Source organism: Paenibacillus sp. YPG26, from assembly GCF_023704175.1.
GTDB lineage: Bacteria > Bacillota > Bacilli > Paenibacillales > Paenibacillaceae > Fontibacillus.
In genome coordinates, this window is record NZ_CP084530.1 from 2764462 (window position 1) to 2879459 (window position 114998).

Annotated in this window: 114 protein-coding genes and 1 tRNA gene (2 of these 115 only partly in view); 46 read left to right on the forward strand and 69 right to left on the reverse strand. The window is 49.8% G+C overall.

What is annotated here, in order from left to right; genetic code table 11:
* From pepF to serS, 5 genes are all read left to right on the forward strand, one after another.
* A protein-coding gene (pepF, locus tag LDO05_RS13010) for an oligoendopeptidase F (RefSeq protein WP_251375805.1) crosses the window boundary here: on the forward strand, nucleotides 1–1744 show its 3' portion. It extends 47 nt beyond the left edge of the window; only the last 1744 of its 1791 coding nucleotides appear in the window; the start codon falls outside the window, past its left edge; its stop codon occupies nucleotides 1742–1744.
* Between the two features lie 75 nt (nucleotides 1745–1819).
* A complete protein-coding gene (locus LDO05_RS13015) occupies nucleotides 1820–2143 on the forward strand; it encodes a LapA family protein (protein ID WP_251375806.1) in 324 nt (107 codons plus the stop codon).
* 118 nt (nucleotides 2144–2261) lie between these two features.
* Entirely contained in the window at nucleotides 2262–3299 is a 1038-nt protein-coding gene (locus tag LDO05_RS13020; RefSeq protein WP_251375807.1) for a M42 family metallopeptidase, read from the forward strand.
* Nucleotides 3300–3383: 84 nt separating this feature from the next.
* Complete coding sequence (locus LDO05_RS13025; RefSeq protein ID WP_251375808.1) at nucleotides 3384–3689, forward strand: hypothetical protein; 306 nt, start codon at nucleotides 3384–3386, stop codon at nucleotides 3687–3689.
* A 248-nt stretch (nucleotides 3690–3937) separates the two neighbouring features.
* Entirely contained in the window at nucleotides 3938–5230 is a 1293-nt protein-coding gene (serS, locus tag LDO05_RS13030) for a serine--tRNA ligase (RefSeq protein ID WP_251375809.1), read from the forward strand.
* Between the two features lie 126 nt (nucleotides 5231–5356).
* Here the strand turns inward: serS and LDO05_RS13035 are convergent, their stop codons facing one another.
* The 10 genes from LDO05_RS13035 to hemE all read right to left on the reverse strand — a co-directional run bounded on the left by LDO05_RS13035 (nucleotide 5357) and on the right by hemE (nucleotide 16558).
* A complete protein-coding gene (locus tag LDO05_RS13035; protein ID WP_251375810.1) occupies nucleotides 5357–7297 on the reverse strand; it encodes an ABC-F family ATP-binding cassette domain-containing protein in 1941 nt (646 codons plus the stop codon).
* Between the two features lie 54 nt (nucleotides 7298–7351).
* Nucleotides 7352–7942: a TetR/AcrR family transcriptional regulator gene (locus LDO05_RS13040; protein ID WP_251375811.1), complete on the reverse strand. Its 591-nt coding sequence runs from the start codon at nucleotides 7940–7942 to the stop codon at nucleotides 7352–7354.
* A 15-nt stretch (nucleotides 7943–7957) separates the two neighbouring features.
* Nucleotides 7958–8764 carry a DUF92 domain-containing protein gene (locus tag LDO05_RS13045; protein ID WP_251375812.1) on the reverse strand — a complete coding sequence of 269 codons (807 nt, stop codon included), beginning with the start codon at nucleotides 8762–8764 and terminating at the stop codon, nucleotides 7958–7960.
* Between the two features lie 3 nt (nucleotides 8765–8767).
* Entirely contained in the window at nucleotides 8768–9400 is a 633-nt protein-coding gene (locus tag LDO05_RS13050) for a fumarylacetoacetate hydrolase family protein (RefSeq protein ID WP_251375813.1), read from the reverse strand.
* A 7-nt stretch (nucleotides 9401–9407) separates the two neighbouring features.
* Entirely contained in the window at nucleotides 9408–10184 is a 777-nt protein-coding gene (locus LDO05_RS13055; protein ID WP_251375814.1) for a glycerophosphodiester phosphodiesterase, read from the reverse strand.
* A 19-nt stretch (nucleotides 10185–10203) separates the two neighbouring features.
* The gene (locus LDO05_RS13060; protein ID WP_251375815.1) at nucleotides 10204–11529 is read right to left on the reverse strand and encodes a CapA family protein; all 1326 of its coding nucleotides are present in this window, start codon (nucleotides 11527–11529) and stop codon (nucleotides 10204–10206) included.
* 360 nt (nucleotides 11530–11889) lie between these two features.
* A complete protein-coding gene (locus LDO05_RS13065; RefSeq protein ID WP_251375816.1) occupies nucleotides 11890–12798 on the reverse strand; it encodes a copper amine oxidase N-terminal domain-containing protein in 909 nt (302 codons plus the stop codon).
* Nucleotides 12799–13088: 290 nt separating this feature from the next.
* Nucleotides 13089–14510: a protoporphyrinogen oxidase gene (gene hemG, locus LDO05_RS13070; RefSeq protein ID WP_251375817.1), complete on the reverse strand. Its 1422-nt coding sequence runs from the start codon at nucleotides 14508–14510 to the stop codon at nucleotides 13089–13091.
* 7 nt (nucleotides 14511–14517) lie between these two features.
* Complete coding sequence (gene hemH, locus LDO05_RS13075) at nucleotides 14518–15459, reverse strand: ferrochelatase (protein ID WP_251375818.1); 942 nt, start codon at nucleotides 15457–15459, stop codon at nucleotides 14518–14520.
* 34 nt (nucleotides 15460–15493) lie between these two features.
* Nucleotides 15494–16558, reverse strand: coding sequence for a uroporphyrinogen decarboxylase (gene hemE / locus LDO05_RS13080; RefSeq protein WP_251375819.1), 1065 nt, complete (start codon nucleotides 16556–16558; stop codon nucleotides 15494–15496).
* A gap of 182 nt (nucleotides 16559–16740) precedes the next feature.
* On the opposite strand from hemE, the gene LDO05_RS13085 reads away from it, so the two are divergent.
* Nucleotides 16741–17982 (forward strand): MFS transporter, encoded by a 1242-nt coding sequence (locus tag LDO05_RS13085; RefSeq protein ID WP_251375820.1) that lies wholly within the window; start codon nucleotides 16741–16743, stop codon nucleotides 17980–17982.
* A 144-nt stretch (nucleotides 17983–18126) separates the two neighbouring features.
* Here LDO05_RS13085 and LDO05_RS13090 read toward each other — a convergent pair whose 3' ends face one another.
* A complete protein-coding gene (locus LDO05_RS13090; RefSeq protein WP_251375821.1) occupies nucleotides 18127–18756 on the reverse strand; it encodes an O-methyltransferase in 630 nt (209 codons plus the stop codon).
* A gap of 172 nt (nucleotides 18757–18928) precedes the next feature.
* Between LDO05_RS13090 and LDO05_RS13095 the strand changes: the two genes are divergently transcribed.
* Nucleotides 18929–20068, forward strand: a complete 1140-nt coding sequence (locus LDO05_RS13095) for a THUMP domain-containing class I SAM-dependent RNA methyltransferase (protein ID WP_251375822.1) — start codon at nucleotides 18929–18931, stop codon at nucleotides 20066–20068.
* A 41-nt stretch (nucleotides 20069–20109) separates the two neighbouring features.
* Nucleotides 20110–22089: an LTA synthase family protein gene (locus LDO05_RS13100; protein ID WP_481857062.1), complete on the forward strand. Its 1980-nt coding sequence runs from the start codon at nucleotides 20110–20112 to the stop codon at nucleotides 22087–22089.
* Nucleotides 22090–22273: 184 nt separating this feature from the next.
* On the opposite strand, the gene LDO05_RS13105 is transcribed toward LDO05_RS13100, so the two are convergent.
* The 11 genes from LDO05_RS13105 to wecB form a co-directional block, all read right to left on the reverse strand.
* Complete coding sequence (locus LDO05_RS13105) at nucleotides 22274–22507, reverse strand: YuzB family protein (RefSeq protein ID WP_251375823.1); 234 nt, start codon at nucleotides 22505–22507, stop codon at nucleotides 22274–22276.
* 281 nt (nucleotides 22508–22788) lie between these two features.
* Nucleotides 22789–23097, reverse strand: a complete 309-nt coding sequence (locus tag LDO05_RS13110) for a HesB/IscA family protein (protein WP_251375824.1) — start codon at nucleotides 23095–23097, stop codon at nucleotides 22789–22791.
* Between the two features lie 99 nt (nucleotides 23098–23196).
* Nucleotides 23197–23436: a YkvA family protein gene (locus tag LDO05_RS13115; protein WP_251375825.1), complete on the reverse strand. Its 240-nt coding sequence runs from the start codon at nucleotides 23434–23436 to the stop codon at nucleotides 23197–23199.
* Between the two features lie 409 nt (nucleotides 23437–23845).
* Nucleotides 23846–24766, reverse strand: a complete 921-nt coding sequence (locus tag LDO05_RS13120; RefSeq protein ID WP_251375826.1) for a M14 family metallopeptidase — start codon at nucleotides 24764–24766, stop codon at nucleotides 23846–23848.
* A 203-nt stretch (nucleotides 24767–24969) separates the two neighbouring features.
* On the reverse strand, nucleotides 24970–25782 hold the full coding sequence (racE, locus tag LDO05_RS13125; RefSeq protein WP_251378722.1) for a glutamate racemase: 813 nt from the start codon (nucleotides 25780–25782) through the stop codon (nucleotides 24970–24972).
* A gap of 211 nt (nucleotides 25783–25993) precedes the next feature.
* On the reverse strand, nucleotides 25994–26353 hold the full coding sequence (locus tag LDO05_RS13130; protein ID WP_251375827.1) for a YtxH domain-containing protein: 360 nt from the start codon (nucleotides 26351–26353) through the stop codon (nucleotides 25994–25996).
* Between the two features lie 243 nt (nucleotides 26354–26596).
* Nucleotides 26597–27025: a DUF86 domain-containing protein gene (locus LDO05_RS13135; protein ID WP_251375828.1), complete on the reverse strand. Its 429-nt coding sequence runs from the start codon at nucleotides 27023–27025 to the stop codon at nucleotides 26597–26599.
* A 13-nt stretch (nucleotides 27026–27038) separates the two neighbouring features.
* A complete protein-coding gene (locus LDO05_RS13140; RefSeq protein ID WP_251375829.1) occupies nucleotides 27039–27326 on the reverse strand; it encodes a Dabb family protein in 288 nt (95 codons plus the stop codon).
* Between the two features lie 156 nt (nucleotides 27327–27482).
* Complete coding sequence (locus LDO05_RS13145) at nucleotides 27483–28235, reverse strand: hypothetical protein (protein WP_251375830.1); 753 nt, start codon at nucleotides 28233–28235, stop codon at nucleotides 27483–27485.
* Nucleotides 28236–28267: 32 nt separating this feature from the next.
* Nucleotides 28268–29188 carry an ABC transporter ATP-binding protein gene (locus LDO05_RS13150; RefSeq protein WP_251375831.1) on the reverse strand — a complete coding sequence of 307 codons (921 nt, stop codon included), beginning with the start codon at nucleotides 29186–29188 and terminating at the stop codon, nucleotides 28268–28270.
* A 499-nt stretch (nucleotides 29189–29687) separates the two neighbouring features.
* Nucleotides 29688–30797: a non-hydrolyzing UDP-N-acetylglucosamine 2-epimerase gene (gene wecB / locus LDO05_RS13155; protein ID WP_251375832.1), complete on the reverse strand. Its 1110-nt coding sequence runs from the start codon at nucleotides 30795–30797 to the stop codon at nucleotides 29688–29690.
* 249 nt (nucleotides 30798–31046) lie between these two features.
* On the opposite strand from wecB, the gene LDO05_RS13160 reads away from it, so the two are divergent.
* The 8 genes from LDO05_RS13160 to LDO05_RS13195 all read left to right on the forward strand — a co-directional run bounded on the left by LDO05_RS13160 (nucleotide 31047) and on the right by LDO05_RS13195 (nucleotide 38756).
* Nucleotides 31047–32039, forward strand: coding sequence for a glycosyltransferase (locus tag LDO05_RS13160; RefSeq protein WP_251375833.1), 993 nt, complete (start codon nucleotides 31047–31049; stop codon nucleotides 32037–32039).
* Nucleotides 32039–33667 carry a glycosyltransferase family 2 protein gene (locus tag LDO05_RS13165; protein WP_251375834.1) on the forward strand — a complete coding sequence of 543 codons (1629 nt, stop codon included), beginning with the start codon at nucleotides 32039–32041 and terminating at the stop codon, nucleotides 33665–33667. Before LDO05_RS13160 ends, LDO05_RS13165 begins: the two co-directional genes overlap by 1 nt.
* On the forward strand, nucleotides 33664–34686 hold the full coding sequence (locus LDO05_RS13170; RefSeq protein ID WP_251375835.1) for a polysaccharide pyruvyl transferase family protein: 1023 nt from the start codon (nucleotides 33664–33666) through the stop codon (nucleotides 34684–34686). The genes LDO05_RS13165 and LDO05_RS13170 overlap by 4 nt, the downstream gene beginning before the upstream one ends.
* Nucleotides 34687–34709: 23 nt before the next feature.
* Nucleotides 34710–35006 carry a hypothetical protein gene (locus LDO05_RS13175; protein ID WP_251375836.1) on the forward strand — a complete coding sequence of 99 codons (297 nt, stop codon included), beginning with the start codon at nucleotides 34710–34712 and terminating at the stop codon, nucleotides 35004–35006.
* 37 nt (nucleotides 35007–35043) lie between these two features.
* Entirely contained in the window at nucleotides 35044–35247 is a 204-nt protein-coding gene (locus LDO05_RS13180) for a hypothetical protein (protein WP_251375837.1), read from the forward strand.
* 429 nt (nucleotides 35248–35676) lie between these two features.
* The gene (locus LDO05_RS13185) at nucleotides 35677–36543 is read left to right on the forward strand and encodes an EcsC family protein (protein WP_251375838.1); all 867 of its coding nucleotides are present in this window, start codon (nucleotides 35677–35679) and stop codon (nucleotides 36541–36543) included.
* A gap of 577 nt (nucleotides 36544–37120) precedes the next feature.
* Nucleotides 37121–37669, forward strand: a complete 549-nt coding sequence (locus LDO05_RS13190) for an RNA polymerase sigma factor (RefSeq protein ID WP_346657580.1) — start codon at nucleotides 37121–37123, stop codon at nucleotides 37667–37669.
* Nucleotides 37662–38756, forward strand: a complete 1095-nt coding sequence (locus LDO05_RS13195; RefSeq protein ID WP_251375839.1) for an outer membrane protein assembly factor BamE — start codon at nucleotides 37662–37664, stop codon at nucleotides 38754–38756. Before LDO05_RS13190 ends, LDO05_RS13195 begins: the two co-directional genes overlap by 8 nt.
* A 91-nt stretch (nucleotides 38757–38847) precedes the next feature.
* Here the strand turns inward: LDO05_RS13195 and LDO05_RS13200 are convergent, their stop codons facing one another.
* The 12 genes from LDO05_RS13200 to LDO05_RS13255 form a co-directional block, all read right to left on the reverse strand.
* Entirely contained in the window at nucleotides 38848–40038 is a 1191-nt protein-coding gene (locus tag LDO05_RS13200) for an efflux RND transporter periplasmic adaptor subunit (RefSeq protein WP_251375840.1), read from the reverse strand.
* A 17-nt stretch (nucleotides 40039–40055) separates the two neighbouring features.
* Nucleotides 40056–43160 carry an efflux RND transporter permease subunit gene (locus LDO05_RS13205; RefSeq protein WP_251375841.1) on the reverse strand — a complete coding sequence of 1035 codons (3105 nt, stop codon included), beginning with the start codon at nucleotides 43158–43160 and terminating at the stop codon, nucleotides 40056–40058.
* A gap of 203 nt (nucleotides 43161–43363) precedes the next feature.
* Nucleotides 43364–45703 (reverse strand): glycoside hydrolase family 65 protein, encoded by a 2340-nt coding sequence (locus LDO05_RS13210; RefSeq protein WP_251375842.1) that lies wholly within the window; start codon nucleotides 45701–45703, stop codon nucleotides 43364–43366.
* A gap of 71 nt (nucleotides 45704–45774) precedes the next feature.
* A complete protein-coding gene (locus tag LDO05_RS13215; RefSeq protein ID WP_251375843.1) occupies nucleotides 45775–46869 on the reverse strand; it encodes a carbohydrate ABC transporter permease in 1095 nt (364 codons plus the stop codon).
* Nucleotides 46869–47957, reverse strand: a complete 1089-nt coding sequence (locus LDO05_RS13220) for a carbohydrate ABC transporter permease (RefSeq protein WP_251375844.1) — start codon at nucleotides 47955–47957, stop codon at nucleotides 46869–46871. Before LDO05_RS13220 ends, LDO05_RS13215 begins: the two co-directional genes overlap by 1 nt.
* Nucleotides 47958–48218: 261 nt before the next feature.
* On the reverse strand, nucleotides 48219–49625 hold the full coding sequence (locus LDO05_RS13225) for an ABC transporter substrate-binding protein (RefSeq protein ID WP_251375845.1): 1407 nt from the start codon (nucleotides 49623–49625) through the stop codon (nucleotides 48219–48221).
* Nucleotides 49626–49902: 277 nt separating this feature from the next.
* Nucleotides 49903–50907 carry a LacI family DNA-binding transcriptional regulator gene (locus LDO05_RS13230; RefSeq protein WP_251375846.1) on the reverse strand — a complete coding sequence of 335 codons (1005 nt, stop codon included), beginning with the start codon at nucleotides 50905–50907 and terminating at the stop codon, nucleotides 49903–49905.
* 195 nt (nucleotides 50908–51102) lie between these two features.
* A complete protein-coding gene (locus tag LDO05_RS13235; RefSeq protein ID WP_251375847.1) occupies nucleotides 51103–51333 on the reverse strand; it encodes an excalibur calcium-binding domain-containing protein in 231 nt (76 codons plus the stop codon).
* A 187-nt stretch (nucleotides 51334–51520) separates the two neighbouring features.
* Complete coding sequence (locus LDO05_RS13240) at nucleotides 51521–52057, reverse strand: DoxX family protein (protein WP_251375848.1); 537 nt, start codon at nucleotides 52055–52057, stop codon at nucleotides 51521–51523.
* A gap of 172 nt (nucleotides 52058–52229) precedes the next feature.
* The gene (gene mobA, locus LDO05_RS13245; protein ID WP_251375849.1) at nucleotides 52230–52850 is read right to left on the reverse strand and encodes a molybdenum cofactor guanylyltransferase; all 621 of its coding nucleotides are present in this window, start codon (nucleotides 52848–52850) and stop codon (nucleotides 52230–52232) included.
* Nucleotides 52851–52973: 123 nt separating this feature from the next.
* The gene (ndk, locus tag LDO05_RS13250; protein WP_251375850.1) at nucleotides 52974–53381 is read right to left on the reverse strand and encodes a nucleoside-diphosphate kinase; all 408 of its coding nucleotides are present in this window, start codon (nucleotides 53379–53381) and stop codon (nucleotides 52974–52976) included.
* 65 nt (nucleotides 53382–53446) lie between these two features.
* Complete coding sequence (locus LDO05_RS13255) at nucleotides 53447–54529, reverse strand: acyltransferase family protein (protein WP_251375851.1); 1083 nt, start codon at nucleotides 54527–54529, stop codon at nucleotides 53447–53449.
* 242 nt (nucleotides 54530–54771) lie between these two features.
* On the opposite strand from LDO05_RS13255, the gene LDO05_RS13260 reads away from it, so the two are divergent.
* Nucleotides 54772–55512 carry a Crp/Fnr family transcriptional regulator gene (locus LDO05_RS13260; protein ID WP_251375852.1) on the forward strand — a complete coding sequence of 247 codons (741 nt, stop codon included), beginning with the start codon at nucleotides 54772–54774 and terminating at the stop codon, nucleotides 55510–55512.
* A gap of 273 nt (nucleotides 55513–55785) precedes the next feature.
* Here the strand turns inward: LDO05_RS13260 and LDO05_RS13265 are convergent, their stop codons facing one another.
* Nucleotides 55786–57264: a protein adenylyltransferase SelO gene (locus LDO05_RS13265; protein WP_251375853.1), complete on the reverse strand. Its 1479-nt coding sequence runs from the start codon at nucleotides 57262–57264 to the stop codon at nucleotides 55786–55788.
* A 189-nt stretch (nucleotides 57265–57453) separates the two neighbouring features.
* Between LDO05_RS13265 and LDO05_RS13270 the strand changes: the two genes are divergently transcribed.
* The 3 genes from LDO05_RS13270 (at nucleotide 57454) to LDO05_RS13280 (ending at nucleotide 59650) form a co-directional block, all read left to right on the forward strand.
* A complete protein-coding gene (locus LDO05_RS13270; RefSeq protein WP_251375854.1) occupies nucleotides 57454–58203 on the forward strand; it encodes a YqjF family protein in 750 nt (249 codons plus the stop codon).
* A gap of 106 nt (nucleotides 58204–58309) precedes the next feature.
* A complete protein-coding gene (locus LDO05_RS13275; protein WP_251375855.1) occupies nucleotides 58310–58846 on the forward strand; it encodes a helix-turn-helix transcriptional regulator in 537 nt (178 codons plus the stop codon).
* On the forward strand, nucleotides 58847–59650 hold the full coding sequence (locus tag LDO05_RS13280; RefSeq protein ID WP_251375856.1) for an alpha/beta fold hydrolase: 804 nt from the start codon (nucleotides 58847–58849) through the stop codon (nucleotides 59648–59650).
* Nucleotides 59651–59729: 79 nt separating this feature from the next.
* Here the strand turns inward: LDO05_RS13280 and LDO05_RS13285 are convergent, their stop codons facing one another.
* Nucleotides 59730–60656: a M23 family metallopeptidase gene (locus LDO05_RS13285; RefSeq protein WP_251375857.1), complete on the reverse strand. Its 927-nt coding sequence runs from the start codon at nucleotides 60654–60656 to the stop codon at nucleotides 59730–59732.
* Nucleotides 60657–60849: 193 nt separating this feature from the next.
* On the opposite strand from LDO05_RS13285, the gene LDO05_RS13290 reads away from it, so the two are divergent.
* Nucleotides 60850–61614 carry an SDR family oxidoreductase gene (locus LDO05_RS13290; RefSeq protein ID WP_251375858.1) on the forward strand — a complete coding sequence of 255 codons (765 nt, stop codon included), beginning with the start codon at nucleotides 60850–60852 and terminating at the stop codon, nucleotides 61612–61614.
* Between the two features lie 80 nt (nucleotides 61615–61694).
* On the opposite strand, the gene LDO05_RS13295 is transcribed toward LDO05_RS13290, so the two are convergent.
* On the reverse strand, nucleotides 61695–62228 hold the full coding sequence (locus tag LDO05_RS13295) for a GNAT family N-acetyltransferase (RefSeq protein ID WP_251375859.1): 534 nt from the start codon (nucleotides 62226–62228) through the stop codon (nucleotides 61695–61697).
* 163 nt (nucleotides 62229–62391) lie between these two features.
* On the opposite strand from LDO05_RS13295, the gene LDO05_RS13300 reads away from it, so the two are divergent.
* Together LDO05_RS13300 and paiA are read left to right on the forward strand one after the other, a co-directional pair.
* A complete protein-coding gene (locus tag LDO05_RS13300) occupies nucleotides 62392–62844 on the forward strand; it encodes a MarR family winged helix-turn-helix transcriptional regulator (protein WP_251375860.1) in 453 nt (150 codons plus the stop codon).
* A 28-nt stretch (nucleotides 62845–62872) separates the two neighbouring features.
* On the forward strand, nucleotides 62873–63391 hold the full coding sequence (paiA, locus tag LDO05_RS13305; protein WP_251375861.1) for a spermidine/spermine N(1)-acetyltransferase: 519 nt from the start codon (nucleotides 62873–62875) through the stop codon (nucleotides 63389–63391).
* Here paiA and LDO05_RS13310 read toward each other — a convergent pair.
* Nucleotides 63368–64711 (reverse strand): aminotransferase-like domain-containing protein, encoded by a 1344-nt coding sequence (locus LDO05_RS13310; RefSeq protein WP_251375862.1) that lies wholly within the window; start codon nucleotides 64709–64711, stop codon nucleotides 63368–63370. The genes paiA and LDO05_RS13310 overlap by 24 nt on opposite strands.
* Nucleotides 64712–64860: 149 nt before the next feature.
* Here LDO05_RS13310 and LDO05_RS13315 point away from each other — a divergent pair, with 149 nt between their 5' ends.
* The 7 genes from LDO05_RS13315 (at nucleotide 64861) to LDO05_RS13345 (ending at nucleotide 70108) form a co-directional block, all read left to right on the forward strand.
* Complete coding sequence (locus tag LDO05_RS13315; protein WP_251378724.1) at nucleotides 64861–65784, forward strand: DMT family transporter; 924 nt, start codon at nucleotides 64861–64863, stop codon at nucleotides 65782–65784.
* A 95-nt stretch (nucleotides 65785–65879) separates the two neighbouring features.
* On the forward strand, nucleotides 65880–67109 hold the full coding sequence (locus tag LDO05_RS13320; RefSeq protein ID WP_251375863.1) for a sensor histidine kinase: 1230 nt from the start codon (nucleotides 65880–65882) through the stop codon (nucleotides 67107–67109).
* Nucleotides 67106–67771: a response regulator gene (locus tag LDO05_RS13325; protein ID WP_346657582.1), complete on the forward strand. Its 666-nt coding sequence runs from the start codon at nucleotides 67106–67108 to the stop codon at nucleotides 67769–67771. Before LDO05_RS13320 ends, LDO05_RS13325 begins: the two co-directional genes overlap by 4 nt.
* A gap of 161 nt (nucleotides 67772–67932) precedes the next feature.
* Nucleotides 67933–68343, forward strand: a complete 411-nt coding sequence (locus tag LDO05_RS13330) for a DoxX family protein (RefSeq protein ID WP_251375864.1) — start codon at nucleotides 67933–67935, stop codon at nucleotides 68341–68343.
* A 353-nt stretch (nucleotides 68344–68696) separates the two neighbouring features.
* Nucleotides 68697–69119: a MarR family winged helix-turn-helix transcriptional regulator gene (locus LDO05_RS13335; RefSeq protein WP_251375865.1), complete on the forward strand. Its 423-nt coding sequence runs from the start codon at nucleotides 68697–68699 to the stop codon at nucleotides 69117–69119.
* A 26-nt stretch (nucleotides 69120–69145) separates the two neighbouring features.
* Nucleotides 69146–69784, forward strand: coding sequence for a nitroreductase family protein (locus tag LDO05_RS13340; protein ID WP_251375866.1), 639 nt, complete (start codon nucleotides 69146–69148; stop codon nucleotides 69782–69784).
* 27 nt (nucleotides 69785–69811) lie between these two features.
* Entirely contained in the window at nucleotides 69812–70108 is a 297-nt protein-coding gene (locus LDO05_RS13345; RefSeq protein WP_251375867.1) for a putative quinol monooxygenase, read from the forward strand.
* A gap of 110 nt (nucleotides 70109–70218) precedes the next feature.
* Here LDO05_RS13345 and LDO05_RS13350 read toward each other — a convergent pair whose 3' ends face one another.
* Together LDO05_RS13350 and LDO05_RS13355 are read right to left on the reverse strand one after the other, a co-directional pair.
* Complete coding sequence (locus LDO05_RS13350; RefSeq protein WP_251375868.1) at nucleotides 70219–71208, reverse strand: quinone oxidoreductase family protein; 990 nt, start codon at nucleotides 71206–71208, stop codon at nucleotides 70219–70221.
* Between the two features lie 93 nt (nucleotides 71209–71301).
* Nucleotides 71302–72132: a helix-turn-helix transcriptional regulator gene (locus LDO05_RS13355; protein WP_251375869.1), complete on the reverse strand. Its 831-nt coding sequence runs from the start codon at nucleotides 72130–72132 to the stop codon at nucleotides 71302–71304.
* A gap of 296 nt (nucleotides 72133–72428) precedes the next feature.
* On the opposite strand from LDO05_RS13355, the gene LDO05_RS13360 reads away from it, so the two are divergent.
* From LDO05_RS13360 to LDO05_RS13370, 3 genes are read left to right on the forward strand one after another with little or no spacing between them, the layout of a single operon-like run.
* Nucleotides 72429–73283 (forward strand): ABC transporter ATP-binding protein, encoded by an 855-nt coding sequence (locus LDO05_RS13360; protein ID WP_251375870.1) that lies wholly within the window; start codon nucleotides 72429–72431, stop codon nucleotides 73281–73283.
* Complete coding sequence (locus LDO05_RS13365; RefSeq protein WP_251375871.1) at nucleotides 73276–73929, forward strand: ABC-2 transporter permease; 654 nt, start codon at nucleotides 73276–73278, stop codon at nucleotides 73927–73929. Before LDO05_RS13360 ends, LDO05_RS13365 begins: the two co-directional genes overlap by 8 nt.
* Entirely contained in the window at nucleotides 73929–74294 is a 366-nt protein-coding gene (locus tag LDO05_RS13370) for a GntR family transcriptional regulator (protein ID WP_251375872.1), read from the forward strand. The genes LDO05_RS13365 and LDO05_RS13370 overlap by 1 nt, the downstream gene beginning before the upstream one ends.
* Here the strand turns inward: LDO05_RS13370 and LDO05_RS13375 are convergent.
* From LDO05_RS13375 to LDO05_RS13415, 9 genes are all read right to left on the reverse strand, one after another.
* Nucleotides 74291–75253: an alpha/beta fold hydrolase gene (locus tag LDO05_RS13375; RefSeq protein ID WP_251375873.1), complete on the reverse strand. Its 963-nt coding sequence runs from the start codon at nucleotides 75251–75253 to the stop codon at nucleotides 74291–74293. The two genes, LDO05_RS13370 and LDO05_RS13375, sit on opposite strands and share 4 nt — an antisense overlap.
* Entirely contained in the window at nucleotides 75243–75815 is a 573-nt protein-coding gene (locus LDO05_RS13380) for a MarR family winged helix-turn-helix transcriptional regulator (protein WP_251375874.1), read from the reverse strand. Before LDO05_RS13380 ends, LDO05_RS13375 begins: the two co-directional genes overlap by 11 nt.
* Before the next feature lie 158 nt (nucleotides 75816–75973).
* Nucleotides 75974–76714, reverse strand: coding sequence for an SDR family oxidoreductase (locus LDO05_RS13385; RefSeq protein ID WP_251375875.1), 741 nt, complete (start codon nucleotides 76712–76714; stop codon nucleotides 75974–75976).
* Nucleotides 76715–76772: 58 nt separating this feature from the next.
* Entirely contained in the window at nucleotides 76773–77342 is a 570-nt protein-coding gene (locus tag LDO05_RS13390; protein WP_251375876.1) for a Crp/Fnr family transcriptional regulator, read from the reverse strand.
* Between the two features lie 14 nt (nucleotides 77343–77356).
* Nucleotides 77357–77959 carry a class I SAM-dependent methyltransferase gene (locus LDO05_RS13395; protein WP_251375877.1) on the reverse strand — a complete coding sequence of 201 codons (603 nt, stop codon included), beginning with the start codon at nucleotides 77957–77959 and terminating at the stop codon, nucleotides 77357–77359.
* Nucleotides 77960–78453: 494 nt separating this feature from the next.
* Entirely contained in the window at nucleotides 78454–80085 is a 1632-nt protein-coding gene (locus LDO05_RS13400) for an alpha-amylase family glycosyl hydrolase (RefSeq protein WP_251375878.1), read from the reverse strand.
* Nucleotides 80086–80368: 283 nt separating this feature from the next.
* Entirely contained in the window at nucleotides 80369–81079 is a 711-nt protein-coding gene (locus LDO05_RS13405) for an SDR family oxidoreductase (protein WP_251375879.1), read from the reverse strand.
* Between the two features lie 77 nt (nucleotides 81080–81156).
* Complete coding sequence (locus tag LDO05_RS13410) at nucleotides 81157–81741, reverse strand: TetR/AcrR family transcriptional regulator (protein ID WP_346657583.1); 585 nt, start codon at nucleotides 81739–81741, stop codon at nucleotides 81157–81159.
* Between the two features lie 103 nt (nucleotides 81742–81844).
* Nucleotides 81845–83017 (reverse strand): MFS transporter, encoded by a 1173-nt coding sequence (locus tag LDO05_RS13415; RefSeq protein ID WP_251375880.1) that lies wholly within the window; start codon nucleotides 83015–83017, stop codon nucleotides 81845–81847.
* Nucleotides 83018–83158: 141 nt separating this feature from the next.
* On the opposite strand from LDO05_RS13415, the gene LDO05_RS13420 reads away from it, so the two are divergent.
* Together LDO05_RS13420 and LDO05_RS13425 are read left to right on the forward strand one after the other, a co-directional pair.
* Complete coding sequence (locus LDO05_RS13420) at nucleotides 83159–83527, forward strand: winged helix-turn-helix transcriptional regulator (protein WP_251375881.1); 369 nt, start codon at nucleotides 83159–83161, stop codon at nucleotides 83525–83527.
* A 225-nt stretch (nucleotides 83528–83752) separates the two neighbouring features.
* On the forward strand, nucleotides 83753–84289 hold the full coding sequence (locus LDO05_RS13425; protein ID WP_251375882.1) for an NAD(P)H-dependent oxidoreductase: 537 nt from the start codon (nucleotides 83753–83755) through the stop codon (nucleotides 84287–84289).
* Nucleotides 84290–84421: 132 nt separating this feature from the next.
* On the opposite strand, the gene LDO05_RS13430 is transcribed toward LDO05_RS13425, so the two are convergent.
* From LDO05_RS13430 to LDO05_RS13460, 7 genes are all read right to left on the reverse strand, one after another.
* Nucleotides 84422–84494, reverse strand: a tRNA-Ala gene (locus LDO05_RS13430).
* Nucleotides 84495–84707: 213 nt separating this feature from the next.
* Nucleotides 84708–85223 carry a C40 family peptidase gene (locus LDO05_RS13435; protein WP_251375883.1) on the reverse strand — a complete coding sequence of 172 codons (516 nt, stop codon included), beginning with the start codon at nucleotides 85221–85223 and terminating at the stop codon, nucleotides 84708–84710.
* A 376-nt stretch (nucleotides 85224–85599) separates the two neighbouring features.
* Complete coding sequence (locus tag LDO05_RS13440) at nucleotides 85600–86532, reverse strand: TauD/TfdA dioxygenase family protein (protein WP_276575594.1); 933 nt, start codon at nucleotides 86530–86532, stop codon at nucleotides 85600–85602.
* An 80-nt stretch (nucleotides 86533–86612) separates the two neighbouring features.
* Nucleotides 86613–87980: an LLM class flavin-dependent oxidoreductase gene (locus LDO05_RS13445; protein ID WP_251375884.1), complete on the reverse strand. Its 1368-nt coding sequence runs from the start codon at nucleotides 87978–87980 to the stop codon at nucleotides 86613–86615.
* 62 nt (nucleotides 87981–88042) lie between these two features.
* Nucleotides 88043–88894 (reverse strand): ABC transporter permease, encoded by an 852-nt coding sequence (locus tag LDO05_RS13450; protein ID WP_251375885.1) that lies wholly within the window; start codon nucleotides 88892–88894, stop codon nucleotides 88043–88045.
* A complete protein-coding gene (locus LDO05_RS13455) occupies nucleotides 88887–89771 on the reverse strand; it encodes an ABC transporter ATP-binding protein (protein WP_251375886.1) in 885 nt (294 codons plus the stop codon). The genes LDO05_RS13450 and LDO05_RS13455 overlap by 8 nt, the downstream gene beginning before the upstream one ends.
* Nucleotides 89772–89803: 32 nt before the next feature.
* Nucleotides 89804–90853, reverse strand: coding sequence for an ABC transporter substrate-binding protein (locus tag LDO05_RS13460; protein ID WP_251375887.1), 1050 nt, complete (start codon nucleotides 90851–90853; stop codon nucleotides 89804–89806).
* Between the two features lie 372 nt (nucleotides 90854–91225).
* Here LDO05_RS13460 and LDO05_RS13465 point away from each other — a divergent pair, with 372 nt between their 5' ends.
* The 6 genes from LDO05_RS13465 (at nucleotide 91226) to LDO05_RS13490 (ending at nucleotide 97166) form a co-directional block, all read left to right on the forward strand.
* Nucleotides 91226–91822 carry a TetR/AcrR family transcriptional regulator gene (locus tag LDO05_RS13465; protein WP_251375889.1) on the forward strand — a complete coding sequence of 199 codons (597 nt, stop codon included), beginning with the start codon at nucleotides 91226–91228 and terminating at the stop codon, nucleotides 91820–91822.
* Nucleotides 91823–92095: 273 nt separating this feature from the next.
* Complete coding sequence (locus tag LDO05_RS13470; RefSeq protein WP_251375890.1) at nucleotides 92096–92872, forward strand: ABC transporter ATP-binding protein; 777 nt, start codon at nucleotides 92096–92098, stop codon at nucleotides 92870–92872.
* A gap of 129 nt (nucleotides 92873–93001) precedes the next feature.
* Nucleotides 93002–94039, forward strand: coding sequence for an aliphatic sulfonate ABC transporter substrate-binding protein (locus LDO05_RS13475; protein ID WP_251375891.1), 1038 nt, complete (start codon nucleotides 93002–93004; stop codon nucleotides 94037–94039).
* 23 nt (nucleotides 94040–94062) lie between these two features.
* Nucleotides 94063–94920, forward strand: coding sequence for an ABC transporter permease (locus LDO05_RS13480; RefSeq protein ID WP_251375893.1), 858 nt, complete (start codon nucleotides 94063–94065; stop codon nucleotides 94918–94920).
* On the forward strand, nucleotides 94920–95774 hold the full coding sequence (locus LDO05_RS13485; protein WP_251375895.1) for an ABC transporter permease: 855 nt from the start codon (nucleotides 94920–94922) through the stop codon (nucleotides 95772–95774). Before LDO05_RS13480 ends, LDO05_RS13485 begins: the two co-directional genes overlap by 1 nt.
* 36 nt (nucleotides 95775–95810) lie before the next feature.
* Entirely contained in the window at nucleotides 95811–97166 is a 1356-nt protein-coding gene (locus LDO05_RS13490) for an LLM class flavin-dependent oxidoreductase (protein WP_251375896.1), read from the forward strand.
* Between the two features lie 192 nt (nucleotides 97167–97358).
* Here LDO05_RS13490 and LDO05_RS13495 read toward each other — a convergent pair whose 3' ends face one another.
* Nucleotides 97359–98588, reverse strand: coding sequence for an exo-alpha-sialidase (locus LDO05_RS13495; protein WP_251375898.1), 1230 nt, complete (start codon nucleotides 98586–98588; stop codon nucleotides 97359–97361).
* Between the two features lie 21 nt (nucleotides 98589–98609).
* Nucleotides 98610–98978: a hypothetical protein gene (locus LDO05_RS13500; RefSeq protein ID WP_251375899.1), complete on the reverse strand. Its 369-nt coding sequence runs from the start codon at nucleotides 98976–98978 to the stop codon at nucleotides 98610–98612.
* A gap of 205 nt (nucleotides 98979–99183) precedes the next feature.
* Here LDO05_RS13500 and LDO05_RS13505 point away from each other — a divergent pair, with 205 nt between their 5' ends.
* The gene (locus LDO05_RS13505; RefSeq protein WP_251375901.1) at nucleotides 99184–99591 is read left to right on the forward strand and encodes a hypothetical protein; all 408 of its coding nucleotides are present in this window, start codon (nucleotides 99184–99186) and stop codon (nucleotides 99589–99591) included.
* A 185-nt stretch (nucleotides 99592–99776) separates the two neighbouring features.
* On the opposite strand, the gene LDO05_RS13510 is transcribed toward LDO05_RS13505, so the two are convergent.
* Complete coding sequence (locus LDO05_RS13510; protein ID WP_251375902.1) at nucleotides 99777–100100, reverse strand: DUF3889 domain-containing protein; 324 nt, start codon at nucleotides 100098–100100, stop codon at nucleotides 99777–99779.
* Nucleotides 100101–100174: 74 nt separating this feature from the next.
* Nucleotides 100175–100507, reverse strand: coding sequence for a YolD-like family protein (locus tag LDO05_RS13515; protein WP_251375903.1), 333 nt, complete (start codon nucleotides 100505–100507; stop codon nucleotides 100175–100177).
* A gap of 295 nt (nucleotides 100508–100802) precedes the next feature.
* Here LDO05_RS13515 and LDO05_RS13520 point away from each other — a divergent pair, with 295 nt between their 5' ends.
* A complete protein-coding gene (locus tag LDO05_RS13520) occupies nucleotides 100803–101261 on the forward strand; it encodes a GNAT family N-acetyltransferase (protein ID WP_251375905.1) in 459 nt (152 codons plus the stop codon).
* 134 nt (nucleotides 101262–101395) lie between these two features.
* Here the strand turns inward: LDO05_RS13520 and galU are convergent, their stop codons facing one another.
* From galU to LDO05_RS13540, 4 genes are read right to left on the reverse strand one after another with little or no spacing between them, the layout of a single operon-like run.
* A complete protein-coding gene (galU, locus tag LDO05_RS13525) occupies nucleotides 101396–102262 on the reverse strand; it encodes a UTP--glucose-1-phosphate uridylyltransferase GalU (protein ID WP_251375906.1) in 867 nt (288 codons plus the stop codon).
* A 6-nt stretch (nucleotides 102263–102268) separates the two neighbouring features.
* Nucleotides 102269–102682: a GtrA family protein gene (locus tag LDO05_RS13530; RefSeq protein ID WP_251375907.1), complete on the reverse strand. Its 414-nt coding sequence runs from the start codon at nucleotides 102680–102682 to the stop codon at nucleotides 102269–102271.
* Complete coding sequence (locus LDO05_RS13535; RefSeq protein ID WP_251375908.1) at nucleotides 102679–103659, reverse strand: glycosyltransferase family 2 protein; 981 nt, start codon at nucleotides 103657–103659, stop codon at nucleotides 102679–102681. Before LDO05_RS13535 ends, LDO05_RS13530 begins: the two co-directional genes overlap by 4 nt.
* Before the next feature lie 35 nt (nucleotides 103660–103694).
* Nucleotides 103695–105917, reverse strand: coding sequence for a glycosyltransferase family 39 protein (locus LDO05_RS13540; protein ID WP_251375910.1), 2223 nt, complete (start codon nucleotides 105915–105917; stop codon nucleotides 103695–103697).
* 202 nt (nucleotides 105918–106119) lie between these two features.
* On the opposite strand from LDO05_RS13540, the gene LDO05_RS13545 reads away from it, so the two are divergent.
* The 3 genes from LDO05_RS13545 (at nucleotide 106120) to LDO05_RS13555 (ending at nucleotide 110168) form a co-directional block, all read left to right on the forward strand.
* Nucleotides 106120–106806 (forward strand): response regulator transcription factor, encoded by a 687-nt coding sequence (locus tag LDO05_RS13545; RefSeq protein WP_251375911.1) that lies wholly within the window; start codon nucleotides 106120–106122, stop codon nucleotides 106804–106806.
* The gene (locus tag LDO05_RS13550) at nucleotides 106806–108341 is read left to right on the forward strand and encodes a sensor histidine kinase (protein ID WP_251378728.1); all 1536 of its coding nucleotides are present in this window, start codon (nucleotides 106806–106808) and stop codon (nucleotides 108339–108341) included. Before LDO05_RS13545 ends, LDO05_RS13550 begins: the two co-directional genes overlap by 1 nt.
* 180 nt (nucleotides 108342–108521) lie before the next feature.
* Nucleotides 108522–110168 carry a sensor domain-containing diguanylate cyclase gene (locus LDO05_RS13555; protein WP_251375912.1) on the forward strand — a complete coding sequence of 549 codons (1647 nt, stop codon included), beginning with the start codon at nucleotides 108522–108524 and terminating at the stop codon, nucleotides 110166–110168.
* Between the two features lie 233 nt (nucleotides 110169–110401).
* Here LDO05_RS13555 and LDO05_RS13560 read toward each other — a convergent pair whose 3' ends face one another.
* From LDO05_RS13560 to LDO05_RS13580, 5 genes are all read right to left on the reverse strand, one after another.
* Entirely contained in the window at nucleotides 110402–111634 is a 1233-nt protein-coding gene (locus tag LDO05_RS13560) for an SGNH/GDSL hydrolase family protein (protein ID WP_251375913.1), read from the reverse strand.
* A gap of 18 nt (nucleotides 111635–111652) precedes the next feature.
* Complete coding sequence (locus tag LDO05_RS13565; RefSeq protein ID WP_251375914.1) at nucleotides 111653–112615, reverse strand: acetylxylan esterase; 963 nt, start codon at nucleotides 112613–112615, stop codon at nucleotides 111653–111655.
* 89 nt (nucleotides 112616–112704) lie between these two features.
* Nucleotides 112705–113631, reverse strand: coding sequence for a glycoside hydrolase family 113 (locus LDO05_RS13570; protein WP_251375916.1), 927 nt, complete (start codon nucleotides 113629–113631; stop codon nucleotides 112705–112707).
* Nucleotides 113632–113651: 20 nt separating this feature from the next.
* Nucleotides 113652–114674, reverse strand: coding sequence for a glycoside hydrolase family 130 protein (locus LDO05_RS13575; RefSeq protein WP_251375919.1), 1023 nt, complete (start codon nucleotides 114672–114674; stop codon nucleotides 113652–113654).
* Between the two features lie 47 nt (nucleotides 114675–114721).
* A protein-coding gene (locus LDO05_RS13580) for a carbohydrate ABC transporter permease (protein ID WP_251375920.1) crosses the window boundary here: on the reverse strand, nucleotides 114722–114998 show its final stretch. 557 nt of this gene lie beyond the right edge of the window; the window shows 277 of its 834 coding nt (coding positions 558–834); its start codon lies beyond the right edge, outside the window — the gene reads right to left on this strand; its stop codon occupies nucleotides 114722–114724.

The window sequence follows — 114998 nt, forward strand, 5'->3', positions numbered from 1 at the left end:
GAACCTGAATGACCTGTTCCCTGATCAGAAGGCCTGGGACCAGTCCTATGAGCAGATCAAACAGAAGAAATCCAAGGCTTCCGAGTATGAAGGCAAGTTAAATACGGCCGCGAATCTCAAGGCGGCTTTCGCCCTGGAAGATGAAATCTCGCTTGAGATTGAGCGTCTGTTCGTATTTGCACATCTGCATCATGATGAGGATACCACAAATCCTACATATCAGGCTCTGGTCGAGAAGGCTAAGAAGCTCAGTGTAGAAATCAGCGAAGCCCTCTCTTATATCACTCCCGAGATCCTGTCTCTCCCTGAACAAGAGCTTGAAGGATTCATAGAGAACCCTGATCTGGCTGACTACAAATTCACGCTGCAGGAGATCAAACGGGAGAAAGCCCATGTCCTCTCCAAAGCCGAGGAAGCACTTCTGGCGCAGGTCGGCAACCTGTCGCAGGCACCGAAGAGTATCTTTGGCATGATTAACAATGCCGATATGAAGTTCCCCAAGATCAAGGATGAGCAAGGCAAGGAAGTGGAACTGACTCATGGAAGCTACATCCAGTTCCTGGAGAATCCGAACCGCGAAGTCCGTCAGCGGGCATTCAAAGCCATTTACGAAACCTATGGCAGACAGAAGAACACGCTAGCGACTACTCTCGGTTCAAATGTGAACAAGAATATATTCTATTCCCGTGTCCGCAAGTATCCATCAGTTCTGGAAATGTCCCTATACGGGGACAACATTCCCAAAGAGGTCTACACGAATCTGATCGACACCATTCACGAGAGTCTCCCTCTACTTCACAGATATATGGCGCTTCGGAAGAAGCTACTAGGTGTGGATGAGCTTCATATGTATGATTTGTTCGCTCCGCTTGTGGAAGAATACAAATGGGATATCACTTATGACGAGGCGAAAAAGCTGGTTAGTGAAGGACTTCAGCCGCTGGGTGACAATTACCTGAAAGTGCTGAAGGACGGATTTGACAACCGCTGGATCGATGTATATGAGAATGAAGGCAAACGGACAGGAGCTTACAGCTGGGGCGCATACGGGACCCACCCATATGTTCTGCTGAACCACAACAACAATCTGAACAGCATGTTCACGCTTGCCCATGAGATGGGTCATGCGCTTCATTCTTATTTCTCGGATGAGGCCCTCAAGTACCGGGATGCCCAATACACGATCTTCCTTGCTGAAGTGGCTTCGACTACCAATGAAGCCCTGCTGATGGATTATCTGCTGAAGCATGCTGATGACCCGAAACAGAAGCTGTATCTGCTGACTTATTATGCGGATCAGTTCCGGACGACGGTATTCCGTCAGACCATGTTCGCCGAATTCGAGAAGATCATTCATGAGCGTGCAGAGGCTGGAGAATCGCTAACTCCACAGGCTTTGTCCACGATCTACTATGATCTGAACAAGAAGTATCATGGTCCTGGCATGGTTGTCGATCAGGATATCGAGATGGAATGGGCCCGTATCCCCCATTTCTACACGAGCTTCTATGTATATAAATACGCAACAGGCTTCTCGGCCGCAACCAGCTTCTCCAAGCAGATTCTTGAAGAAGGCAAGCCGGCTGTGGATCGCTATCTTGGCTTCCTGAAAAGCGGGGGCAGCGATTACTCCATCAACATTCTGAAGAAGGCTGGCGTTGACATGTCATCGCCTCAGCCGATTCGTGAAGCGATGAGTGTATTCGAGGAACTGATCGAACAAATGGAGAATTTGACGAAATAACCGAGTGAATCTAACGGATAATCCCTTGCCCGCTGCGGGTAAGGGATTTTATACTGTCCTAAGAGGAGGTGCATCATGAGAATACAATGGTCCCTGATAGCTGCTTTGATATTTGCACTAGTTACCGCAATATTTGCTGTTATTAATGTGCGAACTGTAGATGTGAATCTGCTGTTCGGTGTTGTACAAATCCCGCTCATTCTGCTTATCCTGGGCTCTACACTGCTCGGCGGAATTATTGTCGGCTCGTTCGGCTTATACCGGGGCTACCGGCTGGACAAAGAGAACCGCCGGCTCAAAGCTCAGCTCAATGAGATTCTGGAAGCAACCGGTTATGTGTTCCCTGACTCCAAGCCTGCTGAAGATCAGCCTCAGAGTAAGAATGGCCCATCTGTATAACATGCACTTAGATCGGAACGTTTCAGCGTACTGCTAGAGAGATTTTATTTTTCCGGGACCTGAAATAGCAGTCATTAAATTCGGCCCTTTCTGATGCAATCCACCTTGAGGAGGAACCATGAATATTTCAGTCAACGAAAGTTACGTATTGGACGTACTAAAGAGACTGCTCGATACTCCAAGTCCGAGCGGCTTCACCAAGCAGGCTATCCAGCTAGTTCAAGAAGAAGCCAATAAGCTGGGTATTCCCTGCTCTCTTAATGAGAAGGGAGGCGCCATTTTAACGCTCAAGGGCCAGGATAACAGCCGCCGCATTGCCCTCAGTGCCCACGTAGATACTCTGGGAGCTATGGTAAGATCGGTTACCGCTCACGGCACTCTGGCGATCACTTCGGTTGGAGGCTTCTCGATGAATAGTATCGAGAATGAGTATTGCCAAATTCATACCCGTAACGGGAAGGTGTACACGGGTACGATACTGACAAATCATCCTTCTGTTCATGTATACAGTGATGCGAGAGATTATCCCCGCATCGAGAGCAATATGGAGGTTCGGATTGACGAGCTCGTAGAGAACAAGGAAGATGTCCGGAAGCTGGGCATCCAGACCGGGGACTTCATCTCGTTCGACGCCCGCGCGGTTATCACACCAAGCGGTTACATCAAATCACGTCATATCGATGACAAGGCCAGTGTCGCCGCTCTCCTGGGCCTGATCGAATCGTCGGGACGTGAAGGGTGGACACCCCGTCATGACCTTGTCTTCCTGATCTCTAATTATGAAGAGGTAGGCCATGGTGCCGCACATATTCCCGACGGAGTCCACGAGATGATCGCTGTGGACATGGGGGCCATGGGCTCGGACCTCGGCTGTAAGGAGACCGAAGTCTCCATCTGTGCCAAGGATTCCAGTGGGCCCTATGACTATGACATGACCACCAAGCTGATTGAGCTGGCTGAAGCCTGCGGCATCCCTTATGCGGTGGATATATATCCGTATTACGGCTCCGATGCTTCCGCCGCGCTGGGCGCAGGCCACAACATACGCGCCGCACTGATCGGCCCTGGTGTACACGCTTCGCACTCTATGGAGCGTACGCATAAACAAGCTGTACTGAACACCGTCAAGCTACTTGGCGCATATGTTACAGCTTAATCTGAATTACAGGTGAATCTGCGTTGCTGGTGTCTTGGCTGCCTATGTAATGCTGTTATTGCATAATAAGACAAGGGGGTTATCTTGAAGAATCCTGTCGCCTTTGTTGTTCTAGCCCTATTAAATCTCGTATATACAGCTGCACTTGTGTATTATCCCGGGGTCATCCTGGCTGCTGTCGGAGCCTTGTCGGGTGGTTCATTTTTCCCGAATTTACCTATGCTCCGTGAAATTTCTTCTTTTATGCTGTTCACTTATCCTGCCTCGATCTTCATCGCTTACTTCTGCTGGTGGGCCTACCATACAAGAAAGTTCAAGCTGGCCTATATACTGGTCTGTGTGCCGCTTGTCTGGGCACTGATTACATTGTCATTCTTGCTAACGGCTTAACAAATAGGTTATACTACTAAAAATATCACAGCAGATCATGCCGATGAAGAGAATCCAACTCGGAGGCGTTCTCGTCAAAAGGATCCGTTCCTTCTAAGTTAACCGGCACCGCCCGTTACCGCGGACCAAAGAGGATTAAGTCATGAAATTGGCTTAATCAAATTGGGTGGCACCGCGAGTCCTAGCGCTCCTCGTCCCAAAAAACGAGGGCGCTTTTTGTATTTTTTACAAACAAAGGAGCGGTGATCATGTTAGATATGAACTGGGTAAGGAGCCATGCTGAGGAGGTACAAAGGATATCCAATCAGAAAGGTATCCGTCTGGACGTCAATGAGCTGTTGTTGCTGGATGATCAGAGAAGGAAAGTGCTTCATGAGGTTGAACGGCTCAGGAAGAACCGGAATAACTTGTCCGACGAAATTGGCACAGCTGTGTATGAGAAACGGATTGAAGAAGCGGCTGTGCTTAAAGAGCAGGCGAGAGCTAATAACACCAGGCTGTCTCATCTTGAGAACGATCTAGCAGAACTGCAGCGGCATTTCCTCCAGATGAGCTTGCTCATTCCGAATACCGTATCACCCGACACGCCAATTGGCGGCTCAGATGCGGATAATGTAGTATTGCGCACTGAAGGAGAGCTTCCCGTCTTTGATTTTGCAGCGAGAGATCATGTTGAATTGGGGAGAATTCACGGTATAATTGATATCCCTCGCGGGGTTAAGGCCGCGGGCAGCCGGAACTATTATCTCCGCGGAGCAGGCGTTCTTCTACACAGGGCTGTCCAGCAGCTTGCCCTTGATATGCTGATAGACCGTGGCTTTGTTCCCCTTGAAGTGCCGCTGCTCGCCACGACAGAAGCCATGACGAATACGGGATTCTTCCCTCTTGGACAGGACCAGTCTTATCACCTTGATGAAGAAGATAAGTGGCTCGTAGGCACATCAGAAGTTCCTCTGGTCACTTATTATTCAGGTGAAATTGTAGACCTCACTTCCCCCATCAGACTCGCAGCGTCATCAATCTGCTTTAGAAGTGAAGTAGGCTCTGCTGGCAAAGATGTAAGCGGGCTATACCGGGTGCATCAGTTCTCAAAGGTAGAACAGATCGTACTGTGCGCCAATGATCCGGTACAATCGGAGGCCCTGCTCCAAGAGATAACCCGCAATGCTGAAGATCTCTTGCAGATGCTGGAGCTTCCCTACCGGGTGATGGCGGTATGCACTGGAGACATGTCTCAGAAGACCTACAAGCAGTTCGATATTGAGACCTGGATGCCAAGCCGCAAGGCTTATGGAGAGACTCATTCCTCTTCGAATCTGCTGGACTTTCAAGCACGGCGTTCCAACATCCGTTACCGGGATCCGAATGACGGTACCTTGAAGTTCTGTCACTCCCTGAATAATACAGCCGTAGCTACTCCGCGGATTCTGATTCCTCTTCTGGAGAATCATCAGAGGGAGGATGGGTCAATACACATCCCTCATGCCCTCCGTAAATATATGAATGGACTTGAACTATTGGTTCCTCAGGCCACCTACTAGTCCATTCTCGTAACAGGCGCAGCGCGGATTCTAAATTATAAAGCTCGAAGTCAGAACAAGCCTTCCAGACCCCGATCACATCGGGAATGGAAGGCTTGTTCTAATCTTAAGCACTATGCTGATGGACTATACGTTACGCTGGGCTTCAATCCGCTCCGCCAGCTCATTAAGGTACGTCCATCGTTCCATTAATCGTTCAAGCTCAGCCTCGGCCTCCTGCTGCTCACGCATGAGCTCCTGCAGCCGGGAAGCATCGCTTGAAGCCTGCTCCATTGCAGCCGCAAGGTCAGCGATCTTCTGCTCTGCCGCTTCAACCAGGCCGTCAATGGCCTCGTATTCTCTCTGCTCGTTATAGCTGAATTTGACCTTCTCCTTAAGAGAAGGAGCAGAGGATACAGCTGATGTTTCTTTTCCCGTACTCTTCTTGGCCTTAATCTGGCTATCATTTGCTTCAGCCTGCCCGCTGCCTTCCCGGCGCAGACGTTCTTCATAATCGCTGTAATCTCCCACATGGACAGCCACAGCTCCCTTTCCTTCAAAGGCCATGATCTTGTCGATCGTCCGGTCGAGGAAATAACGGTCATGGGAGACTACGAAGACGGCTCCCGGGAACTCGTCAAGGTAAGCTTCCAGAACCGTGAGAGTCTGGATATCCAGATCGTTCGTAGGCTCATCAAGCAGGAGTACATTCGGTGCGCCCATCAATACTCTAAGCAGATACAGCCTCCGTCTCTCACCACCTGACAGCTTGGCAATCGGGGTCCACTGCATGGTGGGCTCGAACAGGAACCGTTCCAGCATTTGTGACGCTGTGATTCTGGATCCCTCTGCTGTAGTTACAACTTCAGCTTCATCCTTAATATACTCAATGACCCGCTGTTCTTCATTCATCTCCTGATGCTCCTGGGTGAAATAACCCAGCTTGACGGTCTGTCCAAGAACAACCTCGCCTTGATTCGGCGTGAGCCGTCCGGCAATCAGATTCAGCAGTGTCGATTTCCCGCTGCCATTGGGACCAACGATGCCTACGCGGTCACCCGGTACCGCAATGTAGGACAAGTCCTCGATGAGTGTTCGGTCACCCACTTTGTAGCTTAAATGGTTCATCTCTAGTATTTTGCGGCCAAGCCGGGTAGAAGCTACTGACATCTCCACCGCACCGCTTCGGATCTCGCCCTTCTGATTCTGAAGCTCCTCGAAACGGTCAATCCTCGCCTTCTGCTTGGTCGTCCGGGCCTTGGCACCTCTGCGGATCCAGGCAAGCTCAGTACGCAGCAGATTCTGTCTCTTCTGCTCCGCAGAGGCTTCCCGCTCCTCACGCTCACTCTTCAGCTCCAGGAACCGGCTGTAATTCGCTTCGTAGCGGAAGAGACGGCCATGGTCGAGCTCAAGCATCACAGAAGCTACACGATCCAGGAAATAACGGTCGTGCGTGATCATAAGCAGGGCGCCGCGGCGTTTCTGCAAATACTGCTCCAGCCATGCAACCGAATCGTTGTCAATATGGTTCGTGGGCTCGTCCAGAATCAACAGCTCTGATGGCTGAATTAACGCGGATGCCAGCGCCACACGCTTGCGCTGCCCACCGGATAATGTACCCATCAGCCTGGAGAAATCCGTAATTCCCAGCTTGGACAATATGCTTTTGGCTTCACTTTCCAGCTGCCACACCTGCAGTCGGTCAATCTCCTGACTGAGGCTTGACGCTTGGTCTTCAAGTGACCGGTCATCCGGGTTCTCCTCCATGAGCCTCAGCGTCTCCATATATTCATAGACGGCCTGGAGCTCGGGACTATCCCCTTGAAATACCTGCTGAAGCACAGTCATATCAGGATTGTAGTCCGGATTCTGGGCCAGGTAACGAATCCGCACACCGTTATTAACGGCAATCTTTCCTTCATCTGCCGGCTCAAGACCTGCGATGACGCGCAGAAAAGTGGATTTGCCCGTGCCATTCACGCCTACTACACCAATCTTGTCCTGGTCTTCCATCCCGAACGAGGCTCCATGAAACAGAACCTTCTCGCCAAAACTCTTGGATATTTGCTCTACAGTCATTATATTCATCGCTTTGTATCCCTACTTCTACCCATGTATTTTGGATTCGTTCTTCGCTTGGAATTACAGGGCTGTTCCATCCTGTTCCTGGACAGGACAACCATATATAAATAAGCGGGACACGAAATGTATGTTCTTATTCAAGTCTCCCTCTGTTAACGACCGGTCAAATAAAATGTCCATCTTAAGCTGATCCAGCATACCGATATATGCTTTCGCATGGAGCATCGGTTCCGGCACATCAGCCTTGCTCAGAACTTCGCAGACCGCAGCCATATAGCTGCGGAGGAAATTCTGCATCAACCCCATCAGTTCGGGGTCATTATTAGGGGCCATAAAAAATAACTTGGTATGATCCTTGCGTGCGTAATAGTACTCCAAATGATGTCTGGCAATGAACTGCAGCTGTTCCTGCAAGCTTGCCCCTCTCTTAAGTCCTTCGTGCAGCCTGTTCAGGAAATCACTGAAATCACGCTCGGACACGGCTGCGAACAGCTTCTCCTTGCTCTTGAAGTACAAGTATACCGTACCTTTGGCAATGCCAGCCAGGTCGGCAATGTCCGAGATCTTGGCATCATAGAAGCCTTGAGAACCGAACAGGGCAAAAGCCGCATCAAGTATGGCTGTATGTTTGTCTCCCTGGAAATCACTCATCTTCGTTCAACCTTCCTATGCCGCCATAAACCCAATCCATAATGCAATCAGTCCTCCAGCCAGAGAACTAAGCAGATTAACCGCATCGTTACTCATCCATACGATTCCGCGCATATGCTCTGTTGGCTGTCCGCAGTGCAGGGGAACTTCTACTTCCCGCCCGCACACCGGGCAGCGGTACATCCGCTGCAGGCTGGCTCCCAGAATGGAGTCGGTGAAAGCCCCCGTCAATCCGCCAAGGCCGCCCGCTGCCATCCATAGACCGAGGGACTCTCCCGAATGCCCGTCCAGCTGCGGAAGAAGCCACGCACCGATACCAATCAGGATTGCACCCGCAGCAGCCGCGGTGCTGCCAAGCCACGATACTCCGCCCGAGGTGCCTGCCGGCAGCACCCTCCAGGTCAACACCGAACGGGGTGGCCTGCGACTGAGGCCGCCCCATTCTGTCGCCCACGTATCCGCCGTAACCGAGGCCATGATTCCAATAAATAAGTAGGCCCAAAGCGGATCCGGCCAGAACCAGTTAGCCAGACATACCAGCATTCCGAGGCCGCCATTGGCCATAACCTGCCCGGCATCGCGCCGGCCGCTTTTGGCGTAGGACTTCTCCAGCTCCGCCTTGCGGTGGCTCTTCCACTTCGAGAATAAGGTAGAAGTAATGAAAAACAACAGCAGCGTTCCGAACCAGAAGGCATTCCCAGCCCCATAGTATACTGTTCCCATAATTACCGCCGCACACATACCCGACAAAGTTAAAGAACGCTTGTAAAACGCAGCCCCTGCCACGGCCGCCGCACAGACAAATCCAATCAGCCAATCCATAGATTACCCGCTGATTCCAATTGCGCAGCTGCCAAGAGGTTGTCCGTCCAGACACAGTGTAAGCTGATCTCCGTCCGCTACAGGCCCCACTCCGGCAGGAGTGCCTGTAAATATTAAATCTCCCTCATCCAGTCCGTAGTGATCCGCTATGTAGTCTACGATCTCCTGAAGAGAGAAAATCATATCCTGCGTATTCCCGCGCTGAACGGTCTCTCCGTTCTTCACCAGCTCGAAGCTGGTTCGTCCAATCTCCTCTGTTCCTGGAAAAGCAACATAAGGCGTTAAGGGTGCCGAGAAGCGAAAACCTTTGGCTGCCGTCCAAGGGTGACCTTTCTTCTTAAGATCACTCTGAACATCCCGAAGCGTAAAATCAATGCCCAGCGCCATAACGTCCACGAGCTCATCCACAGATATCCCCGTAACATAAGGACGTGCGATCCGAAGCACCAGTTCAGCCTCGTAATGAATCTCACCCCTGCCTCCAGGCAAGCTTAGTTCAGTTCCATCCATCGGTACCACGGCATGGGAGGGCTTGAGGAAAACCATCGGTTCTGTAGGCACATCATTGCCAAGCTCTTCCGCATGCAGACGGTAATTCCGGCCTACACAGTATACGTTACGGACTATCGATCTCATTGCATATCTACTTCCTTCCCCATTTGAAGAATCCAAATCTGCTTCCAGCTGAACGCTTCTCTATAAAAGTCTGCCGCCACACATCCGGCCGGTTCGTACAGATAAGAATACCCGGATGCATCTCTGCGATCCGCTTCATCGACTTCCCGTCATCTATGGTCCACGCCATAACCTGAATGCCTGCATCGGCAGCCTTGGCTGCCAGTTCCGGTGTCAAATGCCTATAGGAAATGGAAAGGAAATCACTTCCCAGGCTTCGCAGACGATCAAGCAGATCAGCCGGTCTGCCATCAATAATTATCCCTGTGCGAATCTCGCCATTGATGCGCCGGACATTCCGAAGCGCTCCGGTATCAAAAGAAGTCAGGACTACTTCCTTCTCCATCCCATGCTTCTTGACCCTGTCAATGACGGTCTGTTCAATACCCGGATATTTGTCAGCCTCGGTCTTAATCTCCAGATTCACCAGGAGCCGTCCCTTAACCGCAGTCAGGAAGTCATCAAGCGTAACAAGTCTCTCCCCTGAATAGATGCTGGACTTCCAGCTTCCCGCATCCAATCTGCTAAGGTCTTCCCATAAAGCATCCTTGACCGGGCCTTTCCCGTTAGTAGTTCTGTTCAAGGTATAATCATGAATTAGAAAAGGCACGCCATCTCTGGACAGCTGAACGTCCACTTCAATCCACTTCACATAAGGATCTTCCATGGCAAGCTTAACCGCTGCCATAGTATTCTCTGGGGCTGCTCCTGAGAATCCCCGGTGAGCCGCACAGTAATCCGGCATCCAGACCGCTCCTCTCCCGTTAGCCTGAATTATCCTTGCTCGTATCCATCTTATGCTCTGCATCTGAAGGTATAAGTGCTGGGTTGGTATCATTCTTGATTGATCTGATATTGCCGTACGAATCTATCTTGACGCCTGGGGACAGACTTTCAATCTCCTTCATAAGCTTGGCGCTGTCCTGGGCATTCTTAGGTACAGGCTGCCCAATCTCGGTAAGGAACGGAATCATCCGCAGATCACAGCCTTCCCCAATTGTACAGTGTGCCTGGAATACAGCTGTGTCCCAGGTCTTGGGCCTTGTTGTGGCCTTGGTGAATATGAAATTCCCTGTACTGTAGGCAATCCACTTGCCCTTATACTGCTCCACACCCTGCAGCACATGCGGATGACCGCCAACAACCAGATCAGCTCCGGCATCTACGAAAGAATGGGCGAGCAGAGTCTGAGTGCTGTCCGGCACGGTCACTCTTTCTCTCCCCCAATGGGCGACTACGATAACCAAATCCGCCTTCTTGCGCGCATCCTGTATAGACTTAACGGCTAGCTGTACATCGTCATTGTAGACGCCGGCAAGTCCCGGCCTGTCTGCTTGGGCATTCCAGCTCAGCTCCGGAAGCACCCGGCTGAAGCCAAACAATGCGATCTTGGCGCCTTTACGCTCTATGTACACCGGAGCGTAAGCTTCGCTGCTGTTTCTGCCTGCTCCTGCAAAAGGTATCTTGTTGGCATGAAGATGGTCCATGGTATCCAGCAAACCTTGAACACCCTGGTCTAGAGTATGATTATTTGCTACGTTGACCGCATCCACGCCTGCCTTCTTCATGGCTTTGAGCGCATCGGGATGGGCTTTAAATACAAACTGCTTATTCTTGGCTCCTATACCTCTAGTAGTTACGGGGGTCTCCAAGTTGAGAATCGTCAGATCATCCTTCAGGAATAGATCCTTTACGTGCTTAAATGGAAAATCGATGCCGTACTGTTCCATCTTCTCAGCAACTTTACCCGAGAAGATCGTGTCACCGCCGAAATGAATGAGCAGGCTTTCTTTCGCACTACTGCCAACTGTCTCAGCAGTGGAGTCCTGGCTGGCCTGGCTTGGATCAGGGGGTGTCACCGCCGGGCTATTCCCTTCCGTGTTCGGAATGACACTGATCGGAGGGGTGATATCCTGCACGGGATCTTGCACAGCTTTTCCACCAAGTGATTTGGTATTGAAATAAGAAAAGGTAAGAACAAGTCCGATCAATACAATCAAGGTTAAGTTGACCAGCATCCAGAATCGGCTTTGGCGCTGCAGCTTCTGCCTCTTCTCAGCGCTGTACTTTTGCGATCTTGGTTGAAGCATAGTTCACTCCTTATATTTCTATGAAATTTGAGGTAATCACATCTCATTATATCAGGTAAATAAGTTGAACTAAAGCAACTTTCCTGATTCTGTATCTGCCTAGAGTCACCAATTCCCCTAGAAGTGAGCCTATGCAGGTTTTCTTCTCTCCATGACTATTCATGCCAGGGAGCTTCGAGCTCATCTTTGGAGAATCAACGATCTAAGATTTGTATTTGAACAACATGAGTAAGGATAGAAACTGCCTAAAATATATAAGTAAAAAGAAAAAGAGTGCATCCACCGATGCACTTTTCCCTAACTACCCCAATAATCCCCCAGCAGAAAACGGCCTAAGGGCGAACAATGCCGATTGTCAGCTTACTTTGCGTCTTTGCGGGTTTCCCCTTCAATTGGAAGAATGAAACTGTATCTATACTCTCTAAACTCCGGATGTTGAATGTAATCGAAACGTCCCAACTCCGTGTCACTACCTGACGAATCTACTTTCCCATAAGTCAATAGCTCAGCCATTAAATTGTCAGAAAAATATACATACCCACCTTTGTAGTCAGGTTTAATCCCTCGCGATTTTGTCTTGTTACCCATTTCATCCAATTGACCGATGACTTCGGCAATCCCATCCTGGTTAATCTTGATATAATTGGTCAAGAGCCTATAGGTTTGTGAATATTGCAGAGCCTGGCCCTCCGGAAACTGATAAGTCGTACTAAAACCTTCCCCGTGAGGAGTCCAATCATCAGGTCCTTCCACAGCGATAAGTTTAAGCGCCTCCTTACGTGCATCCACTAGATCACCCTTCATCAGTGTATTGAACGCTGCCTGTCCGGCTGGAGTTCTTACAATAGCCCGCTTGTCTTTCGCATTATAGTAGGCAGTACCGCCCAATGCTTCACTGACAAAGCGCAGGGGCACATAGGTACGGCCTTCTTTATTTACAACACTAAGATCAAGTGAAACTTGTTCTCCATTAACTGTGGCAGTCTTCGAACCGGCCTTTAGCTTAATTACCTTACTGCCGTTCTTGCTCTTGGCCGTCACGGTATGAGTCTTGGCATCATAATTGTAGGTCAGCCAATTCGGATCATTCAGGGACCTGAGGGGAATAAGAGCTCTTCCTTTTTCAACAAGAGCTTCACTCTGCATCACTCCATTAATAAATACCTGTTCCTTGATCTTGTCAGATGTCTTTGCCTCGGCCGAGTTTCCGAGAGTCATTGTTCCTGTTAAAAGAACTGCCGCAATGGCGGCCGGCACCCATTTTTTCATATCTGATCTTCCCTTCATACAAAATTAAATTTTTTTAATTATTAGGGTCATACAAACAAACGCATATTCTGCTCATTTGTTTCAAAAAAATTGAATTTATATCTAATAAAGTCAGATTCCATCTGATAAACAATTGTGTAGAAATAAGGATAAGCTTGCTAGCTGAGTATGTAATATTCCGACATTTTTGTATGAAAGGTTAGATGAGAAGATTGAAGATGTTCCAACTGCGGCTCCCGAGAAAAGGATAACCCCGAGCCTGGATGGCTCGGGGTTACAGGTTATTATCATTAATGCACACGCTCTTCGGTCATGATCTTCGCGAGCTCTTTGGCCTGCTTGATGCAGTCGGGCAGACCGACGCCTTCAAATGCCGCTCCGGTAACATATAGACCTGGCGCCTTAGATTTAAGCTCTTCACGCAAGCCGGCAATCTGCTGCAGATGGCCAACCGGATACTGCGGCATCGACTTCGGCAGCCGGGTGATCTCCGAGAATAGAGGCGTAGCCGTGATTCCCATGAGTTCCCGCAGATCCTTCAGGACGAGCTCCGTAAGCGAATCATCGGGCAGCTGAACATTCTGCTCATCCCCCGAGCGGCCAACATAACAGCGAAGCAGCACCTTGTCGTCCGGACTGGTATGCAGCCATTTGGTTGAAGTCCAGGTACATGCGGTAATATTCCGTCCTTCCGCCCGTGGAACCAGGAATCCGGAAGCATCCTGAATTCCCTGGAGGTCCTTCTTGTCAAATGCTACAACCACGTTAGCAACCGATACATAGTTGATAGCTGTCAGTGCGATCACATCCACGAAAGGCTCAAGCAGCTTCGCGGCGCTGAATGCCGGTGTGGTAACCACAATCTGATCGGCGTGAAGCACGCCTCCTTCAGCTATATCAACCTCATAGGCCCGGCTGCTTCCTTGGCGTATTTCCAAAACCTCGGTCTCCAACCGCTGATCCACGTCATGCAGCTCATGCACAAGCCCATGCACCAGACTCTGTAATCCCTGCCGGAAGGTGAGAAAAGCACTTCGTTTGGTGCCTGTATGCGTCTCCACCGGCTTCCTGCCTGTCATCATCCCCCGCATCAAGCTGCCGTGCACCCGTTCGACTTCACCGAACTGTGGAAATGTAGACTGCAGGCTTAACTTGTACGTATCTCCCGCATAGATTCCTGCAAGAAGAGGCTCCGTTACATTTGTCAGCACTTCCGCACCCAGCCTGCGTTCAATGAAATTTCCGAGTGACTCGTCCCCTGTGCTTTTACGCGCAGGAATTACGAGGTCCATTAACGCGCGTATTTTCCCGCCCCAGGAGACAAGTCCACTCTTCATAAAAGGACCCAGCTCGGTAGGAATACCCAGCACAAGTCCTGAAGGCATAGGGTGAAGCACACCGCGCTTGACTATATAAGTCTTCTTGGCGCCAGGATTCATAGAAACGAGCTCATGATCCAGCTCCAGTTCCTTGGCCAGATCAATCATCGCCGTCTTGCGGGCGAGGAAGGAGTCCGGTCCCTTCTCAATGACGAAGCCGTCCCGGTGAAGAGTCTCGATTTTGCCGCCCATCGACTTCCCCTTCTCCAGAATCGTGATTTGGACAGGAACCCCTTTCTCTCTGTAGAACTTCCGGATATAAAATGCCGCACTCAGCCCGGTAAGTCCTCCTCCGATGATGACTATGTTTCTAGATGAATCTGAATCACTCATAGATTATTCATTCCTCTTCCCATGCTTTGATAATGACGTCGCTAAGCGTCTCCATATACAAAGGATCGGTGTTAAGCGAATCCGTACGCATCAGTCTCATATCCAGCTCACCGGCCACTGCCTGGGCTTCGATATCCAGATCGTACAGAACTTCCAGATGGTCCGATACGAATCCGACCGGAGCCACAAGCACATCCTCTACTTGCTCAATGCTTAGATCTCTTAGTGTATCCAAGATATCAGGCCCAAGCCAAGGAGTCGCGGTCCGGCCCGCACTCTGCCATGTGAACTGCCAGTTCGTTACCCCGCACTGCTCCGCAACTTCTGTGGATGTCTCGAGGAGCTGATCCTGGTAAGGGTCCCCCATCTCCAGGATCTTCTCGGGCAGGCTGTGCGCGCTGAAGAGAACCTTGACCTTATCCCGCTCGGCTCCCGCTTCCTCGAATTGATCGAGCTTGCGGCTTACCCGCTGTGCCAGGGCCTGAATCAGCTTGGGATGCAGATGATAGCTCTGGACGAAAGAGAACTTGATCTTATGCTCAGCCGCCTTCTCCTCCGCACGCTTGATATAACTGCCTACACTCATGACCGAATAGTGCGGGGCCAGCACAATGCCCACCGCGCGGGTGATACCATCCTTGGCCATCTGATCGACCCCATCCTCGATGAATGGGGCGGCATGCTTGAGACCTTGATAACAGACGAACTGTACTCCAAGGCCTTCCGCAGCCCGGTTCAATGTCTCCTGCAGGGCGGCAACCTGATTATCCGTGTTCGCTCTTAGCGGGAAGACCCCGCCCACGATAGCTTCATAACGGTCTTTGAGTTCCTTCAGCTGATCCTCGGCAGGCGGGTTGCCCCGGCGAATATGGGTATAATAAGCTTCTACCTGTTCCAGGCTTTCGGGTGTTCCATAAGACATGACGAGTACGCCGATTTTGTTGTTCACGTTAGATCTTCACCTCTGAAAGTTATTTAGTAGATCAAGAAGGCAGGCCTGCACCCAGCTTCCGGAGTGCTTCGGCAGAGTAGTCATGCACATATTCAGTCAGCTCGCGAAGCTTGTCCAGAGAAGCTTCCGGGAACAATCCATGTCCCAAATTAAATACAAATCCAGGGGACTGGATCCCTTCGTCGATAATTTCCTTGGCGTATGACTTGATGACATCCATCGGTGCCGTTAACACAAACGGATCCAGATTTCCTTGAACCGCAAAGCCTCCCCCTGTACGCCGGCGGCCTTCGTTAATGGATACCCGCCAGTCAAGTCCGATTACGTCAGCCTTGATGCCCGTAAGCGTAGGCAGCAGTTCTCCTGAGCTGACCCCAGGGAAATATATTTTGGGTACACTAAGCGTCTCAAGCTCGGCAAAAATACGTGTGATCGTCGGCAGCACATAGACTTCAAAATCTTTTGGGGAGAGCGCGCCTACCCAGCTGTCAAACACCTGGAACGCCTTGCCTCCATTCTTCACATGGTGCTTCAAATATTCAATAATCATATCCCCGAGCTTGTCCATCAGGCGGTGCCACAGCTTGGGTTCGTTATACATCATGCTCTTGGTGCGGATGTAATTCTTGGAAGGACGGCCTTCAATCAAGTAACTCGCAATGGTGAAGGGCGCGCCCGCGAAGGTAATCAAAGGGACATTAAGCTCCCGGTCCAAGATTCGGATGGTCTCCAGGATATGCGAAAGATCCTTCTCCACATCTATAGGACGAAGACGTTCAATATCTTCAGCAGTCCGGATCGGATTGTCGATAACCGGTCCGACGTCCTTCACAATATCGAAATCAATACCAATGGAAGCAACCGGATTCATAATATCCGAGTACAAAATAGCCGCATCCACGCCCAGCTTGCGAACTGGCATTAAAGTAACTTCTGCAGCCAGCTCGGGCTGCCGGCATATTTCAAGAAGGCTGTAATTCTCTTTGATTGCGCGGTATTCCGGATCGTACCTGCCAGCCTGCCGCATATACCATACGGGCAGCTGATCAACCTCCTGCTTAAGACAAGCACGGATAAACCGGTCATTATATGTCATGAAGACGCCTCCATCTATAAAATTCTCTAAATTCCATTATGCCCTTTTTAAAAGTAAGTAACAACCCGTTCCGGATGAAGAACCCATGACAATCCTATGAAATCAAAGTTTAAGCTTAGTTTTAGAATTTTGGCGTTATGGTATAGTAATGAAATTCTTTCTATCGGAGGATAATACTTCAAATGATCAAAATCCTTAGAAACAGAGGCCCTCTGCCCACCTGGAAAGTGAATCTCATCGTGCTGTGGTTCGGCCAATTTCTAGTTAATGCGGGGATGACTATGGTCACCCCTTTCCTCCCGCTGTACCTGTCCGAGGATCTCGGAGTACAGGGGGCAAAAGCGCTTGGATTGTGGTCTGGACTTATATTCGCGGCTAACTTCGCTACTTCTTTTATCTTCCAGCCTTTATGGGGGAAGCTGGCCGACCGGTATGGACGTAAAATCATGCTGCTGCGCTCCGGCTTCGGGATGTCAATCGTCATCGCCCTGATGGGGGCTGCTACTGCTCCCTGGCAGCTGCTGGGCCTCCGGCTCCTGAACGGTACCATCTCCGGCTTCAACCCAGCGGCCATCTCGCTCATCTCGGGCACAACGCCCAAAGACCGCATGGGCTATGCCATGGGAATTTCACAGTCCGGCGTTGTTGCAGGCACAATCCTGGGACCCTTAATCGGGGGACTGCTGGCAGATTGGGTCGGCTACCGGCCTATCTTTTATATCACAGGGGCATTGCTTCTTGTAGCTTCACTGCTCGCCCTGTTCCTGGTGCGTGAGAAATTTGACCGGGAAGAAGCCTCCCATACTCCGCAGATCTCTGTGCTTGCGGGCTTCCGGGAGTTGAACAAAACCCCTCAGCTGACCGCCCTGTTCGCCGTGACCTTTCTGCTTCAGTTCGCTATGCTCAGTCCGATGTCCGTCCTGACTCTATATGTGGAGGAGCTTCACGGGAGTGTCGTGAATTTATCATTCTGGGCGGGCTTTGTCAGCGCCGTTACCGGCTTGTCTAATATGATCACTTCGCCAATTCTCGGCAAATTCAGTGACAAGGTCGGCGCACATCGTATTCTGACTTTCGCGCTCATAGGCACGGCGGTTACGCTGATTCCCCAGGCCTTCGTCCAATCGGTCTGGCAGCTCGCTATCATCCGCTTCCTCATGGGCATCTGCATGGGCGGGCTGCTTCCCAGTGTAAATGCGCTGATCCGGTCCTACACACCGGATGGCATGGAGAGCCGCGCCTTCGGGTTCAACAGCAGCACACTTGCGCTGGGCAATATGATGGGGGCCTCTATCGGGGGCTTCTTGTCGGGGTATATCGGAATCGAAGGCATCTTCATCATCTCCGGTGTCCTGCTGCTGGTCAATACCGTCTGGGTAAGGGCCAAGCTGTATGCGCACCGGGATACGCCTTCGTTCCAGTAGCTCGACTGAGAGCGGCCGGCATATATACGCTGCGTAACATAACAAAAGACCACCGAAGGGCCTCGTCCCATCGGTGGTTTGTTGTGTATACTGCTTTTCCTGATCAGACAACAGCATAAGACTACGCCGGACTTCTGCTTCTCCCTACTTCACCATAGCCAGCGCCAAGCCGTCATAGGCTGGCAGGAAAGTGCTGATCAATCGTTCATCCCGGGCAATCGTCTCGTTGAATTTGCGCATCGCAAGTACGGAAGGGCCATTCTTCTCCGTATTCAGAGTCCGGCCGCGAAGCAGGGTATTGTCCCCTGCGATAATCGCTCCGGGCCGCCCCAGCTGAATCGCATATTCCAGATAGTTCGGGTAATTTTCTTTGTCCGCATCGATGAAGAAGAAATCGAACTTATCCCCCTTAGCCTGCAGCGCCTTCAGCGAGTCCAGGGCTGGACCCGTCATATACACCGCTTGGTCACCAAAGCCTGCTTCATGCATGTTGCGGTGAGCCAGATCCGCATTCTCCTGACTAAGCTCCAGGGAGACGATACGCCCTCCCGGGGCTAGTCCGCGCGCCAGGCAAATGCCGCTGTATCCCCCGAGTGCTCCGATTTCGAGCACGTTCTCTGCTCTGGACATTTGGACCAGCATGGTCAGGAGACGTCCATAGCCCGGGGCAATGGAGACGTCTTGAATTCCTGCTGCTGCAATGGACTCTTTTACCTTGAGCAGCGTCTCGTCAGCCTGATATAAATCCTCACTGTATTGTTCTGGTGTGATCATAATGACCCTTCCCCTTTCTAGAACCGATATCTGATAGACCATCCCGGCCTTATGAAGCGAAAGCCCAATTGTATGTTTATGTACATTGTCCTATACTATATTGAATGAACATCTACAGAGTAAATTGTATGGTTTTTGAGGCATTCCCACAAGTCAAAATGGAGTTGAGATCATGTCAAGGCAATTAGAATTAATCGCGACAGCACCGATGGGTCTGGAATCCATTGTGGCCCGTGAATTGAAGGATTTAGGATATGAAGATGTCAAGGTGGAGAACGGACGGGTTAATTTCACAGGCGATTTCATTGATATCTGCCGCTGTAATCTATGGCTACGGACTTCAGACCGCGTGTTGGTGAAAATGGGGGAGTTCAGCGCTGTAACGTTCGACGAGCTCTTCGAGGGAACCAAGGCGCTACCTTGGCAGGACTGGATTCCGGCTCACGGCGAATTCCCGGTCGAAGGCCGGTCGCATAAATCCCAGCTCAGCAGTGTCCCTGCCTGCCAGGGTATCGTGAAGAAAGCTATTGTTGAGAAGCTGAAAGAAACCTACCATACCGAATGGTTCGAGGAGACCGGCCCAAGGTATGTGATTGAAGTCAATCTTCTGAATGACAAAGCGCTGCTTACGCTCGATACAACAGGACCCGCGCTGCACAAACGCGGTTACCGCAAGCATGCGACAGAGGCTCCTCTAAAAGAAACCCTTGCAGCCGCCTTAATTCTGCTCAGCCGCTGGGGTCCGCACCGTCCGCTGTATGATCCGTGCTGCGGATCCGGTACGATTCCGATTGAAGCCGCCATGATCGGCTGGAATATTGCTCCTGGCCTAAGACGATCCTTCAATTCGGAGAATTGGCCTGTCATACCTGAGGAGCTCTGGCAGCAGGCACGCGAGGAAGCCTTCGATGCCGTGCGCGATGACATTCCGCTTCAGATTACAGGCAGCGACATTGACAGTGAAGCCATAGAAATCGCCATGGCGGCTGCGAAGAGCGCCGGTCTCGGCAAGGAGATCACATTCAAAAGACTCCCCGCAGCCAGCATTACCCCGGAAGGCGAATTCGGCTGTCTAATCACGAATCCACCGTATGGGGAGCGGATCGGTGAGGAGAAAGAAATCCGGAAGCTGATCTCCCAGCTCGGAAGAGTGGCTGCAGGACTGCCGACCTGGTCTTTCTTCGCGATTACTCCAACCAAGCAGTTCGAGCAGGACTTTCACAAGAAAGCGGACAAGCGCCGCAAGCTGTTCAATGGTCGGATCGAGTGTCAATATCTTCAGTTTCTCGGACCTCTGCCCCCTCGTCGTTAAGACGAAGGGGAGCTTGTCCACGTAAGGGAAGGAGCGCAGGAATCGAAGTGAATTCACTAGAACAGAGCGGTGCTGGCTCATCGCTGAGACGTGTATTTCAATATCGGAATCTGGAATATTTCTTGTTTATCGCCGTCATCTTATGGAAGCTGGCCTACATGCATTCACATCTGCACGCGAACAACATCGATATGAGCAGACTGGATTATGTGATTGCCATCGGCTCTATTATGGCGGCTTCCTTCTGGACGTTATGGCTTCCGAGAAGAGGCCGCGGCATCGCGCTCAGCATCCTGAATCTTCTGCTTACCGCCCTCATATTCTCGGATCTGGTCTACTATCGGTATTTCCAAGACTTCATTACTATTCCGGTGCTGCTGCAGGCCGGTCAGGTAGGAGAACTGGGCGAAAGCATCCGCGAGCTGATACACTGGACTGATATCTGGTTCTTTGTCGACTGGATCTTCTATGTTCCCATGATCTTTATTCTGGCGTCACGCAGACGCCGCAGCCATGCAGTTGACGTAAGGTCAAGAACCAGAGACTCTCGCTTTAAGCGATTAACCCGGCGCTTGATTACAGGAATCGTCACTTTAGGTCTTGGTCTTGCGCTGGCCTTGGGGCCGATCCATCATTATACGTCTACCTGGGCTGTTGGTCTTTTCGTAGGGAACTGGTGGAATCTTGCCCTTTATAATGTAACGGGACTGCTCGGATTTCATTATTATGATGTATACAAATACGGTCTTGAGCACTGGGGTTCAAAGAAACAGCTGACTGATCAGGAGCTTGCTGACATCAAAGGGTGGTACGATCGCGCACGTTCAGGCCGCCCGGTTATGAACGGGACGTATGGGGCGTACAAGGGCAGTAATGTGATGGTCATCCAGGCCGAAGCCTTCATGAACTTCATGATTGGCAAGCAGATCAATGGTCAGGAGATCACTCCGAACTTCAATAAGCTGATGAAAGAAAGTCTGTACTACTCCAATTATTATCATCAGACCGGGCAAGGACGGACCTCTGATGCCGACTTCGCCTCCCACAGCTCTCTGCATCCATTGCCAACCGGATCTGTATTCACCCGTTACCCTGATCATCAGTATGATGTTCTGCCCCAGATTCTGAAGTCAGGCGGGTACACCACCGCCGCCTTCCATGCCTATGACAGCAGCTTCTGGAACAGGTACACCATGTACAAGAACATGGGATATGACCGCTTTTACAGCAAAAAAGATTACGTCATCGACGAGCCGCTCGGATGGTCACTTGGCGACAAGTCCTTCTTCAAGCAGTCACTTGGGTTCATGGGTAAGGAGAAGCAGCCCTTCTATTCCTATCTGATCACGCTGTCCAGCCATCATCCTTATGCCCTGCCCAAATCTGTGCAGCAGCTTGATGCAGGCGAGTTCTCCGGCACGATATTCGGGGACTATCTTGAATCCATTCACTATGCCGATGCGGCGCTAGGCCAGCTCGTGGATCAGATGAAAGCCGAAGGTCTATGGGACAAGACGATATTGTACTTCTACGGAGATCATGATAACTCGATCAAGGATAAGTCTTATTATGAGAAATTTCTGGGCAGGAGCCTAACGGACCTGGATATGGAGCAGATTATGAACCAGGTTCCGCTGCTCGTTCATCTGCCTGACGGCAAGCATGCCGGGGTGTATGATGCGCCTGCGGGTCAGCTCGATATGACCCCATCCCTGCTGCATCTGCTGGGCATCTCATCCAAGAACTACTATATGATGGGCAATGATATTTTTGATGATCGACAGAAGATGGTTGTCCTAAGATCAGGCGCTTATACCGACGGGGCCATCTACTATATTCCTTCAGCAGACGGCGTGTTCGAGAATGGAACGTGTTACGATCTAAGCACCCGTCAGAAGACCGATGTAGAGCGGGCGCGTCAGGGATATGAGGAAGCCAGGAAGCGGCTCGATTATTCAGACAAGACGATTATGTACAACTTAATCCAGCAATTTGAGAAGGCTGCTCCGCAGGGTCGTTAGACCAGCGGGCAGCTTTTTTGGCACTAAATTCAGAGTACCACCGGAATGTAAGGTACAGCACAGGGGCAGGTTAGTCAGGCGTTAAATTTCCGGAATGGATGCAAAAAAATAGCCCGGCAAGCGCTTTAGCTTGACCGGACTTCCCGACTTCTATGCAGTTCCAGTGCCTATTGGCCCTCCCCCCCTACACACGGGGCTTCTTCACGAAAGCCTGAGCTTTCGCAAGCACTTCCTCTTCCGTTGGCGCGCTGACATAGCGCCCATTAATATAGACAAAAGCCCGTTTGCCGCAAGGGCCGCAGTAAGACTTACAGCCGACCTTGATCTCGGCATCTGGAGCCATCTTCTGGAGCTTGGGTACGAGCGTCTTCAGACGGACGTGATTGCATTTATCGCATACGCGGATATCGTTAGCCATGCTGCTTCCCTTCTTTGTGCCAAAAACTAGTAATCTCCATGATTCCCGTTGGACATATTGTTCCACACACATATAAATTCAATAACCGTATTGTACCTTAACTCCTCCGGCGGGCGCAAGATGAAGGATCACAGCAGACGCTCGCTTCTTCAGAATTGTTCCACACTCTTGCTTCTAGGTAATTCCTAAGTTACTTTGGCAAAAAAAGGCCTCGCAGGGCGTACCAGCTGTGACCGGTACGCCTGCGAGACCTGTTGCTCGGCAATTCTTCGCCACTTGGATTAGTGGTCCCCGTGATTGCCTTTGGAAGGGTTCGTGATGACAAAGCCTTCTTCCGGGAAATAGAGGTAATCAATCTTCACACCTTCCAGGAACGGGTCGCTTGGATCCAGGATCACATCGATTTCTTTGTCCGTGGTCACCACAGTGTCCTTATCCGTAGGCTTGGCCAAATCAAGGCCGTAGTGAGCATGGTCGCCATGGGAATGCGTGACGAACACTTTCAGAGCAAGACCTTTGCCCTGGTTCTCTTCCTTCTCAAGCTCTTTCTTAATGATCTTCGCCGCGTTGCGTGTAATCTTGACACTCATGGCTCTCTCTCCTATTCGTAGGTTAAACCTAATATGGCTATTGTAAATAATCTGCCCCCCGCATGCAAGGAGCAGACCCAGGTTCAGCAGAATAAGACTCTACACGAGTGGATACTTCCGCTCCGCGCGTGTAACGAACCAGTTCATCAAGAACATCGACACGGCAATATCATCCAGCGGGATGAAGGGCAGCACATCAGGCAGTACCCAGTACAGCCCAGCCGGTACCAGGAACAGCAGCTTTTCGGGCAAGGGAATTTGGGAGGACGTGATGAGTCTGGGCAGCCGGCGGAAAATATGGGCCCAGCGTTTGAGCGACCATAACTTTTGTAGTTTCATATGTGTCCCCTCCTAAAAGTTTTGCGAAGCAAACTTACTTCGAAATAACAAGACACAGATAAATAACGTTTGCGGTGCAGCCGTAACTACGAGAAATGCTTGGACTTTCGGCCGCTGTTGTCTCCGGATTTCCTGATTATTTACAGGGTGGTCAAAATCCGGAGACAAAGGTATATGCTTCCGATGTAGCTTTCTTGCAGAAAGCTTGTAGGCGGTCGCTTCGCTCCTACAGTTCCAAGCTTCCCCTCCGTTACAACTGCCCTTACTGTTATTTTATATAAGTTCGTAATTTAAAAAGTTTTGCGAAGCAAAACTTGCTTCGGAAGCATAGGCTTAGTTTTGCGAAGCAAAACTTGCTTTATAACCGTGCCTATTCTTAGGATACCCGTTTTGCGGGTTCATGAATAATTCAAGTCCGCATCGCTTCCGCCAGCAGCTCGGACACCTCGGCATATACATTCTCGAACTCCGCGGGCGGCAGGGGATTAACGCCTTCTCCTGCTTCAATGGTGAAGCCCGGTCTTCTGAACTCCTTGATGAACCAGTCCTTGTACCCCGCATCACTTGCGGTCAGCTTGACTGCCCGGTAACCCGATGCATAGGCGAACCGGTGAGCAAGCGTCTGCGAATCATCAGGTTCAAGATCCCGGTAATTCCAGTAAATCTCTTTCCCCTGTGTGTGCAGAGACAGGGCCAGCTCGAAGCTCTCCCACCGGGTCAGTTCCGCAAGCGCTGTCGCTTCCGGCTCGGTAAGCGGCGCTGTACCCCCATAATCTTGAGGGGCGGGCATAATAATCCCGCGCCGTGTCCGTTCCTCTTCCCAGTAGGCCGGGAACTGATCATTCAGATCCACTCCATGAATGTTCGCCTTCCAGCGGCTGAAGTCCGTACTTCCCTTATTCCAGCTCAAGAGCTCATCTGCATTCACATGGGCGGAAGTTACGCCCTCCTGTGATAAGTTCACACCGTCCGGATTGACCATAGGCACCGCCCACAAGGTAACCTCCTTCAGCCAGGAGCTGGCCTCTCTACTCCAGCGTTCCGACGCCACGACGCTCGACGCGGCAATCTCTTCCACAAATCGCAGGAGCAGCGGAGAAGTAATCCATTCATTCGCGTGCACCGAAGCGTTCATATGGATCGCGCGGGGACCAGTGCCCAGACGTAGACAGTGAATGGGCTTGCCCATGACACTTCGCCCGATCTCCAGCACATCAAGCTGAGAATACGTGCACTGCAGCTGCTTCAACTGCTGAATCAGATCTCTATACAAATACTGACCGCCTACCTGAACAATCCGGCCTTTGCCATGCTGTGAACAGAACCCCATGGTGCCACCTCTTTCAACATTTATCCATGCCCACACTGAAGAGCCGATCTGCCAAAATGCTGTGTTTGGTTCCATTCTATGCACAGGGTACTGCCCAATGTTAATGATAAGATCAGCAAAAACCCCGGGGAACCTAAAGCTCCACCGGGGCTGCTGCCAAGCATGAAATTATACATATCATGAATAAGTCCTAGGTACCGGCCCTATAGCATAGGATTCTGCCATACGACAGGTGTAAGGTTGATGTGTTCACCAAGCCACTCACAGGCAATGGATTGGAACATTTCCGCATCCCCGCTGCAAAAGAACTGGTGAATCGGCGTCTCATCGCCTCGGGCCAGCTGCCCTTTTTGATACAATACCGTGCTGATCTCCCTGGCGGTCTCATCCGCTGAGCTAATCAGTTTGACTTTGGGTCCCATCTCCTGCTTGATGGCCTTCTTAAGAAAAGGATAATGAGTGCAGCCCAGGATTAGACAGTCAATGTCATTCTGCTTGATCTCTTTGAGCGCATCCTTAACGACTTCCTGAGACTCCTGGGTATCGAACACTCCCCGTTCCACCAGCGGTACGAGCGTAGGACAAGCCTCACTTACCACATGAATGTAAGGCGACAGCTCCTTCAGGGCTGCCGGATAGGCACCGCTTGCAATGGTTCCCGCCGTTCCGATCACGCCGACATGTCCGGTCTTCGTCGTACTGATCGCCGCGCGCGCTCCAGGACGGATCACCCCGATGACCGGGATCGAGATCTTGGACGCAATGTAGTCGAGCGCAGCCGCTGTAGCTGTATTACAGGCAATCACGATCATTTTTGGATTAAATTGAATTAAATAGTCAACTATCTGCTCCGTGAACAAGCGAACTTCTTCCGGTGTGCGCGGGCCGTAGGGAGTACGTGCCGTATCTCCGAAGTAGATGACCTTCTCCCGGGGGAGCTGTCTCATGACCTCTTTCGCAACCGTTAGTCCCCCTACTCCCGAATCTAGTATTGCGATAGCTTGCTGCACGAACATCCCGCTTTCCTTTTTCATAGGTTGATATGGAAAGAGCTTAATAGAACAACCTTCAGCCTTCTCTCCATATAATTCTCAACGTTACTTTATGACATTCCATCACAAAGCGTACCTAAATATTAACCCAATTTATCCGGGGGGACAAGGAAAGTGGAAGATCTTACAAAATGCAAATAAGACCCCGAAGGGTCTCATAGGCTCATACAGCAGATTACTTAACGGCTTCAACAGGCTCTGTTATCTCTACAGCACCCGCCTCATTATTCTCTACAGAAGCGGAGATTTGGACCTCGAGCTCTTTTTCTCCTACGACCGCGTTGACCTTCTTCTCACGCAGCGCATGAATGTGGCTGACTACCTCCTGAGCTTTGCCTTTCACCTTATTAATCACTTCAGAAGTCTGCCCACCAACCTTGCCTGCGACCTCACGTGATTTGTCACTGACCTGACGGGCACCGTCCGCGATATCCTTGCGCAGCTCACTGCCTTTCTTAGGAGCCAGCAGCAGAGCTGCGGCCGATCCGATTACACTTCCTACGAGCGCGCCCAACCAGAAATTCTTTTGACTCATTTAACATCTCTCCCTTACGGCACCCGGATACCCAAGACCAGCTTCTTATCAGGGCGAATGCCTATATTGTTGATTCATTATAAGCAGCCTGGGCTTGTCTTGACACAGAGGAAGCTCAGTTACAGGAAATTTAATTTATGCGGTGAATAAAAAAGCCCGGACCATGATCGTTGACCATGATTCAGGCTTGAGTTCTGCTAGCCGGATGTGCGGAGACAGGTGTTGGCCCGGTGGCATCCGAATTTAGTTAAGTTCACGATCCAGGTAATCTCTAACCTTCGCTGCAAAAGACGTAAGCGCATCCGGAAGACGGGTCACGAGCTCGCTCAGCCCATCTTTGCGCCAGTCGAAATACTCCTGAACCAGCGGTCTGCGAAGCCGTACCAGCTCTGTCAGCAGTGCTGCAAGCCCGCTGTCCACGACCTTCTCATCCAGCATAATATCGATAATATCCTCATAACTGCTGGCATCCCGCATGATGAAGCCGTCGATGAGATAACTCCCCACATCGGTCACAACCTCAATACTCAGGTGCAGCGCTCTCTCTTCAGCGAATGCATAGAGAAGCTCCTGCTCCTGATTCAGCTGGGCCCCCGCCTGATTCAGCACCTCGATAATCTTGGGAATCATATTCAGCCGCCGCTCAATCTGCTCCCGGTTCACATAGTACATAACTCAGAACCCCTTAAAATTCGTAATCTACGGCGAACTGTGATTCACGTACCTGGCTCATATGCTCGATCACTTTCTTATGCTCTGGATGCACCTGATAGCCCTGAAGATCCTCAAGCGATGCAAAAGTTGCGATCAGTGCAATATCATAGGAGCGCTCAGAGCGCAGAACATCGGAGCCAATCTGAATATCCACCAGCTGCTCCACTTTCCCTTCCAATCCGCGAAGTACGGATACGGTTCTCTCTACACTTTCAGGTGAAGAATCTTTCAATTTGAACAAGACGACATGCTTAATCATTTCGCGCTCTCTCCTTCTGTATGGAAATGGTATTCCAAGTGGATAACCCTTAGGAGAATATATCATGGTTAGGGGAAAAGCAAAAGTTAATCAATGGACCCGATTAGATTAAACCTTATCCTAATATAGGAGTTGAATATAGCATGAGAAGACACACTAGACGACTTTTTCGACCCTGAATAATCTCATTAGAAATTGGGCAATCAGTGCAGTTACAACACAAATGGCTCCGCTGATCGCAGCATAACGGAAATCCAGGTAGCTGAAATCCATCCGAAGATAGTTGACCGCCGGGAAGGCTACGACAATTCCAACTAATATCAGCATTCTGAAAATCTTCAACACAGCCTCACTTCCGTTGGTCGCCCACACAATAGCGTTGGCCATGTACAGAAATGCAGCCACACCCAGTATCACGGTCAAAGTCGAGGACAACAGACTGACAGACCACACCGATCGGAATCCGAGCGCAGTATAAATACACCAGATCAGAACACCGTTAATGAGTGCCATGACGACAACACGGATTAGGGCGAACTGCCACACCGCCAGCATAATTTTACCGGGCCGAGACACCACTGCCAGCAGAAAGCTCAAGTTCTTCTCTGTCTTTTCTTTGGTGAAGAACTGCAGCACATGCGGAATGCCTACATAGAGTGCAAATACAAGTAAGGGTGACAAAAAGCTAACAGCAATTAGAGAATTGGTAAACACCAGCCGGTACTCACGGGTCTCGTTTAACTTACGTAATAGCGGAACAAAGCCATCAATGGACAGACCCAGACTTTTTTCCAACTCCCCCAGCTGGCCAATCGAAAATACGAAAAAAATACCAAACATCAGCACTTGCATGGTCAACGACCTTCTCCAGTTCAGAGTCTTCAGATCTTTTCTTAACAATGGCAGCATGTAAAGCCTCTCCTTCCCAGCCATGGGTTACTTTATTGTTGCACGGCGGCTTGTTTAGTTCTTCTATAAAAATCCTCGAGCGAGTTTTTTTCTTTAAAAAACTCCTCCACCTGAACGCCATGCTTCAGCAAAACCTTCAGCGGCTGAGCGATAAGCTCTGGTTGGACCACGAATGTTACCGATTGTCCATCATGACCCGCTACCGTTATCCCCTCAATAGTACGCAGGAGCTCGGCCACTGTGTCCGGATTACGGCAGGTAACAATATAATGCTCACTGATCCCGGTAATCTCTTGAAGCGCTTGATTTGCCACAATTCGGCCTTGGTGGATCATAATCACCTGATCCGCAATTTTCTCAATATCATACAAGTCATGTGAGCTTATAAGGATAGAAGTGCCCTGCTCTGAACAAATTGTGCTCAGCTTATCCCGTAGAAAAATCTTAGAATCCGGATCAAGGCCGCTAAAGGGCTCATCAAGAATCAGCAGTTCAGGCTCGTGCAATAATTCACGTATAATCATCAGCTTCTGCTTCATACCTTTAGAATACTGCCTTACTTTTACGACATTTTTCAAATCAAAGTGTTGCACAAGCATGTTGAAGCGCTCCACAATACTCTCTTTATTCATTCCGCGAAGCCGCCCAAAAAACAGCGCATTCTCCCACGCCGTCATTTCACCGTAAAGTCCCCCTTCATCAAATACAATGCCAAAACGGTTCCTGTTCTTCTGGCTCATATTATAAGAAGGCTCGCCAAACATACTGCATCTTCCCCCAGTTGGTGGGTAGAGGCCTGTAATGCAGCGGATCGTTGAAGTCTTCCCTGCCCCGTTCTCACCAATCAAAGCACAGATTTGCGCCGGATGAGTAACGATATTTACATTCTGAAGGACCTCATGACCTTGCAAGGTCAGGTTAAGTTCGTGTGTTTCAATAACCGGAAGTGTCATGTTCTACCTCCTTGGACATTTCAATGGATAGTCTGTGTGTTCGATGTCACTTCTTCTCTTAAATGGAAGTTGAAGTTATCATTTCGTCATGCAAACGCTCGGCAACAGATCCCCCCTTTCTATTTATCAATATGTAAATTATTAGGATTATTACTTTATACATCCAAATGATAAAGGTTTTATAAAACATAAGCATATAATATATGTCATTATTTTTTTATTATTGGATCACAGGTGGTGAGTGGATATTTAAATACGATAACGAAAAGGATTAAATCCAAGAAACAGGCGATTTAGTAACATAGGGCTGTTATAAGAGAAATGACCAGCCCGCCATGCATAGAAGCCACAGAACCTTTTAAACACTGGATGATAGTTCCATTTACTCTTAGCTGAGTATGGCAATAATCTAAACTTCTAAGCCGGCAAAAAAAAAGTAATGGCACTCAAACATGCCGTTACTTAAATGACAATTAGAAATCTGGGTTTTGATCTATCCTCACTCTTCAAAAAAATCTAAAATAATCCGCGCAATATACTCAGAGGCGTATCCATCCCCAAATGGATTGCTCGCCTCGGACATGCTTCTGTAGGCCTCCTTATCATCCAGCAGAATAGCAATCTCGCGATAAACACGCTCTGCCTCAGTACCTATACAGCGGAGCGTTCCCGCCTCCACGCCCTCGGGCCGCTCGGTCTTATCCCGCAGGACAAGTACCGGCTTGCCAAGGGACGGCGCCTCCTCCTGAATCCCGCCTGAATCGGTTAGTACAAAGTGACTGCGCGCCATGAAGTTATGCGTGGCTACCACATCCAGCGGTTCTGTGAGATGAATGCTTGCCCTGCCGCCAAGCATCTCCCCAGCCAGCTTCACGATTTCAGGATTCGGATGAACCGGATAGATGAACTCCACATCCTTGCGCTCTGCGGCAATGCGTGCAACGGCTTCGAACACGCCTTTCATCGGCTCGCCCCAATTCTCTCTCCGGTGCATGGTCATAAGGATCCATTTGCGGGATTTATCCAGCTTCGCAAGGAGCGGATGCTTAAACTTCTCCTGAATGGTCCACTGGAGGGAATCAATGACTGTATTCCCGGTAACATGGACATTCGCAATCCGGTTCTCGGCAGCCAGTTGAAGCCCGGACTGGACGGTTGGCGCAAAATGCAGATCAGCCACCCGGCCGATGAACTCGCGGTTCATCTCCTCCGGGAAAGGCGCGTATTTATCATAAGTCCGCAGGCCAGCTTCCACGTGTCCAATGGGAATTTGTGAATAATAAGCGGCAAGCGCGCCCATAAATGCGGTAGTCGTATCCCCATGAACGAGAACAAGCCGGCATCCCGATGAGCGAATCACTTTCTCAATACCGGTCAGCACAGACACACTGAGCTCGGTCAGACTTTGACCGGGCTTCATTAGATCCAGATCATAGTCGGGCTTAATCCCGAATACCTCAAGCACTTGGTCAAGCATTTCTCTGTGCTGGGCCGTGACACATACAACCGGTCTTAGACCGGGGGTACGCTCTAATACTTTTACCAGGGGAGCCATCTTGATCGCCTCAGGCCTCGTCCCGAATACCACGAGCACACGTATATCTTCCATATCTATGTTCTCCTCCTCTAGCAATTTACTTCGGTAGTATATGAGAGTGAACCGCAAAGCGTATCGGCGTGGAGACCCTGAATGACCTTTCCTCCTATAACCAGACTTTTCAGCCCTTCACTACAGCCAACTATTTTGCCAGGGACCGGGCCAATGGCGTTATTCTATGAAGCTAGCAATGCATAGGATGGAGCAAGCTTTCACAAAGGAGGGAAAAGCATTTTGGCTGTCATTATCTACCCCAAAACTATGAATTGGACGTTTATGAAGCAGCGGCCTCAGCAGCTGATGACCCAATTCGGAGCTCTGGGACATCAAGTGTATTTCGAGAATTTGGCGCCGCTCTCTCCTCATCTTCAAGAAGTGGAGCCCGGCGTTCACCTGTTCACCGATCATCAGAGCTTCCTGTCGCGGACACTCCCGCGTCTACGCAAGGAACATCCGGTTGTCGTGTGGACGACCTGGGCCAAACAGCGCTCGAGACTGACTCTGTTCAAGCCTGATGCGGTCATCTATGACTGCTGTGATGAGTTCCCGCACTGGGCGAAGTACGAGGCCAAGATGGTGGAAGCCTCCGACCATCTTGTAGCAACAGCGAAGACGATCAAGACGCGGCTTGAACTTGCCTATCCCGACAAACCGGTCACGCTGATACCAAATGCGGCTGATCAAAGCTTGTTCGATCTCCCGCCGAGCACACGGCCTGCCGACCTGCCGGAAGGCCCTATTGTCGCGTATATCGGCGCATGGGCTTACTGGATTGATCACGCCTTGTTCGAGAAGATCGCCCGCGCTTACCCGGGAGTTAACTTCGTCTCCATCGGGGCTCCCTATGGCGATATTCCGTCCTATACAGAGCTTCCCAACGTTCATGTACTCGGCGAGAAGCCGCACAGCGTACTGAGACAGTATTTTCCTCATATTGATGTCGCTATTATTCCTTTTCTCTACCATCCGATTACACTGGCTACCAATCCGGTCAAAGCTTATGAGTATATGGCTGCCGGTGTCCGTGTCTTGTCCACAGCACTGCCGGAATGCATTCATATGGAGCCTTATGTGACTACGGCTACAACCCATGATGACTTTGCCGCGAAGCTCGGTCATATGCTCTCCAATCCGGATTCAGAAGAAGCGCGTAATTCGAGAATCGAGTATGCCAGACAGAACCGCTGGCAGGAGCGGGGAATTGCCGGAAATGAAGTCATCTCCGAGGTTCTCCGCACTAAATCACTGCTCTAATGAAAGAGTCGGAGACCTTAATCGAGAATCTGGCGAAGGCCGTTCCCGAATCCTGGCTTGCGGATCCAAGGCGGTATGCGGACCAGCTAATCCGGAATCTGGAGAAGGATACACACCCCCAATCTGAGTGGGTATTGTGGAATCCCGCGGCGACTGGGGTCAGCCGTCCCGTGATGGACTATCTTGAACAACTAATCAATAGAATGCCGGACCCTCTGCATATCAAAGTCATGACTCTCGACTTCGTCCCGGCACAAGCGGACTACCGGAGGCGATCCAGCCTGTACTTCGGGCAAAAGGAAGCAGCCCCTGCTGACAAGCCGCCTGCAAGCTCCGGTGTCGCAGCTCTGCCCCTGCTGTGGCGGCGGGAATTTCTGCTGCACCAGCTAAGCCGCGCATTTGAACCTCTCCCCTCGGCACTATATCTCCCTTACGAGATCATGCCGTTGAATCCGCAGCAGATCATGGCTATCCCTGCTCCCCCGCTGCATCACAGCAATGGACCTGTTGAGCACAAATCACTGTACACATGTGTACTCCGTTCGGGGATCAAATGGCGGATAGCTCCGTCCAGCGAACAGCTTGAGGGCGTGGCATCGGTGATTGCCAAGAGTCGGGAATACCGGGCAGCCGCGTCACCTGGGAGGAATGGCAGCATGGGAATACAGCAAGGCTCGGGGGTGCAGCTGGGCTCGGGAGTACAGCAGGGCTCGGTAGTACAGCAGGGCTCGGGAGTACAGCAGGGCTCGGGAGTACAGCAGGGCTCGGGAGTACAGCAAGGCTCGGGAGTACAGCGGGGCTCAGGAGTGCAGCGGGGCTCGGGAGTGCAACTGAGCTGGGGAGTACAGCTGGGCCCAGGGATGCAGCAAGGCTCGGAGGTGCAGCAGGACACCTGGCCTCCTGCACCTCCATGCGAAGCCATGCCGGCTGTCTCCATTCTTCTGGCGGTCTATAACATGCGGGAATCCCTCGGGTGGGCGGTGAGATCGGTTCTGGCTCAGACCTTCCCCGAGTGGGAGCTGCTCATCGGAGATGACGGCTCAGAGGATGGTACGGCAGATCTGCCGTACCTGCAGAGTGACCCGCGGATTCACATTCACCGCTTCTCCCCTAACCGCGGCAAGGTGTTCGTGCTTAACGAACTCTTATCCTTGGCACGGGGCAGGTATGTGCTGGAGCTGGACGGGGACGACTGGCTCCAGCCCGAGGCGGCGGCCCTGCTCGCCGCCGCAATGGATGGCGCGCCGGAAGCGGCCATCGCGACCGGCGCAAGCGGCCTGTGGCAGGGCACGCGCCATCTGGGCCCCTTGTGGCGCGGCGCCTTGCCTTACCGCGGGCACCGCGCGGACGCTGATGCGGCCGCTCCGCTGGTGCCGCGGCTGTACCGCGCGGCGATGCTGCGCGGGATCGGCGGCTGGCCGAGAAGAACCGGTGCGGATGCCCGGCTCTTCGAGGACATTGCCGTCTGCGAGGCGCTGCTCGCCGAGCATCCCGAGCCGGCCGTGGTTCACCGGCCGGTGTATCACCGCGTGCTCCGCGCTGACAGTGTCAGTCAGCGCGGCGGGGCGCGGTATCCCGCCTGGTTCAGCGCCCAGGCGGACAATATGAAAGGAGGTCACCCGCAATGAACATTGCTGTCTGTGGTTATTACGGGATGGGCAACTTCGGGGATGATCTGTTCCTGCGCACCTTTCAGCAGGTCTTCTATCCGCATCAGGTCTATCCCTGGAACTCCCAGCTTGATCCAGACAAGACGGACGCTGTCATTATTGGAGGCGGCGATCTGATTACACCCTACGCCTTCAACACGTACTACTTCCCGCCTGCACTAAAAGACAAACCAACCTGGCTGTACGGGGTCGGCATCGTGGATGCCTATCCCGAGGAGACCTGGCCCGCCGCCCAGGTTGAGCAGTACCGGGAGGTCATCAGCCGGGCGAAGCGGGCGGTATTCCGGGACCCCAGATCTGCCGACATTGCCAGACGGGCCCAATTCCACAAGCGTGTAGAGGTCGCGCCCGACATGGCTTTTAGCTACAGGCAGCCCAAATATCCCTATAAGCAAGCCTCGGATAGACCTACTATTGGTATTTGTGTATTTGCTTACGAATCTTTTCCGTTTGAATCCTTCGTTACACTAATGAAGTCCTTGTCGGACCGCGGATATCACCTGCGCCTCATACCTGCTGTGAATCATCCGAATGGAGGCGGTTATTCCGACTATCCAGTATGTGTGCGGCTCAAGACCCGTCTGAGGGAGATGGATCCGGGGGCTTCTGTAGATATTTTGCCGCTGCTGCTCGATCTGGACCTGACTTACAGTGCGATCCAATCTGTCGACTATTTAATCAGCTTCAAGCTTCACCCCACTCTTGTGGCCTTGCGTGCGGGCGTTCCGGTGCTCGCCTTCAGCGGCATGAGCAAGATCAAGAGCCTGCTTGCTTCATTCGGACTGGAACAGTATTACTGCAACTACAAAGAGCCTCTTGAGAGCTTTAATCCGGTTATTGACGACTTCCTAACGAATGGCCCTGATCTGGTTAGCTCTCGTGCGCGGCAGTTCCGATCGACCGAACGGGAGAGCATCAAGAGTCTGTTGAGGCTGCGTAAGGATATGGAGAAGTACTTGCTTTGGCATAAAAAGTAAACCTGACTTAAGGAGGAAATATCATGTGCTTTTGGGGATGTGGCCGTCTTAGACGGGAAGTGAACCAGCTTGCGCGATCTGTGCGGATTCTGACAGAGCGCTTGGATGAACTAGAGGAGAACCTGGCTTCGGGATTGTTCGCGAACCCTTCGCTGCAGGAGAACCTGCAGGACAAGATCGGGCAGACGGTGACAATCAGCACTGCCAGTGCAACCGTGGAAGGAATTCTGCTGACCGCCGGAAGTGATGCTCTGGAGATCCGCGAGTCTACAGGAGATCTGGTGCTTATTCCTTACTCCCGGATCACTGTTATACAGTAGCCCTCACCAGACACACCTAAGAGAGGAGTTTTCTTATATGAATTTCCGTAAGCTTGCCCAAGGCTTCGTTGGCAAAGAGGTTGAAGTTCTAACCCCTAATGACCTGATCTCAGGCACCTTAATTTCAGTTGGTGATACAACGCTGCTGCTGAAGGTACCCCCTGTTATCTACGGTCCGCCGACCGATCTGGCCACAATTCCCCTGCAGGCGGTAGAATTCATCCGTGTCGTAGCCAGCTAGGTATTACGGTACAGTCATGAGGCACAGCCAGCAAAGGTTCACCAAAGAGAACTGAAGTATACCAATAACTCTAGTATACACATGAATGGCGTCCGGGATCCCGCATCCCTGGCGCCATTTATCATGCCCACTCCCTCTCCCAGCATGGGTCCTGCACCTATTCATAACAAAGCTGGATCTTCAACTCCTCATATTCTGCCACGAAATGTCCAGTCTTCCATTCACAAGGTTCTGATCTTCACTACTTAGGTTAATAATTTTCTATCTTAAGAAATCATAGGACAATGATCTAGACACAAGTCATACTAAGGCCCCCTCGTCTACGTTCCGAATTCAAGCAGCTTGCCCTGACCTGCGGCAAAATAAAGGCGCTGGGCTGCAACCGGCCTCGTTAATTCCCGTATATTCCCTTAAAGGAGTGGTCTTTTCATGTCAAACCCTACGCCCTTTGGGCCAAATTCGGAGACACAAGAAGATTTGAGAGGCATGCTTAAAGAAATAGAGTCTTGGGAGAAAAGCCAGAAGGACCTCTGGTTCTGGGAGAAAATCGGCCGTCTTCCCTTTATGCTCCTGGATCGCCTTACTCCCAAGGTCGTCCAGAAGAAGCTGGGACAAGCTATTGATGAGCTGGGCAGCTTCGTCCAGACCGGCGGACAATACCTGGTATCCGAGTCTTCCGTGCTGAGCAAGCTTCGGAATGAAGCGGTCTCAGAAGCTGCAGTGAGAGGCCCGCAACCAGATCTGGAAGACCCGCTAACTCTTGAGTCTGCCAGCCGCCTGCCTATTGCGGTTATGAACAAAACCTCTGAAGGACTGGTACAGAGCCGGGCTGCCTTCGCCACCGCACAGGGGGCAACGACCGGATTTGGGGGAATATTTACCCTGGCCATTGATATCCCCGCCATTCTTGGCCTGTCCCTGAAGATGATTCAAGAGATTGCCATAACTTACGGTTATGATCCCAAGGAGAAGCTGGAGCGTATCTTTGTCATTAAATGTCTTCAGTTCGCTTCGGCCGATATTGTCGGCAAAAAGGCGGTGCTTGAGGACCTGTCCGACTTCGGCAACGAGAACCGCCAGCGGGATTCTCTCTCCCAGCTGCAAGGCTGGCGTGAGGTCATTGCCTCTTACCGCGACAACTTCGGATGGAAGAAGCTGTTCCAGCTTGTCCCCATCGCCGGAGCGCTCTTTGGCGCTATCATCAACCGGGGAACACTTCAGGATGTGGCCGAAGCAGCTACCATGCTCTACCGGAAGCGGCGGATTCTTGAACGCCTGCGAGAGCTGGAAGCTTAGAGAATATGGCTGCATCGCCTGCTTTCCTAGAGCTTCCTCTGCAGTACTTGGTATGCTTTACTGCATCCCTTGGGCTGCCTGCCCAAGGTACCTAATAGCATTTGGCAGAGATAGAGGCCGTCCCAAAAGCAAAAGTTTTAAAGCTTAAAGACAACTCTTTAAGAAATGGAAGCAAAGCTCCAGCCCAAGGGAGTCATCCTTAGGCTGGAGCTTTGCTGTTTGGGTAAACCCCATGTTTCTTCAGGAGATTGGGGTCTGGGTGAAGCCACCCCACCTTCAGGCTCACTTTCGAAAAACTTGGCCAAGAGTGAATCCAAAGCAGGGTGTCTTTTATGGTTTCGTTGAAATTTCGCCGAAAGTCTGCGGAGAGACGAACGATTGCGGACAAGCGAAAGCGGTCGCCGTTGTGTTCGGATATATTCCACTGAAAATCATTCTATATATCCGAACACAGGCAGCGATGGGAGTAACGTTCGTTCTCGGAGCTTTTAGAACACAAACTGAACTCCTTAATACCAACCAAATTAAGGGAACTAAATTTTGGTTTCTTTTGTCTAATGAGTAAGAGGTGAAGAAAGTGGAACAAACACAGTGGGAATATATGATTCATATTGATCAGATGAATCCTTCGGATCTTCATGATCTCATGAATGCCTATGGTCAGGATGTATGGAATCTGGCTTTTATTCTGACCCGCAGACGCGATCTAGCGGACGATATTGTCCAAGATGTTTTTCTAAAGGCGTATTCTTCGATCCATACGTTTCGCGGACATTCGGCTATCAAGACCTGGCTCCTGTCCATTACCCGCAACACATCTGTGAATTACTTAAGATCCGCATTTATTAGGAAAGTCACCCTGTTAGAGTGGATCGCAACTAAGGAATCCTCTCCCTCGGCAGAGCAGAAAGTGATGGAGCACACCTACTCATCACAGATTTGGGAGACCGTGATGAAGCTGCCGATCAAGCTGAGAGAGGTCCTGATTCTCCATGGGAAATATGAAATGACCACTAAGGAGATCGCCGCCATGCTCCAGTTATCCGAAGGTACCGTCAAGTCGCGATTATCCAGAGCCCGCAGCCGGATGGCCGCGTACCGAAAGGAGAGTGCTCTCTATGAGTAGAGAAACCGATGAGCTGTATAATCAATTGAAGCAGGGGCCTTTTCCGCACCGTACGTTCACTGTCGACCATATGAACCACATCACCAATGAAGCCGCCAAGCAGAACAAGCGATCATCTCCTGTTAAATCCAGACTAGTCTGGGCAGCGGCCGCTTTTGTTCTCATTATCAGTATTGGAACTTTCTATGCGTACTTAAAGGAAAATCCGGCCGGTAAAGAGGTTGTTGCGACTCCCCCTATTATCAAGCCTGAGATTCAAGAACCCGCGAGTGACATTCCCCTGAAGCCTGACAGACCAAGCGGGCAGTTGGGCGAACAGCTTCCTTTCACAGCTGAAATGGTGGACTCTATTACGATTAAAGCCTCTGGTACAGAAGCTGAAATTGCCGTTCCGAAGTCACGCTACACTGTGATCGCTGACGGATTATATTGGGAGAACCTTTCCATCGCCAAAGCAGACCTCGCCTCCCCTGACCAGAAGCAGGTGCGAATCCGAATCCATACCTCCAAAGGGATCTACAGTGTACCCTACAGCCTGGACAGCAACACTTATCAGCTTGGAAGCGCCCGTTATTACGCGGATGACCAAGTGCTGCGCTTGATGTCGGGGCTGCTGGAACCGGACACAGATCTGGCGAAGGTTGAACGACTCTCGGCTAAAGCGCAGGAGGAAGTGGACAGGGGCGAAATGAAGAGCAATGACAAGCTCACATATAAGGCAGAGCGGTTCAATATTGACGGAAAGGATACCGCCGGCTGGCTTAGTCAGATTGCACTTCAATCGATAAGCTACACTTTCTCGAAGGCATATTACGACGCCCTCACTCAACGTGTGAGACATGTACTCTATTACAAGGAGACCGGCATCTTCGCTTCGGCAAGCGAGGTCATATTTCTGAATAAGAACGTCCAGACTCCGGATGGGATCCAGGTTGGTCTAACCAAGCAGCAGGTACAGTCGAAGCTCGGCAAGCCCAATATGGAGACCGATTCCCGGTGGGATTACCGCGTAGGCGACTCTTTAAAGTTCCATCTCTATTTCGAAAATAACAAGGTAGCCTTCATCTCCCTGACCCTGCCTGCTTAAAATCACCTTACAGCAGACCGAAGAGGTTTTCCGGCATATCCGGAAAACCTCTTCGGTCCAGCTCTATTTAACTCCCAACTTGTCTCAGCGATTACTGGGTCTGGACCTTCTCCCCGTCCTTCAGCGTATGCTGGCCTGACACAATCAGCTTATCCCCCGCAGAGACGCCCAGAATTTCCTGATACATTCCGCCCAGTCTCCCCAGCTCGATCTGTACCCGCTGAGCCTTGTCCCCCTTCAGCACAAATACATAAGTGTTGTTCCCGTCACGCACGATGCTGCCCGTAGGAACAGCAAGAACGTTCTCTTCCTCCTCCGTAGTTAGCTGAACCTGTACTCGAGAGCCTGGGACAAAAAAGGCGTCCTTATTATCCGCTGTCAGCTGAAGTGTATACAGCCGGGTAGTCGTGCTTGGAGCCCCGGAAAGATAAGCAACACGGATCTCCCGGCCAACCTTCGGCTGGTCGGCATAATAGACCCGGACTTTCTTCTTCCCCCTGACCCGTTCGGCTGAATCCTCGCTAAGCTCAGCTTGAATCGTTATTTGATTCGCATTTAGAACCAAGCAGACCTTGCTTCCCTGTGTCACGCTGGCTCCTACGGTAATGGCAAGCTCAGCCAACGTTCCACTGGACGGGGCTGTAATATTGTAAGCCTCCAGATTCGCTTTGGCCTGAGCCAAAGATACTTTAGCCGTCTCCAGCTGAGATTTGGCAGCAGGTACCGAGCTTTTGGATTCAAGGAACTTCAGCTGCTCTTTCGAGGATTCCAGATTGTCTCTGGTGGTGTTGTACAGCTCTTCATTATTTGCCCGGATTGCTTCCTTCATCTGCTTCTCATAACCGCTTATAGTACGCGCCAGCTGTGCCCGGTTCGATTCCAGTTCTAATTGAGCGGACTGCAGCGCTCTCTCCGCGCTTGATACCGAGGCCTCGGCTGTAACCACAGAGATGTGGGCAGTCCCGGCAGAGATGCGGGCAATAACCTGACCCTTCGTTACCTTGTCCCCATTGTTCTTAAGTATTTCTGTAATCGTTCCAGATCCCTGAGCAATGACGCCGACCTGCACGGAAGCATTCACATCGGCGATCTGCTCAAGAGGTGCTCCCATGGAATGCAGCTTAATTGGCTCCACCTTAACTTTGGGTATTCCGGCTTGAACCTGTGCCTGCTCCACAGGCGATGCTGAGCTGCAGCCAGCAGCTGTTGTCGTTAGTGCCAGACACGCGGCTGTTATCATCCATTTGGCTGCGCGCTTCTTCGTATATAATCTCACGATCATTTCACCTTACCCTTCCTTTACATATCCAGGCTCTTCTCTTCTCCAGACTCATGTCCCTTGCCAAATGAAGACTTTCGGGACAACCTCTTCCTGATCGAATCGAGCAGCTCGTAGATAACCGGAACCACAACGAGTGTCAGAATCGTAGAAGTCGTTAATCCTCCGATGACAACCACCGCAAGCCCTTTGGAAATGAGTGTTCCATGAGACATACCTAGAGCCAGTGGAATCATGGCGACAATAGTGGCCGCAGCGGTCATAATAATTGGACGAAGTCTGACCCTGCCGGCCTCGAGCAGCGCACTTCTGACGCTGTACCCGTCTTTGGTTAATTGCTGTGCCCGGTCAAGAAGAACAATCGCATTGGTGACTACGATCCCGATCAGCATCATGAAGCCGATTAACGAGGTAATATTAATCGCTTCATTGGATATCAGCAGGCCAAGCAGTCCCCCGATTACAGCAAGAGGCAGGGAGAACAGAATGGCAAAAGGCGTGCTGGCATTCCCGAAGCAGAGCACCATAATCAAGTATACGATGGCTATTGCAGCGCCCATGGAGACGAACAGCTGACTAAAGTTCTTGGCGATTTCGTCGGTTACCCCTCCCGTGCTGGAAGCTACTCCCTCGGGAAGCTCAATGCTGCTCAGTGCGGCCGCAACCTTGGAGCTGACCGCGGCTTTATCCGGAGAGTCGATGGCTGCTGTAATGCTGACAACCTGCTTCTGCTTCTCCCGCTGCAGCGCGATCGGTGCAGCCACCTTTTCAATTTTGGCCACCTCATTCAGATATACAATGTCTCCTGAGGAGGAGCGCAGTGGGATTTTGCCCAGCTGCTCTATGGAATCCTTGTCCGCTGAGGAGAGCTGAACCTCTACGGTATACAGAATATTGTCGAACCGGATGCTGCCCAACTCCGTCTGTTCAATCCAGGTGCGGACCGTATTCTGAATGGCCGATGTACTAAGTCCGAACCTCTTCGCTTTAGTCTGCGACACGGTGGCGACAACCTGGGTTTTGGCATCTCCAAGCGTATCCTTGACATTTTTCAGCTCAGGGAAGTCTTTGATCTTGTCCTTCACCTGGGCAGCCGCCTGCTCCAACATCTTCTGATTATCCCCGGAGAGAACATAGGAGAAGTCTGTTGTGCTGAATCCGCCTCCGCCGTCTAAGGAATCCGTAGTGACCTCTGTTCCTCTGGGAAGCTCGGCTAGAATCAGAGTCTTGTACTGCTCCTTGACCGTCTTGGGCTGAGCGTCCTCATTCAGCTCTGTATTAATCTGCACCATATAGGGAAGCTGCTTATCCGTTCCTCCATAACCTACAAGCGATTCGGTGAAATTATAGAGCGGCTTCCCCTTATCGTCTTTCGCCTGTTTGAGCATAGTCTCAATTTGCTTGGAATGGGCGTCCGCGCTCTCAATTGAGGTGTTATACGGCAGCTTGATCGTGAAGCTCAGCTGGCGTCCGGCTTCACTGTCAGATAAGTTATTTACAGCCAAGTTCGGAATGGTAATGAATAGGGTCGCCACGAATACAATGGCGGAGAATAACAGTGTCATGAAGCGATGATTCAGACACCAGGTCAGAACCTTCTCATAATAGGCAGCCGTCTTGCCTGTCTCTTCCTCGCTATGCGACCCCAGATGGACTCCCCGCAGCACCATCAGCTTGGCCATCAGAGGAATTACTGTCAGCGCCACCAACAGCGAGGCCATTAGGGCACACGCTACGGTCAGGGCAAAAGGCCGGAAAAACTCACCAATTACTCCACTGACAAATGCAATTGGAAGAAATACGCCTACGGTGACCAGCGTGGAGGAGGTTATCGCCATGGAGACCTGACTTACAGCCAAGAGAAGAACCGACTGATTTCTCTCCTTGGCTTTTTGCAGATTCGAATAAATGTTCTCAATAACTACGATGCTGTCATCCACAATCCGGCCAACCGAAATGAATATCCCTCCAAGTGACATGACATTTAACGTAAGCCCGAGATAATGCATCATCATAAATGTAATCAGAATCGAAAGAGGAATGGACACCAGCACGATCGCTGTCATTCTTAAGTTGCGCAGGAACAGCAGGATGATCAGAGATGCCAGCCCGACCCCAATAATCCCCTCACGCAGCAGGCCGCTGATAGAATCCCGGACCTCGTCCGCACTGTCATATACCTTCTTGAAGGTGATGCCCGGATGAGCTGCCTCCCATTGCTCCAGCAGGCTGTTCGTCTCATCAGAGAACTCCACCGCGTTCGCGGGCTGGGTTTTATACAGATTAATTCCGATTGCAGGCTTGCCGTCAACGCGGGAGATGAACTCCGATTCCGTTACCGCCTTGATCTCCGCCAGATCCTTGAGCATAAGCGTCTGTCCTTGACTGGATACCAGTTCAAGACGGCTCAGATTGTAGATACTATCAAGTTCTCCGGTAACCCTGACCATCTGGGTATTCCCTTCCAGCTTGATGGTTCCTACCGTGCCGGAGGCCAGTGAGGCCTGAATGGCGGCGGTGACGTCCGCAGGTGCAAGTCCATAAGCATTTAGCGCATTGGCCTTCAACTCAATATCGAGCGAGGTGCTTCGGGCCCCGATCGTATCGATATGGTCGACTCCCTTTATGGAGGCGAAACCGGGCTTCAGCTCGCTTTTATACAAGTTATCCAGGTCTGATTGGCTCATTCCCTGATCCGCATGCACAGCTAAATAATATGCAGGGATTGAAGCAAAACCGAACGTTGACACGATTGGCCTTGAAGCTTCCATAGGAAGCGGAACCCCCTGAATCAAGCTCTCCAGATCCTGTTTCTTCTTGTCAATATCCACACCTTGGGTGAACTTCACCATAACTTGTGATCCTGTATCGCTTGAGGTCGAGCTAAGCGTCTCTATTCCCTCAACATTGGCAATCTTGTCTTCAATAGGCTTGGATACCTGACTCATTACATCTTCCGGAGAAGCGGAATACGCTGTAGATACCACCACTAGCGGAAAAGATACATCCGGCATATTTTCCAGCTTAAGCGAGCCCGCAGAATACAAACCCGCCCCGAACAAAATAGCAATCATAATCAGCATAGCCGAAGCCTTATTCATGGAGAATTGTATAATGCCTTTCAACCAGTTACCTCCTTTAACCTAGTTATTTATCGAGAGCGGGTTCCATGTTAACCCATAAATGTAAACTGAATATTACTTAAGTCTTACAAGCACCATAATGATAGACACAGCAAAAAAGCCACTTCAGATGAAGTGACTTTCCCTTGAATCCACTGTAAACTTCTGCTGCATAATCATTTATCTAACTGATTTCTGATAGCACGTCACATTCTCACCGGCTCATTCCCTGCCAGAACAAGACTCTTCCCCCTATGCTTAACCGTGAGCGTCTCCCCTTCAAGAAGGGTATACTGTACACCCTCCCCATTAACGAGGATATCTAGCAATGCGCCCTTATTCACGATCTTGAAGCGGTAGCTCTCCCACTGCGCGGGCAGCACAGGATTGAACTCTAAGTTGCCGTCAATCAGGCGCATTCCGCCGAATCCGTTCACAATTGACATCCATGAGCCAGCCATCGCCGCGGTATGCAGACCATCCTTCGCATTTTGGTTAATATCGTCCAGATCCATTCGGACCGTGCGGTCGAAGTAAGCATACGCACTCTCCAATTCCCCGATCTCGGCGGAGAGAATGCTGTGTATGCAAGGCGACAAGGAGGAGTCATGAGTTGTGAGCGGCTCGTAATAATTATAATTGCGAACCTTCTCTTCCCTGGTGAACTTGTCCCCGAGCAGGAACATCGCAAGCACCAGATCCGCCTGCTTCAGCACCTGATGACGATAGATGACGAGCGGGTGGAAATGCAGCAGCAGCGGATATTTGTCCGCAGGTGTGTTCTCGAAGTCCCACTTTTGCTTGTTGAGGAAGGTATCATCCTGGGCATAGATCCCCAGCTCATCATCATAAGGCACGAACATCTTGTTCGCCGCCTCCAGCCACACCTTCATTTCCTCATCCGTAAGGTTAATACGGCTGGACAGCTGTTCATACTGATCGGGATATTCATTCCGCAGAAGCTCAGCAGTCTGATAAGCATAGTTCAGCTGATCCTGAACCATGAGATTCGTATAAGCATTATTATTCACGATGGCTGTATATTCGTCCGGGCCCGTTACCCCGTCAATACAGAAAGCACCACCTTTGGCTGGATTGAAGTGCCCCAGATCGACCCAGAAGCGTGAGGTCTCGAACAGGATCTCAGCACCTTTCGTAACCAGAAACTCCATATCTCCCGTGGCGAGTACGTACTGCTTGATTCCATAAGCAATATCTGCATTAATGTGCGCCTGTGCAGTCCCGGCCGGGAAGTAGGAGGAATTCTCCTCTCCATCAATCGTTCTCCAAGGATAGAGAGCTCCCTTCTGGGACATCACGGATGCCCGCTCCCTAGCCTTCTCCAGAGTAGCATACCGGAACTCCAACAGAGATCGGCTAATCTGTGGCTGGGTATAGGTGAAAAAAGGAAGCATGTACATTTCCGTATCCCAGAAATAATGCCCTTCATATCCTTCCCCGGTTAAGCCCTTCGCCCCGATATTGGTCAATCCATCGCGGCCCACGGACTGCAGCAGCTGGAACGCATTGAAGCGAATCCCCTGCTGAAGAGCTGGATCGCCATGAATCTCCACATCGGCATGTCTCCAGAACGCCTCCAAGAAGGCGGCCTGTTCCTGAAGGAGGGCCTCAAAGCCGGTCTCCCCCGCCATACCAAGCACCTGAACTGTCCGCTCAAAGAGTTCGGCTTCCGGATAGTCCTTCGATGTATGGTAAGAAATGTACTTCGTTAGGGAAGTGCTGTCCCCCTTGAGCAGGGGAACCGCATACTCCACCGTAAGACGCTCCTCTTCCTTCTTCTCGGCCACTTCAACATTTGAATTTGAGCTTACCAAGTGGCTCATCGCCGTGACTAACGCAAACTTCGTATGCCGTGTACGCTGCTCCATGACCGAGAAATTCTCATTGTGCTCCATACTTTGCAGTATCAAGCTCGGCAGCGCAGTGCCCCCGCCCAGACGCGGATCATCCGTCGCCTCCTGCTGCGCAATCTTGCCATCCATAGTCGAAGATAAAGTCACCGTTCCTTCAAAGTTAAGCGCCGTAACCTCATAATCCACGGCTGCCAAATGCTTATGTGCAAGCGGCACCAGTCTGCGGATTCGGATCCGTACCTGATGCCCAGCCGGGGACTCCCAGTCTACCTCTCTTAGCAGGTAGCCCCTTTTCATATCCAGCTCTCGCTTAAAGCTAAGAATTGTGCCTCTATTAAGGTGGAATTGCTCTCCCTCCACGAAAAGCTGAATAATCTGGGCATTGGTGACATTCAGCATCGCCTGGTTGCGTGAAGGATAGCCGTAGGCCCCCTCAGGATATACAATCGGTTCGGAATCATAGAATCCATTTAGATAGTTCCCTGTTACCGAGGTTCCTTCACTGCCATGGAAGCCTTCTTCGAAGTTCCCTCGCATCCCGATATAACCGTTACCCGTGGCGAACAGGCTCTCGCTTCTCTGGTTGTTCATCTCATCATAGTGGTCCTCGGACAGGCTCCAGTCCGCATAAGGATACAGCGGCTCCGGGTGTTCGTATGATCTCATCTTCATCTTGTTGAATAGCCTCCTCACAGCCTTATTTTAACTGAAGCCGAATTCTGCTCTGTCTATATCTAGCCCATCTAGCCCTTAACCGACCCGCCCATCAAGCCTCTGACAAAATACTTCTGCAGCAGGAAGAAAATTGCGAGCGGCATCAGCATGGAGATGAAGGCTGCCGAAGTCAGCAAATGCCAGTCGTTGCCTCTTGAACCTACAAGGTCTGCGATCTTCATGGACATGACCTGAACATTCGGCTGGTTGCCGATGAAGATCAGCGATACGAGGTAATCGTTCCATACCCACAGGAATTGGAAGATCCCGATCGATGCCAGCGCTGGCACAGACAACGGCAGAATGAGCTTGCTGAATATGGTGAAATGGTTCGCGCCATCCATAAAAGCCGATTCGAACAGATCCTTTGGCAGCTGACTGATAAAGTTGTACATGAAATAGGTCACCAGCGGAAGACCAAAGGCGGTATGAGCCAGCCAGATGCCGAGGTAACTTCCGTTCAGCCCCAGAGAGGTGTAATCCTTAAGCACCGGGATCAAGGCTACTTGAATCGGGATTACCAGCATGGCAATAATAATGACGAACAGGGTTTTGCGGCCCGGGAACCGGAGCCAAGCGAAGGCATAGGCGGCAAAAGAAGCGATCAGCACCGGAATTACCGTAGCGGGTACAGCAATGGTCAGTGTGTTCCAGAAAGCCTGGGACAAGCCTGTGCCCTTCTCCGTCGATTCACTTCCGTCCGCATTCTTAATCGTATACTCCTTACCTGTAATCACGTTGTTATAGTTATCCAGTGTCAGCTGGGTGCTGGTTACCCAGCCCTGCTTCTCGACACTGATGACCCGGGCTCTGCGGTTCTCCCAGATCAGCCGGCTGCCATCAACTTCTACCCCCGCTTTGAGCTGGTCATCCGTGTAAGTCTTGCCGTTAACCTCAATTGGACCACGAAGGTCCACATCCTTCGGCAGTTTGATTGAATCCCCGGCTGCCTTCCACTCTTGGTGGGGCAGCACCTTCCACCAACCTGTCTGAAGGATATCAGCAGCAGGCCTGAAGGACGAGATTAAGAGTCCCAGGGTAGGAAGCAGCCAGATCAGACAGATGAAGCCCAGTACAATGTTAACGATCCATTTGCCGCGTTTTCTTTTCTTCTTGAAGGCCATTAGAATCCCCCCTGCTTACGGAACTGACGAAGATTAATGATTATTACAGGCAGAACAGCAATTAACAGCACGATAGCCAGCGTGGAGCCGTAACCGAAGTTCCGGTACATGAAGAACTGCCGGTAGAACTGTGTTGCCACTACCTCTGTATCGTATTGACCCCCCGTCATCACCATGACGACGTCAAATATTTTCAGCGTGAAGACGATAATTGTCGTTGTAACCGTCAAGATCGTAGTAGATATGAACGGAATAATAATACCGAAAAAGATTTTGATCTCACCGGCCCCGTCCACACGCGCAGCCTCGAGGATGTCATCCGGCACACCTTTGATCGCTGCGGAGAAGATGACCATAGCAAATCCGGTCTGCATCCAGATCAGGATAATAATCAGGAAAAAGTTATTCCACGGCTGCAGCATACTTGCCCATGCCTGGGGCTCACCGCCAAGAGCAACCACAATCGCGTTAAGCAGACCAATCTGCTCAGCACCCGGTTGATAGTAATAGACGAACTTCCAGATAACACCGGCAGCCACGAACGAAATAGCCATCGGCATGAAGATAATAGATTTCGCAATTTTCTCATAGCTGCTTCGATCCGCGAGAATTGCAATCAGAAGACCAAATGCCACACACGCAAGTGTCCCCACGAACACCCATAACAGATTGTTGCGAAGCGCTGTCGCCATTAGACGATCACTGAATATAGCAATAGCAATATAATTTCCTAAGCCAACGAACTTGTCGGATGAAGCATCGAAGAAGCTTAAATACAGCGTTCTTATAGCTGGCAGTACGAGCAACCAGCCCAGTACAATGACCGCAGGTCCGATAAATATATAAGGTAATATCTTTCTGCGGACATAGTCTGGATACTGCTCGGCCGCCCAGCTCAAAGTGTAGTAAATCAGGTAGACACCCACAACCCCCCAAAGGACCGCAAGAATTGCAGTAAGCAGCGGGTTCAATGTTGAGTCACGGAAAAACATAAAGATCAGGCCATTAATGACAATATTGGCGAGCAGTACGCCAAGGGACAACAACACCGCCCTCATGCTGATTCTTTGCTTGGCTTGTGCATCCATAATTGATCCTCCTATAAGTTTTGCGAAGCAAAACTTTCTTCGTGAGCATAAGCTTAGTTTTGCGAAGCAAAACTTTCTTCGTGAGCATAAGCTTAGTTTTGCGAAGCAAAACTTTCTTCGTGAGCATAAGCTTAGTTTTGCGAAGCAAAACTTTCTTCGTAAGCATTTAAAAGAACAAAAAGAGGGGCACTCCATTCACCTTACCGGCTGCCCCTCTTCCTGCTAAAATCCGCCTATCCGCTTATGCGGCTTCAAGAATAGTTAGTTTTTCCAGCCAGCCTCAATTTGTTTGAGTGCGTCGTCCAGTGTAGCTGTACCACTCACGTAGTCCGTCATCCCTTTCCAGAACGTCCCTGCACCCACTTTACCAGGCATCAAGTCAGAGCCGTCGAAGCGAAGTGTGGAAGCTTCCTGAACCAGCTTCGCCATACGACGATCCGATTCAGATTGATACCAGTCAAGGGAAGCATCATTCATCGGTGCGATTACGCCACCGGATTGAACCCAGGTCTTGATAGATTCACCTGTAGTGAAGAACTGCATCACCGCACGTACTTCCGGACGATCATTGAACATCGCATAAATATCGCCTGCTACAAGTACCGGCTTGCCATATTTCTCATCAATTGGCGGCAGATAGAACCAATCGTAGTCCTGGTCCACTTTGGCTGATGCCGGGAAGAAGCTGGTAATGAAGTTACCCATCAGGTTGAACCAAGCCTTCGGAGGGTTCTCGAACATTGGTTTTGGCGCATCCCCGAACGCTGTCGTTACGATGGATTTCGTTCCGCCGTACACATAGTCTTTGTTCATCCAGATTTTGGACATTACCTCCACCGCATGCTTGACCTCAGGGGAAGTGAACGGAAGTTCACCTTTTACCCATTTATCATAGTTCTCAGGGGTTGTTGTACGAAGCATAATGTTCTCGATCCAGTCCGTTGCCGCCCAGCCTGTTGCCGCACCGCTCTCGATACCGATGGCCCAAGCTGGATCTCCATCCTTGGCGATCTGTTCAGTCAGAGCCATCATTTCATCCCAAGTCTGTGGAACCTTGTATCCGGCTTCATCAAATTGTTTCTTTGGGTACCACACAAGGCTCTTCACGTTACTGCGGTTCCAGATGCCGGCCATGATTTTGCCATCCTTGCCGTCCATCATGGACATATCCAGCCAGCTTTGGTTGTAATTTTGTTTCATTTTGTCCTGATCCAGCACGTTGGTCAGGTCGACAACCTTACCTGTCTTGGCAATCGAATTCAGCAAGCCTGGCTGCGGGAAGTCCGCAATGTCCGGAGCACTCCCGCCGTCAACACGAATGTTGATGGTGGCTTCGAATTCCTTGGAGCCTTCATATTGAATATCAATTCCTGTTTTGTCTTCAAAATCCTTAATGCTGCTTTCAAATTTCTTCTGGTCCGCATCCACGAATGGTCCGAACATGGTTACTTTCTTGCCTTTATATTCACCTTTCAACGCTTTATCCAGTTCAGCACCTGCTGCCGCAGTTGTTGTCGTGGTGGTTGTATTGTTATTGTTGTTGTTTGTATTCGTAGAAGCCGCAGGATCTGTAGGGCCACCACCACTTCCGCAAGCGCTGAGCATCATTGTCAAAGATAGGCATGCTACCATAAGTAGTGAAGCTTTTGTTTTCCCTGTCTTTTTCATCCTCGCACACATCCCCTTTAGTAAATGATTAAGAATTGCAGACGTTCGATGTTCCGATGGTCCGAAACCGGTTTCCCTTTTGGATCACCTCCTTGCAAGTTTATTCATGAGTGAATGGAATTATCTTAATCATGCACTAAAAACAAACAATTAAATAGAGCGCTTACATGACTCCTGAAAAAAATAAACTTATCCTCTATAAAAAACAAACTTCTTCTCATATCAATCTTTATGATCCATTTTGAAAAGCTTTTCATGCAAAATCCGAATACCCGAATTACTTCTCTCGGGATGATTCCCTGACCACCAGCTTGTGCTTCATACGCTCCCTCATTACTTCTACAGATCCTGTCCCTATAAGCTCATGAAGCTTCTCCGCAGCCCGGTAACCTAATTCGTATATTGGCTGTGCGATCGTTGTAAGCTTGGGAACAAACATACTGGCCATTCGATGATTATCAAAACCAACAACAGACACCTGCCCTGGCACAAGGACACTCCGGTCTTTCAAGTAAGATATGGTTCCCATTGCGAACTCATCCGCGACACAGAACACGGCCGTAAGCTCTGGATACTCGGTAAATAGTTCATGTGCTGCCTGATAGGCATGTTCAAATCGATGGGCTGCATACTTAATCTTGTGAGAATTGCGCTCAAGACCAAATTCAGCTAGTGCTTTTACGAACCCTCGGTAACGTGGGGGGCCTGAGATGGAATTATCGTGATTGAATCCGATCATCCCGATCTCCTGGTGTCCAATCTCGATGAGGAACTTCACCGCATCATAAGCGGCGGACTCATCATCAATCTCAACGCTGGGAACTTCGAATTCATCCGAATGGGATGATAGCAGCACGAACGGAATTCTGTATCCGACCAGCTTCTCATAATACTCCCGGTATAGAATATCACTGGCGAACACGACTCCGTCCACTTGCTTCTCGTGAAAGTTATCGATGTACGTGAGCAGCCTATGCTTGTCCCGGTCAGTATTGCATATCATCAGACTGTAACCGAGCTTGATGCATGCATCCTGCATTCCCCGAATTACTCCCGAGAAGTAGAAATTCTCAATGTCGGGAATAAGCAGGCCCAGCGTAAAAGATTTTTTGTAAATCAGCCCTCTGGCGAACGAATTGGGTTGATACTTAAGCTTCTCAATAGCCTCCAGCACGCGAATACGCTTGCTCTCCACAACCGACTGGGGAGTATTCATTACACGTGATACGGTGCTGATTGACACGCCCGCCATTTTGGCCACATCTCGAATTGTTGTCTTCATTTTATTAACTTCCTTTGTTTTGAGAACCTTTTCAAAGTGATTATAACAAGGTCAAATAAAGATTGGCAAGACGTTTTTAAAGCGCTTTCATATAAAAAATTTACGTTTATTGGGAATATGACCCAATATTACTCCTCTCCTTATTTGCACAAGAACCCCTTTATAATTTAAGGGGATTCTTGTGTCTTTAACATGTTACTTTTCACAAGCGATGCCGTCGTTATCCCGATCCAGAGCTTTCCGATAACCCGGCGCCCCTCTTTTTATATTATAATAACCGGCCTTTTTCGCAGCTGTACAGTTCTTGAAATAGAGATTCTTGCTTTGAGCTTTGGCATCAGCCTCCGGAGCATAAGCTCCGAATCCCTCGGCAGAAGCTATAGCGAGGGTCAGGGCACCCAATACATATTTTGACTTCAATTTCACTTCTTCTTCCTCCTATAACGTATTATTCTCATAATTTATCATAGTTTCTTACCACCTATAAGTTAAAATAAGGAAATTTCGACAACGCCATAATTCCTCCACTCTACTAACATAAAAGAGCCGCGGCCTCGAGCAAGGCCACGGTTCTTAATATGTTTCTTTTATCTGACTAAGTCATGCATACCTCTTACAATTTCGCTGCTGCATTTCCTTTTCCTACATTACCTGCTCCCCGGTTGAACAGCTTACCGAACACCGCTCTGAGGTAAGGAAGTACATAATAGTCGGCTCCGAACTTGCCAGCGTTAGCGCCTGCAGCGACGATGATGACTCCTAGCATGATTAACCATGGATTAGTGCTTACGGTACCGGCATACATGAACATGAAGTTCATTAATAGTCCGAAGAACGCTGCGGCTGCTGTTAGGCAGCCAAGGATGAGTCCAAGTCCTACCAGGAATTCTCCCAGTGGAATTAATATATTGAACAACTTAGCGTTTGGTATCGCAAAATGATCAAGGAATGCTACGAAGTTCGGATAGACCAGCTCACCCGTAGCTTTATCCATAACCGGCTTGGCCACTGCGCCTTTCAGGAAGCCGCTTGCGTCGAAGCCGCCAGTTAACTTATGCCATCCGGCGGTAAGCCATTCCCAACCAACATAGATCCGTACAATGACCAACAGGACTGCTGCAATTTTGTTCTCTCTTAACCATTTCATCATCTTAACCATCTCCCTGTTCTTTATGTCTTTATTGTAGAGCCTCTACGAAACACAAAATGTGACATACATCACACTTTTGTGATTTTTTTCACAAATATTTAGGACAGACATTATTTCTGTAAAAAGAGCAGCCCGGCGGAGATCTCCACCGAAGCTGCTCGTAAGTTCCTACTCAATTTGTCGTGTATATGATGCTGCTTTCTACCCGGCTTGTTCCATCCGGTGCAAGCCCTGGCTCATCAAGACTTCTAACGAATCCCAGATCCAGTCCCATCTCCTCGAATCGGTGCTCAAGTATATCCAGGCTGTTAAGCCTGCGGATTAGCGAAGCTGGGCGATAATCACCATTATTTATCAAGGTCTGAATATATCGCGCACAGGACTTGTCATACACACCGTGAAGCGGATAGCTGACGCCGCCAATCCATGGAATCGCGGCTTCATACCCCTCCTGCTTGCACTCCAGCAGCAGTGAAGCGGCTGCAGCAGAAATGTAAGGCATATCGCAGCCGACCGTCCATATATTCGAATGTTTGGATAGGCTAAGCCCTGCATACATTCCTCCAAGCGGCCCTCTCCCTCGGTAGAAATCAGTAATTATTCTTATACCCGGATCGAGATTCCTCAGAAATGGCCGCGGGTCCGGCGTAGCAACAATTATCTCTTCACATACTTCCTGCATTTCCCTGATTTGAGTATGAATCAGCAGCCCTCCGTTATAGGGAAGGAGTGCCTCCACCTGACAATCTCCCTGAGCCTCGGAACTGCCTGCCAGTATCAATCCAGTTAACATCCTGTTACCTCCTGTGATCAGAATGGGATTAGAGCTCTTACAAGCCTTAAGTCCAAAAAAGGCATAAGCCCTGGTGCAATACCAAGGGTCTATGCCGCACATCCATATTCCTTCTACTATCTTCTATTGACCGAAAAATACGGAGATTTCTCGTTCGGCATTCTCCGGGCAATCTGATCCATGAATCACATTGGCTTCAACAGAGGTTCCAAAATCACCGCGTATCGTACCTGGTGCAGCTTCAGCCGGATTGGTGGCCCCGATCATACTTCTGGAGAGCTGAACGGCATTCTCCGCTTCCCATACCATAGCGAACACGGGACCAGATGTAATATAGTCGACTACTTCCTGAAAGAACGGCTTTGTACTTAAGTGCGCGTAATGCTGCTCAGCCATCGCGCTATCCATCAATAGCTGTCTCGCATGAACCAGCCTGAACCCTCTATGCTCAAATCTGCTCATTATCTCACCAACGAGCCCCCGCTTGGTACCATCCGGCTTCACCATTACAAATGTCTGTGTTAATGCCATATGCTCATCTCCTCTACTTACTTTCTCATTGTAGTTCGCCTATAACCTCTAATCTGTGCGTTAGCTCACAGCTTCTTAAGCACTCGCCGCGGATGCCAGCGTACTGCCAGCTGACGTCCCATACGTGCGAATCCGCCAAGATCCGGTTCGATTAACCACTTAGTGATCTGCCGTGTCTGTGGCAGGGCAAGAATAACCGTAATACCTACAATAGCTATCGCAAGAACAACGAGATCGGCGGGTTGACGGACATTGTCATACAGCCCGAGCCGGATTCCGCTTCGGATGAACAGGCCATGGAGTAAGAAGACATACAGTGTTCTGGATCCCAGACTTGTTATAATCGAACGTTGCTGTGGTATGAGAGCCAGAAAGGTCAAGCTTCCCGCAGCTTGCAGTAAATACCAGCCGATCCGGGTTAATGCGGCAGCAGGTCCTTCTATGCCCATCTCCGCATAGGTGAACTTGCCGTACAGCCAATCCGGTGTACTGTGCCAAGCCAGCAGCAGCGAGACCGCAGCAAGCAGAATGATAGACAGGCCGCCTAGCCCTATGCGGCTTGGTCCGCTGCATAAGACCAGCAGCTTGCGTGTATGAAGGCTGTAACCTGCTGCGAAGAATGGCAGGAATACAAATAAGCGGGACAGGCTGAGCCAGGAACCATCGTGTCCCAGATAACCGGCAGCCACACCCAAAGCCGCAGAGATCAGAACAGGATGCTTGAGATTCAGCGCACACATAATCCGGAGCAGAACCCGCCACCCGATATGGGCTACAAGGAACCAAAGCATCAGATAAGGAACAAAAAAGGAATGCTTCTGCTGAGAAGCCTGAAAGAATAATACATCAAGCGTTGAATATAGAGTCTGAAAAATTACATAATGAACGGCAATAGAACCAAGAGATGCGAGTCCTTTCCTTCCGAGCAGATTATGCCTTGAGAAATACCCGGTCACAAATGCGAAGAGCGGGATATGGAATATAAAGATCCAGGCATGCAGATCCTCCAGCATTCCGAACCGGCTCATTACGGGCTCAATCCCTGTGGCGATTACGACCAATAGAATCAGAACAAACCTCAGATTAAGCATCCAGGTATCATCATTCACTTCTGATAAGCTGTTGTCTTTCTCTTCTTGAGTCTTCATTTGTCATGTCTCCGTTTCTCTTCCTGGAAGAGGATTTCTCTATATCTCTTCTTCCAAGCCTCCTATACCCGGAGTGTAACAAACGCAGCTTTTCCGTAATATGACTGAAGTCACAGCTGGACTGTGATGAATTTCATAGACTTCTCAGGGTATTTCTGCTTAAAGATCAGAGGTTTCCCTGATAACGAGAAATGGAAGTTCGGGTTATGATTAATTCAGCGGATAACAAGGAGGACGAACGGATGATGACCAAACAATCAGGAACACAAACAGCGAATCTTAACCAGGACCAGGCACAAGGTATTCGGCAATTTTTCTCAGAGGAGAACTTTGAGCGTCTCAGCAGTATCATGTATCCCAAAAATGTTCACAAAGGTTCCAATCTGTTCTGGGAAGGCGACACTGCGGACTACCTATACTATGTTCGCAGCGGCCGTATCAAGGTAACGAAATCGGCAGATGACGGCAAAGAATTCACGCTGTATCTTCATAACAAGGGCGATCTTATCGGTTACGGGGATGTCTTGTCTGAATCCGTTCATATGTTAAGTGCGGAAGCGCTTGAGAATTGTGAAGTGGGCGTTATTCAGCGAAAGGATCTTGAAGTGCTGCTCTGGCAGCATGGGGATCTGGCTGTTGAATTCATGCGCTGGCAGGGAATGACTCATCTGCTGACCCAGACTAAGATGCGCGATCTTCTCATGTTCGGGAAGACCGGTGCACTCTGCTCCCTGCTCATCCGTCTGAACAACTCGTACGGGCAAGCTCACGGCAAGCACCGCCGCCTGTCCATCAAGATCAACAACACAGAAATGTCGGATATGATCGGTGCCACCCGGGAAAGTGTTAACCGTATGCTTAGTGACCTGAAAAAAGACGGGATTATCGAGATCGAAGATGGTCACATCGTTATCTACGACCTGGAGCACCTGCGCGATGTGTGTCACTGTGATAACTGTCCGGCACATATTTGCCGGGTATAATCTGGCCCGAATGATCTGTATATAGGCTCTCTTGAAATCCATAATCTAATGTTCTTAGAATCCTCCGCAGTCCTCCTTGTTCACCAGATCGGTTAGCGTAGTTTAGGAGTGTTCAGCTTCGCATACTCTGAGTCACAACAGAAAGAAGCACCTACAACCTGCGGGTTGAAGGTGCTTCTTGTGATATTATCTGCAGCGCGCGAAGCTTCCAGCGCGCGCTGCCCGGCGTTAGGTAACGATGGGCAATCACTTACTTTTACAGCCGAGCACCGATCAGGTACCGCAATAGGTCCGGTAAGGGCGGCTTGTGCTCTCTGGCACTGTGGTATATTCAAGCTGATCAGCAGAGTGGGCGTAAGGACTGGCGAGAACCTCCAGAAGACGTTCCATTACACTGTAGTCCCCTTTAGTCACGGCTGCCTGAAGGGCTTCCTCCACCCGGTGATTCCGTGGAATCACAGCCGGGTTGCTGCTTCGCATCAATTCTTCCGAGTGAGCCGCGCCCTCTGGCTGTCTGTCTAATCTTGCCTGCCACTTCTCATACCATCCGGCAAACTCATTGGTGCCGTACATAGGAGTATCTTCTAGCTTACCGAAGGTTAACGCCCGGAAAGTATTGGTATAATCCGCGCGGGTATTCTTCATCATCTCAAGCAGCTCTTGAATCAGGGATTCATCCTCAGGCTCTTCGTTCGACAGACCCAGCTTGGCTCTCATTTCGGACAGCCAGTGACCGTGAAACAGCTCTGTGAACCGATAAATTTCCCCCTCGGCCAGCTTGACCGCTTCCTCTCTGTCCGCATGCAGCAGCGGCAGCAGCGTCTCGGCAAATCTCGCAAGATTCCAGGCCGCAATCTGCGGCTGATTGCCATAGGCATAGCGTCCTTCCTGGTCAATGGAGCTGAATACCGTGTCCGGATCATAAGTATCCATGAATGCACACGGCCCAAAATCAATACTTTCCCCGCTAAGAGCCATGTTGTCTGTATTCATTACCCCATGTATGAAGCCGACCAGCTGCCACTTGGCAATCAGCTCGGCCTGCCGCTGGATTACCTGCTGAAGCAGCCCCAGATAACGGTTCTCTTCCGCAAGGACCTCCGGGAAATGCCTTTGAATTGTATAGTCAGCCAAAGTCTGGAGTTCCTCGGAAGAAGTGCCCCCGGCGGCCGCATATTGGAATGTCCCTACGCGCAGATGACTGGCAGCCACACGGGTTAGAACCGCGCCGGGCAGCTCTGTGTCCCTTTGCACGGGTTGCCCTGTAGTCACAACCGCCAGACTGCGTGTGGTAGGAATTCCAAGCGCATGCATCGCTTCACTGATAATGAACTCCCGCAGCATGGGTCCAAGTGCGGCACGGCCGTCGCCGCCGCGGGAAAAGGGGGTTCGGCCCGCACCTTTCAGCTGGATATCATACCGTTCACCCCCAGGGGTGATCTGCTCCCCAAGAAGGACAGCACGGCCGTCACCAAGCTTCGTGAAATACCCGAATTGGTGTCCAGCATAAGCCTGCGCAATAGGCAGTGCACCTTCCGGGAGCTGATTACCAGCGAGAATCTCTATGCCTTGACGGCTGTGCAAAGCTTGAATATCCAGCCCCAGGGCTTTGGCAACCTCACCACTGGCTGCGACCAGTTCCGGCGAACGTACAGGAGTAGGATTAGCCACCTGGTACAGCGATTCCGGCAGGCGGGCATAACTGTTGTCAAAGTTCCATCCAGCTTCAGGTGTTGTTTTCTCCTCAGTCATTTGTATCTCCTTTTCCAGGGATTCTATTATTCGGCACTTGTTCGGCCTTGGTAGTGTGAGCTTCTGTCTATATATTATACCCAGAAATCCCATATATCACAGGCTATCTGCCTGTTAGAGGCCGGCGTCTCCCGCTTAAATGGGTAATAGAAGAGATAAATCCAGCCATGCGTACATAGGGGGAATATCATGAATAACAGTAACATCCTGCAGATTACGGATCATCGTCCGATCTCTTTTCCAGAAGGCCCTTGGATTATGAAGCAAGTATGGAGAAATTTGTTGTTCGCCCACTGGCCGGTTGAGGAAGCCGATCTGCTTCCGTTCATTCCTCCCGGCCTTAACCTTCAGCTCTTCGAAGGAAGACCCTGGATAAGCGTATCCCCGTTCCTGATCGATCCGCTCAGACTAAGGGGGCTTCCTCCCGTGCCATTTACCCGCCGGATGCTTGAATTAAATGTCCGTACTTATGTTGAATACCACGGCAGGCCCGGTGTCTTATTCTTCACGCTCGAAGCCTCCAATCCATTAGCGGTGGGAGCGGCCCGTACCCTCGGTCATCTGCCCTATCACCATGCCAGGATGCACGCCCGCTTCGAGGACAACTCCGTCTCTTATCAGAGCACAAGACAAGAGCACGGGCAGGAAGCCGAATTCAAAGCTTGTTATACCCCGGTCTCCCCGGAAGCCTTTCAAGCTGAACCCGGTTCACTTGTTCATTGGCTTACCGAAAGATACTGCCTATACACGGCTGATGCCAAGGGACAGCTGTACAGCGTGGATATCCACCACCTTCCTTGGCCTTTACAAGAAGCACGGATCGAAATCCTGAACAATACTTTAACGCCATCACTTGGACTTAAGCATGATGCTGAGCCTTCTGTAGTTACTTACACAGAACAGCTGGACGTTCTAATCTGGCCGATTCGCAAGCTCTGACAGCCTTGACTTAGATAGCCCGTTGGAAATCCGGAGACGCTGCTTGAATATACCTATTAGGTATATTATACTTGAGGTATCTTTTCCAAGCAGGAGGAATTAGAAGATGGTCTATGTCATTCTGGGACTTCTGATGATTCGAAGACTATCCCAATATGATATCCGAAGAGTGCTTAGTCAGAAAGTTTCTCCCTTTTATAGTGCCAGTCTAGGCAGTATTCAAGCCGCTCTGAAGAAGCTGGAGAGCCAGGGCTATATTGAATGTCATGATACAACCGAGAATGGGCGGAAAAAGAAGATCTATTCGATCCACCCAACCGGAAGGCAGCAGTTCATGGACTGGATGTTGACCGAAGTCACACCCAGCCGTCTGGAGCAGGAAGTGACTACCCGGTTGTTCTTCCTTGGGCTGATGACGAAGACAGAACGCCTAATCATCCTGAGCCAAGTCATTGACCAGCTCGAAGCGTCTGTTCATGAATTCGAAGCCGCCTCTGTGGAGGCTAATCAGAAGGAGATACCCGGCCATCTTGAGGGCATAGCGGCCTACCAGCTCAAGACCCTGGAGCTGGGGCTCTTTTATCACCAGAGCATGCTGGAATGGTTCACAAGACTCAAGAAGGAATTGGAGGCCGAAGGCTGAATGGACACTTCACTGAGCTTGCGCAAGCTGTATTTCAAGAATGAGGACTACTCCTATATCTGGATTCCTAATGAGGGCCAAGAGACGATCTTGATGCTGCATCCAGCCTTTGCTGACTATACGATATTCGAGCAGCAGATCGCCCATTTCAAGAGGAATTATCAGCTGATTCTACTGGATCTGCCTGGCCATGGGAGCCGTTCACTTCCAAGCTCCAAAGTTACTTTGCAGGATGTTCCTGAACTGCTGCACCAGATTCTGAGTGAGCACCAGATAAGGGATTGCCATCTGCTGGGGGTATCCGCGGGGTCACTTGCCGCCCAGGCATTTGCCGATCGTTACCCGCATGAGGTTAAGTCGGTTACTATTGTTGGCGGTTACTCCATACATAAGGCCAATGAAGCCGTCTTGAAGGGGCAACGAAAAGAAGGGCTGAGGTGGCTGCTGTACATGCTGCAGCCCCTGAGAAAGTTCAGAGAATATGTAACCTCAGTCTCCTGTCATACGGCGGAATGCAAGGTATTATTCGCTCAAGGAAGCCAGCATTTCAGAAGAAGATCATTCAGGTCAATGGCAGGTATGAATACTTTCTTCATCAGCAAAGACACACCCATGCCTTATCCCCTTCTGATTGTCGTTGGAGAATTTGATCTTCCGATTATCCTGACGGCGGCTGATGAGCTGCACCAATTAGAGATGAATTCCCGGCTTGTGCAGCTGCCCGGCGCGGGGCACTGCGCCAATGCGGATATGCCTTATGAATTCAACAAGGCTGTTGAACACTTTCTGTCAGAAATTCATTAATTCTGCCAACAAAGCCGTGAGGCACAAGGATAACCTTGTGGTCCGCACGGCTTTGTTCGGTCCAAGAATATAGCATGACTTATTTTGGGGAGGAGTCCAGTGGTTTCAGTACATCACCACTAAGAACTTCTTGACCCCCGATTACTTCCACGCCTCCCCTCGGCATCGAAGGACCCTCCACATCACGGAAGTATAATGGTAATCCTTCTGTCAGGAACATGCTCGACTTAGAAGGATCCTGCCTCTGATGATGCAGATGAAGATGCGGCTCACTGGAAGCGCCCGAGTTCCCAGCCTGGCCGAGGAAATCCCCCTCCTTTACACGCTGCCCCTCTTTTACTGCTAAGCTTCCCTGCTTGAAATGGGCCATGACCAGGTAGGTTCCTGTACTGTCTATCTTCAGATACACATAGTTACCCAGCATAGTCTGGTAGTCCTCTGTGCCTGGCTTCTGGTCCTCCTCCCCGTCATACGCTCCCACAATTGTACCCGACACAGGAGCGAGCACATCCGCTCCAAAGATTCCGTAATCCTCCAGCCGGTTGCTACCGGTCAGAGCAGGCTCCATCATAAAGTCATACGCCCAGCGCTCCATGGGCCATAGCGCGTGCCGATTATGCTTCAGATCATCTCCTCCCCATCCGGTAACTGCGGCTTCTCTGAACGGAAGCCTTACCGAGACAGCGGGCTTAGCAGAGGCCAAGTCCGCAGGATAGGCGGCCGGCCATATTCCTAACAGCACTCCTAACGGAGAAGCAGCGATAAGGGACAATACTAGAACAAGCGGCCATCCCCTCCCCACCCTGCGCTTTAACCAAATTCGTCTAATTAAGATAATTACAGATACAATCCCTATGGCTATGCCCACCACGCTGAAGCCGATCATCAACCACCAGGCTGCTGCCCCGATCAGCCCCCCGGCAACATATACCGCGCACCAGCCGCCCACAATCACGATTAACAGCAGCAAGGCCAGGACATGTCTTATCCCTATTCTCCTGTTCATTCTCTAAGATCTCCCCCTAGTCCAATAATTCGTAAGTCCATTATAGCTGGAAATTCTTACACCATAATAAGAGCTTTCTTACAATAATCTTAAACTTGGCATCAGCTTGATTTAACCTCGAATGAGAGAGCAACATTTCGAAATTCTCTCTGTGATAGAACTAGAGATGAGACTATGACAAGGAGATGAGTGTATGAACAAGTTACATGGTAAGACAGCGCTGGTCACAGGAGCCAGCCGCGGAATTGGCCGGTCTATTGCCCTGCGTCTAGCCCAGGAGGGAGCTTTGGTAGCTGTACATTATGCCAGGAACAAATCCGCTGCGGAGAATGTGGTTGAAGAAATCATTAATTTCGGAGGAATGGCCTTCGCAATCGGTCAAAAATTACACTCAAAAAGCAGTGTCGAGACTTTATTCAAATTGTTAGACGTAGAGCTCACTGAGCAGACCGGAGGACCGGGGTTCGATATTCTCGTGAACAACGCAGGAGTCGGCCTGGTTATACCGATTGAAGAATTGAGTGAGGAATCTTTTGAGGAGATTCTGGGCATCAATGTTAAGGTCCCACTATTTCTAACCCAGCAGGCACTGCCGCGTCTTCGGGATGGCGGACGAATCATCAATCTCTCATCCGTAGTGACCAGGGTGGCATACCCGGAAGTGCTCGGTTACAGCATGACCAAGGGCGCGATTAATACGTTCACTCTGGCTTTGGCCAAACACCTCGGACCACGAAATATTACAGTTAATGCTATTAAGCCTGGGATTACGAACACGGACATGAATGCCGGGACACTTCAAGATCCCGATGGCGAAAAGTTTGTCGCTGGCCTCTCCGCCTTCAACCGGGTAGGACAGCCCGAAGATATTGCGGACATCGCGGCTTTTCTGGCTTCCTCGGATAGCCGCTGGGTAACCGGTCAGCTCATTGATGCGTCGGGCGGCTCACACTTGTAAGCCTCTATTGTTCAGGAAGAGGTTGATCCATGTGGATCAACCTCTGTGTAATAGATGCTGAGCGGGCAGCCTTCAGTGAATCAGGGCTGATCAGGGCATCCTGCTCCAAGCGATAGTCCATTCATATTTTCTCTTAACTTTATCAGGTTGTACCAGCTTAAGCCCCCATGCTGTGATTCCGACAAGCCATGGTTAACAAATCCGGACTTCTCATAGAAAGGAATCAATTCTTCTGTACAGGTCAGAGTGATGCCTTCTCTTTCATTCTGCACTACAAGCTCTTCCATGGCCTCAATTAAAATCCTGGCTATTCCTTGACCCCGAGCCTGCGTGGACACGGCCAGTCCCAAGATGCTCTGATATCCCCCGTGCGCCGGGTTGGCTGTAATCTTCTTAAAGAGATCATCTGTTATATACGGCTGGGCAATGACCGGTCCGTTAATATAACCGAGAATCTTCCCGTCCTTAACCGCCACGATAAATGTATCCGCGATCAGCTTAATCCTCTCCATAAATGCTTCTTCAGTGGCTGCTTCCTCGCTCGTGAAGCTCTCGTTCTCAATGAATAACAATTGTTCTAAATCTGCGTCTTGAACTCTTCGCAAAGAAATCATTTGGTCTATTCGTCTCCATTTCAGAATTCGTGCGTAACCCCAATTATACCATTATGTAGCTTGGGGTTGATATTTTGTTGCATATGCAACAAAATAAAATTACATTAATTTAAAGTCATTTTATTGTATTTGCATCAAAAAGCTCACCCTAAGGAGTTCATTTATGAAGGAAATTCTGCGTGAAATCGGCATGATAGCAAGAGCCTTAGACTCGATAAGCAATATAGAATTCAAGGATTATGACCTCACCAAAGGGCAGTACTTATACCTTGTCCGCATATGTGAACACCCCGGAATCATACAGGAGAAGCTGGCTGAGATGATTAAGGTAGACCGGACAACAGCAGCACGTGCTATCAAGAAGCTTGAGATTAATGGCTTCATAGACAAGATGGAGGACCAACAGAACAAGAAGATCAAAAAGCTCTACCCAACCGAAAAAGGGAAGCAGGTGTATCCTCGTATAAAACAAGAAAATGACCATTCCAATATCGTTGCTCTGGAGGGTTTGTCCGAAGGAGAAGCCGAGACCCTGTTCCATCTTCTGCAAAGAGTCAGAAGCAATGTGGAACAAGACTGGGAATTTGTGAAAAAGGGTAACAAGCGAATTTACTAACCTGCATAAAGGAGCGACACCGATCTCAATGACGATAATCATAAAAAAATGTACTCTGGAAGATTCACACCTGCTTCAACAGATAAGTTATGAGACATTTAATGAGACCTTCGGGCACCAGAATTCACCCGAGAATATGAATACCTATCTGGAAAGGGCATTTAACCTGAAGCAAGTTGAGACAGAATTGTGCCATGTTTCTTCGCAATTCTATGTTGTCTATTGGAATGACGAAGCCGCCGGATATCTCAAGGTCAACATCAATGAGGCCCAATCGGAGAAAATGGGTGATGAATCGCTTGAGATCGAGAGAATTTATGTCAGAAGCAAATTCCAAAAGCATGGGCTTGGCACATATCTGATCAATAAAGCGCGCGATATGGCGATAGAGAATAATAAAAAGAAGATGTGGCTGGGCGTCTGGGAAAAAAATCAAAAAGCCATTGCTTTTTATAAGCGAATGGGATTTGTTCACGCTGGAGCCCACTCCTTCTATATGGGCGACGAAGAACAGACCGATTTATTAATGACCAGAACAATCGTGTAGTTCCTCTGCAATCACCCTGACTCCCTCGTCAATCTGCTCCAGCCGCGCCCTGGAGATGCTGATCCGGATGAACTTCTCCCGCTGCAGATAATCCGGTAAATAAAAACCTTTTCCAGATACAACGCTGACGTTCCGCTGCTCAAGCCGCTTCATCAGACGCTCGATGTTGATCTTCTGCGGAAGCTTGAACTGCACATATACACCGGAGCTTGCCTTCGAAATTTCTATCCATCCATCAGCGTTATACCGCTGTACAGACTCGTTCAGGGCATGAATCCGCGCAGCATATTGGCTGGATATCTTGATCTTATGCCGTTCATACATGCCATTCTTGATATATATTTCGAGTGCGGCCTGGGATAACAGCGAGGTATCTGCGTATCTCTTGCAGGCAAGGAACGTCTCCAGCAAAGGCTCGGGAAGCACGGCAGCACCAAGGCGCAGTCCCGGGAAAATGATCTTTGAGAAGCTCTTGAGATACACCACATGAGAAGTTCGATTATACGCGTAAATGGGATCAAATCCCCGGCTCTCACCGAGATCGGCCATGTAATCGTCCTCCACAATATACACATTGTACTTGCTGGCCAGTGCCGCAATCTTCTGTCTCTCTTCCACGCTATACGAGATACCCAGCGGATTATGGTACCTCGGCATGGTATAAAAGAATTTAATCCCCCCGTATTTGAACCTGTCCTCTAATTCCTGCAGATCAATCCCTGCCGTTGACCTGGCGATGCCCTGAACCGGGATACCCTCTGTCTCAAGATAACGCAAATAGAGATCGTAACTCGGCTGTTCAACCAGAATGGCCGACTTCCCGTTCGGGAATGGCATTTTCGCCAGAATCTCCAGCGCCTGCTGCACACCTGAAGTCACCACAATCCGCTCCGCATTCGCAAATACCTGATCGTTGGCTAAATGGGAAGCCAGTGTGTACCGGAGCTTCTCCAGTCCCTTGGAGTCCCCATAGGTGAACAGTTGGTGTCTGTATGTATCAATCGCCTTGTTCAAGCAATGCTGAAAGTCCAAATACGGAAAGACATGCGGATCTGGCGACGCGGAGGCAAAGTCGATTCGTGTATCCTCTTCCCATTCCGGCGGGTTCTGCGATTTGTGAACTACGTAGTAGCCGCTTTGCGCCATTGAGTATATGGCATGGCGCTGCTCCAATTCATGGTATGCCTTCAGAATTGTACTGATGCTGCATCCATAAATTCTCGCGGCACTCCGTACCGAAGGCAGCTTCTGGCCTGAAAGGTATTGCCCTTCATTAATCTTCCGTTCTATGTCAATAAGGACAGACGAGTATTTATTCATAGGCTTCCCCCTCTAACTTCTTAGCCATCATTATAAGGCACAATGCCACAGCTGTATCGGTACAGTATAAGAAATACAGCATTGTTCGGCTCAACTTTTCCCCTTAGCATTACTGTAAAAGTTAAATTATAAATAAGGGGGATACGGCTATCCATCGACCTGGACTTAAGCTTGCTTATACATCTGCTGTATTGAATGCTGCTATTATTGGACTATCTTTTTTATTTACCAAGATGGCCCTCGAGTTCGCCAACCCTGTTGACACGCTTACGTACCGTTTCGCGCTCTCCTTTGGCGTGATGTCCATCGCTGTGCTGCTTGGCAGGGTGAAGCTGAATTACCGCGGCCAACCATTATTCAAGGTGTTCCTTCTCGGAACCCTATACCCAATCGGTTTCTTTATACTTCAGTCTTTTGGACTGCAGCATGCCACGTCCTCCGAGGGAGGAATCATGTACGCCCTCTCTCCCGTCCTGACGATGATATTGGCTTTTGTATTTCTACAAGAAGCAACAACCCTATTGCAGAAGCTCTCGATTCTACTCTCCGTGGGCGGTGTTATATTGATTCTGATGATGAAAGGAAACGGCATTGATGTGTCGAACCTGACGGGGATCTCCCTCCTGTTCCTGTCCACTCTGGCTTTCGCCGGGTACAGCGTGCTGGCCCGGTCACTGCTGAAGACTTTTAGCCCCGCAGAGATCAGTTACTTATTGCTTGGAATTGGCTTCGTCACATTTCTTATAATCTCGTTCACCCAACACTGGATTACCGGAACGTTAAGCAGCCTAACCGCTCCTCTCGGCAGCCGTACTTTTATCGTGTCCATCCTTTATCTTGGTGTGATGTCCTCCCTGGTCACAGCGTTGACAGCGAACTATACCTTATCCAAAATTGAAGCTTCAACAACAAGCGTGTTCAGCAATCTTTCGACAGTTGTCTCTATTGCAGCCGGGGCACTGTTCCTGGGAGAAGAGATTAGGCTGTATCATATTATTGGCTCTATACTGATAATCACGGGGGTAATAGGAGCCAATCGTTTTGGCAGAACAAAAGCAAAGGTTCATATGTAACAATTCAAAATTATTGTCAAAGCCACGCTCCTTTATATACTATAATGGAAGATACAGTAAAGATTCACTAGTTGAGGCGGGGTGAGCCAAGCGGAATGATTGAGAATGCGGTCAGAACCAGAGATTACACGCTGTTGTGGAAAATTTTATTTAGTTCAAAGCTGCTTATTGACTTAACGTTGTCCGGCGTATTCTATTTCCAGACTTCGCTCACGGTTTTATGGAGACTAAGCTTTGTCATCATGTCAGTGGCGATTTTCCTGCTGATTAACTACTATTACCTTGGCAGGAGAGACCGGAAGAAGAAATGGCTTATTCATGTCCTTATCCTTGACTTCCTCCTATCCGCTTCCTATGGCTATGTCTATATCGCCGGCAATTTCCCCAATCATTTATTCATCGGGATTACAGCATTGGGGATCCTAATGCTGGTCAAGAACCTCCGTATGCAGATCGCTGCCTGCGTCCTGCTGTTGATTGTCTATTTAGCCGCGATGGGGAGTATTGATTGGTACTTATATCAGGAGCTTGATCTGGTTAGCTACTTTATCTCCTGTTCATTTATCATTTTCGCCGGAATTGTCAGCTCCCTAATTCAGGTATATCAGCGCTCCCGCCAGGAGACGATGCAGCTGTATACACAGCTGATGGAATCTCATGTACAGCTGCAGAACTATGCGCTCAAGGCCGAGGAGTGGGCTGCGGCAAGGGAACGAATCCGCATTGCCCGGGACATTCATGATACTGTAGGACATAAGCTGACCGCCCTGCTGGTTCAAATGCAAGCGGCCCGCAAGCTGAGCGTGGTGGATCCGGGACGCAGTGAACAGACCTATCTGGAATGTGAAGCTCTTGTCCGCTCGTCCCTGCAGGAGGTAAGGCTCTCTGTTCGGGCCATCCGGGATGAGCCGTTCAAGTCAGCTTCACTGAACGACAGCCTTAGAAAATTAGCTGAGGAATTCACCAGACTCGCCGAGGTGCAGACCGTCGTCGAAGTGTACGGGAATCCCAAGCCCATGCCCGCTGATCTCCAATTAACGGCCTATCGGATCACACAGGAGTCACTTACCAATGCTCAAAAGCACGGTCAGGCCAAACATGCGAAAATCTCGCTAACTTATGCTCCGACCGGACTGTCCTTATGTATATACAACGATGGAGAAATCCCCGCAGAACTCAAGCCCGGGTTCGGTCTTATCAATTTGCAGGAAAGAGTGAAGGAGTGTAACGGAGAAGTGCGTTTTAGTGTGGATGGCCATGAGGGCTTTGCTGTCGAGGTGCAGCTCCCTTATTCTCTAACAGAAATGGAGCGTGTGCTTAATTGAGAATTCTGATCGTGGATGATCAACGGCTTATGAGAGAAGGACTTGCGACGCTCATTGGTCTGGAACCGGACATCGAGGTGATTGGAACCGCTGTGGATGGAATCGATGCCTACACCAAAGCGCTCGAATGGCGGCCTGAAGTGGTGTTGATGGACATCCGGATGCCGGGTATGGATGGTGCCCAGGCCTCTGAGTTAATCCTTAAGCATTTACCGGAGACGAAGATCCTGATTCTGACCACCTTTGATGACGCAGAGTTGATCCTGCGGGTTCTCGGGACAGGCGTCCATGGATATCTGCTGAAGGATATGCCCTCTGAGGCAATCGTCAGCGCAGTCCATACCGTATATAATGGCGGAACCGTACTTCAGCCCGATATTACCACAACGCTCCTTAAGGAGCTCCGAAGCCTGTCGGATTCCAGTCAGCAGGCCCATTCTCTTAACCTGAATGAGCCTCAGGGGCTCCTGCTTCTAACAGAACGGGAGAGGGAAGTGCTCGCGGTGCTCGGCCAAGGATTGAACAACAAAGAGATTGCGGATCTGCTTCATATCACAGAAGGCACAGTGAAGAATCATGTCTCGAATCTTATATCCAAGCTAGGGCTGCGCGACCGGACACAAGCCGCCATATTCTCTGTCCGTCATCAATTGCAAGTCTGAATACCAAGGCATGACTTTTGGCATAGAGTATGCAAATCCGCATACTTTAGCGATCAAACGTTCTGCCTTTTTCGCTTGCAATTCATTACTTTCCACAGATTTGCTTGCACAGGGTTCCGATTACAATCAAAGTGTAAGAAATTTGAGGAGGAGTTATGAACATGAGAAAACTAAAAATAGCCTACTGGATCATCACCGTGTGTACCCTGATCGGATTCTTGCTCAGTGCCGTCAATGAGCTCATTAGATCCCCGGAGACTCTAATTTCGACAACAAAGCTGCTGGGTTATCCCGCCTACTTCCTGACTCTCTTGGGTGTAGCCAAAGTCATCGGTATTGTGGTCATGATTATTCCCAAATTCCCTAGGCTGAAGGAATGGGCATATGCCGGCTTCACGATTGATTGTATATCCGCATTCTGGTCTGAAATAGCTGTAGGCAATCCTAAAGGCAGTATTAAGTCCGTCGTTGTCTTATTCTTCGTACTGCTCTCCTATTATCTGTTCCGCAGAATACAAAAAGGGATGGAATTGCGACTGGTTCCTGAATCCAAGCGTGTTCACACGGCATAACAAGCAGGCATTCGCAAGCTAGCTATGATTGATATCTATAACGAATTGACCAAGAATCCTGTTGTGCTGATCAATTCAGCGCGGTAAATAAATAACGTCTCTGAGCTTGTCTTAAGCCCGGGGGCGTTATTTTTGTGCCCAACCATTTCCGTGCCCATTCATAAACCCGAATTTCTATAGATTGTTAGCCAGCTGGATATCCTATTCTTACACCTTGTTGCAAAATGAAAAAGGAAATGATATATTAGTTGAGCTATCAATCATTGATGCGTCAATCATTGAGGCATCCAGGATTTGATTAAGCAATGGCTGTCCCCATTGTTCATGTCCAGATTCACCCAGGAGGTCTAGTCATGACATGTATTCATTCCAAAGAAGAACAGATCATTAATCTGCTGAACGCACTTGGCAACAAAATCAGTCCCAAATTCGAACGCTGTACGGGAATCAGCTCCTCCCGCTTCGAGATTCTGCATCAGCTGGATCGGATTCCCGAGATTAACCAGTCTATGCTGCAGAAGGCCATTAATATTGATAGTGCCGCCATTACCCGCCATTTGAAGCAGCTTGAAGCCGATGGCTTGGTGAGCAGACGCAAGAATCCGGAAGATAACCGCGTTACATTTGTACAGCTTACAGATGAAGGCCGGAAGCATATTGAAGGCTACAAGGTTGAGAAGCTGAGCTTCATTCATCAGATATTTAAGGATTTCAGCGAGGATGAAATTGACTCGCTGGCGAGTCTGCTGGAACGCATGCAGAACAATTACTTTTGAACCCATAGATAGAGGAGAGAATCATCATGAGTACAGTCCACAGAACAAATGATTTCAACGAAATTACTTTTGGCCGCCGTTCGGTCAAAGCTTATGATCCGGAACTCAAGATCAGCCGCGAGGAAATGACCGAGATCCTGGCTGAAGCTTCCCGCGCCCCATCTTCAGTGAACATGCAGCCTTGGCGGTTCCTGGTTGTTGACAGCGCAGAAGGCAAAGAAAAACTGGCCCCGCTCGCCAAATTCAACCAGACCCAAGTATTAACCTCTTCCGCCGTGATTGCCGTGTTCATCGACATGAACAATGGTGAGTATATGGATGAAATCTTCGGGAAAGCCGTAGAACTGGGCTATATGCCGCAAGAAATCAAAGAAATGCAAATGAATGCCTTCAGACCTTACTATGAGACCATCTCCAGAGCCGATCTTCGTGATGTGAACCTGATTGACGCAGGACTAGTCTCCATGCAGCTGATGCTGGTGGCGCGTGCGCACGGTTATGACACGAACCCAATCGGAGGTTATGAGAAGGATCAGATTGCCGAGGCTTTCGGTATGGACAAAGAACGCTACCAGCCTGTTATGCTGATCTCGATCGGTAAGGCTGCCAAGGAAGGACATCCTTCCTACCGCCTGCCTGTAGAGACAATTACTACCTGGGCTTAAGTTCAGGGAAATGGGAGGCTATACAACATGATTATCATTCACGCACACATGCAGATCCAACCGCAACAGGAAGTCGTTTTTCTGGATGCTGCCAAACAACTGATCGCCGCAACACGTAATGAGGAAGGCAATATCAGCTATGACCTTGTGAGAAGCACAGAACGCGAGCATCACTATACGATGATTGAGCTGTGGCAGGATGAAGCCGCTACGGCTGCCCATAATACCAGTGCGCATTTCCAGACCTTTGTCCAGCAGGCTCCTGAATTCATGGCTGCACCGATGAAGGTGGATGTATTCGCGGGAGAGGCTGTTCAGCGTTAAGCTGCTCCCTTAATTGTATATTTGTCAGAATACAGAGAATCCATCTGAGCTCATAATGACTATGGCTTAGATGGATTTATTTGTTTTATAGCCGCCGTGTAGAACGAGGCTTATATTTTCAATACAAGCTTTCCGACTGTAGCTCCCTTTTCAAGTAGAGCAAGGGCTTCGGCCGCATCCTCCAGAGGGTACACGCCTTGAATCTGTGCATGAATTTCTTTTTTTGCCAGCATATTTAATGCTTCACGTGCTGCTGTCCCCGTCTCCACTGGGTTGCTGTCGCTGTATCCACCCAGGGTAAAGCCCGCGTACTGACGGTTGGAGAACCACATCTGATTGAAAGAATGCCCTACATCCTCTTCACCACTAGCATTTCCTACGACAACCATTTGTCCCAGAGGGCGAAGCACGTCTAGGCTTTGCTTACGCATATCTCCCCCAACTGGGTCAAAGACAGCATGAACACCCTTATGTCCGGTGGCCCGGAGGGTGTGCTCCACAAAGTCGGACCGGAGAAATAATTCGTCATATCCAAGGGATGCAGCGAGCTCTATCTTGCCGGGGCTGCCTACGGTTCCAAATACCTTCCCTGCCCCCAGGCGCTTCGCCATCTGGCCCAGGAAGCTGCCTAGTCCGCCTGCCGCTGCGTGAACAAGCACACTATCTCCCGCTCTTAATCTATGTACTTCTTGTATAGCCAGGTAAGCAGTTGTCACATTCACAATCGAGGCAGCTGCTGTAGCAAGGTCCACCTCGGCTTCCAACTGATCGAGAGGAACGGTTAGATCCGGCCGTACGTTCGCTATGGAGGCAAAGCCGCCCAGATGATGCAGGGTCATGGAGGCAACGGGCTGCCCAACATGGAAGCCCTTCACGCCCTCCCCGATCGCACGCACATATCCCGATACTTCCAAGCCCGGTGTGAGCGGCATAGGATAAGCGGCACTGAATTCGCCGCGACTTAGCAGCACTTCGAAATATCCCACACCTGCATAAGCAACGTCAATGGTAAGCATGCCCGGAGCCGGCTGCAAATCCGGCTTTGTCTGAAGCTTCAGGCTCCCCGGTCCTCCGGGATGATCTATCATAACAACTTTCATTTTGTAACCTCCTATATTTGATATAGGATTATTATATTGGGCCTGCAAGAGGGTAACCAGTTTGCAGTTATACAGGTATCCGTACTAACAGACTTATTTCCCGATATCCGCAAGTTTAAGTTCAGTACCGGTACCCGCTACGGGAGTAAATACACAGCAGTGCAGATTCGCATCATCGTTGATACTAGAGAATGTATTCAGTTGAAAAAACAGCCGTCCTGCGGCTGGATGGTCATACGTGTAATGTACGGATTTCTTCTGCCGTACCTCGTGAACACGCCATAACGCGAGAAACTCCTCGCTTTCCTGACCCATTTGTCTAACGAATTCCTCATTCCACGGATCATCCACTTGCTGGTCATAGGCCGAACGAAACACCCCTATTGCGTAATCTGCGAACTCCGCCCAATTCACCAGCTGCTTGCGCAGGCTCGAATTCGTGAACATCAGCCTTGTCATCACACGCTCCTCTTCCGGAATATTCTCGAAATCCACAATAATCTCACAGGCCATCCGGTTATAAGCCAGCACTTCGGTTCGGTGATTAGCGATGATCGCGGGATATTGAAGCTGATCGATAATGTTCTGGAGTTCCGGGCTCATTTCAGCTTGCGGGTATAGACTCCGGCTGGCGCCGTAATTGGCCAAACGCAGCAGATGAAGATGTTCCTCTGGAGATAATTGCAGGGCTCTTCCGACACTCTCAATCACTTCTCTTGAGACGGTGTTGACCCTGCCTTGTTCCAGCCAGGTATACCAGGTGATGCTTACCCCTGCAATATGGGCTACCTCTTCTCTGCGTAATCCCGGCGTTCTCCTTCTTCCCAGGCGTCCAACTGTCTCGATATGATCCGGTTTGATCCGCTCACGGCGGGATTTCAGGAAATCTCCAAGTATTTTCGTCTTATGCTTATCTGAAGACATTTCCACAGCCCCTTATTCACATATATAGCTCTTCCTATATTCCGGCAGCATACCTCTTGTTGGTTCAATGTATCCTTCACAAGCTGATAAACACTACGTTTAGTATACAAAATCCCCGACTCAAAAAGAATCCTATTCAGTGGGCAGTGCCATTACTGCCCCGGTTACAGGAGAATGACGGATAAAGGGTACCCGGCGACTTCACACTTTCCAGAGTGGAAGTAATTGACACTATAGACGACCGGTGATATATTGTGCATATACAACATACACAATTTTGAAGTGGAGGGCACAGTATGCTGGCATTAGATATACAAGGGTTGAACAAGAAATACGACCACTTTCAACTGAAGGACGTATCTTTTCAACTGGAACAGGGTTATATAATGGGATTCATCGGGGCTAATGGCGCCGGTAAAACAACGACCATCAAATCCATCCTGAATTTGATTCATGTGGATAGCGGCGAAATCCATGTGCTGGGCAAGAACATGGCCGATCATGAGGTCGATTTGAAGCAGGAAATTGGTTCTGCCTTCGGGGATATTCATTTCTATACCCGGACCAAAATCAAGACGCTCACAAATGTCATCAAAACCTTCTACCGTAATTGGGACGATGAGACCTATTATAAGTACATGAGGAAGTTCAACTTGATTGAGGACAAGAAAATAGCTGAATTATCGACCGGAATGAGGGTTAAATACAATCTGGCCCTGGCTTTGTCACACGGCGCCAAGCTTCTAATTCTGGATGAACCCACAAGCGGACTTGATCCGGTTGCCAGAGACAATCTGCTGGATGTTTTTCAGGAGCTGGTCGAGGACGGCGAGATTAGCATTCTTTTCTCCACCCATATCACCTCTGATCTGGAGAAGTGTGCCGATTACATTACCTATATCCATAACGGACAGATCATCAACAGTGCGGAGAAAGAGGATTTTACCGACACATATCGCTTATTGAATGGTACGACGGAACAGTTGGATCTGATCAAAGACCAGTTAATCTCCTATAAGACAAATTCTTTCGGCTTTACAGGCCTGATTCATACCCAAGACCTGGATCCGTCCCTGGATATTAAATCCGCTGTGCCAAATCTTGAGGAGATTATGATCTATTTCTCGAAGAAGGAGGATATGTATGTCTAACTTGCTAATGAAAGAACTTAAGCTGGGCGTTAACCCGTTTTTCTATGTGCTTCCTTTTCTTACGGGTGCATTAATGCTGATTCCCGGTTGGCTGTATTTCCTGGTTATTCTGTATTTTTGTTTTATTACGATTCCGAATATGTTCGGAGGGTACAAAAGCCAGAATGACCTAATGTTCACAAGCATGCTCCCTGTTACGAAGAAAGATATGGTTAAAGCCAAAATATGCTTTGTTGTCATTCTGGAGCTGCTTCATGTCGTTGTTGCCGTTATCTTCGGGCTGATAAGCATTCAGTTATATCCGAATTTGACCTACCTTTTCTTTGCACCCTCGTTAGGTTTCTGGGGACTCTGCTTCGTTATGCTGGCAATCTTCAACATCATCTTCATACCTATGTACTACAAGACGGCTTATAAATACGGCGCTGCCTCCATCGTGTCCATCACAGCCGCTATTGCTTTTGCCGGACTCGCCGAATGGCTTGGCATAGACAGCCCGGTCATATTCGATCTATTCAAAGGGACTGGCGCCGATAATCTGGCCCTCCAGCTCTCCATCTTGCTCATAGGGATTGGCATATTTGCGATATTTACCATTATCGCTTATCATATGGCAATCAAACGGTTTGAGAAAGTGGAAATCTAATGAACATAGCTATTTCGAACACATCAGACAAACCTATATACCAGCAGCTTTTTGAACAAATCAGCGCGCAAATTCTCAAGGGTGAACTAGAAAAGGGCTACAGCCTGCCACCAATCCGTCAGGCGGCTTCAGAGCTTCGTGTAAGTATCATTACCGTCAAAAAAGCATGGGAGGAGCTCGAACGGGCGGCGTTGATCTACACCGTTACCGGCAAAGGATGTTTTGTAGCCGAGCTCTCACCCGAAGAGCTGCTCCAAAAACGAAATGAAATGATCTTGAAGCAGATGCAGATTGACACTTCGTATTACAAATCTTTTGGCCTGACGATAGAAGAAGCTGTTCATCTTATGAAGGAAGTGTATTAACGCTCACCTTCATATATCTTATAAAGGGCTGTATAGAACAGGTCTGGCTGGTCCATCATCGTCATATGTCCGGCATCAGGAATAAGGTAGATCCCTTTATTAGGGGCCTTGATCTCTTCGTAATATTGCTGGGCAAGTACATAAGGGGCCTGCCAGTCGTTCCCGCCCAAGATGTAATAGACAGGCACTTGATATTCCGACTTCTCCTTACGTAGATCGAAGTCCCCTAGAAACTCATGAAGCTTGGCGTTGGCCTTGAAAATCTTTATAAAAGCCGTAATATCCGAGAACTGGAAGATAGGACTTTTGAAGACTGTCAACCACGTCCCAAGTCCGAGCTTTAATGCTAAATTGTATTTTCCTTGCAGCTTCCTGATCTTTGTACACTTCTCTAGAAATTCACGGTTAAATACAATTCTTGAACCCGGATATTCGCCAATCGACTTAAGCTTTGCAAGCGACTTGTGATCACCGGCTTGTTCTATCATTTCCTTCACCTTGTTGTATCCTATCCGTTCATTCTCCAACATACTGATAACCGGTCCAACGCCAATGAAATAGGCCGCCTCCTCAGGATGCTTTCTAATGAACAGGGTTCCAAGTACACTCCCCCACGAATGCCCGAGGAGCACAATCTTCCTCTTGTCATATTTCTTCTTCAAATATTGGATCACACCGGATAAATCCTGCATCAACAATTCCATGGTTGGAAGCTTGTCCGGATTCTGTGTCAATGTCTTCCCTGTTCCCCTCTGATCCCAATGAACAACCGTGTAGAGCTCTTCCCATCGTTTCTGGAAAGTCCTTGTGAACAGGGACTCGGCTGAGCCGGGGCCACCATGCAAGAACAACATCACGGGATTATCAGTATTTGTTCCTCTATGGTATAGAAATTGGCGGATTCCGTTAATGGGTACATACTCTGTAAAACAGATAGGTCTCTTGGCTTCACGCTTCATGGTCCCTCTCCTCATTTGTCGCTTTCTTTCTCCTTCTCTCAAATTCCTTGATTACCCTTGCCTGGGTATCACTTAGATCCTGAACAGATTCAAGCCTGCCTTCTTCTTCAAACCCGTCTTGTTCCTCACCATCAAAGCGGTACATCTTTTTGAGCAGATTCCACATTTGTTCCAGTTCCTCTGCCTCAAACTCTGCAAACAGGTCTGTCAAGAAATAGATACCTTTCTCCGCCACCTCTACCATCACATGCTGTCCCGGCTCTGTGATTGTGACATTGACTGCACGCTTATCCTTTGGGCTGGGTGTAATGAGAATATATCCGTTCTTCTCAAGGATGGTAATCATTTGCTTCACGCTTTGTTTGGTAGTTCCAAGCTTCCTAGCAATGTTATTAATCGTGGTCTCCTCTTTCGGTAAATGTGTTATGGCAAGCATTGCCATGTATTGTCTAGAAGTCAATCTTTCCAGATAAGCGTCACCTCTCATTTGGATCTTGTTGGCCAGCGAGAATAACGTCGCATATGCCTGCTGCATCAAAAACAATTCTTTATAAACATCCATAAGAATGCCAAAAGCCTCCTTTAATTAGACAGTATACTTTCTAAATTAATTATAAATGATAAACAATCAATTAGTCAATATACTGTCTTTATTCCTCGCGCAATGTTGTATAAGAAATAGAAAAACCGCAACCCTGTCCAGGTTACGGCGGTTTTCTCTCAGCTGTTCTTCAATAATGCCTCTGCCCTTGATGGAACAATTCGATTAAGCAGCCTCAATAGCTTCACCTTGCCGATGGCCACTTCCAGCCGGTCCTGCAGATAGGACGCCCAAAACTCTCTTGCGAGCGCTTCAGCGGTTATTTTCCCATAGCCACGCCCTCTCGTCATGTCGGTATCCACAAGGGGCGGTAGAATCTCAAATACTTTGGTACGGGTCGTCTCCAATTGATAGCGAAGTGCCTTGGTAAAAAGGTGCAGTCCAGCCTTCGTTGCACAATAGACAGGAGCCGATTGCTTCGGCACCAGTCCGAGCCCAGACGACACATTCACAATAGCGGATTGTTCCTGACTTGATAGAAGCGGCAGCAGCCCTGCGGTTAGTTGAAGAGGCGCGACCAGATTAATGCCCACTTCGTCGGCAATCCTGCCTGTGATCTGCGCGGAATCCCCTTCCAAGAAGGAATAATTATACTGCACACCTGCATTATTAATCAGGACACTTAAGTTCGGATATTCCTCATACAGCCGCCTGACCAGTGTGTTCAACTCGTGCTCGCTGTTAAGATCACATCTGATGGTTGTAAGGTTACGATTACGCTCTCTCGCTTCAGCAAGCTTGCTGTCATTGCGGCCAACCACTATGACCTTGTTGTCATACCGAAGGAATTGCTCTGCCAAAGCCAAGCCAATCCCTGACGCACCGCCGGTAATTAAGACCGTATGTCCTGTCTGATTCAAAAAAAATCTCCCCTTTCTCCCTTCAGTTTAGCTGGGAGAAAGGGAAGATTTCCTTAACCTAGGTTAATCTTCGGCGAATTCGGCTTAATGCCACAGGGGTAATCCCCAGGTAAGAAGCCACATGGTATAAAGGAATCTGGCCGCTCAGCTTGTCAAAGCGTTCAAGGAACAATAAATAGCGCTGTTCCGCGGATAGGAGCAGCAGCTCCCGTTCGCGTGTTTCTTTGAGTACAAACAGCTTCTCCGCAAGAACTCTCCCCACCCGCTCCCAGCAAGGGTGCCGATCATACAAGGTGCGAAAATCCTCGAACTTAAAGGTGAAAAGCTCACTTTCCACCAAGGCCTGAATGGACAAATGAGAAGTTTCATTCTGCAACAACGCACTGTAGGAAGTCACAAAGTCGCTTTTTACACAGAAACTCTTATTGAACTCCGCACCCTCAGGTGTTGTATAGTACAACCGGAACAATCCGCCCGTGCAGAAGCCGACCAGATTAGCCGAATCTCCAGCTCTGATAAAATGATCATCTCTAGGTACGGTCAGCAGGTTGATCATCGGTGCGAAGTAATCCCATTCTTCCGGTGGAATTTGGACAATTCGATTCAATTCATCCCTCAATAAGCTCAAGTTATGACTCATGCTTACTTTTCAGCATCCAACAAGAACATGGACGCATCCTGGTTCATGAATATTTTGCTGCCCGTATATATGGTCTTGGATGCAGCTGTTGTGAATCCAATCTTGGTCATAAGACTCTTAAGACTGCTCTGATCAAAACCATTATGGACGATGTCCGAGGCAACCTGTTCATTAAGATCAAAATCCACAATTATCAGATGTCCTCCCGGATTCAACACTTCATATAATCTTGATAACACCGGCTCCACATCTCTGATATGAAGCAACACCTGGGCCATAAAGATATAATCCGCGTGCAGATCTGAGCTGAGTCCCGCCTCAAAATCAAAACATACCGTCTCCGCGTTCTGGATGCCGGAAGCCGTCAATTTGTGATCGACCAGTTCGAGCATATTAGCTGAAGTATCCAGAAACACAATATGTCCAAGATCATCAAGCAGGTTCAGCCCGACAAGTCCGGTTCCACAACCGAAGTCTATCCCACTCTTAACCTTCCCGTTGTCAAAATACTCACGAATGGCATTTGCCGCCATTGTTGCAATTTCTATTCTTTCAGGTGTATCGTATTTGTGTGCCATGGCTTCAAAAATTTCAGTATTTCCCACTGCATTACCTCCAGAAGTTATTTTCAAGCTTGATTTATATCGGATTAAGAAGGAGGTTAACATAAAAATATACATACACAAGCACTAACCCAGGAACATAGAGATAACGATAACTAGTGTGCCGCCTGGATAACTGAACCATCCGCCATACTAATAGCAAGGGAAATATCAGGAAAATGACCAGGTACAGCGCCCCTTCTGTCCCATAACTCGTGAACAAGACGGTGCTAAATATGATTAACAGACCACTGAATGATTCATCTCGTTCACCTAGTATCGCTGATCCTAAAGTGAATATGCCAGTAAGTATAGGCACTATATAACCGCCGAAGATCAGTCCGGCTCGCTCTTCTGTCCAAATATTGATAGCGAAGGTCAAAGAAAGTACAACAAGAACTAGCGTGACTAATTGGAAATAATACCACTTGGTATTTTTAATATTAGAAGTAAATATTGTCTCCAGCCTCCCCGCCAACCGGCTAAACCTGTCGTTACTAGTCTCTTAGCCGGTAAATTAATGTCTCATAACGATCCAAATGAACACGGCCGCCTTCAAAGTCCGGCAGTTCCCCTGTCCCAGTCCGGTAGATGAGATCGCCGCCCGTACCGAAGTGGCGCAGTAAGGCTGAACTATCTTCAAAACGGACATCTAGAGGGTTGTCTGATATACTGACAATCACCAGATATTTCTCTGTCTCACTGCTCCTTATATAAGATAACACCTTATCCTCAGAATTCGGAACGAACTCAAGAGTCCCCTCCCAGAATGCGGCGGATTGGGTTCTCAAATGGATTAAATATTTGTAATGCTCGAACATCTCCCGGTCGAACTGACTCCAATCCAGTTGGTATTCCTCGAATAAAGAGGCCCATGTGTCTAGAGTTCGTTCATTGAACTCCTGTCCCATCATGAGCAGAGGAACCCCATCCATTGTCATAAGAATAGACGCCGTAGCCTTGGCCAGGTTGTCCCCCATACAAGCGGAGATTCTCGACTGCTCCTTATCCTCCAGCCATCTCATACGCAAGGCGCCCTTTGGAAAGCTGTATTTGTAAGAGTTATACGTTCGGATAAAGTCACTCTGCCCTATTGTCGACTCGGCCATTTCCTGAATTAACAGGCGCAAGCTCCCGTCATACGTCAAGTCACAGGCATGTAGGTGATGAAATTCATCATAAGACTGCGAGATCAGAGCAACGTCCTTCTTGATCCGGCTTAGTTCCTGTCTGATCTCCTCCAGGAAATCCAGAGGTGTAATATCTGAATCGTCCAGACGGAATCCGTCAAAATCGTATTCGGATATCCAATGCTTCATCGCATCAATCACGCATTTTCTCATTTCGGCACTATCAAAGTTCAAGCCCGCAAAGTATTCCCGGTTCGGCACCTCGTAGTATATTTCGCCTTTCTCATTGTGTGTGAAATATTCCGGGTGGCTTTGTGTCCAGACATGGTCCACACTCCCGCGGTTCATGACCCAGTCCATTATGATCTTCATTCCTTGACTATGTGCTGTGCGGACAAAAGCTTTCACATCTTCTGTATCTCCAAAGCTCGCATCAATCGAATAAAAATCTTGTACAGCATAAGGATCCCCGTATGTACCTAATCTAAATTGCTGGCCGACCTGCTGAAATGGCATGATCCATAACGTATTGACACCGAGCTCCTTGAGATATGGCAGCTTCTCAACAAGCCCCCTGAATCCATGTTCGTTAAACGCTCTTAGATGAAGCTCGTAGATGACGGATTGTCTGATCCATTCCGGGCTCTCAATAGCACTGAATTGTTCGTACATATAGTTCGGATTCTGTTCGGAGATCTCGGTTGTTCGTATCAGAACTTCTCCCTCATCTGTTACCGTGATTGCAGAGTTATTCTGACAGTCCTCTGAAATACTCGGATTAAGTGGATCCGTCACCCACTCCTCATCGTCAATGACGATTTTGTAGAGATGTCTACCTTTCGGTATGTTCAGCTCAACCGTCCATATGTTTCCTTCGATGTTCTCCATCTCGCCACGCTTATGATTCCAATTGTTAAAAGTCCCCGCTGCCGCAACGCGCTTCACCTTATGATCGGCATAATACACGAACTTAACCCCATTCGACCCTTTAGTCGGCATTCCTCAGCCCCCTCTTGCTTCAATATATAATATGCTGGAAATTATAACACAAAAGCTTTCCTTTCAAGCGAAAACTGCGAACCGAAATAGTCTATAGGGATTCATCCTCCTCAGGTAAATGACCAAAAAAACGCAACCTGATCAGGTTGCGTTTTTTTATATGATGGAGTCAGGGCAGACCTCTCCCCCGGCATCATCGGTTCCAGCCATGCGCCATACCGCTTGATTCTCTTTCTATTAACCAATCTCTCTAAGCATGAACGGCTCATCGGCACTTCTTACCTTACCAAGGCAAGGTATCTTGTTTGTGATAGAAGCCTCCGGTTGGCCCATCATCAGGCAGTGTGGCCAAGTATACCGCCGTCTCCGCTCCTTCGTGAATTTCCATAACCGCGTCGCTGCCACCCATATCGGTCTTGACCCATCCCGGATGACAAGCATTCACCTTAATCGGAGTGTCCTTAAGCTGAATAGACAGCTGGGCAGTCCAGGCGTTCAGCGCAGCTTTTGAGGTTGTATAGACAGGCGCAGAAGCACTTCCATACATCTCGTTCGTCAGAATGGTTCCCAGTGAGCCGAGAATGCTGGACTGATTCACGATTCGCCCGGCAGGACTCTTTTGAAGTAAGGGAAGCAAGGAATGGGTCAGGGCGTAAGCACCGAAAAAGTTCGTGTCGAAGCCTCGCCGCATCACCTCAACGTCTGTACCTTCATGATCGACATAGATCCCCGCATTGTTCACGAGAACATCCAGCTTACCATACTCCGTTGTAATCCGGTCTGCCGCTGCGCGGATATGCTCCGGATTCGTGACATCCAGTTCTACCGGATAGGCCCGGATCTGCTCGGCATGCAGCTGCTTAGCTGCTTGTTCAGCCTTTTGCAAGCTTCGAGCCCCTGTCAGCACAATCATCCCCTGCTTGCCCAACTGACGTGCAATCTCCAAGCCAATCCCTTTGTTTGCCCCTGTGATCAATGCGATTGTTTCGTTCATCCTTGTAACGCCTCCTGATATGTATTTTAGTTTTGTATTATTTTGTACCGATCAGTACATAATGGTTATAAAAAAACTTACTCCAATAGAGTAAGAATTTCTGCTGCGACATGTTCAACCTGCGATGGATCTGGTCTCGTCTTCATCGTCACAGTTAATCCAATCGCGGTTAACGTCAGCACCCGCGCGGTGGAAGAAGGCTGTAGTTGATCCGATAATTCGCCGGACTTAATCCCGTCTTCAATCGCTCTCTTGAACAATTCAGTTAACCGGGTCTGGAAATCCGCTGTAATGTGAGCGAACCCCGGTTCATGCGGTGCCAATTCAACCATTGTATTCACGCACATACAGCCGAAATCCGGATTACTGCCCCCTGAGCCCTCTATAACACCTTGAAAGTACGCAAGCAGCGACTCTTTCACCGATGGCATACTCCGAAGCTTCTTCTCCACATAGGTAAGACTGAGCTCTACATAAGCCTTCAGTGCGGCTTCAAATAGCTCTTTCTTCCCGCCAAATGTCGCATATAGACTTGGCCGTCCAATCTTCATACGTTCGGTAAGATCGCCCATGGAAGCAGCCTCATACCCTTTTTCCCAAAAAACCTGCATGGCTGCAGCTAGCGCGGTCTGTTCATCGAATTCCTTAGGTCGAACCATCATACATCCACTCTTTCTATACTGATCAGTACAAAATGATTGTATATGATTACCTCTTGAAGAGTCAAGATGAATTTGTTACAGCTGGACATTCACCCATTAAGGGTCATCCACGGGACACATCTGCTCCGAAAAAGAATTGTCGATAAATGAATACGAGGGAGCATCCGAATATGATCACACATGCATAAAACTCCACTTGGAAACCGAAGCGGTAAAAATACGTCCCTACGACGGGACCGATTGTCATCCAGACATAACGAAAAAAATTGTATACACCTGTAGATGTAGCCCGATGATGCGGCAGTTCATTTGCGAGCAGCGTGGTTTGCAATGGAAGAGATAGACCAAGGAAAATGCCAAAGAGAGAAAGACAACAGGTCAAAATTGGCAACGAAACTGAAGCAAATACTGCAAATAACAGAACAGTTGCCATATTCAAAAATGCCATAGTAACAAGTAACTTTTTCAAATCAAAATACTCTTGAATACGACCGCCCACTAAGCTTCCAATAACGACACATAAGGATATAGGAAGGAACATCAGTCCCGTCTGGCTAGGACTTAGTTTATAAAGATCGGTAAGAATACTTGGTAGTAAAATCAATAACAAATAGAAGACGGAATATTGGACGGAACCAAGAACGACAATAGCTAGACCTACCCGATGAGTAAGTACATTGGATAAATGTCGGATACGGAACCGATCAACACCGCTAGTTATCGTTCTGGTTTCAGGTAAAAATAGAAGCAAGATGAACCATAGTATCCCTGTGATTCCTAACAGAGCCCAGAATATACGATGTATGCCATAATGCTGTCCAACAAATCCTCCGAATATGGGCCCCAATCCCGGTCCAAGTGCGACAAGCATTTGATAAATGCCCATGGCTCGACCTCGTAACTTCCCCTCAAATAAATCCCCGATTACAGTAAGAGCAGCGACTGATCCAACTGCTCCTCCACAGGCTTGTAATGCACGAAATAAGATAAGCATTTGAACAGAGCTAGACATTGCCGCACCTACAGTTGCCAACAAAAAAAACAGAAATCCGATTAACAGAATTCTACGTCGACCATACTTATCGATTAGCGGTCCATATACGAGTTGCATGATTGCGAAAAAAAGCGGATAAATGGATACTGTCAAATTGATTGCATCCTGCGACGCTTGAAATTGCTGTCCAATCTCAGGCAACATAGGTGTATAAATAGTTTGAGTGAATGGACCGAAGAAGGCCACGATAGATACCAAATAGACGAGAATTTTTTTTCGCATAAAAGATCTGATCCTCCGTAAGATGATGTATGATTGTTTTACAAGGCTCATCATATTCAATATACTAAAGAAATGTAAGTACGCACTTTTTAGGTCAATACTTACCAGAAGGGAAGTAAGCTTATGGGGTCATATGAGAACATGTATGAATTAAACGGGAAGCAGTTTTACTGCCCCATCGAACTTTCTGTTTCTATACTTGCTGGTAGATGGAAATCGACCATTATTTGCGAACTACTTCAAGGAAAAAAAAGATATGGTGAACTCAAGAAAAATATATTGAACATTAATCATAAAATGCTAGCTGAACAATTACGAGAGTTGGAGTCTGCCGGGGTCATACAGAGATATGTCTATCCTGTAGTTCCACCAAAGGTGGAATACGAGTTAACAGCATTAGGAGAAGGTCTGCGACCTGCTGTTGAACTTCTGAGGCAATGGGGGATGTACTTCAAATCCGATCCAGATGAATCGCAAGCCGTTGCTCGGGACGTAAAGGAAGTATTATAAAATCATATGAAGTGGCAGTCTGGAACGATATTTCATGTTCTGGACTGCCACTTTTTTTCATAACTCACCGTAGCCATACTTTACTTTTGGTGAGTATTAACCGAAAAAGTGCGTACTTACATTTAATTAGTGCGTTATGTATGATTGGTCACGTGGACCACATAAACCGTAAAGACGATCGCATTTTTCGAAAAATAGCAAATCCAAAATAAAGGGGAAATCTAAATGAAAACATTAGTCATTGTCACTCATCCAAATATTAACGAATCCCGTATCAATAAGGCGTGGGTCCAAGAATTACAGCAGCACAGCAACATTACAATCCATCAACTATATCAAGCTTATCCGAACGAAGTCATAGATGTGGCCAGGGAGCAGGCACTCTTGGAAGCGCATGACCGCGTCATTTTGCAATACCCGTTCTATTGGTACAATATGCCGCCATTACTGAAAAAATGGTTAGATGCCGTACTGCAATATGGCTGGGCTTATGGTCCGGACGGAGATAAAATGCAAGGCAAAGAGATTGGAGTTGCGATATCGACCTACGGTTCAAAAGAATCATATCAGTTGGGTGGGACTAACCGATTTACGATCGAGGAATTGCTCAAGCCGATCGATGCCATGTGTAATTATATCGGTGCTCGATTTATACCCCCGTTTACATTGAGCGATGTATCAAATGTGACCGATGAGGAGCTCGAGAAAAGCAAACTCGATTATGTAAGATACATTACATCTGTTCAGACTACTTCTGTGTGACTAACCCATAAAGGCAGAAATACGCTCCTTCGATTTCGCTACGTCCGCGCGGGCGAACCCTGAGGGGTTCTCTCCCCTATTACATCTCATACGAAAAAACAACCATCCAAATGGATGGTTGTTCTTTAGTTATGGAGCCTAGGGGGATCGAACCCCTGACCTCATCGCTGCCAGCGATGCGCTCTCCCAGCTGAGCTAAGGCCCCATGTTTTTATTTTTTCCGACCAGATTAATATAGCATATCATCATATCGTTCTGCAAGCCTCTCTGCTCAGAAAATTATTAAATTTCCCATTAAAAAAGGAGCCCCTCAGGACCCCCATACTCATACTCATTCTCGTACTCTCTCTATATAAATATCATCCCACATCTCGATCTTCTTCAAATGAATCTATCAATTCCAATACAGCTTGTCCGCCTACAGTACACGGCGAGCTGTGACGTATGTTCTGTCCCAGGTGCTTCCCTTGAATGTGGAAATGGTGACACCGATACCTACCCGGTATGTATGAAGCAGCTTTCCATTCCCAATGTAAATGCTTACGTGATTAATCACACCATCGCGGTTTGTATCAGAGAATACCAGATCTCCTGCCTTAAGCTTGCTCTTGGATACATACTTGCCCGCTTTGGATTGGTCTCTGGACGAACGCGGAATGCGGACGCCGACCTTCTTATAGAGATATTGGGTAAAGGAAGAGCAATCGAAGCTTCTGGTTACTCCAGTCTTCGCTCCAAACTTATAAGGAGTTCCCAGGAATGTCTTCCCAGAGGCAATGATCCGGTTCGCGGCTGTGCTGCTGGCTGCCGTAGCAGTTGAAGCTGCATGTGCAGACTCCGAGGTTAATAGAATGTTTCCAGACATAGAGACCAAGAGGCTCAGACTGATTCCCACTATTGCTTTACCAATACGTCTTGTGTTCGTGTTGTTCATGATGTACTCCCTTGTGTTCGTATTGGCGGCGTGAACCACCTATACCCAAAAGTAACATATTTGTAACTTCCATTATGTACCTCAGACTCAGCTAACTCCCACCAGAGCAAGGTTTATCCCAGTTTATGAAAATTCTATTAAAATTTCAGCCTTGTTTTCTCTTGACAATTGAGTTGAAAAGCTCTGTTCACAAGCTAGAAAGCCGTATAACAGGCTCTTCCTTTAGCTGCTGTCCTCAGAACTTTATAGTGTAAAAAGACGCAGGCAGCTCATACAGCAAGCCACCCGCGCCTTTTTTGTCACGCTCATCAACCTTTTCATATCTACGATTCTCTATCTCTATATTATTCTCCACTCCACTTGAGTATTGCTTACGCTATGCCGTCTGAGCCTCACTCTCCGAGCTTCGACCTGTCTTCGTAAGCGTTCTGCTCTTGCGTCCATCAATGCTGACAGGCACATCGCCATCAATAGTAACCCTGCGTACCACCCGGTGCTGATCTCCGTAATCATTCACAGCATAATGCTGTGTGGCCCGGTTATCCCAGATTACCACGTCGCCAACAGACCAGCGCCAGCGGACTGTGTTCTCAAGGCGGGTAATATGAGACTGAAGCAGGGAGATCAACTGGGCAGAATCGTTCGCGGAGAGACCTGTAATCTTCTTCGCAAAGTGTCCGAGCAGCAGTGTCCGCTCCCCGGTCTCGGGATGCACACGTACGAGCGGATGCTCGGTCTCATACAGGGTGGAGACGAACACTTCCTTATGATGGCGAGCCGCTTCCTCCGAGATCTGCTCGCGGTGAGCTGCATAATCATACTGGTTCGTGTGCACCGCCCACAGCCGGTCAACAAGGTTCCTCAGTTCCTCAGGGAGATTGTCATAGGCCGCGGCGGTATTGGCCCACACGGTATCCCCACCTGCTTCGGGCACCACCACGGAACGAAGGATCGAAGCCTGAGGGTAAGCATCCACAAAAGTCACATCCGTATGCCATGAATCTGCCCGGCCTCCATGAGCCGAATCCAGCTCCAGCACATATTCTGTGCCATCCTTGATCGGAACCGTCGGGTGAGCCACCGGAGCGCCAAGCAGGCCTGCAAGTGCTTCCTGTCCGGCATCATCCAGATGCTCCTGTCCACGGAAAAAAATCACTTTATACTTCAGCAAAGCCTGGCGGATTTCGGCAATCGTCTCTGGATCAAGATCCGCACCCAGACGAACACCGTGAATTTCCGCGCCAATTCTGCCTGCCACCGGTTGAACCTGAATCCCCGTGATCGTTCCCTTACCAGCCAAATTACTCATCATCAATTCCTCCTTTTATATGGATCCTTAATAGGATTTGAAGCCGTTAAGAGTTAACCGTCAAGAACTAACTAAATGCTTCAGTTGACACTGTACAGGACGGCCGTACTTTCAATAGCAGCAGGGTGCACAGGCCGCTTCAGTTCGAGATGATCCCGCAGGGTTGTTCCCGAGTACTCGGTACGGAACAAGCCCCGCTTCTGAAGCTCGGGCACAACCAGATCCACGAATTCTTCAAGTCCTCCCGGCAGATACGGCGGCATAATGTTGAATCCATCTGCTGCGCCGCTCAGGAACCACTCTTCTAATTGATCCGCAATCTGTACGGGAGTTCCGAAGATCTCGCGGTGACCCCGTGCGCCGGCAATGCGCTGATACAATTGACGAATCGTAAGATTCTCCCGCTCAGCCAGATCCTTCAGCAGGGTGAAGCGGGTTTTACCACCGTTAATTTGATTCAGTTCCGGAAGATCCGGAAGAGGTCCATCCACCGGATATGGCGAGAGATCGAAGCTGATCAGCTGGGACAGCAGGCTTACCCCCGCCTCCTCGGGAATGAGCTGCTCCAGCAGCGCTTTTTTCTCAATGGCCTCCTCTTCTGTCCTTCCGATAATCGGGAATATTCCCGGCATAATCTTCAGATCCTCCGGTGAGCGTCCATACTTGGCCAGTCTACCCTTCACATCCCTGTAGAAGCGCTGGGCTTCCTCCAGCGTCTGCCACGCTGTGAATATCACCTCGGCCGTCCGTGCGGCAAGCTCCTTGCCGGGGTCGGATGAACCGGCCTGAATAATGACCGGATACCCTTGAACCGGCCGGGCTACATTCAGCGGACCCTTAACCGAGAACCACTCGCCTTTGTGATGGAGGGTATGAAGCTTGCTCTTATCTGCAAAAGCCGCGTTATCCTTGTCATATAAGAAGGCATCGTCCTCCCAGCTGTCCCACAGACCCGTGACCACGTTCAGGAATTCTTCCGCCCGTTCATAGCGTAGAGAGTGCAGCAGGTGGCTCTCTTTATTGAAATTGAGCGCTTCATCCGGATTCGCGGAGGTGACCACGTTCCAGGCTGCGCGCCCGCTGCTCAAATGATCCAGTGAGGCGAACTTGCGGGCCACATGATACGGCTCGTTATAAGTGGTCGATACGGTTCCCGCAAGACCCACGTGCTCCGTTACGGCAGCCAGCGCAGATAGCAGCGTAATCGGCTCCGGACGTACGGTTACCGTCTGGGCAACCGCCTCGGCATATTTCTCCGAGACCGAGTATCCATCCGCCAGGAACAGCATGTCGAATTTCCCCCGCTCCGCAGTCTGGGCCAGCTTCTTATAGAATTTCAGATTCAGGACTTCCGAAGCTTCCGCTCCGGGATATCGCCAGGCTGCCACATGATGGCCAGGTGTCATCAGGAAGGCTCCGAGTTTCATTTGACGGGTACTCTTGCTCATATCATTTCCTCCTCAAAATAGACCTTGGTATTTGCTAGATAAGCTCAAGACACAGACCATTCCTACTCATTCGAAGCCTGCTTCCAAGCAGTCAGCTTCTTCTCGAGCGTAACGAGCGCGTAGTTCAGAATGACACCGAAGATGGAGATGGTGATAATCCCTGCATACATCTCCGTAATCTGAAAGCTGAACTGCGTGTACTGAATGAAATACCCTAGCCCCGACTTGGCCCCTGCCATTTCGGCAGCGACGAGAACGAGGATGGAGGCCGCCCCCGCTTGGCGAATACCCACAAAGATGGTCGGAACCGAGGCAGGCAGCACGACCTTGCGGAACAGCTGCAGTGGAGAAAGTCCCATCGACCTGGCGGATCTGATCAGCAGCGGATCCACATTCCTTACACCGCTGATCGTATTCAGCAGCAGCGGAAATACGCAGGCATAGAAGATGATGGCGATCTTGGACGTCTCTCCAAGACCCAGCAGCATAATGAATACAGGGAGAAGCGCAAGTACCGCGGTATTACGGAACAATTCCAGCAGCGGGTTCAAGTACTGCGCAGCGGTCTTCCACCAGCCAATCGCCAAGCCCAGCGGAACACTGACAAGCAGAGCCAGGGTGAAGCCTCCAATCGAGCGAACCAGGCTGACCTTCGTATGTTCAGCAAGGTCTCCCGAGAGGAGCAGGCCCCACCAGGTGCTCAGCACCTCACTTAAAGGGGGAAGAAAGGTGGCATTGGTCCAGCCAAGCCGTGGTGCTGCTTCCCATACAGCCATAAAGGCAATGATAACAATGGATGCTTTGAAAGCCTGGTGCAGCTTCTCAAATGCCCAGCCCAGAGCTCTCTTTCCACTTCTCCGGGCTTCCTTCTTCTCCAATCTGACAAGCACTTCTCCTGCTCCTGAATTAGCCATCTACAGCGGCCCCCTTCCCTGATAATGTGCTGCTACCCCAACCCAGACTGCGGTTCTTCTCCTGTTCCTGCGCACGCTGAACTTCATCCTTCAGCAGATCCCAAATCTGATGCCGGAGCTTCACAAAGTCGGGGTGAGCCCGCAGATCCTCCTCCGACGTTCTGGCTTCAAATGGAATTTCAATCACTTCCTTAATTCTCCCAGGCCGGGAGGTCATAACGGCTACACGCTGGCCCAGATAGACGGCCTCCTCAATCCCGTGAGTAATGAAGATAATCGTCTTCTTCGTTGCTTCCCAGATTCGCAGCAGTTCACTCTGCAGGGTCTCCCGGGTCTGGGCATCCAGCGCGGCGAAGGGTTCATCCATCAGCAGCACATCCGGATTGTAAGCCAGGCTTCTTGCAATGGCGATCCGCTGCTTCATGCCTCCCGAGAGTTCATGAGGATAGCGATGCTCAAATCCTGCAAGGCCTACAAGCTGAATATATTCCTGAGCGATCTCGCGCCGTTCCTTACGCGGAACCCCCTTGGTCTCAAGGCCAAATTCCACATTGGCCAAGGCCGTCTTCCAAGGGAACAAGGCATACTGCTGGAACACAATGCCACGATCCAGATTCGGACCTGTTATCGGCTTGCCGTCCAGTAGGATTTGTCCGCTGGAAGGCGTCGTCAGACCGGCGAGAAGATCAAGCAGGGTAGACTTTCCGCATCCGGACGGACCAACAATAACCATGAATTCCCCGGGCTTCACGTCCAGATTAATACTGTCAAGTGCCTTGACAGGCTCTTGATTGGCTTTCAGATCACCAGGTCTCCGTGTGACACGAAAAGCTTTATTCACCTGCTGAATGCTGATTTTGGCGGTATTGGCAGTCATACAACCTTCCCCTTCCTAGTGAATGATTTCTTCTACTTGGCCTTGCCCTCATTTAAATATGGATTGAATTCATTGCTGAACAGCTCTTTGGCATTCAGCTCGCCCTGCTTGATCGTGCCTTCATTAACCAGCCAATCCACCCAGGTGCTGAATTCCTTATCCGCAATCAGCCCGCCCTTGCCCGCAACTCCAGTGCTCTTCCAATACTTGATGGCCTTGGTGTCCTCCTTGCGGCCGCGATTATTGATGATCTTCTCGTACCTTGCCACCACTTCATCACGCGGAGTCGTCCTCGCCCATTCAATCGCTTTGGCTGTGGCTTCCACGAATTTGCGCGTGGCCTTCGGATTTTTCTTGATAAATGCATCAGTTAACACGTAACTGCCTGCGCTGAACGTCCCGAACAGCTCCTTATCTGTGAAAAGAGGATGGATTCCGCCGCGTTCCAGCGCCTTGTCCCGCAGTATACCGCCGAGTGTAGCCACATCGATCTGGTTGGCCCGCAGCGTCTGTTCCGTAGTGACCGGCGGAACTACAACCAGGGTAACCTGTTCAATCTCTTCCTGAGTCAGGCCCTGCCTGTGCAGGTATTCCTTAATTACGAATTCGTGATGGGCACCGAGCGTATTGACGGCAATTCTTTTGCCAATTAAATCCCGGGCTGTCTTAATGGAACTACCATCCAGCACATAATATCCGCTCCAGGTATTATCATCGACCCCGTAGTAAGCAATCACCGGAGTAATCGGGGCTTTGGCAGCGAGCAGCTTGACAATCGCACCGTTAAAGGCCCCTCCGAAGTCGGTATCCCCGGTGACCACGGACTGGATATCCTGCGGCCCGCTGATTGTATTCCCGATGAAATTCAATTTGAGAGGTGCCAGATAGCCCAGGTCTTCGGCAAGTTCCGGATAGGTAACCGCACCTACGTTGCCCTGATAACGAAGCTCCGCAACCTCAAGACCATCCTGGCCGGCTGCGCTCGCTAGTGGAGTGTTGCTTTTGCCGCATCCGGACAACACCAGCGAGGATACCAGCAGCAGGGCCATAGCCGTACCGGCAAATTTGGAAACAGGATTCATGAGATCAACCTCCATCTGTAATTTGTTATACATGTTCCCGGATGAGATGGCCTTGATTTTGCTGGTAGCAAAAAAAGACACATTCATCTCCAGGATGATCGTGTCTCCGGTGGTCCGGTCGGATAATCTACAAATCCAATCGACTTACTATGTTTTGATTGCTATACTACATTCATCCCTTTCTTTAGTCAATCATTTTTATGGAAATAATTTTCATATTTAAATTTTCTATACATAAAAACCTGTAAAATAAGGGTTTTTGACGGTCCTGACTGAATCTGGCAGATCTAACTTCACTTTCCCGGTTCAAATGTCTATTATAATCCGTAGAAGAGCAATCCATTTAAGAGCAATCTGCAAGGAGGAATCAGAATGTGTCCCAGAAATGTGGAGCGTGACTTAAGAGTTAGAGATGAACGAATTCAGCAGATTCTGGATTCAGCTATTACTATTATTTCAAGTAAAGGGTTCGGATCCACAAGCATCAGCGATATTGCCAAGGCAGCCGGAATCAGCATTGGTACGATGTACCATTACTTCAGATCTAAGGATGAAGTATTTGCCGAAGTGCTCAAGCGGGGTCAGCTGGATTATGGACAGAAAGTGTCGGAGCTTGCGAAGGAGCAGGGAATTCCTGCGCTTGCCAAGCTGCATGATTTCGCCGCGAGCTGGCTTGCCAATCCAATTAACTGGGCTTATACGATTATGCTTCAAAGCGCCCGGACTACAGAGACCGTGCCGATGGAGATCAGACAGGCAGTAACGGACAGATTCACGGCGAACCTTCAGCCTCTCGCCCGCATTATGGAGGATGGCCAGCGGGAAGGCACGGTCGTTCAGGGCGATCCGCTGAAGCTGGCCTTTTATTTTGTCAGCTTGATTCAGGGACTAACACTTCAACGGGCACCAGGATTCGAGATTCCGGTATCCATAGAAGTCGATGGATTAATGCGGCTGTTCCAAGCATAAGTCCTCTTACAGAAATCGGTTATTTATACCCAAGTTAACACATAGGAAAATAAAGGTTGACACCTTCAAACCTCCCCTGATAGAATGCTCATAACAAACCGAATACATATTCAATTTGTTAATTGCAATGATAATTGTCACATTCCACCAGACAACTGGAGACTTGGCAACAGGCATACAACAGTCTTAGCTGCTGCGCTGTATCCTTTGCCAATTCTTTTGGGAATAAAACCAATTAAACTGGTTTGTTTAATATGATTTAGGAGGCCGATTATGTCCGAGCATTCTTTGGTAATCGAACATCTCAATCGCACTTTTGCTTCTCCTGCGGGTCCGGTTCATGCTCTCTCGAATATTCAGCTTAAGGTGAGACAAGGCGAGTTCGTCACACTGATTGGACCAAGCGGCTGTGGCAAGAGCACTCTGCTCAAGATTGTAGGCGGGCTTGATACCGGGTATGAAGGCAAGGCCGAGCTGAATGGCAGCCCGATTACAGGGCCCGGCATTGAGAAGGGGGTTATCTTCCAAGAGCCTCGCCTGTTCCCTTGGCTGAATGTGGAGAAGAATATAGCTGCCAATCTATCTCTTAAGAGCCCCGCAGTCCGCCGCAGGGTGGATGAGCTGATCGAGCTCGTTAGACTGAAGGGCTTCGAGAAAGCCTACCCCCGCGAGCTGTCGGGAGGCATGGCCCAGCGCGTGGCGATTGCAAGAGCGCTGCTTCGCAGTCCGGAGGTGCTCCTGCTCGACGAGCCCTTTGGCGCGCTGGATGCTTTTACAAGAGCTCACATGCAAGAAGTGCTGCTGGATATCTGGCAGAACAACAAGACGACCATGCTGTTCGTCACGCACGATCTTGACGAGGCGGTATTCCTAGGGGAGCGGGTTGTTATTATGAATCCCAGACCCGGACATATCCGTGAGATTCAGCCGATTGACCTGCCATTCCCGCGTTCAAGAACCGGAGCCTCCTTCCAGGAGCTGCGCCGCCTGGTTCTCCAGGCATTTGAGAAGGTTGAAGAACCCCAGATTGATCTGGGAGCAGGCATTTAAGCTGCAGCAAGCTATTATGTTCATACATCGATCTACAGATCAGACAATGGAATTAGAAATGACCAACAAGCAAGAGTGTGAAATCAGTACTTCAACTTATATTAAGAGTTAATAGAGGAGAGATATCGTATGAAGAAATGGACAATTACCCTGCTGATGCTAATGGTTGCACTTACTGCAGCAGGCTGCGCTTCCAAGGATACAGCTGCAACTGCCACTCCAACTGCAACCAAATCTGCGGACGGCAAGACGAATTATGAGGGACTTACCCTGAAGCTTGGTGTACAAGGTAAAGGCGGCTTATACGGCAAGGCCAGACAAGAGAAATGGTATGAGCAGGCTTTCGAGAAGCTTGGCGTGAAGGTGGAATGGGCCGAGTTCCAAAGTGGGCCGCCGATGACGGAGGCTATGGCTTCTGACAAGCTGGACTTCGCTTCACTTGGAAATATGCCGGTGATCGCCGCGCAAGCTGCGGGCATCCAATTCGAGATTATATCCCAGATTCTTGAGGGGAAGCAGAATACGGCGATCATTGTGCCCGCGAACAGCACGCTTAAGGATATTAAGGATTTGAAAGGTAAAAAGGTAGCCGTTACCAAAGGCAGCAACGCCTACAACCTGCTTACGCGTGGTCTGCATGATGCCGGAATTGAAGCGTCTGAGGTGCAGATCATCCAGCTTCAACCGAACGAGGCTCAGCCCGCTTTTGACTCGGGCAAGGTTGATGCCTGGGCTACCTGGGATCCGTACATCTCCATTAATACCCTTACCGGCAAAGGCAAGGTACTCGCCGAAGGTGAATCTCTCGGCGTACTGGCTCCTTCCTTCGTGATTGTCCGCAAGGAGATCGCTGATAAATATCCGGAGCTTGTCACTACTTATCTATCTGTACTTGAGAAATCCCAAGAATGGGAAGAACAGAATTCAGCTGAAGCCACCAAGAAATATGCTGCGGACTACAAGATTCCTGAGGCTATTGTCGAAGGCATGCTGAAGCGGTCCAAATCCGTGAACATTCCGGTTAGCCAGGAGATTGTTACAGAGCTTCAGAAGACCGCGGATTTCCAGAAGTCCATTGGAACCATACGCAAGCAGATTCAAGTATCGGAAGTTGTCAATAACAAGTTCATTGAAGAGGCGCTTAAATCCACATCTTCCTCCAAATAACATCCGAAAGTGAGGTGCTGTCCATGTTCCCTGTAAGCACCCGAGACAAGACACTTCAAGGCGGGCTTCACAGCGCGCCGCAAATACGGAGAGCACGTTCAAGACAAATTCGCCGCTCGAACAGATGGATTGGACTGCTGCTGCCGCTCACGCTTCTCGTGGTCTGGCAGATTGCCGGGTCAGCCGGACTGCTGAATCCGATCCTGCTGCCGGCTCCCTCCGACATTTGGGAGGAATTCCGTTCCATGCTGCTTAGCGGGGAACTGCTTAGCAACCTGGGCATTTCCACATGGCGGGTCGTAGCCGGCTTTCTGATGGGAGGCGGCCTTGGGCTGGCCGCAGGTCTATGGGTCGGCTTCTCTTACAAGGCCGAAAGGCTCCTGAATCCATCTCTGCAAATGCTGCGGACACTGCCCCATCTTGCCATTGCCCCCCTCTTCATCCTATGGTTCGGATTCGGAGAGGAATCCAAGCTGCTGCTGATTGCCAAGGGCTCTTTCTTCCCTCTGTATATCAATACGTTCCTCGGAATCCGCAGCGTGGATAACAAGCTGTTCGATGTAGCCAAAGTCCTTGAATTCAGCCGTATGCAGATGATCACGAGATTAATCCTGCCTGCATCCCTGCCTAATATCCTGCTTGGCACCCGCCTCTCGCTTGGCGTGGCCTGGATTGGTCTTGTGGTTGCAGAGATGATGGGTTCAACATCAGGAATCGGATTTATGATCAATGATGCGCGCTCTATGTCACTGACAACAGTCATGTTCGTGGGAATTGTGGTATTCGCTATTGTAGGCAAGCTGTCAGATTCGCTTGTTCTGCTGGTTGAGCGGAGGCTGCTCCGCTGGAGAGACAGCTTTCAGGGGGAGGGGAATTCGTAATGGCACAGCTCATCAATCAAGAAGCACGGGTAGAGCCCGGCACCACTCCGGTTACAGCTGCCTCCAAGTTCAGGAAGGAGCTCGGCTGGCTGAACCATGTTCCCGCATGGCTTCATGGGCTGCTCGTTCCTATCGCCTTGCTCATCCTATGGCAGATCGCCGGAGACACTGGACTTGTGACCAAGGAGCAGCTGCCTACTCCTCTTGCAATTATAAAGAGATTCATAGAGCTTGGTGCAAGCGGTGAACTGTATCATCATCTCGGGGTCAGCTCCCTTCGGGCCCTGGGCGGCTTCATGCTGGGTTCGGCGATCGGTCTGCTGGTTGGGATGTTCATCGGGATTGGCAAAATAATCGAACGGACCCTAGATCCATCCCTGCAAATGCTGAGGACCGTCCCGCTTCTAGCCCTGATTCCGCTATTCATCCTGTGGTTCGGAATCGGCGAATTCAGCAAAATTCTGATGATTTCATTAGGCGCGTTCTTCCCCGTGTATCTGAATACATTTCTCGGTATCCGAAGCGTGGACACCAAGCTGTATGACGTCAGCCGGATCCTAGGGTATTCCCGCTGGCATCAGCTGACCAAGCTCATTATCCCTTCTGCGCTGCCCAATATCCTGCTCGGCCTGCGCCTGGCGATGAGCACCTCCTGGCTGATTCTCGTATTCGCCGAACTGATGGGAACCAGTGCCGGTATTGGCTATATGATTGAAGATGCCCGCACCTATTCCAACACAGACATTGTCTTCGTAGGTATTATTCTATTCGCTCTGGTAGGGTCGATATCCGATATTATCGTTCACGCACTCGAGAAGCGCTGGCTGCGCTGGTGGGATACATTCAAAGGTTAACTCTATCTCTCATTTAATAAGGAGGCTTGAGGCCGCATGACCCAACGTACAGATCAGCTCCACCTGGGTGCATTCATCTATTATGCCGGTCATCACCATGCCGGATGGCGTCATCCTGATTCCGGAGTCGAAGGCATGTATGACTTCGACTTGTACCGCTCGATTGCCGAGACGGCGGAACGCGGCAAGTTCGATATGATTTTTTTCGCGGATTTATTATATGTACAGAACGTGGATATGGCCGCATCCGGCATGCTTGATCCGATCACACTCCTGTCTGCGCTGTCCGCGGTAACCTCCCGGATTGGCCTGACGGCAACCGTCTCCACCACCTATAATCACCCCTATAATGTGGCACGCAAATTTGCTTCACTGGATTATATCAGCAAAGGAAGAGCGGGCTGGAATATTGTGACTTCCCAGCTGGATATCGAAGCTCATAATTACGGACTTCCCAAGCACCCGGACCATGCGCTTCGCTATGAGATGGCTGAAGAGTTCGTGGAAGCCGTAACTGGACTCTGGGACAGCTGGGACGATGATGCGCTTGTCCTGAACCGTGAGACCGGGATCTATGCGGACCCCAGCAAGGTCAAGGCCATTGACTACAAAGGAAATTGGTTCTCGACCAAAGGCCCGCTCAACCTTCCCCGGCCGCCGCAGGGGAATCCGGTGCTCATTCAGGCGGGTTCATCCCCGCAAGGTCAGCAGTTCGCCTCCAAATATGGCGAGGTCATCTTCACCGCGCAGCAGTCGCTGGAAGCTGCCAAAGCCTTTTACCAAAGTGTGAACAGTAAGCTCATAGAGTCCGGCCGGGCGCCGGGAAGCTTGAAGATTATGCCGGGCATCTCACCAATTCTTGGCGCCACAGTGGAAGAAGCAAGACGCAAAGAGCAGGAGCTGATGGAGCTCATTCCAGCCGAGCTTGCTGTGGCTGCTCTATCCGGCATGGTAAGCTACGATCTCTCCGCCTACCCTCCCGATGGTCCTCTTCCCGAGATTCCGGACCCGGTTGAGAAATCTAACGGGATGAAGAGCCGGATTCAGCTCATTATGGATACAGCCCGTTCCCAGAACTTGTCCATCCTAGAGCTGGGCCGCAGAATTCTAGGAGCCCGCGGCCACCTGCAGTTCGTAGGAACACCGGAGCAGCTCGCGGACTTGATGGAACAATGGTTCCAGGAGAAGGCATGCGATGGCTTCAACGTCATGGGCCCTGTGCTTCCGGGTGATCTGGAGACCTTTACAGATGAGGTAATCCCTATTCTGCAGCGCAGATGTCTATTCCGCACAGAATATACAGGGACTACGCTTCGTGAACATCTAGGCCTGCTCAGACCCGAATCGGGACATTTCAGCAGCCGCGGCATCAAGGAACTTAGTGTCAATTAGCAGGACAATCTGTAACCTATCATTAGAAGCTTTGCCTGCCCATATAGAGCTATCCCTATCGTCATCCAAGATGGCACAAGGGATAGCCTTTTTTTGTGCTGAAGCTGATGATCCCCGCGATGTTTCTGATCTGAACGGCAGACGAACTCATACACCGTATGTCGACGAGCACAAGCTCGTATTCCACTGTCATTAGGTTGAAAAGTAGACATCCTGCTTGCCCGTAGGAGGCGTAGTTGCGTTCCAGACCGCAGCCAGCGTATCCGGCAGGCTCGTGGCTGCCGAAATATAATCCCCGATCAGCGGAACAGGAGTTGGGGAGTTCCCATTCGGATTGAAGGACGCATCGGTCAGGCGCCGGTTGGAGAAGGCCCCGCCGCCGTTGAATGACTCAGCTACAAAGACATCAAGGAGAAAGCCATTGACCCGATTGGTGTAGTAGATAATGCGGATAGTCCCTGTGGATGGAGAGACCGTAATGGACGGGAAGAAATTCTGCGTTCCTGGAGGCGCCCCGGTTACACTTACGGGAATAGACCACAGCTGTCCATCCGGTGAGACCGAGAGCAGAATATCCGAGTAACCGTTACGGAAGTCATTCCAGGCTGCGTATACATTGCCGCTTCCCAGACCGCTCGATATGTCTGCGCCAAGGCTCAGATTTGTCTGCACACGGAAGCCATAACCAGTTACGGGAAGAGGCGATGGAACGGGAACCACAGATGAGATCAGGATGGATTCACGCGCAATTTGCGGGGTGAATGAGGCTCCTCCATCATACGAGATGCGAAGGCTCGCCGCCGGATTCATCGGTCCGGTCAATATATACCCCGAATACACTTCGCCCGATAGACCTACTGCAATAGCCGCGCGATCATGAAATCCTCTCGGATCACTGAGCCGCTGGGGAGTCTCCCAGCTTGCCCCCTCATTCAGGGACCGCTGGAAGAAGATCGCCGAGAAGTTGAAGAGCGGGGTGTAGCTGACATACGCATTGCCCCGGTAAGGGCTGCCCGGTGAGCGGTCTACCGCTATGAAGGGCTCATCATTGTGAATAATCGTCCCATATCCCCGCTGCACAATGACCGGCGGATTGAAATTCACTCCGTTATCGAATGAAGTATAGGTAACAATGGTCCCATCATTGAATCCGTTAAATACATGGGCAGCGACAATAAACGTATTGGGGAACGTATAGTCCACAGTGGGAGCCTCTGCACTTGCATAACCACTCGGCTGTGGGAGAATGCTGCTGCTCCAGGTCTGCCCCCCATTTGACGATATGGATACGCCGATTCGCGCCGTGCCCAAGCTGTCATCCACATATACCACACACATGAAATTGGATAATACCGAATTAACAGCGATCGAGGGCTCGAAATGATTCCCTGGCAAAGCCGCCGTTACATTTACAACCGGCAATCACCTCATCTCCTTCCTCTTTTAAGGGAGATTCGTCAATCTGTCAATTTGGCTCATTTCAGACTGCAGGACTCTCTGTACAACTCCGCCAACAGCATCCAGAGTATACACATGAACCACTGCGCTTGTTGCGCTGAAATAATCCATCTGTACTTCATAAAACCCGCCTGCGTTGATGGCGTATCTGAAATTTTGGGTAGCCTGCGGCGGCAGGGCAATCAAGTTATGTCCCAGCGGCACCCGTGGTCCGTCGACACTTCCCCATTGGAATACTTCGAGCTCGATATTTGCTGTAAGGTTAATGGAATCATTAATACAGCTCACCAGAATTTGGCCTGCAGCGGTTGGCCCTGTTGAAGGATTGTATATGGCTCCAGTCGTGTAGGGCATCTCCCGTTCTCCCCCTTCTGCATTGCGGGCGCTTTTATACCAACCTGTACCCCCTCCATTTAAAATATGCGAATAATTCTAAGACGAACAGGCCAAATGGCAAAAAGTTCAGGATCCTATCACCTATCATGGCTGATATACAAGAATAAGCAGATCACAAGCATATGGTAGATATGCAGGTATTCCACATTTGGAGGTGATTGATATGACTCTTTCTATTATTGATTTTGGCCGCAGCGTTCCCAACAGCTTCACCCAGTCTACCAACATTCCGCTAGTAGCTATCCCAAGTGCCAACACTCTGGCCAATTTCGGTCTGCTTACTAATCTGGGCGGTGTTGTCGAGCTTCACGTTAGCTTAGGGGTACAGGCTACTGCCGGAAGCCCCACCGTGCTCATCTCCCTGATTCGTGATGTGACAGAGATCGCCAACTCCCAGACCACGATTTTCACCCTCAATGCCTTGGAGACGATCAGCTTCTCGTTCGTGGATACCACGGCCCCGGCCGGCTATCACTCCTATACACTTCAAGCTTCCGTCTCGAACAACTTCAATTTCAACAGGGCTAATGTAATCGGACCTATCGTATTCTCAGGGACCTCTCTGGCTTAATTGCTTAACTGCCTTGCAGACTTATTGATGAGCATTCTGCTCGGTTAACACTTGCTTATTGAATACGTGCTTACTGAATACGTGCTTACTGAATACGTGCTTACGATGAAAAGCCGGGGCTCCCTGCGAGCTCCGGCTTTATTCTCATTATTCAGCTGTTCTTATCCCTATCATCGCTATGATCCCTATTCAGCAGCTTCTTTGTATTTGATGTCCAGCAGTTCTCCGGTATCTTCATTGAACTGTACACTTACATAGACACCAAATTCCTTGGAAGGCTTCTTCACGATTAACTTGAACTGCTCTTCATAGATAGAATCTCTGATCGCCTTCCTGCCGATATGCTTATAGTCGGTAATGTCGGCATTATACTTCTTCTTCGTCTCCAGGACAGCCACTCTGCCCCACTCCGCATAGGAAGGCTCCGCCATAGCCAAATTCCCCGCACCCAGCATACTTATAACCAAAGCTGCGAATAATGTGATCATCCCTTTTTTTGCGGCTTGCATGAGGTCTTCACTCCTGACTTTGAAATTCAAATCTTATTATTCAAAGATGGAGTTCAAATTATACCAATGATCCGCTATCTGGAGGCCCCGATAATCTCCCTGATCTTGATCCACTGCCAATCCTCACCCAGCTGCAGCTTGATCTCACGGCTGTGGGTATGAATAGAAGTGACGACACCGCGCAGCTCCGTATCTTCATATTCCCCCCACAGCCTGACTGTGACCACTGTACGGGCTCTGAACGATTCACTCAGCACGCGCTCAATCAGCTCCAGCTCTTGGGCATCCACAATTGGCTTTGTGCGGCGATTCCGCTCGCGGCCTGCCCGAATAATCGCCTCCTTGTGCTCCGGCAGCATCATCCTTGACGATTCCCATAATCCATTCGCCTCCAGCTTCCCTGCCATAACCCGATCCTCCCATCTCCTACTCGCTAAGATACGTTCACAAATATATACGCGAACACATGTTTGTATTATATCCAGTTCGCCAAATCTAAATCAATGTAAATAAAATCCTGTTATATGTACATCTTCCACAGCAGGAATTAACCAGCCGCGGCAAGAATATAAGTGGACGCCCTGTTGTCTACTGTGCTGCATTGTCCAACCTGGTATCAGTGTAGCGCCTGTTTTCGAATTCGAATTATTTATAATGCTCACGGTTAGAGGAACTTGTATCAAGCTAAAATAACCAGCAGACATGGAGGGTAACAGAACCAATATGCCTAAGATTCGTCTAGCGAAGAAAACAGAGTTTGAAGCATTAACACTTATTTGGTTAAATGCCACTTTGGCAGCACATTCTTTTGTGGAGCGGGAACATTGGGAAGCTGGACTGCCAGATATGGAGAACAAATGGCTCCCTATGTCCGAGAACTATATTATTGAAATCGGGGAGCCTCCGAGAATTGGAGGGTTTCTCTCTCTCGTCGATAATTACCTCGCAGCTATATTTATCGATCCTCGTGTTCAGAACGAGGGGTGGGGGTCAGAACTGCTTACCAAGGCCAAGCAGCTCAGGGACAGCTTGACACTGAAAGTCTATCAGAAGAATGGTCCAGCACTGAGCTTTTACCTTAAGCACGGCTTTGTTATTGACCATGAAGAAGTAGACAGCTCCACAGGCGAGAAGGAGTATGTTATGAAATGGTGCAGATAAAATAATCAGTGTCCCCTTGTGCTGCAGCTGCAAGAGGGCACTGATCGTTAAGGTTCCATATAGAATGCTTGGTCAAAATGGACATAAGTTATGCCGAATCCATTTCCCGGCTTGTCGAAAGAGCTCTAGCAGCCTTACTGATGAACAAGCTGCTTCAAATAGGGCATAAGCAGCGGATACAGTTCTTCCTGGTTAAGCCCGATCTCCAGGGTAGCCTGAATATAGCCGAATTTGTCACCGATATCATATCTCTTCCCGGCGAGTTCAAGAGCAAGCAGCCCTTCTGTACCGCAAATTTTATGCAGCGCATCTGTAAGCTGGTATTCCCCGCCGGCTCCCCGGTCGATCTGCTCCAGCACGGAGAAGATGGAAGGCTGAAGGATGTACCGGCCCATCACAGCCATTTGAGAGGGCGCCTGTTCGGGAGAAGGCTTCTCCACCAGTCCTCTCACCTGATAAAGTCCACCTTCTGCGGTGGAAGGATCGATGATGCCGTATTTGCTTACATCGGATATCGGGACCGGCTTGACGCCGATTACAGGCTTCGCAGTCTCTTCGAACACGGAGATCAGCTGTCTAAGAGCCGGAGGCTCGGAGACCATAATATCGTCTCCAAGCAGAACGGCGAACGGCTCATCTCCGATGAATTGCCTGGCGCAGAGGATGGCATGGCCCAGGCCCAGCGGTTCCTTTTGCCGGATATAATGAATTCCTGCGAGCTCACTGATGGCCTGAACCTCAAGCAGCAGATCCTGCTTGCCCTTCTCCTTCAGGATGCGTTCCAGTTCAACGGACTTATCGAAGTGGTCCTCGATTGATTTCTTGTTGCGTCCGGTTACGATAATGATGCTCTCAATTCCGGACTGCACTGCTTCTTCCACAATATATTGAATCGCCGGCTTGTCGACGATCGGGAGCATTTCCTTGGGCTGTGCTTTGGTTGCCGGCAGGAAGCGGGTGCCGAGTCCGGCGGCGGGAATTACGGCTTTTCTGACTTTCATATGGGTTCACTCCTGTCCATGTTGATCTCTAGTCTGTTGTTGCCCGAACACAAGATAACGGCTTCCCGCATAATTAACGAGGATGCTTACTGCCGTGGCAGCCAGCTTACAGAGGGCAAGATTCATTCCCGTGCTGGCGGACAGCGTATTTAGTACGAACGTGGATATCGTTAATGCCGCAAGATTGACCAGCACAAACCGGAGAAGCTCATCCTTCCTGTTCTGATTACGTTCCTCACGAAAAGTCCATCTGCTGTTCAGAATATAGCTGTTCAGTACGCCGCAGCTGTAGGACAAGACTTGGGCGGGAATAACAGGGGTGCTCACCCAGATGAGGAGTGTGAACACAGCCAGATCAATTCCGGTATTAAGGAGTCCCACCAGCCCGAAGCGCATCAGCCTAATAATTCTGCTGTTCATACCTTGGTTAAGCGCTCTTGAGCGAGCTTGCCCTCCTGCTGGTGGATCCCGTGCAGTTCATTCACAATATAGAGCGGCCGCCCCTTGGTCTCATCATAGATCCGGCCGATATATTCTCCGAGCACCCCGAGCATAATCAGCACAAATCCATCGAACACCAGCATGATCCCAATGAGGGAAGGCCAGCCTTTGCTTGTTGCTCCCGTAAATAAGGCGAGATACAGAACATACAGGAGGTAGACGAATCCGAGAATGGACAGCGTCATTCCCGCGTAGCCTGCCAGCTTCAGCGGTTTGTAGGAGAAGGACATGATTCCGTCCAAAGACAGCTTGACCATCCGTCTGAGGGGATACTTGGTCTCCCCGGCAAAACGTTCCTCCCGTTCATACTCCACCGCGGTCTGGCGGAAGCCTACCCAGCTGACCAGACCGCGGACGAACCGGTTCTTCTCCGGCAGTTGTTTCATCTGCGCCACGACCTTGCGGTCCATCAGGCGGAAATCCCCTGTATCTACCGGAATATGAATATCGGTGGAAGCCCTGAGAATCCGGTAGAACATGCTGGCAAACCACTTTTTGAAGAGCGTCTCCCCGTTTCTTTTAACCCGCTTCGCATAGACAACCTCGTAGCCTTCCTTCCATTTATCAATCATCGTGAGAATCAGCTCGGGAGGATCCTGAAGATCGGCATCAATAACAATCACCGCTTCTCCAGACGCATAGTCCATACCTGCTGTAATGGCAACCTGATGTCCGAAATTCCGCGAGAAATCAATCAGCTTGACGGTGTCGTCCCAGCAGCTGTAATCCTTAATAATCCCGGCACTCTGATCCCTGCTGCCATCATTAACGAAGATTAACTCATAGGGATCCTGCAGGGTTCCCATTACTTTTTTAAGACGTCTATAAGTCTCCTGAATAACAGCTTCCTCGTTATACATCGGAATAATAATTGAATACTTCGCTTCTTTGCTCATAAGGTCTACCTCCTTCTAAATCCTGAAATATGAGTTTATTTCACTGTGACCTCGTACAAGGTCATATTCCCATCAGGGCCGCCCTGCCTGAAGCCTGAATCCGTCTGTTCGGCTGATTCCGAAGAGTCGCTCCATTCGCTGGCAGGAATCTCGGTGCCATGCTCTTTGATCCAGGCTGTCAGCTCCGAGCTGCCACCACGGCCGCCCATTCCACCGCCAACAAGGAAGTACTTCACCTTGCTGTCCTTAACCAGAGCCTCAAGCTTCGCCGCCGTATAGACAGGGTCTGAACCTGAGAATCCGCCCATAATGATGACAGATTCATCTTCGTCAATCATATAGGGAGCCGCCGTGCCATAATTCGTCGTAGCGAATAAGTACTCTTGGCCTGAGTTATTTTCTCTTAAATAAGCAAGCAGCTTCGTATTCACCTTCTGGCTGCCGCCCATTCCACCGCCACGCCCCTCTGTATCGGGTCTGCTATCGTCCATAGCTGCAGAGCCCGCCATAGTACCTGAAGATGTGGTGTTATTCGCTGAATTCCCATCTGTGCCGGTACCGGCCGAGCTGCCGCCGAAGTTCATTCCAGGAGGGAGCTCTCCAGGCTGACCATTCATGCCCCCAGGGAAGCCCATCCCCCCGCCCATACCGCTTGAAGTTCCAGGCCCTGCTTGTGGAATCATGCTGTTAAGGCCGTAAGTGATTGGGGTCAGCGCCCAGAATAGGGGACCAATCATCAGCACCAGGAATCCGGCTGCCGCCGCGGCATGCTTCCAGGTTCTCTCCTGGCGGCGGATATAGACAAGCAGTCCTGCAGCCGCAATACCTGCCGCGGCTATAGCGATAGACCATCCGGAGCCGATCGTGTTGTTATAAGCTTGAACAATGTAATATTGAAATGCTGCTGTAACTAATACAGCTGCTGGCAGCAGCCAGGACTGCCACCCGGTACGTTCACGGTAGGAAGTCCACATGGCGGTCCACCCCGCCCCAGTCAGTGCCGCAATCGGTGCTGCGAGCATGATCAGATAATAATGGTGGAAGAAACCCGCAATGCTGAAGAAGACCATAACCGGTCCAAGCCATGCCAGCCAGAACAAGCCTTCCTTATGCTTCTCTGTAATGTTGTTACGGCGGATTCCCGCGAACAGGGCTATGAAGCCGAATAATACGAACGGAAGAAGCCAACTGGCTTGTCCTGAGAGTTCAGTCTGGAATAGACGCAGCGGACCCGGGGTTCCTGTTCCGAACCTGCTTCCCATTCCTCCACCGCCGTCATCCCGGCCGTCCTCTCCCGCAGGCGGCATCAACGGATTTGTTCCGGATTGACCGGAGCTTGACTGATCGGTGCTTGACTGGTCTGTTCCCGTCTGAGCCGACCCCGCAGATCCACCGTCACCTCCCATATTTGCTTGACCCGGCTCCCCGTTAACACGATCTCCTGGAGGCGTCCCTCCGCCTCCGCCTTGATCCCCGGTCAGACGGGACACTCCGTTATAGCCAAAAGCCAGTTCAAGAACCGAGTTGGTCTCGCTGCTTCCGATATAAGGGCGCTTGTCTTTGGAAATAGAGTCCACGGTAACCGCCCAGGACAGGGATACCGCCATTAGAACCGCGGTACAGCCGGCGAGTACACTTACTTTTCTCTTCCAATTGACTTTCGCTGCAAGAACATAGAATAAGTAGAATGCGGGCAGAACCATATAAGCCTGAAGCATCTTCATATTGAAGCCAACACCCACCATGGCAAAAGCGCCGAGCAGACTCCAGATCCTGTTCTCCCGGATCCCCCGGAACAATAGCCATGCTGCAAGCAGCAGCGTGAATACCAGCATACTGTCAATGTTGTTGGTTCTGCTTACCGCTACGGCAACAGGCATACAAGCCATAACGAACGCTGCGATTCTTGCTGAAGCCAGTCCAAAAGTGGGCTTGACCAGGAAGTATATCAGCAGGACGGAGCCAATTCCGGCAAGCGCCTGAGGCAGAATCACACTCCAGCCGTGCAGACCGAAGATATAAGCGCTGATCGTCTGAATCCAGAAGGTGACCGGAGGCTTGTCCACGGTTACGGAGCCTGCTGAGTCAAGTGATCCATAGAAGAAGTTGTGGAGATTCTGCAGCATGCTTGCGACAGCTGTGGTGTAGTACGTGTTAGCGTACTGATCATTCCAAATGCCGTACAAATTGAGAAAAGCTGCGAGTGCCACAATAACAATCAGAAGCTTGTCCGTGCACATTTTCTTTAATAATCTCATATTCCATATCCACTCCCTTGATTAACCTGCACCCATTGTGCCATCCTTAACTGAAGTGAGATTGAGCGTTAGCTGAATGTTAGCTGAATGTTTGGTTACAAGCCTTGAGAAGGCCTGTCTTTCAGACAAAATTCAGCCAATTAACCGATAATAGAGTAGAAATGAACCTGCCAAAACTGCTTCTGAGAGAGGAAGAACATATATGAAACCTGCTAAGGGGATCAAAATACTGCTTGTTGACGATGAGCCGCACATTCTGCAATTTCTCGAAATGGGTCTGAGCGAAGAGGGATTTGAGGTGCAGACAGCACCCGATGGTGCGGCGGCCGTAGAGCTTGCCATGGACTTTAAGCCGCATGTGGTTATTCTTGATGTCATGATGCCTGAAATGAACGGCTTTGAGGTAGTTAAGGAAATGAAAAGCACGGGTGCCAATGTGGGGATTATTATGCTAACCGCCAAGGATGAAGTGGAGGACCGGGTCAAGGGACTGACCCTCGGGGCGGATGATTATATGGTGAAGCCCTTCAGCTTTGAGGAACTGCTGGCGCGAATTCAGGCACGGCTGCGCAACCAGTTCCCCGATCTGCTGGGGGAAGTCACACAGGGGCCGTTCCGCATTGATGACCGCCGCAAAGAGATCATTTACAATGATAAAGTTCTAGAGCTCTCCCCAACCGAATATGAGCTGCTCAAATTCATGATCATGAACTACGGAATTGTGCTCAGCAAGCCGCTGATTCTGGACCGCGTGTGGGGGTATGATTTCGGCGGAGAAGAGAATATCGTTGAGGTCTATATCCGTTCACTTCGCGAGAAGCTTGGCGATAAGGAGCATAAGCTGATCCGGACGCTCCGCGGCGTCGGTTACCGGGTTGATCTGCCATGATGAAGAGAGCCCGAGAGTTTCTCAGTCATCCATTAGCACCTGGCTCCCTGCGCTCCCAGCTGCTTGTACGTTCCCTGTTCATTCTGGCGGCTCTGCTGATTCTTATCGGGGGTCTCCAGTACTGGCTGATGAAAGACTTCTTGTATAAAAGCCGTGCTGAAGGCCTGCGGGCTCAGATCATGTCCATTCCCAAAGGGCTGCTTCGAACACAGGGCGAGCTGTCTGCTGAATCTGACCAGGACCGCCAGGACCAGAACCGCAAGGAGACGACGAACCTCCCGGAATCGAGCTCTAACTCTACTATGGACAAAGAGGGACGACCGTTTGTGTTCCGCGAGACTTCTCTGGCCTTGATCAGCAAGGACGGAAGCTTCACTGATGTGTCAGGAGAATTCGGGATGAAGCCACCCCGGCTATCCACAGCAGAATACACAGCGCTTATGAACGTTCATCAGGATAACCGGTCACATAGAGATTACGTAATCGCTCGGGATCCATCCGGGAAGGAACAGCTGATTGTGGCAGGCCCTGCCGGTCCTCCAAGCGAATCCAGAGGACTTATCCAAATGGGTACAAGTACAGCTCCGCTGCAGGAGCAGCTGCTTCAGCAGCTGTTCATCTTCCTGGTGCTGTCGGCTCTTGCCCTGGCCGGAGGACTGCTCCTCTATATTCCTGTGCTTCGCCGGACGCTTGTCCCGCTGTCCCGGATGGTAGAGGTTGTCGGGCAGACGGATGCTGGAAATCTGGCAGAGCGCTTCCCTGCAGCTCAAGGACAAGTGGAGATTGACCGCTTGTCTGCTTCTTTTAACGGCATGCTGGAAAGACTTGAGCTATCCTTCGAAGCTGAGCGGGAGTCCAAGGAGCGGATGAGACAATTTATTGCGGACGCTTCCCACGAGCTTCGGACCCCGCTTACCTCTATTCACGGCTTTCTCGAAGTCCTGCTTCGCGGAGCCGCGGCCAATCCGCAGAAGCTTCAAGCAGCCCTGACCAGCATGCACGGAGAATCCAGGCGCATTAACAAGCTGGTCGAGGATCTCCTCCTGCTTACGAAGCTGGATCAGGCCCCGCAGCTCCAGTTAACGGAGCTATGTCTTGATGCCCTTCTGCGCGAGATGGAGCCTCAGCTGCTGATGCTTGCGGGCCAGCGAAATGTGCGTTTTGATCTCACCGCCCACGTCCAGACGAAGGCTGACCCTGACAAAATCAAACAAGTTGTACTTAACTTATTTCATAATGCGGTACAGCACACACACGAGACTGAGGGAGTGATTACCGTCACCTTGATTGTCTCGGAGAATCAGGCGGAGCTAACCGTCCAGGATAATGGCAGCGGCATTCATCCAGAGCATCTCCCTCATATCTTTGACCGGTTCTACCGGAGTGAATCCTCCAGAACCCGCAAATCCGGCGGAGCCGGCCTTGGGCTCGCCATTACCAAGTCCATTATGGATGCCCATAAAGGCACAATTACTGCGAGGAGTGAGCCGGGCCTTGGCACTTCTTTTCGAATCACTCTGCCGATTGTAAAATAAATATGCCAGCAGCCCCCACGGACCATCCGCGGGGGTTATTTCATGTTCATAGTTTAAGCGTTCTCCCATAGACGCTGCGTCTTAAATTTAGACCTTGCGCAGCCGATATATATGATGTACATAAATTTCGACAAAATAATTAATATTCGACAAATAGAAAAAAGGGTTAGGAGAATGAGTGTGTCTTTTCGTTTGCGTACTATTTTTACAATTGTCCTCTCAAGTTTGATTGTAGTATTAACAACCGTGTTAAGCGTGGTTATTGGCAGGGAGTCCTCCAGGGAGATTGAGGGCACCATCGGTTCTTCGCTGGCTGAAGTATCTTACCAGATGGCTGAGAAGCTGGATTATTTCATGTGGTCACGGGCTGGTGAGGTGCAGATGCTGAGCAAGCTTGATACTTTCCGGGAGGCCAAGAGTCCAAGTGATATGCGCCGGCTGCTTGATGAATTGAAGAAGAGCTTCCCTGTCTTCACCTGGGCGGGGTTCACGGATCCGCAGGGTAAGGTTCTCGCATCTACGGATGGAATCCTTACCGGAGCGGATGTCTCAGAACGTCCCGTATACAAGAATGCGCTCCAACGGACATTTATCGGCGATGTGCATGATGCCAAGCTGCTTGCCAAGCTGATTCCTAATCCTAGCAATGAGCCCTTGCAATTCGTCGATATCAGTACCCCGGTATATGGCGCAGACGGAAAGCTTGTCGGGGTATTGGCCGCCCACCTGAGCTGGGAGTGGTCAAGAGAAGTCGAGAAATCTATTCTCTCTCCCCTGAAGAACCGTCTGGAGGGACTTAGCATTATCGTAGTCAGCAAGAAGGATAATACAGTTATCCTGGGTCCAAAAGACATGCTTGGACAACCCATCAAATCCGATTCCGTTACCACAGCACAGTCTGGACAGAATCATTGGAAGACCGAGCGGTATGCGGATGGCAAGTCCTACTTGACCGGGTATGCCTATGGCAAAGGCTACTTATCCTACCCGGGACTTGGCTGGACCATCCTGATTCGCCAGCCGATAGACGTTGCTTTTGCCTCGGCGGATCACCTACGCACCACTATTATAGTTACCGGAATAATAGCCGCTGCTGTATTCGCCATCCTTGGATGGTTCATTGCCGGATGGATTGCAAGACCCCTGAACGTAATTGCCAAGGCCGCGGATCGGCTGCGCAAAGGTGAAGCCGCCGAAATTCCCCACTACAGGCGGATCCATGATCTTGAAGTATTATCTTCTTCCTTAAGGAATCTGGTAGCCGATCTTACCAAGACTGAGAACAAGCTTGGGGAAATGTCTGTTCTTGCCATGCATGATAAGCTGACAGGACTGCCGAACCGGACAGCGCTCAGCGATTACCTGTCCAAGGCGCTTCGTGAAATTACCGGCAGATCTTCCACATTAACCATCCTGTATCTGGATCTGGATGGCTTCAAAGCCATTAATGATACACTGGGACACCAAGCCGGCGATGTTCTGCTTCAGAAGGTTGCCCAGCGGCTGAAGGACATTGTCCGGGAAGATGAGCTGGTCTGCCGGATGGGCGGGGATGAATTTGTCATTGTCTTATGCACTTCTCTACAGAAACCGATGGTGGAAGCCAAAGCCGTCACTGACCGGATCATCAAATCGATTAATGAGCCCTTTGTCATTGAGGGTCAGTCGGTAAATATTGGCTGCAGCATAGGAGCTGCCCTGTACCCGCTGGACAGCCCTGATCCCGTGGAGGTTCTTAATCAGGCCGATGAGGCCCTCTATCTCTCCAAAGGGGCAGGTAAGAACTGCGCAACCTTTATCTCCAGCAGCATAAATAAAATTTCCTGAGCAAAATAACACCCCGAACACCGAAGAACACCCTGCCGAATTCGGCAGGGTGTTCTTGCTGTATATCATCCCATGCGGATGACATACGAATTTGTTACTTTGGATAGGGCTGTTGGGAGACAGCCTGTCCTATATATAAGGCGAAGAAGAGGGATGCCCTAACTATACCTCCCTTAACTTAAATGAACCTTATATGAAACTGAAGAACAGATTAAAATTGTAAAGTCACACTTCTATTTAACGACCCCTGCAAAGGCCAGGCGGAAATCGGTCCCCGTACAGGATTCCGTCCCGCCGTGAATGACTTCAATCTCTATCTCGTGAGCACCTTCCGCGAGATCATCGGCGATCACCATTAGCCGGAACCATCCTTCCTGGCCAACCCAAGATGGACGGTCACGGGAAGAAATCCCCCACTCCCCTCCGTCCAGGCGATATCTGAACTCCGAGGAGGCTGTACCAAAGTCAAAGCCAAGTGCCAAGCCGCGCCCTTCAAAAGTGAATGACAGCTTGGCACCAACCGCCGCCGTCTCCAGCACCCGGTCAATCCACTCCAAATTCACCCATCTGCGGATGACCCAAGGTCCCTGCTGCTTCATCTTCTCGAACGGAACATGCTCGACCCGCTCCCAATTGTTCGGATACAGCGGATCGGGGAGGCTCCATCCACGAGATTCATAGTCTTTGTAGTCTGATCCGTGGTCTAATTCATAGACTTGTTCGTGATCTGAGTCTGGTTGTGACTCGCGTTCTATGCCAACTCCTGCACCAGCTACCGTTCTCGTCTCTGATGCAAGTTCCGTCCCGAATCCAGCTCTTCCTTCGCTCTTATTGCCTGTCAGCTCCCTCTCGAGGAACTTAATCACACTGTGGGCATAGCTTAAGCTGCCGCGTTCAGTAGGGTGCAGACCATCCGGGAGCCATTCCTGCCATCTCATCCGGCCCTTCTGTACTTCATCCAGCGCATATCTCCCCATCCAGACGGAGCCCAGTCCGTAATGCTCACCGAGCTCCTCAAGCTGGGCGATGGAGTCAGGAACCTCCCCATTCATCATGGCTTCATACATATCCTGTATGTAGGTATAGGTGAGTACGATATCCCGCCCTTCGCCGGCCAGCAGCTGCCTGATCAATCCCTCACGCGTCCGCCCCCGCTTCTCCTGCGGTTCATCATAATCGTTCACCGCATATTCCACGAATACGAGGTCTGCTTCCCGGTCAATCAAGTCCCGCTGGGCGCGGAATACAGCCAGATCACTGCCCGTAGCCCCAATAGCCGCGTTCTCTACCTTCAATGTAACCTGCGGAAATACTTCCGCGAACCAGGCAATAACGGGCTCCGGCCAATTGTGCCGGGGCCGCGCATCTGTAATCGACCCGCCGATAAATCCAAGCGTGAGCGTTCCTTCACTGATTCGCTGCAAGGTCCGCTCAAGCCCTCTGCGGTGATTCCAAATCTGTGTCATGCAAGAATCCCCTCTCTGCTATAGTTCAGACATTACCTGGAATAACCGGTCGGATAGATAAGGAAAATACTCATGTCCATACTCATGATACAGCAGTACATCCTTCTCTGCCTGAATCTTGTTATATGCCGCGAATTGGGTTGAAGGCGGACAGATCGGATCGCTAAGCCCGGTAATCCACAGCACTTTAGCTTTAATCCTCTCAGCCAGATTCTGAATGTCGATATAGCCCAGCTTGTTGAACACTTCGTCCTCCCGCTTATGGTTCGGATCGAACATGCGGAAATAGTAGACCAGCTCTTCATAAGCGCTGCTTGTAATATTCGTCTCCCAGGCTCTCTTGTAATCGGATAAGAAAGGATGAACCGGAACAAGCATTTTCACCCGCGGCTCAAGCGCGGCGCAAGCGACGGCCAGGGCTCCGCCTTGAGATTGTCCGTACACGCCAACCCGATCAGGATCCACCTGATCCATGCTCATCAGAATGCGGACCGTCTGCACAGTATCCAGGAACACATTCCGGTAGTAGAGCTTATCCGGATTGGGATCATCCAGTCCACGAATAATATGACCCCGGATCGTGGTCCCTTTCACGTTCAGATTATCCTCGGATAGGCCGCCCTGCCCCCGGCAGTCAAGCGCCAGCACAGTAAATCCATGAGCAGCATAAGATGCCTTCTCCAGCCAGTCTCCACTGTCACTGGAATACCCGTGAAATATAGCAAATGCTGGCCCCTTCCGGTCCGTCTTCTGTCTTGGTCTGGCCATCTTGCAGTGAACTCTCGCCCCGCCTACACCAGTGAAATACAGATGAAAACATTCCGCAAGTTCTGTCTGGAACTCAGCAGGTACAAGCTCGTACGCTGTACCCTGATCTTCCAGCTCCTTAAGACCCCGCTCCCAATATTGATCAAAGTCAACCGGTCTTGGACTTCTACCCATATAAGTCTGCAAATCTTCAATAGACATTTCAAACGCCATCTCGCTGCCTCCCTCTATGCTTAACAGCCCGTCCTAGGACGGGCTGTCTTGATGGTACCTCGTTAAGAATAACCCCAGCTGATCTGGCATTACTTCGTATAGAATTCTTTGATGATCTTCTCGGCAGACTTGCCATAGACGCCATAATCATCGTTGTTCACGGCGTCCTGCTCTTCGTGCAGAAGGTGACTCCAATCCCAAAGCCCGAACCCTCGCACCCACGGTCTATGGCTCGTTGTACTGAACATATCCGTATAGTAGTCGGCCTGCTCCTTAAGGTTCACATCTCCTTGAAGATTCCAGTCGTTGGGAACCTGGGCAGACCCCGTACGGCTTGGGCATCCGGCTTCCGCAAAAAAGAAGGGTTTGTTGAATGGCGCAATAATCTTCTCGATCCGGTCAAGCTGACTATCCCAATCTCCCAGTGGATAATAACCGCTGGAAGATATGATATCCACAGCATCCCACCAGCTCACATTACCTTCCTGATACTTATCTGTATTATAAGTGACAGGTCCGTGATAATGCTCGCGAATCTTCGCAATGCACTGACGCCATTCATCCGCACGCCGCTCCGTCTGGACCATTTCACAGCCGGCGATGTACATTTCACAGCCGGTTGCTTCCGCAATAGCAGCATAATGCTCCTGGTATTCTATGTAGCCCGCGAACCAATCACGCCATTTCGGCTCACAAGGAACATCCAGATCGAAGAAATTGATATGCGCTCTCCATGTACCGTCTTTAACATTCACGGTTGGCTTAAGAATAGTCTTGAATCCCAAGGATCTCGCATAGTGAATCATATCCACCAATTCTTCGTCGTCTACAATATGCTGCCCTTTATAATCAATGCTCGTGGAGTGCGCTGTATCCTGAAGCGCAGCGAGTGCAAAAATAACATGGGTTGTGCCCGTTCTTTCTTGAAGAAGTCTAAGAGACTCCTTCGCCTCAGGCTTCAGAAAATCGCCTTTACGTGCCATCCAGCCGTAAGTAAACCCTTTGATGTAATCCATTTCGGGACAGCACTCCTTCATTACATGATTCCGATTTCGTGATCGTCGCCAACCATTTCGTTCGTTTCTTTTACATAGTTGATAATCTCATCCACAGTGGTATAAGCAACGCCAACATAAGTGTCCGCTGCTCCATAGTAGATTGCGATTCTGCCAGTAGCGGCATCATGAAGAGTCGCGCAAGGGAAGACTACGTTATCTACGAAGCCTCTCTCTTCATACCATTCTTCCGGAGTAAGCACGTAAGTACTGGAACGGTACTTCACTTTGGATGGCTCATCCTTATCAAGGATTACAGCGCCCATGCTGTACACAAGTCCGTTACAAGTTCCGGTTACGCCGTGGTAGAACATCAACCAGCCTTCGGAAGTCTCGATAGGTGCTGGACCGCCGCCGATCTTCACGGATTGCCACCAGCCATCTCCACCTTTGGACATGACATGACGGTGCTTGCCCCAGTATACAAAGTCAGGGCTTTCGCTGAGGAACACATCACCGAATGGAGTATGTCCGCTGTCACTTGGACGGGACAGCATAACGAAGTTACCGTTGATTTTACGCGGGAATAGAACGCCGTTACGGTTAAATGGAAGGAACGGGTTCTCCAGACGTACAAAAGTCTTGAAGTCATCGGTCTTCGCTACACCAATAGCCGCACCATAGAAATCAGTACACCAGATAATGTAGTAGGAATCCTCTACCTTAACAAGGCGCGGATCATAAGCATAGCGCGGCTGGTACGGTTCTCCCTGCTCGTTCACGAATTCAATGCGTTTCTCGTCAATGGTCCAGTTAAGTCCGTCTTCACTTGTTCCCATATGAAGATGCGGGCGTCCATTAATCGTCTCTGCTCTAAATACCCCAATAAAGCCGTCTCCATAAGCTACTACCGCACTATTGAAGATACGGGCAATTCCTTTAGCCGGGTTTCTCTTCACAACCGGGTTATCGGAATGGCGCCATACAGGACCCACGTTACCTTCCGGTTTATCCTGCCAAGGCATTTTATTAAGCTTCTCACCAATGATTTGATATTCTCCCATTTTTTGTCTCTCCTTTGATATGTCTATAAGTTAGATAAGTGCGCCGATTACTTAACAGAACCTTGTGAAAAACCGTTGTAAATATATTTTTGTAGAGAAATGAACGCAATTGTTATTGGAATAATCGAAATAATGATGGCCGCACAGATGACTTCCCACTGCGATCCGTAAGGTCCTTTGAACTTAAACAGCGCTGTGGAGATAACCTGCAACTCCTGACTAGGCATATACAGGAACGGCGTATAAAAGTCATTGTAGATGTTAACACCTTTAACAATAATGACAGTAACAATCGCTGGCGCCAGAAGTGGCAGGATGATTCTG

Excerpts from the sequence above, each read along its gene's own strand:
- LDO05_RS13015 (WP_251375806.1), top strand. The coding sequence starts at position 1,820 with ATGAGAATACAATGGTCCCTGATAGCTGCTTTGATATTTGCACTAGTT.
- LDO05_RS13020 (WP_251375807.1), top strand. The coding sequence starts at position 2,262 with ATGAATATTTCAGTCAACGAAAGTTACGTATTGGACGTACTAAAGAGA.
- serS (WP_251375809.1), top strand. The coding sequence starts at position 3,938 with ATGTTAGATATGAACTGGGTAAGGAGCCATGCTGAGGAGGTACAAAGG.
- LDO05_RS13035 (WP_251375810.1), bottom strand. The coding sequence starts at position 7,297 with ATGAATATAATGACTGTAGAGCAAATATCCAAGAGTTTTGGCGAGAAG.
- LDO05_RS13040 (WP_251375811.1), bottom strand. The coding sequence starts at position 7,942 with ATGAGTGATTTCCAGGGAGACAAACATACAGCCATACTTGATGCGGCT.
- LDO05_RS13045 (WP_251375812.1), bottom strand. The coding sequence starts at position 8,764 with ATGGATTGGCTGATTGGATTTGTCTGTGCGGCGGCCGTGGCAGGGGCT.
- LDO05_RS13050 (WP_251375813.1), bottom strand. The coding sequence starts at position 9,400 with ATGAGATCGATAGTCCGTAACGTATACTGTGTAGGCCGGAATTACCGT.
- LDO05_RS13055 (WP_251375814.1), bottom strand. The coding sequence starts at position 10,184 with ATGCCGGATTACTGTGCGGCTCACCGGGGATTCTCAGGAGCAGCCCCA.
- LDO05_RS13060 (WP_251375815.1), bottom strand. The coding sequence starts at position 11,529 with ATGCTTCAACCAAGATCGCAAAAGTACAGCGCTGAGAAGAGGCAGAAG.
- LDO05_RS13065 (WP_251375816.1), bottom strand. The coding sequence starts at position 12,798 with ATGAAAAAATGGGTGCCGGCCGCCATTGCGGCAGTTCTTTTAACAGGA.
- hemG (WP_251375817.1), bottom strand. The coding sequence starts at position 14,510 with ATGAGTGATTCAGATTCATCTAGAAACATAGTCATCATCGGAGGAGGA.
- hemE (WP_251375819.1), bottom strand. The coding sequence starts at position 16,558 with ATGACATATAATGACCGGTTTATCCGTGCTTGTCTTAAGCAGGAGGTT.
- LDO05_RS13085 (WP_251375820.1), top strand. The coding sequence starts at position 16,741 with ATGATCAAAATCCTTAGAAACAGAGGCCCTCTGCCCACCTGGAAAGTG.
- LDO05_RS13090 (WP_251375821.1), bottom strand. The coding sequence starts at position 18,756 with ATGATCACACCAGAACAATACAGTGAGGATTTATATCAGGCTGACGAG.
- LDO05_RS13095 (WP_251375822.1), top strand. The coding sequence starts at position 18,929 with ATGTCAAGGCAATTAGAATTAATCGCGACAGCACCGATGGGTCTGGAA.
- LDO05_RS13105 (WP_251375823.1), bottom strand. The coding sequence starts at position 22,507 with ATGGCTAACGATATCCGCGTATGCGATAAATGCAATCACGTCCGTCTG.
- LDO05_RS13110 (WP_251375824.1), bottom strand. The coding sequence starts at position 23,097 with ATGAGTGTCAAGATTACACGCAACGCGGCGAAGATCATTAAGAAAGAG.
- LDO05_RS13115 (WP_251375825.1), bottom strand. The coding sequence starts at position 23,436 with ATGAAACTACAAAAGTTATGGTCGCTCAAACGCTGGGCCCATATTTTC.
- LDO05_RS13120 (WP_251375826.1), bottom strand. The coding sequence starts at position 24,766 with ATGGGGTTCTGTTCACAGCATGGCAAAGGCCGGATTGTTCAGGTAGGC.
- racE (WP_251378722.1), bottom strand. The coding sequence starts at position 25,782 with ATGTTCGTGCAGCAAGCTATCGCAATACTAGATTCGGGAGTAGGGGGA.
- LDO05_RS13130 (WP_251375827.1), bottom strand. The coding sequence starts at position 26,353 with ATGAGTCAAAAGAATTTCTGGTTGGGCGCGCTCGTAGGAAGTGTAATC.
- LDO05_RS13135 (WP_251375828.1), bottom strand. The coding sequence starts at position 27,025 with ATGTACTATGTGAACCGGGAGCAGATTGAGCGGCGGCTGAATATGATT.
- LDO05_RS13140 (WP_251375829.1), bottom strand. The coding sequence starts at position 27,326 with ATGATTAAGCATGTCGTCTTGTTCAAATTGAAAGATTCTTCACCTGAA.
- LDO05_RS13145 (WP_251375830.1), bottom strand. The coding sequence starts at position 28,235 with ATGCTGCCATTGTTAAGAAAAGATCTGAAGACTCTGAACTGGAGAAGG.
- LDO05_RS13150 (WP_251375831.1), bottom strand. The coding sequence starts at position 29,188 with ATGACACTTCCGGTTATTGAAACACACGAACTTAACCTGACCTTGCAA.
- wecB (WP_251375832.1), bottom strand. The coding sequence starts at position 30,797 with ATGGAAGATATACGTGTGCTCGTGGTATTCGGGACGAGGCCTGAGGCG.
- LDO05_RS13160 (WP_251375833.1), top strand. The coding sequence starts at position 31,047 with ATGAATTGGACGTTTATGAAGCAGCGGCCTCAGCAGCTGATGACCCAA.
- LDO05_RS13165 (WP_251375834.1), top strand. The coding sequence starts at position 32,039 with ATGAAAGAGTCGGAGACCTTAATCGAGAATCTGGCGAAGGCCGTTCCC.
- LDO05_RS13170 (WP_251375835.1), top strand. The coding sequence starts at position 33,664 with ATGAACATTGCTGTCTGTGGTTATTACGGGATGGGCAACTTCGGGGAT.
- LDO05_RS13175 (WP_251375836.1), top strand. The coding sequence starts at position 34,710 with ATGTGCTTTTGGGGATGTGGCCGTCTTAGACGGGAAGTGAACCAGCTT.
- LDO05_RS13180 (WP_251375837.1), top strand. The coding sequence starts at position 35,044 with ATGAATTTCCGTAAGCTTGCCCAAGGCTTCGTTGGCAAAGAGGTTGAA.
- LDO05_RS13185 (WP_251375838.1), top strand. The coding sequence starts at position 35,677 with ATGTCAAACCCTACGCCCTTTGGGCCAAATTCGGAGACACAAGAAGAT.
- LDO05_RS13195 (WP_251375839.1), top strand. The coding sequence starts at position 37,662 with ATGAGTAGAGAAACCGATGAGCTGTATAATCAATTGAAGCAGGGGCCT.
- LDO05_RS13200 (WP_251375840.1), bottom strand. The coding sequence starts at position 40,038 with ATGATCGTGAGATTATATACGAAGAAGCGCGCAGCCAAATGGATGATA.
- LDO05_RS13210 (WP_251375842.1), bottom strand. The coding sequence starts at position 45,703 with ATGAAGATGAGATCATACGAACACCCGGAGCCGCTGTATCCTTATGCG.
- LDO05_RS13215 (WP_251375843.1), bottom strand. The coding sequence starts at position 46,869 with ATGGCCTTCAAGAAGAAAAGAAAACGCGGCAAATGGATCGTTAACATT.
- LDO05_RS13220 (WP_251375844.1), bottom strand. The coding sequence starts at position 47,957 with ATGGATGCACAAGCCAAGCAAAGAATCAGCATGAGGGCGGTGTTGTTG.
- LDO05_RS13225 (WP_251375845.1), bottom strand. The coding sequence starts at position 49,625 with ATGAAAAAGACAGGGAAAACAAAAGCTTCACTACTTATGGTAGCATGC.
- LDO05_RS13230 (WP_251375846.1), bottom strand. The coding sequence starts at position 50,907 with ATGAAGACAACAATTCGAGATGTGGCCAAAATGGCGGGCGTGTCAATC.
- LDO05_RS13240 (WP_251375848.1), bottom strand. The coding sequence starts at position 52,057 with ATGATGAAATGGTTAAGAGAGAACAAAATTGCAGCAGTCCTGTTGGTC.
- mobA (WP_251375849.1), bottom strand. The coding sequence starts at position 52,850 with ATGTTAACTGGATTGATACTGGCAGGCAGTTCCGAGGCTCAGGGAGAT.
- ndk (WP_251375850.1), bottom strand. The coding sequence starts at position 53,381 with ATGGCATTAACACAGACATTTGTAATGGTGAAGCCGGATGGTACCAAG.
- LDO05_RS13255 (WP_251375851.1), bottom strand. The coding sequence starts at position 54,529 with ATGAAGACTCAAGAAGAGAAAGACAACAGCTTATCAGAAGTGAATGAT.
- LDO05_RS13260 (WP_251375852.1), top strand. The coding sequence starts at position 54,772 with ATGATGACCAAACAATCAGGAACACAAACAGCGAATCTTAACCAGGAC.
- LDO05_RS13265 (WP_251375853.1), bottom strand. The coding sequence starts at position 57,264 with ATGACTGAGGAGAAAACAACACCTGAAGCTGGATGGAACTTTGACAAC.
- LDO05_RS13270 (WP_251375854.1), top strand. The coding sequence starts at position 57,454 with ATGAATAACAGTAACATCCTGCAGATTACGGATCATCGTCCGATCTCT.
- LDO05_RS13275 (WP_251375855.1), top strand. The coding sequence starts at position 58,310 with ATGGTCTATGTCATTCTGGGACTTCTGATGATTCGAAGACTATCCCAA.
- LDO05_RS13280 (WP_251375856.1), top strand. The coding sequence starts at position 58,847 with ATGGACACTTCACTGAGCTTGCGCAAGCTGTATTTCAAGAATGAGGAC.
- LDO05_RS13285 (WP_251375857.1), bottom strand. The coding sequence starts at position 60,656 with ATGAACAGGAGAATAGGGATAAGACATGTCCTGGCCTTGCTGCTGTTA.
- LDO05_RS13290 (WP_251375858.1), top strand. The coding sequence starts at position 60,850 with ATGAACAAGTTACATGGTAAGACAGCGCTGGTCACAGGAGCCAGCCGC.
- LDO05_RS13295 (WP_251375859.1), bottom strand. The coding sequence starts at position 62,228 with ATGATTTCTTTGCGAAGAGTTCAAGACGCAGATTTAGAACAATTGTTA.
- LDO05_RS13300 (WP_251375860.1), top strand. The coding sequence starts at position 62,392 with ATGAAGGAAATTCTGCGTGAAATCGGCATGATAGCAAGAGCCTTAGAC.
- paiA (WP_251375861.1), top strand. The coding sequence starts at position 62,873 with ATGACGATAATCATAAAAAAATGTACTCTGGAAGATTCACACCTGCTT.
- LDO05_RS13310 (WP_251375862.1), bottom strand. The coding sequence starts at position 64,711 with ATGAATAAATACTCGTCTGTCCTTATTGACATAGAACGGAAGATTAAT.
- LDO05_RS13320 (WP_251375863.1), top strand. The coding sequence starts at position 65,880 with ATGATTGAGAATGCGGTCAGAACCAGAGATTACACGCTGTTGTGGAAA.
- LDO05_RS13330 (WP_251375864.1), top strand. The coding sequence starts at position 67,933 with ATGAGAAAACTAAAAATAGCCTACTGGATCATCACCGTGTGTACCCTG.
- LDO05_RS13335 (WP_251375865.1), top strand. The coding sequence starts at position 68,697 with ATGACATGTATTCATTCCAAAGAAGAACAGATCATTAATCTGCTGAAC.
- LDO05_RS13340 (WP_251375866.1), top strand. The coding sequence starts at position 69,146 with ATGAGTACAGTCCACAGAACAAATGATTTCAACGAAATTACTTTTGGC.
- LDO05_RS13345 (WP_251375867.1), top strand. The coding sequence starts at position 69,812 with ATGATTATCATTCACGCACACATGCAGATCCAACCGCAACAGGAAGTC.
- LDO05_RS13350 (WP_251375868.1), bottom strand. The coding sequence starts at position 71,208 with ATGAAAGTTGTTATGATAGATCATCCCGGAGGACCGGGGAGCCTGAAG.
- LDO05_RS13355 (WP_251375869.1), bottom strand. The coding sequence starts at position 72,132 with ATGTCTTCAGATAAGCATAAGACGAAAATACTTGGAGATTTCCTGAAA.
- LDO05_RS13360 (WP_251375870.1), top strand. The coding sequence starts at position 72,429 with ATGCTGGCATTAGATATACAAGGGTTGAACAAGAAATACGACCACTTT.
- LDO05_RS13365 (WP_251375871.1), top strand. The coding sequence starts at position 73,276 with ATGTCTAACTTGCTAATGAAAGAACTTAAGCTGGGCGTTAACCCGTTT.
- LDO05_RS13370 (WP_251375872.1), top strand. The coding sequence starts at position 73,929 with ATGAACATAGCTATTTCGAACACATCAGACAAACCTATATACCAGCAG.
- LDO05_RS13375 (WP_251375873.1), bottom strand. The coding sequence starts at position 75,253 with ATGAAGCGTGAAGCCAAGAGACCTATCTGTTTTACAGAGTATGTACCC.
- LDO05_RS13380 (WP_251375874.1), bottom strand. The coding sequence starts at position 75,815 with ATGGATGTTTATAAAGAATTGTTTTTGATGCAGCAGGCATATGCGACG.
- LDO05_RS13400 (WP_251375878.1), bottom strand. The coding sequence starts at position 80,085 with ATGCCGACTAAAGGGTCGAATGGGGTTAAGTTCGTGTATTATGCCGAT.
- LDO05_RS13405 (WP_251375879.1), bottom strand. The coding sequence starts at position 81,079 with ATGAACGAAACAATCGCATTGATCACAGGGGCAAACAAAGGGATTGGC.
- LDO05_RS13410 (WP_346657583.1), bottom strand. The coding sequence starts at position 81,741 with ATGATGGTTCGACCTAAGGAATTCGATGAACAGACCGCGCTAGCTGCA.
- LDO05_RS13415 (WP_251375880.1), bottom strand. The coding sequence starts at position 83,017 with ATGCGAAAAAAAATTCTCGTCTATTTGGTATCTATCGTGGCCTTCTTC.
- LDO05_RS13420 (WP_251375881.1), top strand. The coding sequence starts at position 83,159 with ATGTATGAATTAAACGGGAAGCAGTTTTACTGCCCCATCGAACTTTCT.
- LDO05_RS13425 (WP_251375882.1), top strand. The coding sequence starts at position 83,753 with ATGAAAACATTAGTCATTGTCACTCATCCAAATATTAACGAATCCCGT.
- LDO05_RS13435 (WP_251375883.1), bottom strand. The coding sequence starts at position 85,223 with ATGAACAACACGAACACAAGACGTATTGGTAAAGCAATAGTGGGAATC.
- LDO05_RS13440 (WP_276575594.1), bottom strand. The coding sequence starts at position 86,532 with ATGAGTAATTTGGCTGGTAAGGGAACGATCACGGGGATTCAGGTTCAA.
- LDO05_RS13445 (WP_251375884.1), bottom strand. The coding sequence starts at position 87,980 with ATGAGCAAGAGTACCCGTCAAATGAAACTCGGAGCCTTCCTGATGACA.
- LDO05_RS13450 (WP_251375885.1), bottom strand. The coding sequence starts at position 88,894 with ATGGCTAATTCAGGAGCAGGAGAAGTGCTTGTCAGATTGGAGAAGAAG.
- LDO05_RS13455 (WP_251375886.1), bottom strand. The coding sequence starts at position 89,771 with ATGACTGCCAATACCGCCAAAATCAGCATTCAGCAGGTGAATAAAGCT.
- LDO05_RS13460 (WP_251375887.1), bottom strand. The coding sequence starts at position 90,853 with ATGAATCCTGTTTCCAAATTTGCCGGTACGGCTATGGCCCTGCTGCTG.
- LDO05_RS13465 (WP_251375889.1), top strand. The coding sequence starts at position 91,226 with ATGTGTCCCAGAAATGTGGAGCGTGACTTAAGAGTTAGAGATGAACGA.
- LDO05_RS13470 (WP_251375890.1), top strand. The coding sequence starts at position 92,096 with ATGTCCGAGCATTCTTTGGTAATCGAACATCTCAATCGCACTTTTGCT.
- LDO05_RS13475 (WP_251375891.1), top strand. The coding sequence starts at position 93,002 with ATGAAGAAATGGACAATTACCCTGCTGATGCTAATGGTTGCACTTACT.
- LDO05_RS13480 (WP_251375893.1), top strand. The coding sequence starts at position 94,063 with ATGTTCCCTGTAAGCACCCGAGACAAGACACTTCAAGGCGGGCTTCAC.
- LDO05_RS13485 (WP_251375895.1), top strand. The coding sequence starts at position 94,920 with ATGGCACAGCTCATCAATCAAGAAGCACGGGTAGAGCCCGGCACCACT.
- LDO05_RS13490 (WP_251375896.1), top strand. The coding sequence starts at position 95,811 with ATGACCCAACGTACAGATCAGCTCCACCTGGGTGCATTCATCTATTAT.
- LDO05_RS13500 (WP_251375899.1), bottom strand. The coding sequence starts at position 98,978 with ATGCCCTACACGACTGGAGCCATATACAATCCTTCAACAGGGCCAACC.
- LDO05_RS13505 (WP_251375901.1), top strand. The coding sequence starts at position 99,184 with ATGACTCTTTCTATTATTGATTTTGGCCGCAGCGTTCCCAACAGCTTC.
- LDO05_RS13510 (WP_251375902.1), bottom strand. The coding sequence starts at position 100,100 with ATGCAAGCCGCAAAAAAAGGGATGATCACATTATTCGCAGCTTTGGTT.
- LDO05_RS13515 (WP_251375903.1), bottom strand. The coding sequence starts at position 100,507 with ATGGCAGGGAAGCTGGAGGCGAATGGATTATGGGAATCGTCAAGGATG.
- LDO05_RS13520 (WP_251375905.1), top strand. The coding sequence starts at position 100,803 with ATGGAGGGTAACAGAACCAATATGCCTAAGATTCGTCTAGCGAAGAAA.
- galU (WP_251375906.1), bottom strand. The coding sequence starts at position 102,262 with ATGAAAGTCAGAAAAGCCGTAATTCCCGCCGCCGGACTCGGCACCCGC.
- LDO05_RS13530 (WP_251375907.1), bottom strand. The coding sequence starts at position 102,682 with ATGAACAGCAGAATTATTAGGCTGATGCGCTTCGGGCTGGTGGGACTC.
- LDO05_RS13535 (WP_251375908.1), bottom strand. The coding sequence starts at position 103,659 with ATGAGCAAAGAAGCGAAGTATTCAATTATTATTCCGATGTATAACGAG.
- LDO05_RS13540 (WP_251375910.1), bottom strand. The coding sequence starts at position 105,917 with ATGAGATTATTAAAGAAAATGTGCACGGACAAGCTTCTGATTGTTATT.
- LDO05_RS13545 (WP_251375911.1), top strand. The coding sequence starts at position 106,120 with ATGAAACCTGCTAAGGGGATCAAAATACTGCTTGTTGACGATGAGCCG.
- LDO05_RS13550 (WP_251378728.1), top strand. The coding sequence starts at position 106,806 with ATGAAGAGAGCCCGAGAGTTTCTCAGTCATCCATTAGCACCTGGCTCC.
- LDO05_RS13560 (WP_251375913.1), bottom strand. The coding sequence starts at position 111,634 with ATGACACAGATTTGGAATCACCGCAGAGGGCTTGAGCGGACCTTGCAG.
- LDO05_RS13565 (WP_251375914.1), bottom strand. The coding sequence starts at position 112,615 with ATGGCGTTTGAAATGTCTATTGAAGATTTGCAGACTTATATGGGTAGA.
- LDO05_RS13570 (WP_251375916.1), bottom strand. The coding sequence starts at position 113,631 with ATGGATTACATCAAAGGGTTTACTTACGGCTGGATGGCACGTAAAGGC.
- LDO05_RS13575 (WP_251375919.1), bottom strand. The coding sequence starts at position 114,674 with ATGGGAGAATATCAAATCATTGGTGAGAAGCTTAATAAAATGCCTTGG.